The organism is Mucilaginibacter sp. (assembly GCF_039925265.1).
Classification (GTDB): domain Bacteria; phylum Bacteroidota; class Bacteroidia; order Sphingobacteriales; family Sphingobacteriaceae; genus Mucilaginibacter.
Genome location: NZ_JBDSZG010000009.1, coordinates 57672 through 172886 on the forward strand (window position 1 = coordinate 57672; position 115215 = coordinate 172886).

The window sequence follows — 115215 nt, forward strand, 5'->3', positions numbered from 1 at the left end:
GCGTCATCAGCTTTGCAGCGGTTCAAATAGGCAGAACACCATTGCCTTTGTTTAGCAAATATAATTTTAATTTCGGATTTCGAATGTTCGATTTCGGATTTGTGTAACTTCAGATTCTTTTAAATCCGAAATCTCAAATCCCACATCCGAAATCCTTCTTATCTTTGCACTCATGAGCATCTCTCCCGAAATAGAAAATAAATTAGCCCTGCTGCAGGAAAAGTACGAGGCCATGGGGCAGGATATGTCCAGCTACCTGGATGGCCTGCTGCACGCCGATTTCCTGACGTACTGGGATTATATCCACCTGGATACTCTACTGAGCCTGCAAAGCCCTAAAACGCCTTTCCCGGACGAGGAGATCTTCATCATGTATCACCAGATAACGGAACTGTATTTTAAGTTGAGCCTGCACGAGTGTAAACAAATTGCCGCCGCAGAACCTTTAACTACCGAATTTTTTACCAAACGCGTACAACGCATCAACCGCTATTTTGAGGCGCTTACCAATTCTTTCGAAATTATGGTAGATGGGATGGAGAAAGAACAGTTCCTGCAGTTCCGCATGTCCTTATTGCCGGCCAGCGGTTTCCAAAGCGGGCAGTACCGCATGATAGAGATATACGCTACCGATTTTATTAACCTGGTAGCCAAAGACCAGCGCGAAGAATTGCGCGGCGCATCCATCGAAGAGCAATTTGAATATATCTATTGGAAATTCGGTGCTACCGAGCTTTCTACCGGTAAAAAAACACTCACCTTAAAACAGTTCGAAAAAAAATACGCCAAAACGTTTATAGAGTTGGGCAAAAACGTTAGCACAACCAACTTTTACAGCCTGTACAAACAATTGACAGAAAATGGCGAAAACACTGCCCCCCTGGCCGAACAGTTAAAGCAACTGGATATCAATGTAAATGTAAACTGGCCGCTATCGCACTATAAATCTGCCGTGCGCTACCTGCACCGCGAACCCGAAGAAATTAAAGCCACGGGCGGCACCAACTGGCAAAAATACCTGCCTCCGCGTTTTCAAAAACGCGTGTTCTATCCTTCGTTATGGTCTGCAGAGGAATTAGAGAACTGGGGTAAAGGTTGGGTTGACAAAGTGGTGAGCGGGTTATAGTAGGGGCTGCTTTCACCATAGTACAGTAGCAGAGGGGTGCTGCTCCTGTTTATCAATTTTTAGCGAACGGTTAACATGCTGTATTCCTTCACGCGGTCGGCTACCAGCTTTTGTATCTCGTCGAAACATTCAAACTTATTCATCACAAACAACGATTTTTTTGACGGGAATTTATTAATGAGGTAGATGCCTTGCTTAGCGGGCTTTACCTGGCTAATGTTCTCGAAAGTAATGGCGACATCAGGCTGGCCCGATACATGCAGGGTGATCCTATCATCATCAACGGTAAGTTCGGTGCTATCGGTATTTAAAAAATACTTTTTGCGGCCATAAAAGAAAAAGCCGGTAAGTGCTGCCAAAATCACCGCGAAAATGGTTACGCTAATGGTATCGCCGGTGCGGTACAGTAAATTATAAGCAAAAACACCAATAATAGCGGCATACGCGCCTAAAATGGTAACGGTCCACACCTTTTTAAGTTTGATGCGGCCTTCTGTGGTTAATTCGTACTTAGACATCTTTTGTTTAGGGTTTAAGCCTACTAATATACCTTTAGTAGTTTAAAAAGTGAAAAATCAGGCGAAATTTTTTTAACTTGCCATTTTTCGATTAATATGTACTGCCATGACCGAAACATTGGACATCAAACTTACCAAAACCTCACAATCGCGTTTAGAGCAAACCGATTTTGACGACCTGCCCTTTGGGCGCACTTTTTCTGACCACATGCTTGTGGCAGATTACATCGACGGCGAATGGAAAAATTTCGAGATCGTCCCTTACGGGCCTATTGCCATGAGCCCTGCCATTTCTGCCCTGCATTATGGCCAGGCCTTTTTTGAAGGCATTAAAGCTTATAAACATGCCGATGGTACGGTCACTATTTTCCGTCCCGATAAAAATGCTATCCGTTTTAACAAATCAGCAGAGCGCCTTTGCATGCCAACGCTGCCCGAAGATATATTTGTGCAGAGCATTGCAGCCGTGGTAGATATTGACCGCGACTGGATCCCAACTAAAGAGAACCACGCCCTTTACATCAGGCCGTTTATGTTTGCTACCGACCCATACCTGGGCGTAACGCCATCAGCTACCTATAAATTTGTAGTACTTGTTGGCCCGGTTGGCCCATATTTTTCAAAAGCACTGCGTGTAAAAATAGAAACACATTACACCCGCGCTGCCGAAGGCGGTATGGGTTTTGCAAAAGCCGCCGGTAACTATGGTTCATCTATGCTGCCTGCCCGCAAAGCTGCCGAAGAAGGCTTCGACCAGCTGATATGGACCGACGCAAAAGAACACGCCTTTGTAGAGGAAATGGGTGCCGCTAACGCGATGTTTTTGCTGGATGGCAAACTCATAACCGCCGAGGCGAAAGACACTATATTGGATGGCGTAACCCGCGATACAGTTATTGCATTGGCCAAAGAATGGGGCATCACCGTTGAAGAGCGTAAAGTTTCTGTAGCCGAAATTATAGAAGGTGCTAAAAACGGCAAACTAACCGATGCTTTTGGTGCCGGTACCGCCGCAACAATTGCCCCGGTAGGCTCTATTACCTATAATGGTGAGGAATACTTTTTAAGCGACCCTAAAACAAGAGAATTTTCGAACCGGGTATTCAATACACTGGATGCTATTAAATACGGCACCACGCCTGATACGCACGGCTGGAATTACGTAGTGTAATTTTAGTTTAGATATTTATGAGCCCTGCAAGAAAATTGCGGGGCTTTTTTTTGTACGAAAGCTTCTCCCCCAACGTCATGCCGAACTTGTTTCGGCACCCCACATGCATGGTTACTGCCGTACAATTCGCAGACAATACAAGCTTACCGTTAACGCTGACGACCTGTCCTGTGGGTTCCTGAAACAAGTTAAGGATAACGTGATGTAAACCGGTTATGGAATAAATTAACCCTCCGCCTTCACCACAATATAGGGCGATAGCGCTTTACTTTCTATCGGCACAACCTTAGTAAACACTTTGCCGGCCACCCAAATGGTTTTCATCAGCAACTTGGCTACAGCGGTTTGTTCTGATTTATTCTCCAGCCATACCGAAAAACGGCCATGATAATACGCTTCCACATTTTTTAAGCCCAATGCTTCACAGCTGTTCTTGAGCAGGGTAAGGTCCATGCTGTTGATGTTGTGTTTATCGTAATTCTCTTTATCGAAATTGCGCTGCACCCAGCCGTTCACGCTTTTAAAGTTTGGCAGGGTAATAAACAAGGTGCCGCCCGGCTTTAAAAACTTAAGGTGTTCACCAATGATAAATTTGGTATCGTTAAAATGCTCTATCAAGCCAAAGGAAAGCACCATGTCGTACCTTTCGGCAGGCTGGCAGGTGAAAAGGTCGGTTTCAATGATATTGATGTCGCCCTCTTTCAGGTCATTTATGGTAAGCAGGTCGTTTACCAGTTTTGGATGGATAAAGTAATCCAGCAGGGTGGTGGTAAGCCCTTTATATTTTTTTAGGTAGATGGCATAATAGCCGGGGAAACCGCCCAGTTCAATAGCGGTTTTAGCGTTCTTATCCTTAATGATCTTACCCAGTATATCGCCAAAAACGTAATTGGGTTTTAGTTTAAATATCAGCCCGATCCTCGATTCCCAAAACGATTTCCAAAAGGCCCTGTCGGTTAAATTATTGTCCATTAAATATTTTCAGTTTGGGTTTCGGCCTCAGTTCTTTTATCCAGCACACGTGCCGGGTTACCCACCGCCGTGCTGTTTGCCGGAATGTTTTTTACTACTACTGCACCGGCGCCTATTGTTACATTATCGCCAATAACTACATCACCAATGATGCAAACATTGGGGCCGATATCCACATTATTTCCTATCTGCGGGCAGCGGCTATGGCTGCCATCTGCCTGTTTTTTGTGGCCGATGGTAACGCCATTACGCAGTACACAGTTTTCGCCAATGATAGTGCCGTAATTTACAACAAGCCCCTGCCCATGATAAAAAACCAGGTTTTTACCCACGGTAAGCTTGCGCGGAAGCTCTATCCCTAAACTCCATTCTACAAAAAAACGGTAGAACATGAGGTAAGGGAAAAAGATGATCTTCAGCAGCATGTAGCGGTTAATGGCATTTACCAGCCGGAACATAAACAGCACCAGCCGCGCTTTTATATTGCCCCGGTTGGCCCGCCAATCCTGGAATAAATACGCGAAAAAATTCATGCCTGCCTGTTAATTTTGCTGTGACGCTTCGTGTTGATAAAGATGAAGCATTCAAAAGTAAAATTTTTAATTTTAGTATCATTATACTTGCCCCGATAAATGACATTGCCTATGAAGGTTGCTTTGATAAACACATCTGATTCGGGCGGAGGTGCCGCCGAAGCCTGCATGCGCTTATTAAAGGCCCTGCAATTACAGCAGGTGGGGGTAACCATGGTGGTGCAGCACAAAAATCGCATCGAACCGGCCGTGTATTCGGTAGAGAAAACCAAACTGGATAAGCTCCACTCCCAAATCGATTTTTTTTATGAGCGGCTGCCGTTCATCGCCTTTAAGGCGAAGGACAGGAGCGTGCGCTTCGCTTTTTCTACCGCAAACGCCGGTACCGATATCAGCAAAGACCCTGTAATAAAGGATGCCGATATCCTGCACATCCACTGGACAAACTCCGGTTTCCTTTCCATAGATGATCTGGATAAACTCATCAAGCTAAATAAACCCATCGTGTGGACGCTGCACGATATGTGGGTGTTTACCGGGGGCTGCCACTACGCCGGCACCTGCAACCATTTTGAGCTGGAGTGCGGCAATTGCTATTTTTTGCGGAAGCCAAGCCCCAACGATATCTCGCACACCGGCTGGCAGCGTAAAAGCAAAATACTGAGCGATGCTAAAAACATTTCCTTTGTAACCTGCAGCAACTGGCTGGGGAGCGTGGCCAAACAAAGCTCGTTGCTTAACCATGCCAGCGTGCAGGCCATCCCCAACCCCATAGATACCGAGCTTTTTTCGCCACGAAAAATGGACGAAGCGCGTAAGAAATGGGGTATAGATCCGTCAAAGAAAATTATCCTTTTCGGCGCGGCAAATATTGCCGACAGGCGTAAAGGCCTTGCTTATTTGATAGAGGCGTTAACCTATCTTAAAAATTATCCCGGCACAGAAAACGTGGAGATGGTGATCTTCGGCAAAAACAAACGCTTTGATACCAGCACCCTGCCTTTCCCAGTGCATCAGTTAAATATTATTACGTCGCCGGGCGATCTGGCGGAGATCTACAGTTTGGCAGATGTTTTTCTACTCCCATCAATAGAGGATAACCTCCCCAATACCATTATGGAAGCCATGAGCTGCGGAACGCCTGTAGTTGCTTTTGATACCGGCGGCATCCCGGATATGATAGAACATCAGCAGAATGGATACCTCGCGGCGTTTAAGTCGTCGGCAGATCTGGCGGCGGGCGTCAATTATGTGTTGACTGCCGCAGAGCCTTCGGTGCTTTCTGAAGCAGCGCGCGAAAAAGTGCTATGCGAGTTTAATAACGAAAAAGTTGCCGGGCAATACATCAGCCTGTACCAACAGATTTTGAAAGGAGCGAACGGATGATGCCTAAGCTATCGGTAATTACGGTTGTGTACAATAACGTGGCCGATATTGGCCGCACCCTGCTTTCTGTGCTTAACCAAACTCATCCGGCTATAGAATACATTGTGATAGACGGCGCTTCTACCGATGGCACGCTGGATATCATCAATACTTACAAAAGCCGCATCACTAAACTCGTGAGCGAGCCGGATAAAGGCATTTACGATGCCATGAACAAAGGGCTGGCCATGGCTACCGGCGATTATGTGATCTTCATGAACTCGGGCGATGAGTTTTACGCTGCCGATACCGTTGAAAAAGTTTTTGCTACCGCCGATAATGCTGATATTTATTATGGCGAAACCGAAATGCTGAACATCCGGCGCGAAAGCCTTGGCCAGCGCCGACACAAAGCCCCGGCGAAATTCAACTGGAAAGGGTTTAAATTTGGCATGAGCATAAGCCACCAGGCCATCTACATCCGCAGGACACTCACGGCACCTTATGACCCGACCTACCAGCTCAGCGCCGATATCGACTGGATCATCCGTGCGGCAAAAAAAGCGAAGACGATAGTAAAAGTGAATGGTTATGTAGCCAAATACCTGGTTGGCGGTATGTCAAAAGCAAAACATCGCCAAAGCTTAGAGGAACGCTTCGCCATCATGAAAAAGCATTACGGGTTAATCCCAACCATTTTTAATCACATCATTATTGCCTTTAACCTGAGCATCTACTGGCTTAAAAACCGGCGGACGAATGATTAATATTTGATGCAGTAAAAAACAGTACAGCCTGTCTGTTTCCCAGGGTAATCTTAAAAATCGGCTTCTCTTTCCACATTCGTTAAAATTTATTTTCCCCGCTGTAGCCACACAGGGTTTATTGCTATTTCTTATAATTTTTTTAATTAGAAATTAATTATTGGCATAGTGGTTGTATATACTTCATCAACAAACAATAAACATCACCATGGAAACTACCACAGAAAAATCAGTAGAAGTATTAAATGACCTGATAGAAATTAATAACGACCGTATAGACGGTTTCACCCGTGCAGCTAAAGACCTGGGCGAAGGCGATGCCGACCTGAAAGCCGTTTTTGAAAAATTCGCGAGCGATAGCCGCCAAAATGTTCAGGAGTTAAGTGCAGCCGTTGGCCAAACAGGCGGAGAGTTAGAAACCGGAAACTCGGTATCGGGCACCATCCACCGCACATGGCTGGATGTAAAAGCTACCTTTACCGGGCACGACCGTAAAGCCATTCTATCTGAATGCGAACGCGGTGAGGATGCTATTAAAAAAGCATACCGCGATGCCTTAACCGAAGATAACGGATTAACATCAGAACACAGCTCGTTAATTGCTACGCAACAGCAGGCTATTAACGAAGGGCACGATCGTATCAAAGCCTTAAGAGATGCTCAGGCATAAGCCAATTCATTTCTTTTCATACTGAAAAGCCGCCTCAATAATTGGGGCGGCTTTTTAATTTAACACCGGGGATATGTAATTATAAAACCAAAAGAAAGATTTAATCGTTATATTTGTAATCATTATAAATAATACGCCCACATTAATTTTTTAACACTGTGATCATACTTATTTTCTTCCTGGCTCACTGGTTTTTGTCCCTGTTTTTTCAAACGTTTTTCCTGCACAGATACGCTTCGCATAAAATGTTTACTACAAACATATTTTTCGAACGTACCTTTTACATCATGACGTATGTTTTCCAGGGGTCATCATTTTTAAACCCAAGGGCTTACGCCATTATGCACCGCGAGCATCATGCGTACAGCGACACCGAAAAAGACCCGCATTCACCACACTTTTTTACGGATGTTTTCCAAATGATGTGGCACACTGTATTAAGCTACCGCGACCATATTAAACGCTTAAAAGAACCGGAAGAACGCTTTAAAGGCAATTACCCGGAGTGGAAATTCCTTGATTATATTGGTTCTTCTATCATTTCCCGTTTAGTATTCGGCGGTTTATATATTGCATTCTACGTGCAGTTTGCAACAGCCTGGTGGATGTTTCTGCTGATCCCAATCCACTTTATGATGGGTCCAATTCATGGCGCTATTGTAAACTGGTGTGGCCACAAATACGGTTACGCTAACTTTGATAATAACGACAAATCAAAAAATACAACCCCGTTCGATTTCCTGATGCTGGGCGAATTATTCCAGAACAATCACCACAAGCGCCCAAACAATGCAAATTTTGGCGCTAAATGGTTCGAGATCGACCCCGTATACCCGATAATGAAACTGATGCACTGGGCCAGGATCATCCGGCTCCGAAAGGCATACTTGTAGTAGAAGCAAGACTGCAAGACACAAGAATCAAGAAAAGACGGAATATCAAAAGATGTTTCGTCTTTTTTTTGCCTCACCCGGCGCTCTATAAAGAGCAATAGCCCATGGGAAGACATTGTTTATTAAATTCCTTTACGGTTTCCTAATAAAAGATTTAGGATTTATGGTGACACTATTATGGTGAAAATAATGTTAACCCTACATTTTTTTATGCTGTTGATTATCAGTTATTTGAAAAATTATTTTTGAAATTGTGTTAAGTTATGTTAACCCTAATTCCTAACACCGATGCTTGATGGTTAGTAAAAGAGGGCGAAATTAAAGCGATTCATAGGGGGGCTTACAAAATCGGATATGCTGCCTTTTGATGGGCTATATTCTTTGGAGAGGATTGTTACATGAAGGCTGCGCCGTTTAGGTGAGGCTTTTACAGGCACAACCTTTTACCTTTATCCTTTCACCTTTTACCTCAACTAACCCTATATTTGCACCTCTATAAAATCCACAATGAAAGTATCGGTATTAGCGCAGAATTTAAGCGGCTCTGAGATTATAAAAATAGCAGGCGAAATAAACGAATTAAAAAAACAGGGGCAAAACATTGCCAACCTTACCATCGGCGATTTCGACGCTGATATTTATCCTATCCCTACCGAACTAAAAGACGGCATTATTGATGCTTATAACCATAACCAAACCAACTACCCGCCTGCCGATGGCATGTTGAGCCTGCGCGAAAGCGTATCGGGCTTTTTAAAAAGCCGCATGGGCTTGGAATATGGTGCCAACGAGATTTTAATTTCGGGTGGTTCGCGCCCGCTCATCTATTCTACCTATTTAGCGCTGGTTGACCCCGGCGACTGGGTAGTATTCCCGGCACCATCATGGAACAATAACCATTACTGCGACCTAACCGGTGCCGAGAAGCTTATTGTGCCAACCCGTGCCGAAAATAATTTTATGCCAACGGCGGATGAACTACGCCCGCATTTAAAAGGTGCTACCTTGCTGGCCCTGTGCTCGCCGTTGAACCCAACCGGCACCATGTTCAGTAAAAAGGACCTGGAAGAGATTTGCGACCTGGTTATTGCCGAAAACAAAAGCCGCCCCGCAGATCAAAAACCATTGTACCTGCTGTACGATCAGATCTACTCACAGCTCACCTTTGGCGAATACAAACATTACGACCCGGTTACCTTACGCCCTGAATTGAAAGATTACACGGTGTTTGTAGATGGCGGTTCTAAATGCTTTGCAGCAACCGGCGTACGCGTAGGCTGGGGCTTTGGCCCGGCGGAGATCATTAACAACATGAAAGCCATTGTTGGCCATATGGGTGCCTGGTCGCCCAAGGCAGAGCAGGTTGCCATGGCGGAGTATTTAAAGAACGAACCCGTTGTTGATACCTTCCTCGATACTTTAAAAACAAACATCCAGGCCAGTCTAAATACGCTGCACGAAGGTTTCCAGGCTTTAAAGACCGAAGGCTTCAGCATCGATTCTATCGAGCCGATGGGTGCTATTTACTTAACTGTTAAGGTTGATTACATTGGCAAAACCACGCCGGAAGGAACCGTATTGGCTAACTCCGCCGACGTGAACTTTTACCTGATAAAAAATGCAGGTGTAGCGCTGGTGCCATTCTCAGCATTCGGTACAGGCGATGATAGTGCCTGGTTTCGGGTATCTGTTGGGGCAAGCACCCTGCAGGAGATGAAAGATCTGTTGCCACGGGTGAAGGCCGCATTGGCGAAATTGGTGTAGTAGTTTGAGTTTTGTGTGATGAGTTTTGCGCGCGGTAACTCATTACTTACAACTTAAAACTCATTACTCTATCAAGCCGCACTCGATATATACTTCACCAAACTCCTTTTAGCCACAGGTAATAAAGTTTGCTCCAGCGGGAAGGTGATATCGCTTTGCACATAATATACCGCCGGGTTGGGCAGGTGCTTGTGACGGCGGATCAGGTCGAGCTTAATGTATTCGGGGGTTGTGGTGATGCTTTGCTCGTAAGTATCAATAAACTGTACGTTGATGCCACGGAACTTATCGTCCTTATTTTCAAAAATGGTTACCTGGTATTCGTAGATGTAATTGGTGCGCTCCTTGCCGTTCCGCAAGCTAAAATAGCCGTGGTAAGGCATCAGCGGCACCAAACCTATCGGGTCGATATTCAGTCGGCTTTCCACAAAATCGTAGATCTCTTTACCGGTTTGTATCGCCGGGTTCATTTTGGCAAGCGCGTAATAAATAATGCTCTCTATCTCTGCCATCGATGTATCGTCCTGTACTATTTTCTGGTAGGTGAGTTTCACGGCATCAATATCCGCTTTGGTGAGCCGTTGCGGAAAAGCCTGCTGCAGGGCGCTCTTGTTATTCTTAAAATCCAGCAGGTTGTTGTAATGGAATATCAGGTCGGTAAGGTTGGGATATAGTCGGCTCTTATCAAAGTGACGGTTTATTTCTTGCAGGTAATCCAGCAAAATGTATTTTTTATGCTCAAAATCTATCGAGCCCTCTATGAACCAGTTGATGCCTAATGATTTCATATTTTAAACGGTTTTACAATTAGCTTAAATTAAATAAAAAACGTCAATTTGCATAATGCAACCAGGAACGCTTTTTTTAATACCCGTACCCCTCGCCGATGCCGCCGCGGCAAAATCTTTTACCCCTTACTTGGTAGATACTATCAACGCGGTAAAGGAATACATTGTAGAAAACGAAAAAACCGCCCGCCGCTTTTTAAAAGAGGCCGGACTAAAAACGCCGCAAAGCGAATTGGTGATCCACGATTATGGCAAACACAAGCGCGACGATGGTTTAAAAGAGTTCTTTACAGGTTTGATGGCCGGTAACGATGTTGGTTTAATGAGCGAAGCGGGCTGCCCCGGCATTGCCGACCCGGGCGCGGACATTGTGGCCGAGGCTCACCGCAAAGGAATCAAAGTAGTGCCCCTGGTAGGCCCAAGCTCCATATTGTTAGCGCTGATGGCCTCCGGGTTTAGCGGGCAAAGCTTTACCTTTCATGGCTACATCCCTATTGATAAAGTGGAGCGCGCCAAAAAAATAAAAGAGCTGGAAGCATTGGCCGAGAAGAACCAAACTCAGCTATTTATCGAAACCCCCTTCCGTAATGATAGTATGCTGGATGATGTGCTGAAAACCTGCAAACCGCAAACGAGGCTTTGCATTGCCTGTGATATTACGGCATCAACCGAGTTTATAAAAACCATGAGTATAGGCGACTGGAAAAAGCAAGTGCCCGATCTGCGCAAGCGCCCGGCTATTTTCTTACTCTTCCACGCGTAATGAACCATGATAGCCCTGCCAAAACACACTGAGGTACTCATAGCAGGCGCCGGCCCTTCGGGGTTGATGATGGCCGCGCAATTGCTGCGCTACGGGGTGATCCCTACCATTATTGATACCCGGCAGGGCCCAACCAATCAATCAAAAGCGTTGGCCGTGCAAGCCCGTTCGCTGGAAATCTACCGGCAAATGGGCCTTGTAGAACAGGTATTGAAAGAAGGCAAGCCTGCCGCCGGTGCCATGTTGCACCGCGAAGGAGAAGTTATTGCAACCCTGCCTTTGCAAAATGCTGGCACCGGGCAAACACGCTACCCTTATGTGTTAATGTTTCCGCAAAGCAAAAACGAACGCGTTTTGCTGGATTATCTTACACTAAACTGTTGCCCGGTTTATTGGCAAACCTCTCTTGTTACATTAAAGCAAACGGAGAGTGGTGTTGAGGCGGAACTCCAAACCGGAGACAACACCCAAATGGTTAACTGTGGCTATGTGGTAGGTGCCGATGGCGCGCATAGCGTAGTACGCAAGCAATTGGGTATTCCGTTTAACGGGGACACTTACCAGCATAAATTTTACCTGGCCGATATTAAAATAAACAATTTCTTTACCGACGACTTTGTACACCTGTACCTTTCCGGCAAAGGCTTCGCCGGGTTTTTCCTGATGCCCGAGGAAGGTAACTTTAGGGTGGTTGGCAACCTGCCGACCGCGTTGGATAATGATGCAGAAAAAAGTTTTGATGATGTATTACCGCATTTGCGCGCAATAACCGCCCTGCCGCTGGATGTAGAGCAAGTGAACTGGTTCACCATTTATAAGCTACACCACCGCATGGCTGATAAATTTAGTGAAGGCCGATGTTTTTTGGTGGGCGATGCCGCGCATATCCATTCGCCGGTTGGCGGGCAGGGCATGAATACCGGCCTGCAGGATGCGTATAACCTCGCCTGGAAGTTGGCGGGCGTAGTAAACGGGCAGTTTGGCCCCGGCATACTAAACAGCTATGCAGAAGAGCGGATGCCCGTTGCCCGCGACCTGCTGAACAGCACCGACAAGGTGTTTAACATGGTTACCTCACAAAGTTTGTTTAGTAGTTTTGTTAAACGCTTCATCGTGCCGCCTGCGCTTAAATTCTTTGGAAAAAGCGATAAAATACGAGCGGCCTTTTTTAAAGGCGTATCGCAAACCGGCATCAGCTATCGCCACAGTACCTTGAGCCGCCAGCTCGGCTACCAGGCCATTATACAAGCCGGCGACCGGCTCCCATACTTAGAGATTTTCGACGAGAAGAAACAAACCAAAACTGATATCCACGCCTGGTGCAGCAAGCCGGGTTTCACGCTCATTACTATCGGCATTATCCAGGAAAGTTACCTGTTTACTTTAGCCAAGTGGATAACGCAGAAGTATAATCTCACGCTCAACTTTTTCCATTTGCCACCATCAGATAAAAACCAGCACGTGCTGGATAGATTTGAAGTGCGCCCAGGCCAGCGCAAAGCCCTCATTATTCGGCCCGATATGCACATCGGGTATATGAACGATATCGTGGATATCGAAATGATGGACGCTTATTTGAGGGATGTGGTCGGGTTTGTGGTGTAGCCATAACATCTTTTTTCTGAACCTTGATTTTCCTATTTTAGGATTTATAGATGCAAACTAACTTGCAATCAAGTAATCCTAAATTCCTACTCATCATGGTTCGGGCAGATGCGATAGGGATGGGCGCGGATACAGGCCATGAGCTTAATGCCTTGTGCGCGTATGAGCAGACAGCCTGGGCCGAAGGCATCGCCCTACTCTCTAAACAATGTATCCCAACAAAAAAGCCCCAACTCCTTTGCAGAAGCCGGGGCTGGGCTATAGCTAATATAAATTGCGGGCTAATTAACGGATGGCCTTTGCCGCCACAAACGTGCCCGCGGCATTAAATACTACTACGTATTTGGTGTTGTTCACCGTTATAAATACATCGTAGCTTTGTATAACGCCCGCTTTGCTTATCGAAAAAGCCTTGTTAAACACATAGCCTGCATAGGTAGCAGTTAGGTAGGCAGTTGCCGGTGCAGGTAGCTCTGTAACTGATGCTACTTTACCGCGATGGTTATCTATCTGTACCCGTTTAACCAAACTGCCCGCAGGCGTAATAGTGGTTGCAAACAAGCCATTATTCTTGCTAATGAGCACGTAGGTGCTATCGTGTGTTACAAGGGCGTGCAGCAGCGTATCTGCAGCATAATTGGCGGTAAAATAAGTACTCACGGCCGTCGGGATGGCCGATAGGGCTATGGTATCGCGCGGGTGCCCGTTCCGATCGCCAAAGGGGCCGCCTTCATGGAAACGCCTGCCGTGTTTAAGGTCGTCGCCAATGCGTTGCTCCAATACGCTTACAAAAGTGCCGTCGGCAGCAAATTTTAAACCTACTATATTGCCATTGTATTTTATGGCTACTATGTAATTGGTGATGGTGCTCAGGCTATCCTTTACGGCAAATGCTTTAGTAAATGTGTAACCAGCATAATTTGCCGTTAAATAAGTGCCGACGGCGGCAGGCAATGCGCTAAATGCAACGGTATCTTTCTTACCATGCCTGCTCATGCAGCCAACCAAATACAAGCTATCCGTAGTGCCCGATAAACTGATAGATGCAATAGCAATAGAGCCGGTAGAAGCAACAGCAGTAGCCAAAGCACTGGTAGTAGCTGTGGTTGTAGTATCTGTTGCGGTATTAGCAGCATCTTTTGTACAGGAAGAGAATGCGCCAATACTGCCCAGCAGCATTAAACTGTAGTAGAGAAATTTACTTTTCATGATCTTGGTTTTTTGTTAAAAAATCGGTTTCTATATTCGGGATTGTTTTGGCTGGCTAAGATGCTATCAGGTAATCCATCCGCGATGCGAACAGGCTAATATCTAACGGCTTTACAAACAGCGCCTCGCATTTATAAGCTTCGGCAAGTATTTTTTTGCTTTTGTAGGTGGTAACCACAATAATGGGCACGCCATGCAAATCGGCATCTTCTTTAAAATCCCGGCAAATTTCCTGGCACTCGTTGTTCAGCAGCAGGTAATCTAAAATCACCAGGTCGGGTTTTAAGGACTTGGCCCTGTCATAAACCGCGTTCGGGTCGTAAGTAATGTGTACCTCAAAATTGCCCAGGTGCATCAGGTCATCCACAACAGAAAGTATGCGGTTGTCTTTATCCAGCACCAGTATATGTTTTTTATTCTCTAAGGCTCTCATCCTATTATTTGCTAAGTTTATAAAGCTAAGGTGCGGGTTTGCAGGCAGGTGCGGCAGCGAGTATCGTTTAACGGGGTTAATGTATCGACTAAGCACCACCTCAACACCAACACCCAGCCACTCAAAACATTCCCTTTCTTCAGGTCTATTATCACTTACAGGAGCAATAGCCAGCGCAAGCAAAAAATACGCAAAAACTCTCCCTGCCCGCCATTTACGGGAAATTTTAAAGCAAACTGAAACATGATGTTAAAAAAATGGGGCGTTGCACAGCACATGCAAACGCCCCTATCGAACTATTATGAAAATTGAGAACACTTGTTGGTAACGGAAGCTGGGGGAGCGGCACGCCTACCTAAACACCTAAATTGTCCGCCCTCTTTGCTCCGTTTATTATCGCGGTTCCTTTAAAGTAAACACCTCTACGGCAATATCGCCGCCGCCTTGCCCGCCACCCGGCGGAGGCCCCTGCGGCATTTTACCACCATTCGGTGGCGGCGCTTGTGCACCCGGTGGCGGGCCACCCATACCACCGCCAGCACCGCCGGCTATATAAATTTTATGTTCGTGCACGGTGCCGCCCACGCCATTACGTGCCTCGTTCAGGTCGGCAGCTTTTACCCATTCGCCACCTTTAGCAGGGTCGTAATAAAAAACATCCTTTTGCGGACCATTTGGCTGACTATCGGTAGCGCGTTCGCCGCCCATGTAATATATTTTGCCATCCAGGTTAACCGCTGTTCCTCCGCCGGTACCCATTGGTAATTTTGCGTCGAGCGTACTCCATTTACGTTTCTTAAAATCATAGCAGTCCACATGCAGTTCCACCTTGCTAAAAAAAGCCATAAAGTTATCCTTCTCGTGGTAACTGGTGTTACGGCCACCTATCGCGTAAAGTTTATCGCCCACAACTACTGCCGATGCATGATCGCGGATGTGCGGGGCATCAGGCAAAGTTTTCCATTTTTTTGTGGCCGGGTCGTATTCATCAAACATACCGTTGGTGCCGCTGCTATGGCCGTGCGTAATGCCTGCAACCAGGTAAAGCTTACCCTTATATTCTGCGGAGCCTGCTCCCCCGCGCCGCCTGTCGGCCGGGATATCGCCACCAATTTCCCACATATCATATTGCGTATCGTACACGTATACGTTAGCTATCGGTGTTTGATCGGGGAAACTACCGCTTGTAAACGCGCCCAGCACGTATATCTTATTGTTATAGCCAACCGCCTGCAGGTGATGCAAAGGTACTGGCGCCATTGCCTTTTTAACCCAGGTTAGCGTAACCAGGTCCAGGTCCTCCACAGTCATGGCCGGCCCCTCGCCACCAATTAAAAAAATGCCTTCTTCGGTGCTAACAAAGCTGCATTCGCTGCGGGCACTTAATTTATTTTTTGTTTTAAGCACTTCCCAGGTGCCTTCGCCTTTTACCAACGCGGTAAAGGCAGCAGCCGAAATAAAGGCGATAAGGCAACAAAAAATGATAACTCTTTTCATGATGATGTAAATTATTGTTGATGGTATGTTAACCTTGCCCCGTATTTACAACAGAAAATCTATAGGATATTTCACCGCCAGGTAATTTCTGCTTTACATTTTGTGCCACCTTCACCTAATCATCGATATAAAAGTATGACCGATGCGGGGTGATAGCAGGCGTGTATCGGCAAACAGGGATTTTGTGTCGACAGATACGATTAAGTATGAATGGATCAATCTTTATCGCCCTAAAAAGCCGGCCCTATTTATCCGTGGATGGTTTCGCCTTTGCCGTAGTTTTGGATCACCCGCGCTTCAAAATCCAGGAACTCTTTCCAGCGTTTGTCCACATCAATCTCTACTGCGTGTTTTTTTGCCAGGCGAATAAACATGGCATAGTGCGTAGCCTCGCTTACCATCAGTTCGTAATAAAACTCCGAGAGGGCTGTATCGTTAATATTTTCAGACAGTACCTTAAAGCGCTCGCAGCTGCGGGCCTCTATCATGGCCGAGAACAATAGCCTATCTATGAGTTGGGCTTCGCGGCCACCGCCAATAATGATGAATTTGCGCAGTTCGTTTACGTAATTGTCTTTACGTTCTTTACCCAGCTTAAAGCCGCGCTGCAACAGGATATCGTGTACGCGTTTAAAATGGTCCATTTCTTCCTGCGCCAGGGCGATCATTTCCTGCACTACATCACTCAGGTTTGGGTTCTGTACAATAAGCGTAATGGCATTGGTTGCGGCCTTCTGCTCGCAGTAGGCGTGGTCGGTCAGTAATTCTTCTATATTGCTTTCCACAACATTCTTCACCCAAAGCGGGTCGGTAGGTAATTGCAGTTTAAGGATTGTTTTCTCGCTCACAGGGGCAAAGATAGGTTATAGAGGCTAAAGACTCTATTCTTCAGTTTTAAAAGCGGGGTTATTCGATAATAAGCGTGCGTGATGATGTATTGTAAGAATGTAAATTACATCTTGTGATTTTATTTTGTAAATAACACGGTAATTTCCAAAAACAAGTTCCCGGTAATTTTCGTCTTCCAATTCCCGAACAATCCTACCTATCAAGGGATGTGTGCTGAGGCGATTTATATTACCCTCAATTTTCACCTTTTCTAAATAAGCATATTTAACAGAATCGCGTTTTATATAATCGATAATATCTTTCAGGTCCGATCTCGCGATTTTGGAGAAAACTATTTTAGCCACTGGTTCATTTCCTGTTTTATATCCTCCCAGTCTATCCCCTCTCCATTTTCAATTTCCTGTTCTGCAGCTTCTATTTTCTGCAACAAAATAACGCGTTCCACCAAATCATCCACGGAAAACGTATCAGGCATATGATCTACCAATTCCTTCACTTTTTCTTTCGTTAGCATACTCAATATCTCCTTTTTATAAATGTACGAAATTTACCTATACAAACCCTTGCTCTCTATAAACTCCAAAACTGGGTCGGGCACAAAATATTGCACGTTCTTTTTTTCGGCGATGGATTTGCGGATAAAGGTTGCCGATAGTTCCATCTGAGGTGTCATGGTGATGGTAACGGATGGGTGCGACGCAAATTCAGCATTTTCGTGCCCGGGGCGTGGGTAAACAAAGATCCGGTAATCGCGCAGAATGAGGCGGTAGTTCTTCCATTTATGCAGCGTCCCCAGGTTATCCGATCCCATTATGAGCGCGAACTCATGCTCGGGGTATTTTTCCTTTAAATGAGCGAGGGTATCTATGGTGTATGATGGCTGCGGCAGTTTAAGCTCCACATCGCTCACGGCAATGTTGGTGGCATTATCGGTAGCCAGTTTAGCCATTTCCAGCCGGTCGTAAGTATTAATAAGGTCGCCATACTTTTTTAGCGGATTTTGCGGCGATACCACCAGCCACACTTTATCCAGCGCGGTATGGTTGGCCATGTAGTTGGCAATAATTAAATGCCCGATGTGTATGGGATTGAACGAACCGAATAGTAAGCCTATTTTCATCAGTGTGTGCCCCCTAACCCCCTGAAGGGGGAATAAAATTTAAGTGTTTGAAATCCCCAGTCCCGAACGAGTAAATCAGGAGCTCCCCCTTCAGGGGGCTGGGGGGCTAATAAAATCCGTCACCAGTTTTTCCGCCTCTGCGCAAGCCGTTTCAAGATCGTAATTTTTGAGGATAATATCAAATTGCGGGGCGTAGTTTAGCTCTTTTTCTGCTTTTTCAAAGCGTTCCAGTAGTTTTTCGGCGCTATCTGTGCCACGACCGGTTAAGCGCTCTTTTAAAACCTCTAAAGATGGCGGTTGTACAAATATAGCAAGGGCCTGTCCGTCGTACTTACGTTTCAGGTGAAGGCCGCCTTCAACGTCTATATCAAAAATAACCGTTTTTCCTTTTGCCCAAATGCGCTCAATTTCGGTACGCAGGGTACCGTAGAATGTGCCGGTGTAAACTTCCTCAAATTCTACGAACTGCTTTTTTGCAATACGATGGGTAAATTCGGGCAGGCTGATGAAGTAATAATCTTTACCATCTTCCTCATCGCCACGGGCCGGGCGCGTAGTAGCAGAAATAGAAAATTCCAGGTTGGGGATCTTACCAAGCAAGTGGTGCACTATAGTGGTTTTACCCGCACCTGATGGTGCCGAAAATATGATGAGTTTACCTTCTTTGGTCATTGGTTCATTAGTTCACTCGTTCATTTGTACAATAGTTTATTAGTATAGTCCGCCATGCAAACCAATGAACTAACGAACCATCGAACTAATGAACTATAGCACGTTTAACAGTTGTTCTTTAATTTTTTCAAGTTCTTCTTTCATGCCTACCACCAGCTTTTGCATGTTGGCATCATTAGCCTTGGACCCGAGGGTATTTATTTCGCGGCCTATCTCCTGAGAGATAAAGCCAAGCTTTTTACCATTGGCATCGGCGTTCTTCAGCGTTTCTATAAAGTAATCGCAATGTGCCTTAAGCCTTATTTTTTCTTCGGTGATATCCAGCTTATCTATAAAGTAGATCAGCTCCTGTTCAAAACGGTTCTTATCGATGCTATCCGCACCAATTGCTTCGCTCAAAAATTGGTTAAGGCGTTCGCGGATAACCGGTACGCGTTTTGGCTCCTCAATCTCAACCAATTCCAGGTTTTTAAGGATGATGCCGATACGCATTTTAATATCCTGCTCCAGCACATTGCCTTCATCGCTGCGGAATTTCTGGAAAGCAGCCATGGCTTGGTTAAAGGTTTTGTCTACCAGTTTCCACTCGTCTTCTGATACTGATTCTTCTTCAAACTTAACCACCTCCGGTAAACCCAGGGCTAACTGCAACAGGTTTCCTCCCTGTTCGTTAAGTTCATCGCTAACAGCTTTTAACTGGTTGTAGTAGTGCTTTAGCAAAGCTTTATCAATACCAGCTGCTTTTATTTCCACAGCATTTGCCTGCTCGGCGTTGATGGATAAATTTACCTTACCGCGTTCAATTTGCTTGCTGCAATCGTTACGCAACTGAAATTCTTTCTCCGAGAATATTTTTGGTAAGCGTAACGAGAGTTCTAAAAATTTGCTATTCAGGGATTTAATTTCGACGGTATATTTTGTTCTGCCCGAGTCGAAGCTGGCAATTCCATACCCTGTCATGGATTTTATCATGTGCAAAGATAAAGAAAGATTTGAGAAATGAGATTTGAGATGTGAGACAGGCTCGCCAAAAGCCCATCTTCCTATTCCTCCATCTGCACATTTGAAATCCGCACATCTGCACATCCGCTTTTAACACTTTTTCACATTTCGAATCGTTTTTTAGCTATAAGTTTGTACTATAAATAATTATGCCTTTGAAGCACCTGTTGCCATTTCTATTTTTGCTGATGCTCTGTTGCCCGTTTTACGTTAACGCACAGGAAGCTAAGGGTACCACCTACCGTAAAATATCTAACGACCGGCTATCTGCCGTTAAGGTAACCAACCTAAAAAACAGGATCTCGGCCACCAGCGACGAACTGGGAAATTATACAATTAAGGCAAACCCTGGCGATACGCTTGAATTTACAAAGTTGGATTATACCGTACAAAAGCAGGAGTATGAAGGCTTTAGCATGATAGTTTACATGCAGCCCGAGTTTAAACTGGCCGAAGTACGCATTACCGGCCAAACCAAAAAGCAGGAATTGAAAGAAATAATGGGCGCGTACCGAAGTAAGGGTACTTTTTATAATGGCAAGCCGCCCGCGCTATCGTTCCTTACATCTCCTATAACCGGCTTTTACGAACTTTTTGGTAAAAACCCGGGGCGCGCGCGCCGGTTTGCCACCTTTGCCAAACGGGAAGTGGAGGCAAGCGAGGTGGATCGCCGTTATAATAAACCGCTGGTAATGCGCATAACCGGCTTAACGGACACTACGCAGGTACAAAAGTTTATGGATTACTGGCGCCCTTCCTTCGAGGACCTGAAAATATGGGCCGATTACGACCTCATTAAACACATCAAATCGAATTTTGAATACTTCCGAAAGGAAGGTGATAAAGGCGGCTTGCAGAAATTGTATTGAGGCGAGCCCCCCAGCCCCCTGAAGGGGGAGCTTTTGAAACGCATAAAGGCCCGATTGTAAAACAATCAGGCCTTCTTAATATTTATTCCCAAACTTTTTAAATTCTGTTCCCCCTTCAGGGGGTTAGGGGGCTTGCCGCTTTATATCCCCAACGCGGCACAAGCTTTTTCGGCTGCCAATTTCTCGGCGTTCTTTTTGCTGAATTCTTTGCCGGATCCCATTATTTCGCTGTCAATACTGGCTTGTATGGTAAACAATTTGGGGCTCTCGCCTTCGAGGTTGGTTATCACATCAAAGCTGATATCCTTGCCATGGCGCTGGCACCATTCAATCAGTTTGCTTTTAAAGTTGGTTTCGGTTTGCTCCAGTTTGTGGATATCAATGTGCGATTTGATGATGTGGTTCACCAAAAAGTTGCGCGTAAAATCGTACCCCTTATCCAGGTAAACGGCGCCGATAAGCGCTTCAAAGGCATCGCCGAGGAGTGAACCCTGCCTGCCGGAGTTTAATATTTTGGTATCAAACTCTATCAGTTTATCAAAGCCGAGTTTTTTACCCAGCGCGTTAAGGTTGTTACGGCTTACAATTTTGGAACGGAGCTCGGTTAAAAAGCCCTCGTCTTCATAAGGGTAAAGCTTAAAAAGCACTTCGGCCACCACGCTGCCCAGCACGGCATCGCCTAAAAACTCCAGGCGTTCGTTGCTGTTCTTTACGCCTTTTTTGATGCTTTGGGCTACCGATTTATGCCGAAACGCCAATCGGTATAAAGATAAATTGCCCGGCACGAAGCCGAGCAAATTCTTTAAAACCTTAACGTATTTTCTATTAGGGGAAATATATAGCTTGTAGAAACGGCTAAGTGGCATCCAACGAAATTATTGCTGGTATCTTTTAAATATCACCGATGCATTGTGGCCACCAAAACCAAAGCCATTGCTCTGCACTACATTCACCTCGCGTTTTTGCGCGGTGTTAAATGTAAAGTTGATCCTTGGATCAAATGCAGGGTCATCGGTAAAGTGGTTGATGGTTGGTGGGATGATACCGTTCTGCAGTGCCAAAATAGAGGCAATTGCTTCAACAGCGCCGGCAGCACCAAGTAAATGGCCTGTCATTGATTTTGTTGAACTGATGTTGATATCATAAACCCTATCGCCAAAGGCATCCTGTATAGCTTTTACTTCCTGCGGGTCGCCAATTGGAGTTGACGTACCGTGTACATTCACATAATCAACGTCAAGCGGGGTTAAGCCGGCATCTTCTAAAGCAGCTTTCATCACCAATGATGCACCTAACCCATCAGGGTGTGGGGCGGTCATGTGGTAAGCATCGGCACTCATACCGCCGCCAACCATTTCAGCATAAATTTTGGCACCGCGATTAAGCGCGTGGCCCAATTCTTCTAAAATGATGGTTCCCGCACCTTCGCCGGCAACAAAACCATCGCGGTCCAGATCGAACGGGCGCGAAGCGGTTGCAGGGTCATCGTTACGTGTACTTAGTGCGTGCATGGCGTTAAAACCACCTATACCTGCTTCATTTATAATAGCTTCGGACCCGCCGGTGATAAACATATTTGCTTTACCCAGGCGCAGGTAGTTGAAGGCATCAATAAGCGAGTTATTTGATGAAGCACAAGCAGAAACTGTTGTAAAATTTGGCCCGCGTAAACCATATTTAATAGATATATGGCCGGGGGCTATGTCGGCTATCATTTTAGGGATAAAGAACGGGTTGAATTTTGGTGTACCATCGCCTTTGGCAAAGTTTACAACCTCATCTAAAAACGTCTTTAACCCTCCGATGCCTGATCCCCAAATAACGCCGATGCGGCTGGTATCCAGTTTTTCGAAATCTAATCCGGCGTCTTTAACAGCTTCCTCTGTAGAGAACAAAGCATATTGCACAAACGGATCGAGCTTACGGGCTTCTTTTCGTCCCAAAAAACCTTCCGCGTCAAAATTCTTTACTTCGCAGGCAAATTTAGTTTTGAACTTTGAAACGTCAAAACTTTTGATAAAGGCAGCGCCGCTTACCCCGTTGATCAAACTGTTCCAATATTCAGGAACGGTGTTACCAATCGGAGTAAGCGCTCCAAGCCCGGTTACTACAACTCTTTTAAACTCCATTTAACAGTTTTAAGAGGAGCTTATTTAACGTTTTTCTCAAGGTAAGCAACAGCCTGGCCAACAGTACCGATAGTTTCGGCCTGATCATCAGGAATTGCAACGTTAAATTCTTTTTCAAACTCCATGATTAGTTCCACGGTGTCTAAAGAGTCCGCACCAAGATCGTTGGTGAAGCTTGCTTCTGGTGTAACTTCACTTTCGTCAACACCCAGTTTTTCCACGATAATAGCTTTTACTCTTGAAGCGATATCAGACATAGTCTTAATAGTTTAATGATTAATAAATTTTCAGTGCAAAGAAAAATAAATTATGTTAAATATCAAATCTAAAAACTTCGCATAATTAACAGAACAAAATTTTAATGCAAAGGTTTGGATTAGTAATTTTAACGCCGTAAAAGTAATGATTTTGAACAGGAAAAATTTAAAGTTTGAGATCGATTTTGATTTTATATTAATTGCGCTCACAACATCGCTTAAAGACTACCGCATTTGTTACCTTATTAACAAAAGTTTAAACTTTAATTTTGCGCGGGAAGAGGACCTGAGACTGGATATTGGTCCCGATGGAAGCGAGGTTTTGTTCTCAATTTACCAATATAGCTGGGAAACTACCGAAACTGATTTTATTTTTATTGGTAATAAGGGATCAGACGGTTACCTTGTGCCCGAAATGCGTGAGGCCGATTATTTTATATTAATAAAAAATTATATAGACGAAAACGACCTTGAACACCTAATTTCGGCCCTTAATAAGATCCCCGAAGTGGTTGCCGCTGTAAAGATTGAACCGAAAAAAATAAAATCACGGGAAAATCTTTTATTTTAGCGGAAATTTAGATGTGTCAATACTACACTATTATAGTATTATAAGAATAGCCCGATTTAAACCTGAGAATATGAATTTTTATTATAACCGTACCAAAATTGTTGCTACCATGGGGCCGGCATCAGCCAAAAAGGAAGTTTTACTGGCCATGATACGCGCCGGCTTAAACGTTTGCCGCCTTAACTTTTCGCATGGTAAACCCGAAGACCACAAGAAATTTGTTGACCTTATCCGCGAAATAAACGCGGAATACAAAACCAACGTAGGTATCCTTGCCGATTTACAAGGGCCAAAGATCCGTATCGGATTGGTAAAAGATGGCGGTATACACCTTATTAACGGTACGCGCATTAACATCACTACTAAAGAATGTATTGGTGACGACAACCAGATCTACATCACTTACGAAACTTTTCCGCAGGATGTACAGGCAAATGAGATCATCCTTTTAGATGATGGAAAGCTGCAACTGAAAGTTATTGAAACCAACCGGGTAGACGCTGTTGTTTGCGAGGTGGTTCACGGCGGTATTTTAACATCGCGCAAGGGTGTTAACCTGCCAAACACCAAGGTATCTATCCCGAGCTTAACCGCAGAAGATTTAGTTAACCTGCAGTATGCATTAGAGTGGGATTTGGACTGGATAGGTTTATCTTTTGTACGTACCGGCCAGGATATTATAGACTTGAAGCGTATCATCCGCGAAAGCGGCAAAAGCGCACGCGTAATTGCTAAGGTTGAAAAACCAGAAGCGATAGATAATATAGACGAGATCATAGCTGCTACCGATGGCGTAATGGTTGCCCGTGGCGACCTGGGTGTGGAAATGCCTTTAGAAGAAGTGCCTTTATTACAGAAAATGATAGCCCGCAAATGCCGCGATGCCTCTAAACCGGTTATTGTTGCAACACAGATGCTGGAAAGCATGATAACCACCCCGCGCCCAACCCGCGCTGAGGTGAACGACGTAGCTAACTCTGTATTGGATGGCGCCGATGCGGTGATGCTAAGCGGCGAAACCTCTGTTGGTGAGTTCCCGGTTATTGTTATTGAGACAATGGCTAAGATCGTTCGTAACGTAGAAGATTTAGGTTACCCGTTCAATGCATCTAAACAAGAAAACCTGGATACCGCTCATCCAAATTTCCTGAGCGATAACCTTTGCGGCAGCGCTGTTTACCTTGCCGAGCATACCAAAGCGGCGGGCATCGTATCTATGACCACCTCCGGCTACACAGCCTTCGAAATTTCGAGTTACAGGCCAAAAGCGGGTACATACATCTTTACATCAAACAAACAGCTCCTGAATGCGCTGAGCCTTGTTTGGGGCGTACGTGCTTTCTACTACGATCAGTTAGAAAGTACCGACCAAACTATCACCGATGTAAACGACATCCTGAAAGCACAAAGCCTGATCAAAACCGGCGATGTGGTTATCAACACAGCAGCGGTGCCTATCACCAAGCATGGCAAAACCAATATGCTTAGGGTAAGTGTGGTTGAGTAGTTTTGAGTTAGAAGTCTTGAGTCGGAAGTCTTAAGAGTTTGAAAACAAACAGGGTTATCGCGATGAACGGTAACCCTGTTTGTTTGGGCGCGTTTTGTCGGCCTTACTTTATCTCGAATACGGCAGATACCTGGAAGCTAAGCTTGATGGATTTGAAGTTGATATTGGAGTCGGAAGGAGCGGCAGTGTAGCCTGAAACATTTGCAAAGCTATTATAGCTCTTATATTGGGCGGCAAATGTGCTTATATTATCTGTTTCATTAATATCAAGCGGAGCGCCAAGCTTTTCGCCAACGCTGGCAAGCAAGTATTCTGCCTTATCCTTTGCTGCTAACAGCGCTTTTATTTTGAGCTCTTTTTTAAAAGCTGCCATCCTGGTATGGTCATAACTGCTTATCTCTGTAGATTCTACCCCTTTTTGGTCCAGTTTACTTAGTATCTGGTTATACTTTTTAAGCTCATGAAACCTTATGCCGTATTGTTTACTGGCCAAAAAGGTATTTTTTTTCCTTTCGTCCCAATCCCAGGAAGATACGTCATTTATAGTGAAGTCCTCTTTACTAATACCTGCCTCGTTAACAGCTTTTTGCAGTTTCGCCTCTAAAGTGGATATCGTAATCTTTTTACCACCCTTGATGTATTCCTTAAGCGATACCGTTACGTTAATAATGTCGGGCGTAATTTCCTGCTCCGCCGTACCGCTTACTTCAATTTTACGGCGAAGGTCTACTTGTTGTGCCCACGTGTTAAATGCAAATGCCACCAGGGCCACTATTACCAGTAATTTTTTCATGATGTTGGATTTATAAGGTTAATGGTAGCATAACGGATATTTTGGCAAACCAGTATGGGATTTTATAAAAAGGTATATAACAGAAAATGGTTAGCATTAGCGCTAACCATTTTAAACTTTAACTATGACGTTGGGGATAAATTTAAAGCTAAATTCTTATTTCGTCTTCGTTTCTATATAACTCTTAGGATCCAGCGCGGCAGGCGCCCAGTTTTGGAAAAACTCCAGCACCTTTTCTTTGCTGTAGCCTTTGCCTTGTTCCAGGTAAGCGGAGTTTTGGGTATGTAAGCGATTGCCTTTACCATCTAATATAATAAACACCGGGAAGCCAAAGCGCTGCGGAAAACCCAGTTCGGCAAGCAGCTTCTCGTTCATGTTCTCTTTGCTATAGTTTACGTGCACCACTTCGTAATTACTGTTCATGTACGTATTGAGAGAATCTGTAGACGTAACCAAGCCGTTAAAACGCAAACACCACGAACACCAATTGCCGCCAATTTGCAGCAAAACGTTCTTATGCTCTGCCGCAGCTTTCTTTACCGAAGCAGCTATCTCTGCTTTGGCATCCGCTTCTGGGTGATACAGGGTTGTTGTGGTTTGCGCCCTGGCAACATTTATAGTGGCTATTATGGCGGCAATGAGAAGGATTTTTTTCATGGGGAATATTATTTTTAATTTGCAGATAGGTAAATATAAGCTATTCCTCGCTACCTCCAAGCGCAGTTGCTCTGAGGAACGAAACAACCTCTTCGCTTTGCAGGTCACCCGTCCTATCGGGAGATTGCTTCGTGCCTCGCAATAACGGGGGTTTTAAATAAAACGAGGGTTATTGCGACATGCAATAACCCTCGTTCGCATATTTATATCTTCGGACTTTCCGACTAAAGACTTCGGACTTAAACTAATCCTCTACCATTTCGCTGTTCGGGCTGCTTTCTTCAACTTCTTCATGTTTGAAGTAGCGTTTCTGGTTAAACAATATAAGGATAACACCAACAGATATGGCCGAATCGGCAAGGTTGAAAATCGGGCGGAAGAAAATAAACTCTTCACGGCTCCAGAAAGGCATCCATGCCGGGAAATGTCCTGTTAACAGCGGGAAGTAAAACATATCTACCACGCTCCCGTGAAAGAGCGGCGCATAACCATAAATGACGCCGTAAAAAACCGAATCGACAATATTACCCATCGCTCCGGCCAATATCAGGGCCACCATCATGATCAACCCGCGGTGATACTTGTGCTTAATAAGGTACACCAGCCCGTAACCAATGCCACAAACTGCCACAATGCGGAAGAGCGTTAAGGTAAGTTTACCCATCTCTCCGCCCAGTTCCATCCCAAAGGCCATACCGGGATTTTCCGTATAACGAAGCATGCCCCTATCGCCCAGAAAATGAATTTCTTCGCCCAGGAGCATATGCTTCCTAACCCAAATTTTGATGATCTGGTCGAGCAGGACGATAAAAGCAGCGGTTAAGAAAGGTTTTGTATAAGCTGCCTTCATTTATTGCTTTAATTTGGCTTCCATAGTAAGCGTGGTATGCGGCACCGCGCGCAAACGCTCTTTAGGGATAAGCTTGCCGGTTTCGCGGCAAATACCGTATGTTTTGTTTTCTATACGTACCAAAGCGGCCTCTAACTGCTCGATGAATTTCTTTTGGCGGGCAGCCAACTGGTTTATCTGCTCTTTCTCTAAAGTTGCAGAACCATCTTCCAATGTTTTGTAGGTGCCGGCGGTATCATCTGTACCGTTTGCGTTTGGCGAACTTAATGATGTTGCCAATGCAGCAAGCTCTTCTTTAGAGCTGCGTAATTTTTCTAACAGCAGGTCTTTAAATTCCTTCAGTTCTGTGTCAGAATATCTTGTTTTTACGGTTTCTTGGCTCATGTTAATTTTTACTAATAACTATTAAAATTTCAATTCCATCAATCTCTACTTTGTCGCCTTCATCTAATTGACTATCAAGCACAAGGCTCTCTGCCAAAATTTCGGCGCAAATATAGGACAAATTATTTTTCACTGCTTCTCCAATGTAGGAGTTGTCGCTTACGCGGACGATTATCTTATCGGTAACTTCAAACTCTTTCGACTTACGCAGATTCTGTATACGGTTTACCAACTCTCTCGATATGCCCTCCTGTTTTAATTCGTTGGTTAGCGTAACATCTAAAGCCACGGTTAGTTTTCCCAAATTTGCAACTTGCCAGCCAGGGACGTCTTCGGCGATGATCTCAACGTCGGTGGTGAGTAGTGAGTAGTGAGTGGTGAGTGGCGCAGGAATGATATCTGCTACTTTCCCTCCGGCGATTATTTCAATCTGTAAACTACCTTCACTTTCAAGCTTCGCTATATCTTCCTGCCCAAGTTTGCCTATGGCATCAGCAACCGCTTTCATGTCCTTACCCACTTTAGCACCCAGGGCTTTAAAGTTTGGCTTTATTTTTTTCTTAACGAAGCCCGCGGTATCGGTTATATATTCTATCGCCTTTACGTTGGTTTCTGATAGAATAAGGTCTTTCACCTTTTCCACCTGCTCCATAAAGTCTTTATCCAGTATCGGCAATAAGATCTTACCTAAAGGGCGACGAACCGGTATTTCTACTTTTTTACGAAGGAAATTCACCAGCGAGCAAATATCCTGTGCCAGTTGCATCCGTTTTTCCAATTCCGCATCAACCAATTCCGGCTGATACTCGGGAAAATAAGCCAAATGCACCGATTCGAAATCTTCTTTACCTGTAACCGAATTCAAGTCGGTATATAAACGCTCGGCAAAGAATGGCGCTATTGGCGACATCAGTTTACTGATAGTAATTAAACAAGTATAAAGTGTTTGGTAAGCTGATAGCTTATCCTCCGTGCTATCTGACCTCCAGAAACGGCGGCGGCTTAGGCGGATAAACCAATTGCTAAAGTGCACATCCACAAATTCCTGTACGGCACGGGCAGCTTTGGTAGGCTCAAAATCGGCATAGTAGCCGTCCACTTCTTTGCTTAAAGTATTTAATAACGAGATGATCCAGCGGTCTATCTCCGGGCGGTCGTTAATGTTTATTTCGGCTTCCTCGTACTTAAACTTATCAATATTGGCATATAGCACAAAGAACGAGTAAGTATTATACAGCGTACCAAAGAACTTGCGGCGAACCTCGTCCAGGCCTTCGATATTAAATTTTAGGTTATCCCAGGGCGCTGCGTTGCTGATCATGTACCAGCGGGCAGCATCGGCACCATATTGGTTGATGGTTTCGAAAGGATCGATACCATTGCCCAGGCGCTTGCTCATTTTATTGCCGTTCTTATCCAGCACCAAACCGTTGCTGATCACGTTTTTAAATGAGATACCTTTATTGCCCACTTCGGCATTTACAGCTTTTATCTCGTCGCTGGCTTCGCTTAGCATTACCGCAATGGCATGCAGGGTAAAGAACCAACCACGGGTTTGGTCAACACCTTCGGCTATAAAATCTGCCGGGTAGGCGGCTTTAAACGCATCAGCATTCTCAAACGGGAAGTGCCATTGCGCGTAAGGCATGGCGCCGCTATCAAACCAAACATCTATCAGATCGGGCTCGCGCAGCATTTTATTGCCGGTTGAGGACGTTAATATCACATCATCCACATATGGCCGGTGCATATCTTCCAACTTAAAGCCTTCGGGCATAAAGCCTGCTGCGATAGATTTTTCTATTTCGGCATTTAATTCTGCTATCGAACCGATGCATTTTTCTTCACCACCGTTTTCCTCGCGCCAGATAGGCAGCGGGGTGCCCCAGTAGCGTGAGCGGGAAAGGTTCCAGTCTACCAAATTCTCCAGCCAGTTACCAAAACGACCGGTACCGGTGCTTTCTGGTTTCCAGTTGATGGTTTTATTCAGCTCCACCATTTTATCCTTAACGGCGGTAGTTTTAATGAACCAGCTATCCAACGGATAGTACAATATTGGCTCGTCGCTGCGCCAGGAGTGCGGGTAGCTGTGCTCGTATTTTTTTACGTCGAATGCTTTGTTCTCTGTTTTTAGCTTGATGGAGATCAGCACATCGGTTGGTTTAAAACCTTCCACGGCGCGCTCGGCATCGGTGTAGTATTCTTCTTTTACGTAACGGCCGGCATAGTCGGTAACTTCTTCAACAAAGCGGCCCTGCTTATCAACAAGGGGTACCTCTTTGCCGTTCTCGTCCTGCACCATTACCGATGGCACGTTGTTTTCCTTACATGCTCTAAAGTCATCCGCGCCAAAAACAGATGCGGTGTGCACAATGCCGGTACCATCCTCGGTAGTAACAAAATCTGCCGGGATCACGCGGAATGCATTTTTCTCCAGGTCCTCGTTGGTTACGTACGGCATCAGCTGTTCGTAGTGCAAGCCGAGTAACTGGCTGCCTTTTATTTCCGCTGCAACTTTATAAGGAATAATTTTATCGCCGCCCTTGTAATCTTCAAATGAAGCGTTCTCGCCTTCGGCTTTAAAGTATTTTTTTACCAGATCCTTGGCCAGTATTACACAAACAGGTTTGTAAGTATAAGGGTTAAAGGTGCTTACTTTAACGTAAGTGATGTTTTCGCCAACGGCTAATGCGCAGTTTGATGGCAATGTCCATGGAGTGGTCGTCCAGGCCAGGATGAAAACATCTGTTCCGGTGGGGACACCGGAATATAAGAATTCTGAATCGCCATCGCGCTTTACTTTGAATTGCGCAGTGATGGTGGTATCCTTCACCATTTTGTAGGTACCCGGCTGGTTCAGCTCGTGCGAGCTTAGTCCTGTGCCCGATTTTGGTGAGTATGGCTGTACGGTATAACCTTTGTACAACCAGCCTTTTTTGTAAAGCTGCTGCAATATCCACCAAAGGCTTTCTATGTATTCGTTCTCGTAGGTAACGTAGGGGTTTTCCAGGTCAACCCAGTAGCCCATTTTTTCGGTCAGGTCGTTCCATACGTCGGTATAGCGCATTACCTCCTTGCGGCAGGCATCGTTATATTCTTTTACGGAGATCTTTTTACCGATATCGTCCTTAGTGATGCCAAGCGATTTTTCTACAGCGAGTTCAATAGGCAGGCCGTGGGTATCCCATCCGCCTTTGCGTTTTACCTGGTAGCCCTTCAGCGTTTTGTAACGGCAAAAAATATCTTTAATAGAGCGCCCCATTACGTGGTGAATGCCGGGCATTCCGTTTGCGCTTGGCGGGCCTTCGTAAAAAGTATACGGCTTGGTAGCCGGCCTGCTGCTTATGCTCTTTTCAAATATGCCGTTCTGCTGCCAGAACTCCAGTATATCCTTCCCTGTTTGCGACAGGTTTAACTGCTTATATTCCTTATACATCAATCTGTTCGCCTCGAATTTTAAAGGTTGCAAAAATACGCAATTTTATCTTAAAAAAGGAGAAAAGCAGTGAAATGGCGGGGCAAAATTACAGCACGGTGCCGATTTTTAACCGCAGAGAACGCGGAGGGAAAAATATTGCGTTTTATTGAAACTTATAAAGCTTCTTTATACGATAGCGGCGTGACGATAGCAAATGATGGTTCAGTTTGTATTGATTTTTCTATAATATGAAAGGTTATTGAGGTCATAATAGATCTTACCGTCAAACTTTAAAGAACTTACTCCAAAACTAAAATAGCAAAGGCCTTTATGAAAGTCCCCGGTCGAACCGGGTAATAACTCATTTTTATCGCTCCAGTTACTAAAACTTACATGATGGTTATCTTCCATAAACCATTTGCCATGGTCAAGAAAAACGCTATCATGAAAAGTATATTTCCGGTTATATAAATGATTATCTAATAAAGTAAGTGTATCAGATACTATGCTATTATCTACTGAATAGGTGCCGATTAAGTCGCTTTCCCAATAACATCCGGTGAAAACAATGCCAATAGTTATAAAAATTAAAAAGTGTTTAAATGGCTCAATTTTTATTTTCACTTCATTTTTTTTCACAATATAAATCAATCTCCACCATTCATCAAGTTAAACTTGTTCCTTTCCGCGTTCTATCCGACTTATCATGCCGACAAGTTATATTCATCCTCTGAATTTAAATAAAAACTGTCCGAAGGTTAGTAATTCAATATCGTAAACTCCACCCTCCGGTTTTGCGCCCGGCCTTCGTCGGTATCGTTGGTGGTTACCGGGCGGGTTTTGCCGTAGCCGCTTGCTTTTAAGCGGGCCGCTGCAATGCCTTTTGTGGTTAGGTATTTCACTACCGAGAATGCCCGCGCGGCGGAGAGTTTGTTATTGGCGTCATCGCTGCCTACGTTATCGGTATGGCCGCCAAGTTCAATCTCCAGCTTGGGTTTGCTTTGCAGCAGGGCCACCAGGCGGTTCAGGTCGGGGAAGGATTCCGGTTTCAGATCGGCTTTGCCAAATTCGAAGAAGATATTATTGATGCGCACCACCTGCCCTTTTTCAAACGGCACCATGTACAGATCGCGGGTAATTTCCTGGTATTCGCCAACTTTGGTGAGGTCGAGGTTATCCGAGATGGGGATAAAGTTCTCCTGGCTGGAGTTAAAACCAAAGTTTTTACCATAAGGCAAAACTATCTGGTAGGCACCGGTACCCGGGTCGCTAATGGCGATGCCTTCGTTATTGCCATTGGCCAGGTCCTCGTAAATAATAGCGGCCTCTATAGGTTCTAAGGTTTTCTTGTTCAGTACACGGCCTTTTACCAATACCACGGGTTGCGGTTTTATATTATCGTTCAGCTTAATGCGCACAATGTCGCTTTCACCAAAACCGCCTTCTTTAGAGCTGATCATATAAGCATAATCGCCTTTAGCCGCCAATCTGAAGTACGAATCCCATTTGGCAGAGTTTACGGACGGACCAAGATTCACCGGCTCTGTCCACTTTTGCCAGGTATCATCCAGGCGGGTGGTTTTGTAAATATCATTATCGCCCAATCCACCCGGCTTGTCGCTGCTGAAATAAAGCGTTTTATTGTCCAGCGCAACAAAAGGTGATGCATCGTCGTTGCTGGTATTCAGCATTTTAATAGGCGCGGGCCTGCTAAAGCTACCATCAGTATTTTTGAAAGAGATGTAGAGATCATTATTGGCGCCGTCCTTTTCTTCGCTGAAGTAAAACATCATCGCCTTGCCATCGGGCGTCAGCGTTGCGCCTATATATTTACCTTTAACCAGTTCTGTAAAACCATCTATATCGATCCCTACGGGCGTTTTCCAGCCGCCAGTAGCATTACGGGTAACTACCGAGTAACCCGTGCCGGTAACACGCGTGCCATTTTTAAAATATCCTTTTATAATGATGGTATTATTATCGGTAGATACATTGGAAATGGCAGAGTGCGTAAGGCCATTGTTGAAGGGCGCTGCCATATACCGGGCCAGCATCCACTCGCCTTTATCGTCCTGTTTAGAATACCACAGGCTTTGGATATCCTCATTGGCCGCCTTGCGGAACATCTCGCGCAAAAAATACATCTCGCGGCCATCAGCAGATATCACCGGGGTAAGTTCGGCGTAGCGGCTATTTACCTTATTTCCTAAATTTACCGGCAGGTAGGCATCCTGCGCAAAGCTGCCGAAGGCTATGAACACCATCAGCATACATAAAAACATCTTTTTAATGGCCATAACAATTGTGGGGTAAAACAACAACCGGTTTTGGCCGGCTGTGTATGGTTTGGGTTGAAAGGGGGTTAATAACGTTTAATCTCACAGTACCGAAGCCTCACCTAAATCCTCTCCAAAGGAGAGGACTTTAAAAGTTTATCTGTGAACCCTCTCCTTTGGAGAGGGCAGGGTGAGGCTACGGATAACTACTTCGTCAAGTCTACCCGCGATACCAGTATCTTGTCGCCTTTTTCGGTTTCGCTGAAGAACAGGCTATAATTGCCCAGGCGGGTTTCATTGGTATTGGGGAACAGGTAGAATTTCTTTTTTTCGCTCTCGCCCAGAAATTTAAATTCCGATAGCTGCCCGTCTGCGATGTTAATAGAACCATACTCCATGTTATACAGTGGCGACCAGGTGGTGGTTTCGGTATTAGAGCTGAAGCCGAACGTAGTATGCGATTCTTTATGGATAGATTTTGCCATCCGCATCATCCAGTACAAGCTTTTGCCGTCGCCGCTTTCCTGTATAAAGCTTTTTGAGGGGATCATATCCGAAGTAAGCGGGGATTTATTGAAGAAACCACTGGTTTTGCTTTGATCTAAAAACACACCGTAGTTGCGTTTAAGGTTGCCCGTAGGGTCGAACTGGAACATGTATACGCCTTTGTAGCTGCGGCCTTTTTTTATCTTTTTAAAATCCTGTCCGTTTACAAATACATCGCCACTTTTAGAGAACGATATACCGTTGATCACGAAGCTTTTGCCATCAAACTCGGCAAACTTTTTCTGGTCGGATGGTTTGGCCTGCAGTTTTTCAAAATCCTCGATGGTTGGGCAGCTCAGGAAGTCGAATTTACCGTTGCTGATCTTGCCTATCTGGAAGTTGGTGTACTTCATGGCGTCCATGGTCTCATCTATCTTAGTTTGCGTTATGCCGAAGTCAGCAGAGCCGGACAGCATAGAGAATCCACTTTTCAGTGCCCCCAATCCTCCGCCGCCCGAACTTGCCGCTTCTTTTTCGTCGTCATCTGCCGATGTGGTTGGCACCATCACCGTTTTATATACCTGGTTTACATATTTATCCTGATCCTTGTTATTGGCAGACCCGTATACAAACACCGAACCGTCATGATCATAAGCACCCAATACGCGCCAGCCGTTTGACGGAGATTTAAAGCTGAATTTCTCCAGTACATCGCCCTGGGTATTCAGCCTGATGTAGGTATAGTTGTTTTTATCCGGGTCGATGATATCCTTATCCACACCACCGCCGCCGCTGTTTGGAGCAAATACCATTATCCAATCGCGGGGGTAATCATCGTTATCCAGTTCAGAATTATCGTCCTCCAGCGCAGCCGAGTAAACGGGGATGTTAGGATATTTAAACTCTATGGTGCCCACGGTTTTTATGTTTACCTGGTTATCGCAGCTTAAAATATCATAGTGCATCATCGAGCCTGCCAGGTCGTTCTTTTTCTCCTGCCTGCCCGCCATTACCAGCACGGTACTGTCGGGTTTTACCTCGTAGGCACCACCGCGAAAGAAATATTTTTCGCCGCTGCCTTCGTTGGTTGCTTTTACTTTCTCCAGCTGTTTAACCGATTTATTGTAGCTGCCGGTTAGCCAGAGGTATTTCCAGGTGATCTCTTTTTTGCGGAACACCAGCTTGCCCGTTAAATTAGCCGATGCGCTTAAGCTGTGCGAAACATAGCTATCCCCTTTAAAATTGAACCACTTATACTTCTTTTTCATCTGTTCGATGGGCTGCTCATCTTTTTCGGTGTTGATGAGGTTTAATTCTTTATCGTAAGTATAAATTTCGCGTTTAACCATTTTTTTGGTGCTGCTGCGCAATACAAAAACCATATCGAAGGTTTGTTTTTCGGCATTCACTTCCACGCCACCCAGGTAGCCGTTTTTGGCTTTGCGGGAGATGTCGTAACTTTTTTCGAGTACGGGCAACTGCGCGTGGGCTGCGGTTGAAAGCAGCATCATACCAAGCACGATGCCGGAGAGTACGTGTTTTAAATTCATAATAAGGTGGTGTTTTTTATCAAAAGTAGCCTTGCAGACCATGGCGGACAATACCGTTAAAACGGTATAATAAGTTGCGGTTTTCCGCAAAAGTACCAGCAGGCTAACAAATCCGGATTGTTATATCAAAGCGGGATTCACGGAAAAACAGATCAATAACTCCATCTTATCTCCTCACCCTAAAACCCTTCCCGCTTTTATTGGTTATATCCGATACTAAAACGCTGTATTGATGAGATCTATCTGGAAAGGTTCGCTTGGGTTTGGATTGGTAAGCATCCCGGTTAAACTATATTCTGCCGTGCAGAAAAGCACGCTGGACCTGGATATGCTGGACGGGCGCGACCACTCGCGCATCCGCTTTCAGCGGGTGAACGAAAACACGCACAAGGAAGTGCCTTACGATAAAATTGTAAAAGGCTATAAGCTGAACGATGATTACGTAATAGTAGATGCCAAGGACTTTGAAGATGCCGCGCCCGAAAAAAGCAAGGTGATAGAAATTGAAAGTTTTGTGGAACTGGCCGATGTAAACCCTATGTTTTACGAAACCAGCTACTACACAGAGCCTGATACCAAAAACAATAAAGCCTATGCCCTGCTGCTAAAGGCATTGCAGCAATCAAAAAAAGCGGGACTGGCGCGTTTCGTTCTGCGCAGTACCGAAAGCCTTTGTATTGTACATCCACAAAAAAATGTGCTTGTGGTTACCCGCATCCGCTTTGGGCAGGAGATTCGGGATACCGACGACCTGAGCATTGCCGATGATGTAACCGTAAGTAAAAAAGAACTGGACGTGGGCCTTGCGCTGGTTAACCAATACGCAGAGGATTTTGATGTATCTAAGTACAAAGACGAATACAACGATGAGTTGCTGAAGATCATCCACGCCAAGGCAAAAGGTAAACGCGCTACGGTTAAAAAGCTTAAACCGCATAAAACCAGCAGCGACGACCTGTACGATCAGCTGATGAGCAGCCTGAAGGTGAAGAAGGGGGCATAATGAGCACTATATTCTCATATAAATAAATCGTTCTAATTAATTTATTAAATAATAACTAAAACTTATCTCCATTGGTTGTGTTGATATAAGACAAACAAAAACTATAAAAACATCTATATCATGGCAACTATTAAAACAGCAACACGCACAAAAAAAGCTCCCGAAACAACCGATGTGGTTGAAGATTCGGCATTGAATGAATTATTTTTAGATGAACTGAAGGACATTTACTGGGCAGAAAAACACTTGGTTAAAGCTTTACCGAAAATGGTAAAAGCCGCAACTTCCAATGAATTGAAAGGTGCTATTGAGACCCACATCGCCGAAACTGAAAACCATATTACCCGCCTGGAAAGCGCCTTTGCATCTATTGACGAAAAAGCCGTAGCTGTTAAATGCGAAGCAATGGCCGGCCTGTTAAAAGAGGCTGATGAAATTGTAAGCGAAACCGAAAAAGGCACCTTAACCCGCGATGCCGGCATTATATCTGCCGCGCAAAAGGTTGAGCATTACGAAATTGCATCGTACGGCACGCTGCGTACCCTGGCGCTTACTTTAGGCTATACTGAAGCCGCCGACCTTTTACAAGCTACGCTCGACGAGGAAAAAAATTGCGATAGCCTGCTTACTCAAATAGCAGAAGCCGGTATTAACGATACCGCCAAAACTGAGAAAGAATAATTAAACGATTCAAATTAGCACTATGTAAAAAGGGTGGCCTGTAAAAAGGTTACCCTTTTTTTGTTTGTAGAAAATTTTGCCAATGGTGTAACGAATACACCTGCCTCTTCGTCAATGTAATCAAAATGTTGCAAAGCATAGGTACCATGCAGGCGGCATTTATTTAATAAACATCTATTCACAATTTACAAATGGCCAAAGGCCTTATTATTTTTTACAAACCATGAAAAAGTACATCCTAACCCTGGTAACAATAACCACTATATTATTCAGTGCCTGCAAAAAAGACAATTCAAACAAACCCGGCGATAACACTACCGGCACTTACCAACCCGTAACTACCGGTTCTACCTGGAGCTACCGTAACGAAACATTCGCCATTGGCGACATCGGCGATGCGGAATTAGATACCACGGTAAACACCATGACAGCCGCTACCAAAATTTACAACGGTAAAACCTTTCATAAGCTTACATCGGTAACCGGCGGCGAAACCGAAAGCACCTACTTTGGTTTTACCGACCATGTTTATTACAACCACAGTTTTAACGCCGAAGCGGATGCGGAGCTCGAACTGCCTTATCTTAACGAAGAAACAGCTGTAAATGGCACCTGGATCACTCCTTTAACCGTAACAGAAGGGCCCGAGTCGCAATTAAAAGGGACTATCGTAGAGAAGAACATCAACAAAACCATCCTTGGTAAAAGCTATGCTAACGTCATCCGCTCTAAGCTGGAGTTGCAAAGCAAAATTGGCGGTGCGTTTACAACGGTATTCACCTTTGAGTTTTATGTAGCCAAAAACATTGGCGTGGTGGCCATTTACACCGGTTATAATGGCAACCAGCTAAGCAAATCGGAGTTGATCAGCCACAATATTAAATAATAAACAAAACATTGCAGCTACCGCTATCATGCTGATAGTCAGCATGGCACGTTTCGACATGTCCAAAAAACTATAAATATTAAAATAAATCCGTAGTTTTTTTTGGACTACTTAATGCCCGGCCCGCTTTATAGGGGTTGGGCATTAATTTTGTATTGATATCTTTGCGCGCAAATGCTTCAAATAAAATGGCTTACACCCATATTTGCGGCGGCAAACTAAAACGGGGATTTTCCGTATACTGTAAAACCAAGTATGAATAGAAAGTTACTTATATTTTTTGGGCTTTTAGCTTTATTTACACAAGCCTGTAAGTTAGATCCACCTATTTATGGCCCGCCACCCAAAGAAGACTGGTCGGCCAGTTTTCAACCGCTGGGTACCGGCACTTTTTGGAAATATGTTACCAACAAAGAGGGTAGTGAACCCGATTCGTCGACACTTACCGTAACCGGTGAACAACCAATTATTAAAGACAGTACCTACCATACCATATTTAGCATCAGCCAGAAAAATGCCGGTAACGGCTACGTTTACGTGGATGACAACACCATTAAAATAAGACTTTTTTACGCAGAGTATAACGATAACCTCGAAATAGAATATTATGATAACCGTGTACCCGTTGGCGGCACCTGGATAGCTACGATTACAGATAGCGGCCTGTTAGAGGGCTTCCCGGCAAGGCTTATAGGCACCGTAAAAGAGGTAAATGTTACCAAAGTTGTAAATGGCATTACCTACCCGAGGGTAACCCATACGCAAATGCTTTTACAACAGAATAAGGGCAGCGGTTATCAAACCTTTGCCACATATGATTACTATGTACAAATGGGCGTTGGCGTAATACAAACCAACTCGGTAAAGGCCGATGGCACCGACCTTGGCACAGTAACCCTTTACAGCTACGACATTAAGAACAACGTTATTGTAGTTAAGTAAGATTAGACCCATAAAATTGCTGTTACTACTTTTTTAACTCTTAATTCGTATTACCTATAAAGGCGAAAAAGTCGGCAATACAAATAAGAAGTAGTATATCAAATCTTATACTTAGGCACAATACCACGCCCCAGTAAAGATCACAAAGGCATATAAATTTAATACATCTCGCCATTAAAACGACGGCAGATACAAACAAAAAGGCCGCATCATTTGGATTATGATACGGCCTCTTTTTATCTTGATAATGTTGCCTGTATTACTTCGACTTCTTAGTCTCGGTTTTCACAACAACCGGCTTTGGTTCCAGCTTCTTCTTTTTCAATTCGGCAAACAGCGCGCCGCCCAGTGCAAGCACCAGCAATATAGAACTTGCTAACGAAATGCCTTCGCCGGTATAGTATGATGCCGGGTGGAAGATGAACTCAATTTTATGGTTCCCTGTAGGGATACTTGCCGCGCGAAGCAAATAATCTGCACGGAAGTAAGGCTGTTCTGCGCCGTCTATCAGCATTGTCCAGCCTTTTTTGTAGTAGATCTCCGAGAAGATCGCTACCTGGTTAGTTGCCGAGCTGCTTTGGTAAGTTAAATGATCTGGCGTGTATTTAACCAGGTTTATAGTTGCACTGGTATCTATGGATAAAGGCCTTGCTTCGGCAACCGATTTATATTGCTGATCGACCATAGCCTCTTCTTTTGGTGAAAAGCTACTGATAGCCAGCATTTCTTCATCAGCATTTTTTACGTATTTAACGCTTTTTATAAACCAGGCATGGCCGCAGGCAGTTTGGTTATTTTGCAGGCGGCTACTGTTGGTTTTAGGATCTGTGGTGATGATATACTTGGTGTTCAGCATATCCAATACATCCTGGTTAATGCTTTTGGTGAACTGGTTTAAGTATAACTCCTCAAACCTTTTCAGCCTTGCTGCAGAATAACCGCCTATTGATTTATGGAAGAAAGGGTTAAAAGTATCTGAGACGAGGTTTGCACCGGAATCAAACACACGGAAATCCGGGTCGGTGTCCTTCATAATAAAGGTATCCACTTCCCTTGGGGTTACCACTTGCGCGGCTTCCACCTTATCCTGGAAACTGCTCTCCTTCAGATAGCGCTTATCTACCTGCCATAGGTCTACTAAAACAATAACAAACAGAACGATAGATAGCACCTGCGCTTTTATTTTATTGGTGACGAAGGCCCATAAAAGCCCGAAGGTTACCAGCAGGAATATAAAGGTGCGGATGGCATCTGCACGCTCGAGCGACATCCTGTCGGCAATAACGGCGCGGCCTACTGTATCACCTGTAACGTTAAGGTTAGCGCCTTTAAGTGCTTGGTTAAGGTAGTTAACCATATCGGTATGGTTATCTGTTCTAAAGCTCAGGAACACAGTTGGTACCGCTATCAGGATAAGCGTAAGCCCGCCAACAATACCACCGGCTATGTATAGTTTTTTGGTAATGGCTTTTTTATCGGGGTTCTCAATAATTTCCTGTACAGCCAATAGCGCCAGTATAGGGAAGCAAAGGCTTGCAACCGCCAATATTGATTCTACTGCGCGGAACTTGTTGTACAGCGGGAAGTAGTTAAAGAAAATATCTGACAGGAACGGCAGGTTACGGCCAAACGACAGGAAGAGTGTAAGCAGTACCGTACCCAGCAACCACCACTTTAAGCGGTTGCGAACAACGATAAGGCCCAATACAAACAAAAAGCAAATTACTGCGCCAAAGTAAAACGGCCCCGAAGTACCAGGTTTGGTGCCCCAGTATATTGGAATAACGCGTGATGTTACTTCCTGCGCATATCCCATCGCCTGATTATCCGGCATACCCGAATCCGTAAAGACTTTTACAGTTGCGGAGTTTTCGCTTATAGGCTCGGCACTTGGCAGCGCGCCACCGTAAGCATTGGGTACTAAAAACGTTAACGATTCGCCCACGCCCTGGCTCCACTGGTAAGCGTATTCTTTATCTAACCCGGTGCTTGGCTCCTGCGTGGTAGATTTAAGGTTGGATTTGCCACGAATGGTTTCGGTACCGTAATCGTAAGTGCTCCAAAGGATGGATGCATTTACCGCTATGGCCAATAAAGTAGCCCCGGCCAAAAAGCCAAGCGCCTTTAAAAACGGCTGCATTTTTTTCCCTTTAACGGCATGGAACAATTCGATGCACATTAAAATGATGATAGATAGCAGCAGGTAATAGGTCATTTGGATGTGGTTAGAGCGGATCTCCATCGCCAGGAAAAACGCCGCCAAGGCCGATCCGCCGAGGTAATTATCCCTTAGCGTCATGATGATGCTGGCTATTATTGGTGCGAAGAACGCTATGGCAAAGGCCTGGTTGGAGTGCCCCGCCACCAGCAGTATGATATTATAACTGGAGAAGGTGAACGCCACAGCGCCGGCTGCTGCCAGCCATGGGTTCATTTTTAGTACGATGAACAAAAAGTAGGTGCCCAATAGAAGCAGTAACAGTGTATCTACCGGGTTAGGGAAGGTTGCTTTTATAGCATTTACAACATGCGAAGTGATGTTGTTGGGGTAAGGTGCCCATATCTGGAAGGTGGGCATCCCCCCGAATATCTGGTTGGTCCACAAAATGGTGGTATCCCTGGCGCGATAGTCGTTTATTTCTTTTTGGGTGGATTGCGCGCCGATAACATCGCTTTGCCCTAATGTTTTACCCTGGAATGAAGGGGTAAGATAAAAAAAGCATATAGCTAAAAAAATTCCAATAACAGCGAGGTGGGTGCCATTACGTTTAAACCAGTTATTCATCTAAATTATTTAAAGGGATATTTATCTAATAATCTTCAAAAATAGAAATTTGAATGAGATTAGGACAATTTGAAGATGAGCTTATTTGAAAATCTGAAAATTGACTATAGGAACGTCCAGTCAATAAACATTTTCAAATCTTCTAATTCCCAAATCTTCAAATTAGCAGTTATGCGGTTGCTTATGGATGTAGTAGAACACCAGTACCATCCCAATAATGCTGATAATGTAAACTATTGTGTTTAAGCGGTTATACACATCGCGGTTGCGGCGTATGTTGTAAGCGTTGTATAAGGCAAGCAGCGCTATAGCTGCCCAAAAGAAGTTATTGATCTTATCGCAGGTTAAAAAAAGCGATATGAGCACGGCCAGTACAACACAATTAGTTACTATCAATAGTAATTGCGGCGGGGTGTTATCGTGGCCACGCCTGCGTTTGTACAGGTTTTCGGGAAGCATATAAGGTTTATTTTATTTCTTCGTAATCTACAAATTCCCCTTCACTATCCGGCACTTTGCTTTTTTGCCCTTCGGGAATGTAATCTACTTTCACGCGCTCATCCGGCCGCCTGGTTTGCTGGTAGTTCTGTTGCTGACCAGCATGTTGCTGCTGGGCATTGTTTATTACAGTCCTGAATATCGCCGGCAACAACAGTTTAAAAACATAGCGGACGATGTAAAGGATACAAATAATTATAATTAATACTTTAAGTAACATCTTTTAATATTTTGGCTTACAAATATAAGTAGTATAACGTAATAATTGTTTGGATAGTTTGCGGAGTACAGATGGGCGAAGCGGGATTATTCGTAATGCCCCTTCACAGAAAGTATAAATATTACATCATCTATTACTTCGTAAACGAGCCTGTGTTCACTATTAATTCGCCGCGACCATAAGCCAGCCAGATTATGTTTTAATTGTTCAGGTTTCCCAATAACATAAAAAGGACTTGTTTCTATGTCGGTAAGCAATGATTCTATCTTTTTTAAGATGCCTTTTTGCCCCGACCTGACAAAAAAACGAATATCATTTTTAGCTGGTTCGGTTAATCTAAGTTCCATATATCAGCCGGCTTTATTTTAGTAGTATTACCCGCTTTAATATCAGCCCGCCCCTTTTCAATCTTAGCAACAAATTCAGGATTGTAACTGCCTTTTTCTTCTTTTTCAAACGAAATGTCCAATGCTTTTAATACAGCAACGACAGCATCTAATTGCTTTTTTGTTTTAGGATGTATGCTTAATGTTTCCATAACTCAAATTTAAAAAATAATCTGCACATCCGCACATTTGCAATCTGCACATCTAACTAAACTTCTCTTCCATCAGCTTCTCCAATGCAAACATTTCGTCGCGCAATTTGGCGGCCAGCAGGAAGTCCATATTCTTGGCGGCGGCAACCATATCCTTACGGGTGCTCTCTACGGATTTTTTCATATCTGCCTTGGTCATGTACTGCACAATAGGGTCTGCAGCGAGGGTAATGGCGTCGTTCTCCACATAAGCCTGCTGCACGCCACCTTTAAAGTCGACAACCGAGGTTTGCTCCATAATTTCCTCGCGCGATTTGCCAACTGTTTTCGGCACGATGCCATGCGCTTCGTTGTATTTTACCTGCAACTCGCGGCGGCGGTTAGTTTCCGACATGGTGATCGCCATAGAATCGGTTATCTTATCGGCGTACATGATCACCCGGCCCCTGTCATTACGGGCGGCACGGCCAATAGTTTGGATCAGCGAACGTTCAGACCTCAGGAACCCTTCTTTATCCGCATCCAAAATGGCAACCAATGATACCTCGGGCAAGTCAAGCCCCTCACGCAACAGGTTGATCCCTATCAGCACATCAAATTCCCCTAAGCGTAAGCCACGCAATATTTCCACACGCTGTAAGGTTTTCACTTCCGAGTGGATGTAGCGGCATTTGATGCCGAGCCTGTCCATATACTTGGCCAATTCTTCTGCCATACGTTTGGTGAGCGTGGTTACCAAAATGCGGTCACCCATTTTTATGGTTCTATCTACTTCATCAAGCAGGTCATCCACCTGGTTTATTACCGGGCGCACCTCTATCAACGGGTCAAGCAGCCCTGTTGGGCGTATCACCTGCTCCACCACCACACCGCCCGATTTTTCCAATTCGAAATCGGCAGGGGTCGCGCTTACATAAATAGTTTGCGGTGCCAGTCGTTCAAACTCCTGGAAGTTGAGGGGGCGGTTATCCATCGCCGCCGGTAAACGGAAACCGTAGTCAACCAAAGAGATCTTCCTCGACCTGTCGCCGCCATACATCGCGCGGATCTGCGGCACGGTAACGTGGCTTTCGTCTATTACCATCAGGTAATCATCCGGGAAATAATCCAGCAGGCAGAAGGGGCGCATACCGGGCTCGCGTCCGTCAAAAAAGCGAGAGTAGTTTTCTATACCGCTGCAATAGCCCAGCTCGCGGATCATCTCCAGGTCGTAATTAACCCTTTCCTCCAGGCGCTTGGCTTCAATAAAGCGTCCGTCATCTATAAATTGTTTCTTTCGGGCTTCCAGTTCTGCCTGTATGGCCCAAACCGACTGCTGGAAACGCTCGCGCGGGGCCACGTACAAGTTGGCGGGGTAAACCACCATATGCGTCATCTTCTCAATGGTTTTGCCGGTGGTGATGTCAAAGGTGCTCAGTTCCTCAATATCATCCCCAAAAAAGGATATACGGTAGGCATAATCCATATACGCCGGGAAAATATCTACTGTATCGCCCTTCACCCTGAAGGTGCCGCGTTTAAAATCGGCGGTGGTGCGGGCGTACAGTATCTCTACTAACCGGTGTAAAAAAGCGTTCCTGCTGATGCGTGTACCCACCGCGAACTTGAATACCGAATTGGCAAAGTCTTCAGGGTTACCCATACCATAGATACAGGAAATGGACGAGACTACGATCACATCCCTCCTCCCGCTCATCAATGCCGATGTGGTACGCAGGCGCAATTTTTCTATCTCCTCGTTTATCTGGAGGTCTTTTTCTATATAGGTGTTAGACGAGGGGATAAACGCCTCGGGCTGGTAATAATCGTAGTAGGATACAAAGTAGTTCACCGCGTTATCCGGGAAGAACTGCTTAAACTCGCCGTAAAGCTGCGCCGCCAGGGTTTTGTTGTGGCTTAATATCAGCGTAGGCTTTTGGGTTTGCTCAATTACGTTGGCAATGGTAAACGTTTTGCCCGACCCGGTAACCCCCAGCAGGGTTTGGAAAGGGTCGGCGTTATTTACGCCATCAACCAATTGCTTAATGGCGGTTGGCTGATCACCGGAGGGTACGTACTGAGAAGTTATTTTAAAATCCATTTATACAAAGATATAGATTTGAGATGTTAGATATGAGATTTCAGCTGCCCTACAATGACGTGGTGCCTGTCGTCAACAAATCAAAGCTACACCCGGTTAGTGACAACCCTATGGCAGCAGCTTTTTAGTAAACGAAATTATTTACAGATTGATTGCAAGTTTGCATCAAATTAGCAACCTTTAAGAAGATTTACGAAAACACTATTCCTGTCTCAAATCTCCTATCTAACATCTCAAATCTACAACATGCCCTTCATCCTCAATAAAACCGATAGCATTGCCAACCTTTATCTCGCCGACATGCGCGATGTTATCGCTCAGTGCGACCGTGCCCGTTTCCGCCGCAGCCAGGAAAAACTGGGCGCTATACTGGCCTACGAGATCAGCAAAACGCTGAAATACGAGGCGAAGGAGGTACAAACGCCTTTAGGCATTTGCAACATAAACGTGCCAGTGCAGCAACCGGTATTAGCTACTATTCTGCGTGCCGGCTTACCCTTTCACCAGGGCTTTATGGAGTTTTTTGAGCAATCCGAATCGGCCTTTGTTACCGCTTGTCGTAAGACCAAAAAGAACGGCAGTTTCACCATACAGGTAGACCATATCAGCACGCCCAACCTGGATGGTAAGGTATTAATTATGATAGATACCATGCTGGCCACCGGGCAAAGCGTAGTAAATGTTTGTAAAGAACTACTGGCTCAATACAACATTGCCGAACTGCACGTAGCCGCCGTTATTGCCAGTACCGAAGGCATCACCCATGTACGCGCCAACCTGCCCAAAGCAAAAATTTGGGTTTGCGCCGTGGATGAGGAAATGACGAGCAAGAGTTACATCGTACCAGGATTGGGCGATGCGGGGGATCTGGCGTTTGGGGAGAAAGTGTGAGGGATTTGAGATTTCGGATTTGATTTATTTATCTCATAAAGGCCTTTTAATTTATATCATGAAGAAAAACGAAGTTGATTTAAGGCTCATAATCTGTGATTTCGAGGGCATTAGCCACGATGACATCACCAAATTAGCCGGTGTCCAACCATCTTATCAACGGATAAAAGGAACGCCCCGAAATTCGAAAAGTCCGGCTTCTCCTTTATGGCCCAATAACCTTTGGTCGATGGATAGCGGTTTGGGCAAGCATGCAGACTTTGAAACACAAATGAATGCATTGCTGGACGTTATTGAAGGGAAGAAAGAGGTATTTAAAACTTTCTGTACTAAATACCACTGCGAATTTGCATGTGCTTTACTGGTTTATCGCGACAATGGCGAAAGCAGTACATTTAGATAAACGATATAATAAACTAATAAAGGAACTCAATATCGAATTTGATATTGACCTGTATGTTTTTTAGAGGAACATCTTCTAACTTTGCCCCATGCCCATATCCGAAATCGAACATCCGAAATCCGAAATCAAATATCGCCACCTCTTCTTCGACCTTGACCACACCATCTGGGATTTTGATAAAAACGCCGAAGAAACCCTGCACGAGCTTTATGGCACCTATAATTTAAAAGATATCGGCCTGCACTCTGCCGACCTGTTCATCGAAACTTATACCAGGCACAACCACCGCCTGTGGGCGCAATACCATTTGGGCGAAATAACTAAGGACGAATTGCGCGACGCCCGTTTCAAATCAACCTTTACAGAACTGGGCCTGCACCCCAGCCTGATGCCGGCCGACTTTGAGGACGCTTACGTAACCCTCTGCCCTACCAAAACCAACCTGTTCCCCCATGCGCACGAAACGCTGGAGTATTTGCAGTCGAAGTATACATTGCATTTAATATCCAATGGTTTTAAAGATTCCACCACGCTTAAAGTGAACGGCACCGACTTGGTAAAATACTTTCAAAACATCATCATTTCCGAAGTGGTAGGGGTAAACAAACCAGACCCACTCATCTTCCAGCACGCCATAGATCTGGCCGGCAGCACCAAAGAAGAAAGCCTGATGATAGGCGACAGCATCGAGGCCGATATCCGCGGGGCACTTGGCTTTGGCATGGATGCCATTTATTTCAACCCCCTCGGTTTAGAAAAACCTGCCGACGTGCCCATACAGATAAGCCATTTAAAAGAGTTAACTTTAATGTTGTAAAACGATGGGGACGGAACAATTAGGTTATGAAGTTATAATCACCCCGGAAGACGAGGGTGGCTTTTCGGTGTCGGTACCCGAATTACCAGGATGTTTTACACAGGGCGAAACAGTTAAGGAAGCCATGCTAATGGCTAATGACGCAATCAACCTATATTTAGAAAGCTTGAACGAAATATTATGAACATTGCCAAAGAGCGCCGCGCCATCGAAGCTGCATTAGATAGCTATCGCCAGCAATTAGACGGTTTTACCGAAGAGCAATTCGCTACTACCCCACCCATCGGCGGCTGGAGCTATGCCGAGGTGTATGATCATATCCTGAAAGCCAGCCTTGGCTCATCCATCGCGCTGGAGCGCTGCACACATAATAACTGCCCACCAACAAAAAAAGGCATGAACTTTTGGGGGCATTACCTGATGCTTACCGGTAACTTCTCGCCATTTAAAGTACAGGTACCCGAAGCAGTGGCCGCCAAAATGGCTCCTAAAAAAACAACCTTGGAAGAAGCAAAAAACCTCATCATCAAAGTGCGTAAACGAGTAGAGGATACCGCTAAATTACTACCCGATGCCTCGCTGCGCGCCAAATGGGAACACCCGCGTTTAGGCATGCTAAATGCCGAACAATGGTTTAAGTTTATCCGTATACATCTGGAGCATCATTTGAAACAGCTGGAGCGGATAAAAAAATCCTTTTAATTGCCCTTTAGTTAGTCCACATCACCAAAGGATCACTTGTATGATAACAGGTTTCTATGCATTACAGGAACACAGTAAAATATATTTTCTTAAAAAAGAAACCTTTTACATTTAACATAGTCTTAACAGTATAATCATTTGATAATAGGATATTTGTAAAAACAATACAAGATGAATTTTGAGTTTACTTACTTGTTTGTAGTTGGATTGCTGGTGCTGCTTGGCGCATTCTATCTGAGCCCTTACGAACTAAAAGTTAATGAAGACGAGGACGACGAATAACCGCCTGCCCCAAAGCAACCGCTCTGTTTTATACCGGTATTTTTTACCGGGCTGCACAATTGCCCCCAAATTGAATGGCTAAAAGAGAAGTTGATATCGTTATTATATCTGATGTGCACCTGGGCACATACGGCTGCCACGCCAAAGAACTCTTGAAATACCTGAAAAGCATTAAACCAAAAATGCTTATCCTCAACGGCGATATTATCGATATCTGGCAATTCAGCAAATCGTACTGGCCCGAAACCCACATGAAAGTGGTTCGCCGCATTCTCAAATTTGTTACCGAAGGCATCCCCGTATATTACCTTACCGGCAACCACGATGAAATGCTGCGCAAGTTCACCGATTTCGACCTTGGCACCTTCCAGCTTCTCAATAAAGTAGTTTTAAATATCGACGGCAAAAAAGCCTGGATCTTCCACGGCGATGTGTTTGATGTTACCATGCAGCACTCTAAATGGCTGGCCAAACTGGGCGCCGTTGGGTACGATACGCTTATTATCATCAACAGTATAACCAACTGGTTTTTAACGGCCATGGGGCGCCAAAAAATGAGCTTTTCGCAAAAGGTGAAAGCTAAATTTAAGGATGCCGTAAAATTCATCAACGCGTTTGAACAAACCGCTGCCGACCTGGCCGTGGAGAAACAATACAGCTACGTTATTTGCGGGCATATTCACCACGCCGAGATCCGCGAGATACAATCTACCGAACAAACAGGCAGCGTGCTCTACCTCAACAGCGGCGACTGGGTGGAAAGCCTCACCGCCCTGGAATACCACGATAAAGAATGGAAAGTGTTCACCTATACGCCCGAAGCCTTCCACACCGATAACGACGACGACGACACCACCGACGCAGAAGACCTCGACGCTAAACTGGACGTAAGCAAATTGCTGGAAAGGTTTAAGCAGGAAGCAGGGTAAGTTCTTAGTCAATTAGATTTAGCCCGGTTCTCCCTGTTTTATCAACTGCACATCTGTATCTTAGCAGCATGACAGATCATAAACTGGAAGCGGCCAAAGCCGCGCTAAGCCTCATCGGCCCCAACCAATCTATTGGCCTGGGCGCGGGCAGCACCATAGCGCATTTGGTAAACCTAATTGCCAGTGAGTGCGAATACGCTGCTTCGCTTGTTTTTACATCATCGTCTTTTAAAACAACGCAATTGCTAAGCAGCCACGGGTTAACCATCCAACAGCCCGCCTTACGCAGACAGCTGGATATTTACTTTGATGGCTGTGACCAGTTTGACGCCGAACTCAATGCGCTTAAAAGCGGCGGAGGCATCCACACTACCGAAAAGATCTTGGCCTCTATGGCTGATGATTTCATCCTGCTGGGCGACGAAAGCAAATTTATAAAGCAATTGAATGCCACTTATCCGCTGGTGATCGAGATTCTCCCCCAGGCATTACAAATTGCGCTTAGTAAGCTGGCAACTATGTTCCCCTTAGCTACCATTACCCAACGGATAAGCACCCAAAAAGATGGCGCGCTTATTTCTGATAACGGCAATATGTTAGTGGATGTTTATTTTAACCAAATGCCGGCCGCAAACGAACTCAACATGCATGTTAAAATGATCCCTGGTGTGGTGGAGCATTCCTTGTTTTATCACCTGGCAACCAAAGCTATAATTGCAGGCGAAAACGGCATTCAAACTATTTTGCCAAGGCGGTAGTAGTTATCGATGATGGGGACATCCTATATAAATTACCCTGATATTGCCAGCAAGTAATCCATTTCCAATTCTGCTTCTTCCAAAAACAGCCCTTTATGGTACGGGCTGCCGGCAAGGCGTACCTGCACTTGTTGCGTTATACCCTGCAGCATTACGGTTTGCTGGCCTGCAGCTAATTGTTGCAGCCCCAGTAACTGGTATACATACTCCGAGATCAGCAGGTCGTTATCCAACTCTTTGGTTTTTGCCTGCAGCCTTGCGGCAATGTTAACGGGCAAGCCCATTACGGCTAATTGCGGTGTGCCTTCCAAAGCAAATTCATCAATAAATACCCGGCCGGCATGTAAACCGGCACCCATTTCAAGCGGGGCGTTATCGTCGTTCGCTGTGTAAGAGTTATTGAACAAACCAACCGTTTTAAACATGGCGAGGGTTGCCTGGTAGGCATTGTTCACAGCATCGCGCAGGTTATCCTGCAAACCAAAAACAGCATACAGGCTATCGCCACCTGTTTCTACTATTTTGCCACTAAAGTTTTTGATGATTTGATTGAACGCGGTAAAAAGGCGCCGTACAATTTGGATAACGTGTTGCTCGGGCTGTGATTCCATCAGGCCGGTAAAGTTCCGGATGTCTAAAAATAAAACGGCGAGTTCCTGTTCGCGGTAAGGCGCTGTTGCAACAGCGGGTAGTGATATATTGGAGAGGTAATTATTTTGCATATTAAATGTTTATACCTATCAGACGACCCGCACCCCCAAACATTTCAAAAAAAATGCACATTTTTATTTTCTGAAGCTGCGGTGACATAAGAGGTAGTATGTCGTACCTACTAAAGCTAACCTCCAGCCTAAAACCAACCCTAACTCCCTATCCGTTTCATCCCCAGCACCCGCATTCTGTAACAATTCATAGCGGTTTCGCCTAACTGGGCTATGAGCTGGTAATTGGCAATTGCGCCCACGGCGGCGCCGATAACGGGGATGAGCTGGGCCATTTTGGCCAGGTCAATGTAGTCGCGGTATTCCAGCTGAAAGGTGCGCCAGTCGAACTGGTCGGTATCGGCGGGTAGCTGCATGCTGTAGCTTTCCCAGTTTTCTAACAGGTGGAACACTTCGTTGCGGCGTTGCTGGCTGCAAAAGGTAAGCTGAAAAATGTAGAGGATATACAGCCTTTCCTTATAATCCTTCACATTAAAACCATATAGGGCAGCTATATTAAACAGCAGTTTCATTTTTATACCGATGAGGATAGGGAACTCGGCAAGGCCCAGCAAAATACCGCCCGTGCCGGTAACAGCACCCTCTACAGCAGCGGTTTTCTGATAAATGCTGATCTGCCTTTTAATATAGCTTTCCCTCAGCAGCAGGGACTCGCCGGAAGCCAGCTTTTCGGCAGTGATATATTTAGCGCCGAAGAGTACCGCCTTCACCATTTTTTCGATGGTTACGGTTATTACCTTGTGCGCTTTCTCGGGGATGATATTGTTGATCTTATTTTGCAGGCCTTTAGCTATACGGCTGGCAAGAGATGGCTTCTTTAGCATCTTTTGTTGCCAGTGGTTTAGTTCTAAATAAGCTTGTTCTTCGTAAGCATCCATACAGTTAATGTTGTGGTAACCAATAGACTGTTGTTAGGCCTCATTGTTACCATATGCAACAATAAAGCCCCGCCTATGTTGGGCGATACTCTTACCTTTAGCCCGATAATTTATCTTTAGCAAAAGTTGCAAGTAGCAAATTACCTTCAATTAACCATTTAATAATATGGTATAAACTTTTCTTTGCTAAATTGCCCGCAATTCTACGCCTATGAAAATATTGTTCGGTATACAGGGTACAGGGAATGGCCACATCAGCCGAGCCCGCGAAATTGTTCCCCTGCTGCAGCAATACGGCGAGGTTGACCTGATAGTAAGCGGCACCGAAGCCGAGGTAAGCCTGAGCCAGCCCCTTGCCCACAAGTTCCACGGTTTTAGCTTTGTGTTCGGTAAAAATGGCGGGGTAGATAACTGGGCAACCTTTAAACTCATGAATTTGCGGCAGCTTTGGAAGGATATGCACAGCATGCCGCTAAGCCAGTACGACCTCATCATTAACGATTTTGAACCCGTAACTGCCTGGGCATGCCGCTTGCAAAAGGTACCGTCGGTATCTTTAAGCCATCAATGCTCGTTTGTATCGCCAAAAACACCCCGCCCCAAAAAATGGGACTGGGCAGAGTGGCTTTTTAAATATTATTCGCCCACCACACACCATATTGGCTTTCACTTTGAGCGGTACGATGATTTTATCCATACCCCGGTTATCCGCAGCGATATCCGCAGGATGGAAACATCTAACCTTGGTCACTACAGCGTTTATTTGCCTGCCTACAGCGATAAAACCCTGTTAAAAAACTTAGGCGGCACGGATGCCGAGTGGCATGTGTTCTCTAAACGCACCAAAACCCCCTACCGCGAAGGCAACGTGCATGTATTCCCGGTGAACAATGATGGGTTTAACAATAGCCTGGCCAGCAGCGCAGGCCTGCTAACCGGCGGTGGCTTCGAGGGCCCTGCCGAAGCCCTGTTTATGGGTAAAAAAGTAATGATGATCCCCATGAAGGGCCAGTACGAGCAGCAATGTAACGCCCTTTCGGCATCAAAACTGGGTGTAAAAGTGGTGAGCACCATTAATGATCATTTCCCATCCCATATCAACAGTTGGCTTGCCGACCCAACCCGCATCAACGTAAACTTCCCCGATGAAACCGCCCAGATAGTGGATGATATGGTGAAGAAATACGCCAGGTAATTCCACCTTGTCATTGGCAGGGAAGGGAAGCGGGGAAGACGGTTCAATTACCCGGTGGTGGCGGAAATCTAACGTCGCGGATATCCGGCATTGATCGGTGAATTTCAAACGTATCCCTCGTGCGTTCTGGCTTAACAACCTTGTAGCTCTTTATAATGTAGTAAAACACCTTTGCGACACCATCGGGCAAACTTGTGGATTGTGCTTTGATGTGCTTTACTTTATTATTGTAGTGGATAAGCACATTCAGGCTTTCATCATCTACACTCTTTTCATAAGAAGTATCAAGCTGTTTATAGTTTATCTGCTCAAGTTTGAAATTAAAGGAATCCCAAAGTTCTCGATTTATTTTTGCCGAATAATAACCTACAAGCTTTTCCCTCTGTTCCGGCTTGGGGAATAAGGCAAGCGGTAGTTCGCCGCCATAGTAACGGTATAGCAAAGAACTGTCAATAACTACAGCAGTTAACTGACATGCGCCAAAACAGCCCCCTGTCGCTATCTCAATTTTAGTGATCTCATTAGGTCGTTGGTTGGGCTTGTTACAGGCAACAAGAAATATTAAAAAAAATGAAAATCTTAGTTGCTTCATAGGGGCTATTAGATGCCGGTAATTTATGACATTTATTTTCAAATAAATTGTGCCTTATAATTGCCCGAGCAATAAAAGCATTACGCCTAAATCGCTTTTTCTGCTAATTTTGCGGCAACAAGCAAGCCGCTATGGTCAATTTTTTTAAGGTTTATAATCCGCTTAATGTTTTGTGGCTTGCCATTTTACTTTTCGCGCTGCGTATTGGGTACATTTTGCAGGTGCCCGATAAGTTGGAGTTTACCTTCGTGGAGCCTTTCGCCCGTCTGTTGGTGCCCGTAGCATACGAATACGCCTTTTCGCCGGGCCTAAACATGTCTTTGGCTGGCGTTTTAGTGTTAGGGCAGGCGGTATTGGTAAATTACCTGGTAAACCGTTATAACCTGCTAAGCAAACCCACCTTTTTGCCAGCGTTAATGTATGTTACATTAACGGCCTTGTTCACACCGTTTATGGTGCTGAGCGCACCCCTTATCTGCAATTTTCTGCTGATATGGATGCTGTTTAAACTCCTCAGCTTTTATAAAAGCGATGATGCCAAATCCATCGCCTACGACCTGGGGATGATTGTGGCGGTTGGCTCGCTTATTTATTTCCCGTTTATATTCCTGTTTTTAGCCATTTGGATAGCCCTTGTAATATTCAAGCCCTTTAACTGGCGCGAGTGGGTTTCGGGCATACTGGGTTATGTAACCGTCTTCGTTTTTTTAGCGGTGTTTTACTACCTCAACGGCAGGCTGGGCCGGTTTTACGATATCTGGGCACCCCTCGGTTCTAAGTTCCCCAACAGCATCCATATCGAATACCTGGATTTCCTCGTACTCATCCCGGTAATCATTATCATTGCGCTTTGTTTTGTTAAACTGCAGCAAAACTTCTATAAAAGTTACGTGCAGGTGCGCAAATCGTTCCAGTTATTATTTATCATGTTTTTAATAACCGGGCTATCGTTTTATGTGCGTGCGCCGTTTAATCTTAACCACTTTATATTGTGTGCTGTACCCGCAGCGGTGTTTTTTAGCTATTATTTTGTGAACGCCACCACCAAATGGTTTTACGAAAGTTTGTATTTATTGCTGCTTATCAGCATAATATATTTCCAGTTTAACACTTTTTAACTTTTACATTCGTTCAAATTTCGGCTTATGTATTAGTTTTGTAACATGAAATTTGGCGTAGTAATATTTCCCGGCTCCAATTGTGATGAAGATATCATCCACGTTTTGCAAAATGTAATGGGCCAGCAGGTGGTTAGGTTGTGGCATAAAGACCACGATCTGCAAGATGCAGAGTTCATTGTTTTGCCAGGCGGCTTCTCTTTTGGCGACTACCTCCGCTCTGGCGCAATAGCCCGCTTCTCGCCTATTATGCAGGAGGTTATACAGTTTGCTGCAAAAGGCGGTAAAGTATTGGGCATCTGCAACGGCTTCCAGATCCTGGCCGAAGCAGGTTTGTTACCAGGCGCATTGCTGCACAACAAAAACCGTAAATTCATTTGCCGCAACATTTATTTAAAACCGCAAACCGCAAATTCGCTGGTTACCCGCCAACTGGATCCTGAGCGTGCTTTAAAGATCCCTATCGCCCACGGCGAAGGCAATTACTTTGCCGATGCAGACGTTTTGAAGGCTTTGAATGATAACGACCAGGTGCTGTTTCGCTACTGCGATGAGGCGGGTAACATTACCGACGAAAGCAACCCTAATGGCTCAATAGAGAATATAGCCGGCGTTTGTAATGCAGAACGTAACGTGTTTGGCTTTATGCCTCACCCGGAGCGTGCATCGGAATCATTGGTTGGCAATGAGGATGGGCTGGCGATATTTGAATCGATATTAGCGCTGGCAAAGGCCTAAATGACCAGCCTGGTTATTGACATTGGCAACACCCTCACCAAGATCGCCATTTTTAAGGATAACGACTTGTTACAGGTGCAGCAATACCAGCAACCGGGCGCAGATGAGATAAACACCCTGCTGGCTAAACACCGGGTAGATAAAGTGATATCCTCATCGGTAAAAAAAGAAAAAGAGCCCTGGCAACTCATGCTCGAAGATAAATTTACGGTACTACATTTTAACAGCAGTATTGCCAGCGGCATAAATAACCATTATAAAACACCAAAAACACTGGGGCCCGATAGGCTGGCAGCAGTAATTGGCGCAAACCATTTATACCCGCATAGCAGCAACATGATCATAGGCGGGGGCACCACCATCACTTATGATTATGTTGATGCCGGGGCAAATTATTTTGGCGGCAGCATATCACCGGGTTTAAAAATGCGTTATAAAGCCTTAAATTATTATACCGGCGCGCTACCGTTAATTGAGGTCGATGAGGATTTCAATAGTACATATGGTGACGATACCGCATCGGCCATTACATCGGGGGTGCAAAACGGTATAAAACACGAGCTTACGGGCTTTATAGAAGCGTACACAAATACACAAAAAGCGTACAATATCATACTACACGGGGGCGATAGTATTTTTTTTGATACGCTGTTAAAAAATAGCATCTTTGCCCCCTATATAAAAAATGAGCCTTACCTGGTTCTAAAAGGTTTAAACGCAGCTATACAAAAGCATAATGATTAGATATATAAGGTTCGTACTAATACTTTCTCTGGCCGCTACCGCATTGGGCGCAAACGCGCAATCTACTGCAACTACAAGTTCCCCGTATTCGCGCTATGGCCTTGGTGACCTTAGCCCTACCGTTTTGCCTCAACAAGCGGCAATGGGTGGTATTGGTGCCGCTATCAACAAAATAAACAGTTACAATTACATTAACTTTTTAAACCCGGCAGCTTATTCATCTATCAACTACACGGTTATCGATGCTGGTATTTCAAGCAATATCAATACGCTTAGCAAAAGCGGCGCAAGCAACCAAACCAATGCAAGCTTCAGACTTAGCCACGTGGCTTTCGGTATCCCTTTGTCAAAAAGATCGGCACTGAGCTTTGGCTTATTACCTTATACCGAACTGGGCTACAATTACCGCCAGTCGAAAGCAAACTTTGGCACAGGTATGCCGGCAGATACTAACGCTGTAAATTACTTATACAGTGGTGATGGTGGTTTATCAAAAGCATATATAGGCTATGGTGTACGTATAGGCAACCACTTTTCGGTAGGGGCTAACGCTTCATACATATTTGGCAACTTAAAAGAAACACAATCTACCGAGGTTCCTAACTTATTTGGCACCTTAAACTCAAGGGTTGAAGAGAGCAACAGCATCCACGGCCTTAATTATGATTATGGCGCACAGTACAGTTTTGATTTCTCTGCCAGGAAACACCTTGTATTTGGTTATTCTGCTTCCACAAGCTCGAAACTTACTACGCAAAACAGCTATGTTGTGAGCAGTTATTTTACCGAGAATGGCGATGAAGGCGTTGCTACAGACAGCCTGGTGAACCGTAAGGATGCCAAAGCAAAAATAAACCTGCCTCAAATACACCACTTTGGTGTGAGCTACCAATACGATGGTAAATATTTAATTGGGGCAGACTACAGCATTGGTAACTGGAGCGACCTTTCTGTTGCAGGTGTAAACAAAGGCTTGCAGAACAGCAAAACGTTTAATGTTGGCGGGCAAATAACCCCTAACATGAACTCACTATCGAACTATTTTGCCCGTGTTGATTACCGCTTCGGGGTGATATATGATCAAACCTACCTCTACGTAAACAATACAAATATCAAACGATACGCAGCAACTTTTGGCTTGGGCCTGCCGTTGCCACGTAACAATACCGCGTTTTACAAAATAAACCTTGCTGCCGAGTATGGCAAACGTGGTACCTTAACAAACGGGCTGGTAAAAGAAAGCTATATCAACCTGCACCTATCCTTCACACTGAACGATCTTTGGTTTGTGAAGTATAAATATGATTAATAAGCCCATCATGTTTACCAGGCCACTATCCGGAAAAGTTTGGCTCTCTGCAATGCTCGCAGTGATGCTTTTTAGCGCCTGCGAAAACGACATCAATAAAATTAAAGCAATTGCCGCGGCCGACGCTACCAAGCCTATACAGCGCACTACCGATCTTGATGTGATCTTCAGCGACTCTGCACAGGTAAAGTTTCGGCTAACATCGCCGCTTTACATCGAATACAAAGTAGAAAAACCTTATGGCATATTACCCAACGGCGTAAAGATCATTTTTTTGGATAAGGATGCCAAAGAAGCGGGGAACATTGTCGCCGACTCGGCATCGATGCACGATGACAACAAGTTCATCGAATTTCATAAAAATGTCGTAGCCAAAAATTCAGAAGGTACCGTATACAAATCTGATGAATTGATATGGGACCAGAAGAAAAAAACTTACTCCTCTAACAAGCCGGTAGAGATGACAAAAATTGGCGGTGATGTAATGAGGGGCACAAGTTTTGTCAGTGACGATAAGCTACAGCACCCCATCTTTCAAAATTCTACAGCAATTATTCACGTTAATGGCGATGGTTTAACGCAATAGATACTCAAATTCACAACGCAAAAATTTGTGTTATAGAATTTTAGTAAAAGTTGTATCTTGCGCCTCTTTTTGAGAAATATAAAATAGATATAGAGTTATATGGGTATCATGGGTTATTTGCGGGACCGGATGGGAACAATCCTCGCAATTTTTATTGGTTTTGCATTACTTGCGTTTGTAGCAGGCGAAGTTATTAAGTCTGGCAGTTCTATTTTTAAGGACAATGCCAGCGAAATTGGAGAAATTAACGGCTCGGCCGTTAGCTATAAAGAATTTAACGACAGGTTAGATCTTTCTACAGCACAGTTTAAGCAACAGTCTGGCCAAAGCATTTCACCACAGATCACCAGCTATTTACAGGAGACCACCTGGAACCAGTTCTTAACCGACAGGTTGTTGGGTAAAGAAATTGAAAAAATAGGTATCACTGTAGGTGATGCCGAAACACAAACCATGGTGAGCGGCGCTAACCCCGATCCACAGATAGCACGCCAGTTTACCGATCCGCAAACAGGCCAGTTCGACAGGGCAAAACTTAACCAGTTTTTGCAATACCTGCAAAGCCCTAAAGCCGATACCACCCAGGTATCATCTTGGAGAACGTTCCTTACCGAACTTATTAAGGACAAAAAAAGGCAAAAATACATGGCTCTGGTTGGTACAGGTTTATATGTAAACACGCTTGAGGCCCAGGACGACTACACTGCGAAAAACAAGCTTGCTAACTTTAAGTACACCGTGCTTGATTATGCTTCTATACCAGACAGCAAGGTTACCTTAACTGATGACGATTACAGCGCTTACTATAATGAGCATAAATCGGAGTTTAAAAACAAACAGGAACTGCGCAACTTTGATTACGTAAGCTTTAATGCAGCGCCTTCTAAAGAAGATAGCCTTGCTATAAAAACACAGGTTGATAAGCTTGCGGCAGATTTTAAAGCATCTGCAAACGATTCATTATTCGTACAGATCAACTCTGAAACAAAAACACCAATTACCTATCTTAAAAAAGGCCAGTTAGATCCTAAGTTAGATTCGGTAATGTTTGCTGCCGCACCAGGCTTTGTTTATGGCCCATACTTATCTGGCACCAGCTACAAAGTAGCCAAGCTGATCAGTGCAAGGGTAGAGCCGGATTCGGTTAAAGCACGTCATATTTTATTAAACCCGGCTACTGAAGGCGGTATTGATAAAGCGCTTGCTAAAGCAGATTCAATTAAAAAATTACTAATAGGTGGTAAATCATTTGCAGACCTGGCTAACAGCTTCTCTACAGATAAAGCCGCTAACCAAAAAGGTGGCGACCTGGGTACATTTGCCCGCGGCACCATGATCCCTGCTTTTGACGATGTGATTTTTGCTGCCAAAAAAGGCGACATTAAGATCTTCACCACACAATTTGGTGTTCACCTGGTTGAAATTCAGAACGAGACAGGCTCATCTAAAGTAGTGAAGGTTGCCCAGGTTGATAAACCATTAGAAGCAAGCCAGAAAACACAAAACGACGTTTATAACAAAGCGCAGGGTTTCCTGGGTTCCTTAACAAAAGACAACTTTGAGGCTCAGGCCAAAAAAGCAGGTTTGGTTGTTAAAAAAGCGGATGACGTAACTGGCACAGCAGCCACATTGCCGGGCCTTGATAACGCACGTGCTTTAGTTAAATGGGCATTTAAAGCCGACAAAGGTGATTTCTCTGAGGAGGTTTACCCTATTGGCGACCAATATGTAATTGGCAGCCTTACACAAATAAAGCCTGTTGGTTATTTAAGTGTTGATGATGTTAAGAAACAAATAGAACCTATGGTTAGGGTAGCGGTTAAAGGGAAACAACTTGCTGAAAAGCTGCAGGCAGCTTCAAACGGCGCTTCTTCTATCGATCAGGTAGCTCAGAAAGCGGGCAGCAAAGTAGTACCGGTACAAAACATTGTATTTGCCAACCCGGTTATCCCAGGCTCAGGCCCGGAATACAAGGTTATCGGCTCTATCTTTGGTTCACAGCCAAACAAGTTATCTAAACCTGTTGTGGGTGCGCAAGGTGTGTATGTTTACACGCTTGAAAGCTTTATAAACCCTGCGGCCTTAACAAACGCCGTAAGAGAGAAACAAACTTTAGGCCAGGCGCTTGAACAACGTGCCAATGAAAAGGTACTCGAAGCCCTGAAAGATAAGGCGAATGTAAAAGATAACCGCGCCAAGTTCTTATAAGCTAAATTTAAAGTAATTTTACATCCGGCAAGAGCGTTATAGCTTTTGCCGGATTTTTTTTGTTTTATAACGATTAGGCTACCAATGGAAATACAGGAAAACATTATCAATAAAGTTGCGCAAAGCGGATTGGTTACGCTGGATCCCGCCCAATTTTACCCGGCTGGAGAACGTGTGGTTTACGATATAAAAGATAACTTATTCCACGGCCTGATGCTGCGCGAGAAAGATTTTCGCGAGTTTGTAAAAGGGCACGACTGGGCGCAGTACCAGGATAAGTTTGTTGCAGTAACCTGCAGCGCGGATGCTATTGTGCCAGCCTGGGCTTATATGTTGCTGGCTAACCGCCTTGCACCTTATGCCAAAGAGGTTGTTTTTGGCGATGCAGAGGTTTTAGAGACAGTGTTGTTTGTAAAACAGATAGCCACGATGGATGTAGAGCAATACCGCGACCAGCGCCTGGTTATAAAGGGCTGTGGCGATATACCTGTACCGGTATCAGCCTATGTGGAGCTAACAAAAAAGCTTACGCCTGTTGCAAAAAGCCTGATGTTTGGCGAACCTTGTTCTACCGTGCCCATATATAAACGCCGCGATTAAACCGTTTGGCCCTAATCCGGTCTATGAGGTTCTATATCAATTACATGAAGAAATATTATTTAGTCCTTTTATTATTAGCCTGCCTGGCAAACGCTTACAGTCAGGAAGCCACGAAAACCGATGAGGTGGTTTTTCAGGCTGGTGAGCAGATTACCTATAAATTAAAATACGGTATTTTTACCGCAGCGGAAGCCATTATAAAAACCGAAAACAGCACCCAGAAATTTGATGGTAAACCGGCGTTACGCATCCATGCTGTAGCCAATACAGCCGGTACTTTCAACCTGCTGTTTAAGGTGCGGAACCAGTATCAAACCTTTATCAACCCAAATACCCTGCTGCCTTACTACTACTCGGAAGAACGAAAAGAGGGCGGCTACAAGCATAACGACAAGGTAATATTTGATAGAGATAAGAATATCATCACCGCCAATAGCGGTACTTACCCTTTTACAGGAAACGTATTCGACTTTTTGTCGGCCTATTACTTTGCCCGTAATGTGGATATATCCGGGCTAAAGATCAACGATAAACTCGACCTGAGGTATTTCCTCGAAGATGGAGTACATACCCTTACCATCACTTATTTGGGCAAAGAAAAGGTAAAATGTGGTCTGGGTACATTCAATTGCTTAAAATTTAATCCAACTATTATACCCGGGCGTATTTTCCGCAAAAATAGTAAGCTATATTTGTGGATCACCGATGATAAGAACCGCATCCCCGTAAAAGCGCATGTGGAACTCGTGGTGGGTAGTTTGGTAATGGACCTTACGCAGGCCAGCGGGCTTAAATATGCTTTAAACCCGGTAAAAAAATAATTATGATAGAAGTAGGGAGCGTTTTACTACACGAGGATGTAGTAAAAGAGAATTTTGTATGTAACCTGAACAAGTGCAAAGGCGCATGTTGCTTAGAGGGCGATTCGGGCGCGCCATTGAATTACGATGAACTGGACGTACTTGACGAGATCTACCCGAAAGTAAAGCCTTTTATGACTGCTAAAGGCATCGCGACAGTTGAAGATGTTGGCACCTACGTAACCGATTTTGAAGGCGACTACACCACCCCCTGCGTTGATACCAATAAAGAATGCGCATACGTAACCTGGGACAACGGAATCACCAAATGCGCTATAGAAAAAGCGTATGAGCATGGCGCAATAACCTGGCAAAAACCAATATCCTGCCACCTATACCCTATCCGTATTACAGCCTACCCCGAGTTTGATGTTTTAAATTACGACCGCTGGAGCATTTGCAGCCCGGCATGCAGCTTTGGTAACGAGCTGAAAGTATCGGTACACCAATTTTTAAAGGGCCCGCTGATCCGTAAATACGGCGAAGACTGGTACCGCGAACTGGAAGATACCGTTGCCGGAATTTAAAATATTAGCAGGTTTGTATACAAGCTTATACCGGCATTTTCGATTATTTTGGTAATATTGCAATTAGATAATTGCTTAGCCTAATATTCGTTAATGAAAACAGCTTTAATTACAGGTATAACAGGTCAGGATGGCGCATACTTAGCTGAATTTTTATTAAAAAAGGGATATGAGGTACATGGCGTTAAACGCAGGTCATCTTCTTTTAATACCGACCGGATAGATCACCTATACCACGACCCGCATGAAAAGGGTGTTAAATTGCACCTTCATTACGGCGATTTGACAGATTCTACCAACCTGATCAGGCTAATACAAGAAACACAACCCGACGAAATTTATAACCTTGGCGCGCAAAGCCATGTTAAGGTAAGCTTTGATACCCCGGAGTACACTGCCAACGCCGATGGCATAGGCGTTTTACGCATCCTGGAAGCGATAAGATTATTGGGTCTTACCAAAAAAACACGTATATACCAGGCATCCACATCCGAGCTGTATGGTTTGGTGCAGGCGGTTCCGCAAAGCGAAAGCACGCCATTTTACCCGCGTTCGCCTTATGCAGTAGCCAAATTATACGGCTATTGGATAATTGTTAACTACCGCGAAGCTTATGGCATGTACGCCTGCAACGGCATCTTGTTTAACCACGAGAGCCCTATACGCGGGGAAACTTTTGTTACCCGTAAAATTACGCGTGCGGTTGCAAAAATAGCTTTAGGGCTGCAAACATGCCTGTATGTTGGTAACCTTTCCGCACAGCGCGACTGGGGCCACGCTAAAGATTATATAGTTGCCATGTGGTTGATGCTACAGCAGGACAAAGCCGAGGATTTTGTAATTGCCACCGGTGTAACTACCACCGTAAGGGAATTTATAAAAATGTCGTTCCTGGAGCTGGGTATCGAAATTGAATTTAGCGGTAAAGACGAATACGAAAAAGGCGTTATTATAGATATAGACCAGGCGAGGGTAACCGAATTAGGGCTTAATTTTGAGGCCTTACATTTTGGCCAAACCGTTGTAAAGGTAGACCCCAAATATTTCAGGCCCACCGAGGTGGAACTTTTAATAGGCGACCCTTCCAAGGCAAAAGAGCAATTGGGTTGGGTGCCGAAGTACGACCTGCAGGCATTAGTTACAGACATGGTTCAGGCTGATCTGGACCTGGCTAAACAAGATGAACATTTAAGAAAAGGTGGTTATAAAACATTGAATTATTTTGAATAGCACAAATTGATACCCCGGCATATATGAAGAAGATTTTTATCAGCAGTTTTATATTACTGGTTTCTATTGGGGTTGCGAAAGCGCAATCTGTATATCAACCCTACAATTACCAGTTTTACCAAAAGCTGAATGCCGACGTGTATTCCACCAAAACCCGGGTGCATTCCTCGTTAAAGCCATTCCTGGCGGATGATTCTCTGCTAAGGGCCCGTGTAGATTCGTTGTTAAACTATGGCGTTGTAAAAAATAGCGCTTATGCCAAAATTTTCAACGAGCATTTAATTGATTACAAAAGCACAACCTCTACCTTTTACGCCGACCTGCTGCCCGATTTTAACATCGGCCGCGATTTTTCGGGCAAAAAAACCACCCATTACAATTCGCTTGGGCTGCAAATTGGCGGTACTGCCGGTAAAAAATTCAGCTACAACGTGGCCGGTTATTTAAGCAACGCCAAGTTTCCCAATTATCTCTCCACCTATATTAACCAGGTGGGCATTGTTCCGGGGCAAGCATATGCACGCCGCTTAACAAACGATGCGGATGCTTACAACTGGTCGTACATTACGGCCACGGTATCTTACACGCCATTTAAATTCATCAACATCAGCGCCGGGCGCGATAAAACATTCATTGGCGATGGTTACCGCTCGGTGTTACTGTCTGATAATACATCGCCTGCACCCTTTTTCAGGGTAACTGCTGATGTGGGCAATGTAAAATACATGGCTATGTGGGCGTTGTTCGAGGATCCGGCTTCAACAAGCGATCACTTTATCGACCGCAAAAAATTTGGTGTATTCCATTACCTCGATTGGAACGTAAGCAACAGGCTTTCCTTTGGTTTCTTCGATTCGGTTATCTGGTCTAACACCGATGATTCCGGCCACTCCCGTGGCTTTGATTTTAGCTACATCAATCCCCTTATATTTTTAAGGCCCGTAGAGGCTGCAAATGGCTCGCCTGATAACGCGCTGATTGGCCTTACAAGTAAATTAAAAGTAACAGACGGCCTTACCCTTTACGGCCAGTTTGCACTGGATGAGTTTGAATCGAAAAACTTTTTTCATAACCCGGGTAACTACCGTAATAAATTCGGCTGGCAACTGGGTATCAGAGGAGCAGACTTGTTTGGCGTGAAGGGCTTGAATTACCTTGCCGAAACCAACACCGCAAGGCCCTACACTTATTCCGAGCGTGCATCGGTTATTAACTATACCGCCAACAGCGAACCGCTTGCACACCCATTTGGTGCCAACTTCCGCGAGTATGTGGCTATGCTGAACTATTCGTACAAACGTTTTGATTTCTCCGGCGAGGCCGATTTGGGGCACTACGGCCTGGATATTAACAACCTTAATTACGGTAAGAACCCTTTCTTAAACTACCAGAACCCGGCCCATGTTGATGGCAACTATATAGGCCAGGGCTTAACCACCAATATGGTTTACCTGCAAGGCAAAATAGCGTTCCTGCTTAATCCAAAATACAACCTTAGGTTAGAGCTTGGCGGCATTTACCGCACCGAAAAGAACACCGCCTTTAACGATAAAACCAGTATGCTAACCTTCGGCATCCGCAGTTCGTTCCGCGATCTGCATACCGATCTGGCCAGCTTTAAATCGCATTAAGGGAAAAATATCTCCTTTGCCGTTTCGATGAGCATAAGACAGAAAGGGGTTTGCACATTGCGCAAACCCCTTTCCTGTTACAAATATTTCATTTCAAAATCTAAAGCGCGAGGAGGAATAACGTATACGGTGAGTACATCAAAACCCAAAGCGTTTTCTTATTTATAAATTCGTATCTCTTGATTCCTGATTCTTATCTCTTGATTCTTTTCTGAAGCTACCTCGCCTTCATTTCCTCTTTTATCGCCCTGAGAAACTCGTTGGCATGTTGCGAACCGATAATGTACAGCAGTCCATCGCGATCTGTGAGGTGAATAGCATCATTGCCGGCGGTGTAAAAACGAATGGTGCCTTTGGTATGAAGGTTATAAACCGGGTTATTGAACAGGTAGCGGCTGTAAGTGCCCTTCTCGGCCTTTACAATGCTGTTGAGATCTATTTTTACGCGGCGGGTAGTCCACAGTCCATCCAGCGTAACACTTTTGTTGGCCACAATGGTTTTAAAGTGAAGTACAAAACCCAGTATGATAGATATGGTGATAATAGAGAAGCCAACTACCGCCAGCAGATCGCCGTTGCGTTCGCGTTCGTCGGTAAAAAAGTACGCGGCAAAACAAAACATAGCTAAAATAAGGCGGATGGTGATAGGGATCCACTCCCGGCCCAGGTACTGTTTTTCGGTAAAATCGGCTTTATCGGTCATAATTTAATCAATTCGAATATAGTAACTTTTTTAGTGTTTTTATCCACTTTATACCTTTCATCAAGGCGATAGCCACCAAGCCATATAATATCGCCATTGGCATTTACCAGCACTGGCACTTCGCCTTTTTTATGGAGCGGCACCTTTTGGTGGATGAAAAAATCGCTCAGCTTTTGCCGGGTTTTCATCCCGAGGGGGTAAAAATAATCTCCTTGTTGCCAGGCACGCAATGTTAATGGATAAGCCAGTTTCCCGGCATCAACAGATACCGCCAGTGGATTATCTTTTACAATAAGCGGGCTATCATCATGCAAAACGGTGAGCTTATAATTTTGATAGTTTATAAAATGAGTCCCTTCGTTTATCAAAACAGGGTGGGCCACTTTGGTTTTTTTTAAAGAAATGATCAGCATCCCCCTATCAACCACCAAAATGTGACTGCCACTTTCAAATATCCGCCCGGCATGTTTATCCAGCGCAGTCAGCAGGTCATCAACCACGTTATCTATGAATCCGAAAGGCTGCAAGAGTTTAAAAAACAACAGGCGCTGCGGCGATAATTTTTTAATGGCATCTATGGAAATATGTACTTCGTCCTGGTGCTGCACCAAAATATCGTTCCTCAAGCTTTCTACTTTTTCCTCCAGCAATTGCTCCAGTTCGCGAAAATTGCGCAGGTTGTTTTCAAATGTACTCTCCAGCGAAGGGTTCAGCTCCTTAAGCAAGGGGATAACCTGGTGGCGAAGTTTATTGCGGGCATATTTTGTAGAGGCGTTAGAACTATCCTCCACAAAAGCCAGCCCCCCGGCCCCTACAATTTCACCTATCTCATCACGTGTTAAGAAAAGCAAAGGTCTCACCAGGTTACCATTTTTTGGTAAAATACCATGCAGCCCAGCTATACCTGTACCCCGCGTAAGGTTTAACAATATTGTTTCAATCGTATCGTTCTGATGGTGTGCAAGCGCAATGGCTTCGTAACCTGCTGTTTGGCAAAGCTGATTGAACCAAGCGTACCTAAGATCCCGCGCCGCCATTTGGATGGATACTTTGTTATCCGCCGCATAGGTTTTGGTATCGAAATTGGCTGTATGAAAGCTTACGCCGAGTTGTGCGGCCAGCCCGCGGGTAAATTCCTGGTCGGCATTGGCCTCATCGCCCCGCAGCATAAAGTTGCAATGCGCTATACCAAAATAATAACCTGCAGACTTGAATAAATGAGCCATTAATACCGAATCCATGCCCCCGCTAACCGCCACCAGTACTTTTGTACCGGGCCGGAATAATGTATTTTGCGTAACAAAATCTACAAAGCGTTTAACAGGAAGCATAAGCCAAAATTATTAATTTAATAACCCCAGCAAAAAACTAATTTTGCCATTGTGATAAAATACGCCTTCAGCCTTTTTTTTATACTAACATCTGTTACGGTACTGGCACAGAAAAAATCTGTAGTGAACCTAATCCGCTCTAAAAGCAGCGAGGGGGTTAAGATAAACGGCAAGGATGTAATAAAGGTTTACCAGGGTACCTTTCAGCAGGATTTTTCTATCATGCGGTCAGACAGTGCTTACTTTTACGCGCAGGATAACGCTTTCGATGCTTTCGGCAATGTGAATATTACCCAGGGCGATACGCTGAATATTTTTGCGGACAAGCTGAATTACAATGGCAACACCAAAGTTGCTATCCTTACCGATAATGTAAAAATGGTGGATAAGGACGCCACGCTTACCACCAATTATCTTACCTACAACACCGCAACCCGCATAGGCACCTATACTGGTGGCGGCAAGGTGGTGAATAAAGACAATACGCTCACCAGCAAAAACGGTTACTATTTTGCCTTATCAAGAGATTCATACTTCAGGTATGATGTGGTTTTGGTAACCCCTGATGCCCTAATAAAAACCGATACTCTGCGATACAATACCGGCACACGCATAGCCTTTTTTTATGGTCCCACCAATATTTACGATACCAAGGATAAAAAGGACACACTATACACAGAGAACGGGCTTTATAATACCGTGGTAGAGCAGGCATTTTTTGGTAAAAAGAATATTTACAAATCGGGCACCAAACGATTGAAGGGCGACAGTTTATTCTACGATAAAAAAATTGGTTTTGGCCGCGCGGTGAAGCACGTGGTATTTACCGATAGTGAACAAAAAACAACCCTGATGGGCGATCTGGCAAATTATTACAAAAGCGAGGAACGCACCGTAGTAACCCAGGACCCCTACGTAATAATTGTTACCGAAGAAAAAGATACCACAAAAAGCGATACTGTTGCGCTAAAAACTATTCTTGCGGATAAAAATGGAAAAAAAACAGCGTCGCCTATAAAAGCGCCCGCTTTGGGTACGCCGGCAAAAGCATCGCCCATAAAAGCTCCGCCATTAAATTCGCCGGTAAAGGCCCCGCCGCTGGGTACGCCGGTAACCGCACCGCCTTTAACCATACCAACTAAAACGCCTTTGGGTACGCCGATAGATGCAAAAAATAAATTGAGAGCAGCTACGGATTCTTTAACGAAACTGGCCAAGGCGGTAAAAGCTGATATATCAATAAAAACGGATAGCCTTGTAAAAACTAAGAAGCCGGAGAAGATAAAGCGCGATTCTATCTACATCTCCGCAGATACGCTGGAAACGCAGATGCTTACGTATAAAGATTTGAAGGCTTTATTTGAAAAACAGCGCCTTGCCGGGATTAGGGACACCTCCTTAAAAATTAAGGGTGTTGGATTGGCTACCTCTTCCGCGAAACCGTTATCCAAATTCCTCAGCGCGGTGTCTGTGGGTGTGCCTAAAGACAGTTTGATATGGCACCCTTTACAGTTTGGGTTACCAAGGCCCGAACCTGTGGCCGTTATACCGCCTAAGCTGGATAAAAAGGGCAGGCCTATTAAAGAGAAAAAAGGCGTGCCTCTTCCTGTTGTGATTGTTCCGGATAAGTTGGATAAGGATGGCAAACCCATCTCTAAAAAGCCCCAGCAAAAAGAGCCCGTTGCCGACCCGGAAGATAACGACCCGGCCTTTATTGTAAAAACCCGGCCGGTAAGTGATACCGCAAGGATCAGGATCATAAGAGCATACCACCATGCCAAACTCTTTAAATCAGATCTGCAGGCAAAAGCCGATTCGATGTTTTACAGCTACAGCGATTCCACTCTGCGCTGCTTTGTAAACCCGTTGATATGGACGCAAGGCTCGCAGCTGTCCGGAGATACCATCACCATGCAAATGCGCAACAAAAAGATGGATAACCTGATGCTGTTCCCATCGGCATTTATTGTGAATATTGAGAAAGACGATTCCCTCACGTTTAACCAGATAGCAGGTAAACGGATGCGCGGCTTCTTTAAAAACGACAAACTGGATAAGATGTTCATATCGGGCAATGCTGAAAGCATCTATTTCGCTCGCGACAGCACCAAAAAGGTAACCGAGATGCAGCGCTCGTTAAGCACCCGGATGCGGGTAGTGTTTAAAGACAACGCCGCGTCCGATGTTTTTTTCATCACCAAGCCAGAGCACCGCTATGGCCCGCTCACAAAATTCAAGGACGATGAAAAAATATTGAAAGGTTTTATCTGGAAACCGAAAGAGCGGCCTATCTCCAAGGAATCCATTATTCCTTCGTACACCAAAAAACAACTGGCAAAGCAGCCTGCGGCTGCTCCCGGCAAAAAAGGTGCTAAAACACCTGCGATAAAGTTGATAAACGGCAAACCCGCGCCTGCCGATAGTACCGCTATCAAATTACCTGCAGGAGGCCTTATTAAAGCAGGGAAGGATTCGCTGAACGTAAAACCGGTGATAAAGGGCAAGGCAGATAGCACCATACTTAAACCGGCATCAGCGCCGGCACCAAGTCCAAAGCGCGATACATCGGTAACCAAGCCAGTGGCAAAACCTAAGGCCGATTCGGCTACTGTAAAGAAACCGTAATTAAACGGTCTGGGTGTTTAAGAACGCGATAAGCTTTTCTACTGCGATGGCGCGGTGGCTGATGCTGTTCTTTTGCTCCAGGTCCATTTCAGCGAAAGTAATATCATACCCATCGGGCTGAAAGATAGGATCGTAACCAAAGCCATCGGTGCCGCTTATTTCGCGGCGGATAGAGCCGGTTATCACACCTTCAAAAAAATATTCTTCGCCATTCCACATCAACGAAATAACCGTGCGGAACTGTGCCCCGCGATTACTTAGTCCGGTTAATTTAGAAAGTACTTTATCATTATTGGTTTTGTGGTTCCCGTGTTCGCCGCCATAGCGTGCCGAGTAGATGCCCGGCTCACCGTTAAGGGCAACTATCTCCAGTCCGCTATCATCACCAAAACAATTGAGCTGGTATTTATCCCATATATAATGGCTTTTGATGGACGCATTATCTTTAAAGGTTAGCCCGGTTTCGTCTATCTCATCGGTACAGCCAATATCGTCAAGGGTAAGCAAGGCAAGCTGTCCTTTTATTTTGGCAGATACTTCCATAAGCTTGTGGCGGTTATTGGTTGCAAAAACTAATTGCTGCATATTAAATTGTTTTCATCTGTTCCCAAAAGGCTTTCTTATTATCGTTACTGCTCATCATCTCATCAAAGCTAAAGCTGTACAATACATTGGTTTTTTTACCCTGTACCGGGCTGTTAAGCGGCAAATTGCCTATGCCCTGCGGCAACGCATCCTTCCCCATTATTACCAATCTCGATGGCTTTAATTCACCCGCAAGCCTGGCCATAGCAAGGGGCTGATATTGATGTACGTTTAGTATGGCCACATCATCAAGGGCAAGTTCCTTACGCTTTAGAATATTCTCCAACGCGGCTAAATGTGCAGCGGGCATATGCTCATCGGCGGCGTAGCTTACCAATATCACAAAGCTTTTATTGTTGCTACCCAGATAATTAAATACCGTATCGGGCGTTTTTATGGGCTGGAGAGTCTCTGTAACAGCAATAACTTGTGATGTAATAACGGGTTCAATAGTTGTTGCAACGGGCGCTGTAGTTGTAATGACAGACTCTGCGGCAACAGATATTGGTTTGGCAACCTTATCCTCCGGCAGCAGGTAAAGCTCGTCCGGCATAATAAAACGGAAAGCGTTAGGGTTATCAACCTTCATATTATTTAACATATTTTAACCAAAAGTACCTAAAGCAGTTGAAGCATTATAGGCATATTCGCACAACGGCTTAATTATATATTTTTATTAATAAATTTTACCGAAATTTGCATTTTTAGCGGTATAAGCACCCGCCATATTAGTTTAACGAATTCATGAGAAAAATAGGGATATTCATTGTAAATATTTTTTTAGTTGCTACCGTTGCCCAGGCACAAATAGATACTACAAAACAAGTTAAGGCCGATACCACCACCAGAACCTTTGCAGGCCCGGTACGTACGATAGATAAAATAGCAGGCATTGTTGGTTCCAGTATCATTTTACAATCAGATATCGAATTACAATACGCGCAATACCTGGTGAGCGGCCAGCAGCCAAACCCGGATTTTAAGGCGGTATTACTGCAAAACCAATTAACCCAAAAATTACTTGCCCAGCAGGCTGTTATAGATAGCGTGCAGGTGAAGGAAGAAGATGTTGATGCCGATGTTGATCGCCGGATGCGCAGCTTTATACAACGCGCAGGCGGAGAAGAGAAGCTTCAGCAGTTTTTGGGTAAATCGACTATTCAGTATAAGGATGAGATTCGCCCGGATATCAAAGAATCGATGATAGCGCAGCGCATGAGGCAAAAGATCACCGAAAAAGTAAATACCAGCCCACAGGATGTTAAACGTTTTTTTGAATTGATGCCAAAGGATAGCTTGCCAACCTTTAACAAAGAGGTTGAGGTGGGCGAAATTGTATTTGATCCTAAAATGAGCAAGGAAGAGAAACAATTTTATAAAGATAAGGCCGAAGAACTACGCCAAAGGGTAAAAAAAGGTGAAGATTTTGGTGCCCTGGCGAGGTTATACTCACAGGATCCGGGGTCTGCGCCTGATGGTGGCGATCTGGGCTTTAACGACCGTAACGGTTATGTGAAAGAATATTCGGCTGTTGCCTTTAAACTGAAGGCCGGCGAAATATCATCGGTTTTTGAAAGCGACTTTGGTTTCCACTTTTTACAAGTTATTGAGCGCCGCGGTGAGCAGGTTCACACCCGTCACTTGCTCATCGTTCCGGCTACTACGCCTGCCAGTTTAGACCGGGCTAAAGTAAGTGCCGATAGTTTATACACCGTAATGAAGGCCAACAAGCTGATCGATTTTTCGAGCGCAGCGTCTTTATTCTCGGATAATAAAGAAACCAAATATAACGGTGGTATGATGCTGAATGCTGATAACGTGCAAACCCGCTCCACTTACATCCCAACTGATAAGCTGGACCCGCAAGTGGCACTCGTTATTGATACCATGAAAGTAGGCAGCATATCTAAGCCAACATTATTTACTGATGCCCAAACCGGTAAAAAAAGCTATAAAATATTGTACCTTAAATCGGTTACCGACGCGCATAAGGCAAACCTTGAACAGGATTTTGCCAAGCTGAAAGAAATGGCCATGGACGATAAGCTTAACCGCACCGTAAGCCAGTGGTTTGAAAAACGCCGTAAAGAAACTTTCATTAAGATAGATCCGGAGTACCAAAAGTACCCTATCTTACAAAAATGGATAGCCCCGGTTACCACTGCACAGGTAAAACCTTAATATAAATATGCAACACCGCTCTGATGTAGAGGCCGCTGATGCATTGAAGCTTGCTTATGAGCAAATTCGTGCAGAAATTGGAAAAGTTATTATAGGGCAAGACGAGGTTATTAAATTCGTCCTGATCTCTATTTTCAGCAACGGCCACTGCTTGCTGGTTGGTGTGCCGGGCCTGGCTAAAACCCTGCTGGTGCAAACCGTAGCACAGGTGCTCGACCTCGATTTCAAGCGCATCCAGTTCACTCCCGACCTGATGCCCTCAGACATCATAGGATCTGAAATATTGGGTGAGGACCGCAACTTTAAATTCATCCCCGGCCCGGTGTTCTCTAACATTATCCTGGCCGATGAAATAAACCGTACGCCACCAAAAACCCAGGCAGCCCTTTTAGAGGCCATGCAGGAAAAAGCGGTTACCGCGGCAGGTGTTACGCATAAATTAGCAAAACCCTTTTTTGTACTGGCTACCCAAAACCCCATTGAGCAGGAAGGTACTTACCCCCTGCCGGAGGCTCAGCTGGATAGGTTTATGTTTAACGTTGCCTTAAACTACCCGTCTTTTAAAGAAGAATTGCAGGTAGTAAAGAATACCACCAGTACCCACCAGGTAACGGTAAACAAGCAATTAAACGCCGATCAGATCATCTACTTCCAGCAGCTGGTGCGCAACATCCCGGTTACCGATAATGTGCTGGAATATGCCGTAAAGCTGGTATCAAAAACCCGTCCCGACAGCGAATTTGCCACCCCGCAGGTAAAACGCCTGTTAAACTGGGGCGCAGGCCCACGGGCATCACAGTTTTTGATCTTAGGTGCCAAATGCCACGCTGTGCTCAACGGAAAATACTCGCCGGATATAGAGGACGTAAAAGCGGTTGCCAAGCCCATACTGAGCCACCGCATCGTTCGCAGCTACCACGCCGAAGCAGAAGGTTTATCCGCCAGCGATATCATCGAACAATTATTCTAAAATGCTGTGCTTAACGCTCCGGTAGGAGCATCCTGTTTATAGCAGTAGTTTATTAAAATTAAAGCTCCGTAGGTGCTTCCTGTTTGCCTTTATATTGGCGAGGGAGCACCTACGGAGCTTTAACTCTTTCTTTGTTTCTCTATAAACAGGATACCCCCTGGGGTAACGCAGCTAATTTTATTGAGTACTACTCCACTGTAGAAAATATCTCCAGCAGCACGTTCCATTTGTGGGAAGCATCTATCTCCCAAATACGCACGTAATTGTAGTTATTTACGATGTTGCCTTTACGGATCCGCGCGGTACCATAGCTGTACGCCAGGTCGTTACTGGTGGCGCGGCCGGCATTTACAGTTTGGGCAGATATGCTGATGCCTTCGTTAGCTATAAATTTAGACACTTTGTCCCTGCCTACAATTGGCTCAAACCCCGGGAAATAATACATGCCTTCAGGGCTTAAAAACTCTTTGTACGAAGCCAGGGCGGATAGATCTAACGAGTGATTTAACAGTTTATCAGAATTAATGATGACGGTTTTGCCGCTGAATGGATCTTTGCTTGGGGCTACCTGTTTAGACGTATCCGGCTCTCTGAAATCGGTACCAGTTTCGGCTTCCGGCTCGGGGTGTTGTATACCCAGGTCTATCAGCAGTTTAAGCTTATTATCGGCTGCATCGCGTTTCCAAACGGATACGTACTGGCCATAAACTTTATCATCGTCACTCTTCCCATTTTGGTAAACGTATGGGCCCGCCGTAAAGGCAAGGTCGCCATTGGCAGATATACGCGCTACTTTTGGCTGCCAGGTTAATTTACCAGGCATTTTATCAATAGTACCGTAAAATTCAGATATCTTAACAGCGTTTGGTTTAAAAACTATCCCCTCCGGGTCGGCAACGGCTAAAAAGCCTGCCTTTATCCCTTTGCGTTCAACCTGCTTATTAAAGTCAATTTCGGCATTTACTACTTTACTAACCTCAACAAGCGTTTTTTGGGCAGATACGTTGGCACTAACACCGGCCAATACAAAAGCAGCTAACAATAATTTCTTCATAGGATCTATTTTGCGGGCAATTCTTAATTAATTTAAGCTGCATAAATGTACGTATGCCCGGCGTACATTCACACAAACAGGTAGTTAAAATTGGTTAAAGTTTTACCCAATCGGTTGTACCTTGTTTATTATCATTCAGTTGGAAGCCTATTTGTTTTAGACCTTCCCTAATTTTATCAGACGTGGCATAATCTTTATTAACCTTGGCCTGGTTGCGCAGATCTACAATTAAACCCAGCAGCCCCTCGGTGTCGCCGCTCTGGTTGTCATCCTGCTTTAAGCCTAAAACATCGTAAAAGAAATCGTTGTACGTTTTCTTCATCCGATCAAAGGTCTCTGCAGACACTGCGCCCGAGTTACGGGTGCCATCGGCAAACGAATTTATCGATTTGGATAAATTATTCAGTGCTTCTAACGTTTTTGGCGAATTAAAATTGTCGTTCATACCGTTATAGCAATCCTCGCAGGCCGCTATGATTGCGCTTTCCGCCTCACCATCAACAGCAACTAATGTATTTTGTTGCAACGCGCTTAACTTTTTAGCAGCCTTAGCAAGGTGTTTATAAAATTTCTCGGCCGCCTCAAGGGCGTCGTTAGAAAAATCTACCGTACTGCGGTAGCTTGCCTGCATAAAAAAGAACCTCACCGCCATTGGGCCATAGCCCCTTGTAAGCAACTCGTGCTCCCCTTTAAATAACTGTTCGGGTAAAAAACTATTGCCAAGGGATTTAGACATTTTTTGCCCGTTAACCGTAAGCATATTGGTATGTAGCCAGTAGGTAGCCGGGTTGTTGCCGCAGCTGGCCACATTTTGCGCTATCTCGTTGGTATGATGCGTGGCCATAAGGTCCATCCCACCACCGTGGATATCAAATTTATGCCCCAGGTATTTATTACTCATAGCCGAGCACTCCAAATGCCAACCAGGGAACCCAACGCCCCAGGGCGATGGCCATTTCATCAAATGCTCGGGCTTGGCCTTTATCCAAAGGGCGAAGTCAAGCTTGCCGTGCTTTTCGTTCTGGCCGCCCAAAGTGCGGGTGTTGTTCAGCATGTCTTCCAGCTTGCGGCCGTTTAGTATGCCGTAATCCTGTGTAAGGTTGTACTTCTCTACATCAAAATATACCGAACCATCTACTTCGTAGGCATATCCTGTATCTAAAATGGCTTTCACCAGTTCTATTTGCTCAATAATATGCCCTGTGGCTGTTGGTTCGATGCTTGGCGGCAGGGCGTTAAAGGTTTTCATCACCTCATGAAAATCAACGGTGTACTTTTGTACAATTTCCATCGGCTCCAATTGCGATAACCTCGCTTTTTTTGATACTTTATCCTCTCCCTCATCGGCATCGCCTTCTAAATGGCCGGCATCGGTAATGTTACGCACATAGCGCACCTTATAACCCAAATGCAGCAGGTAACGAAAAATAAGATCGAAGCTTATAAAAGTGCGGCAGTTGCCCAAATGAACATCGCTATATACGGTAGGGCCGCAAACGTACATCCCCACATGGGGTGCATCAAGCGGTATAAATTCTTCTTTTTTACGTGTTAAAGTGTTGTAAACAAATAATTTTTGTTCCATGAGCGCAAACTTACAATTTTTAGGATTGAAGTATAATAAATCCGTATCTATCTAATTCAATATTACTTTAAACTTAACTATTCAATAAATATTCAAAAGTGTACTTAGGCCGGTAGTTAAAATAACGTTTTGCCTTATCGCATACATAAACCCTATCTATACTTTGCGGAAAGGCCCAGCCCCTGGCCTTATAGATCCCTTCTGCTTCCGGGTAATACTTTAATATGGCGCTCAATGGCGAATGCTTCAACTGCACCACATCTTCTTGTTTAAATGGCGACCCGCTGCTGATGTTGAAGATCTCGAAATCGGTAAACTCTGTGCCCAAGGCCAGCCGCAGGGCTTCGGCACCGTCGCGCTCATCCAGTCCGCGGTAAAGGCGGTGGTTTGTTTTGAGGTTATCATCCTCGGGTAAAAAACGGCCAACCCTGTATACTGATGTTTGCAAGCCCTCCTTATAAAAAAAGTCTCGGCAAAGTTGCTCGGTGGTTTGCTTGGTAATGTCGTAGATATCGCGGGGGCGTTCTGTTAAAGTTTCATCCACCCAAACGGCCTTATCTTTATCCACCAATGCTTCGCCATAAATAGATGTGGTACTGGTGTACAGAAATTTTTTAACACCATTGGCTACACAGGCATTCAGCAAATTCAGCGTACCCAGAATATTGGTTTGGATAAAAGCCTCGCGCGGGTAATTCAACTCGAAATGTTTGCCATGCAGGGCGGCGGTATGGATGATAGCATCGAAGCCCTTGGTTATGGTGTCAACGGCTCCCTTGTCTTTTATATCGATGAGTTGATCTGTAGTAGCTGCAGGCATCGTATCTATGCCGGTAACTGCATGCCCGTAAGCTTTAAGGTGGGTTACCGTGGCTGAGCCTAACTGACCGGACGAGCCGGTTACCAAAACTTTCATGATGGGTTTATCGCTCTAATTGTTCAATTATTTTAATGCCACAACAGCCGTAACGGGGTAATGGTCGGAAAGTTTCTTTTTGATAATATCGTAGCCCAGCACTTTAAACTGTGGGCTCACCATAATATAATCTATCTGGTAATTGGGGAAATCGCCATTGTAGGTACGCCCCATACCCGAACCTTTTTCGCGGAAAGTGTTCTTCATCCCCACCTCCATTTGGTTAACGGCAAAGGATGCAGGCGTATCGTTAAAATCGCCCGAGTAAATGTATGGGTACGGGCATTCTTTAGCGTGCGCCTTAACGGTGTACACCTGTTCGGCACGTTTTAAAAACGCTGTTTTGAGTTTGGTGCCCAGCCGTTTGGTGGCCGTCATGTTTGTTTTCCCTTTTTTGGATACCTCGCCCAGGTATTTATAATCTTCCGGCTCAAATTTGATCGATTGCAGGTGCATGCTGTAAAGCCGTATTTTTTTGTCGTTTTTCTGGATATCTACAAAAAGGCATTGGTTCCCCGTCATTTTACCGGATAGCGATACCAGCCCGAAATTAAAAATAGGATACCTGGAAAATATGGCCATGCCGGACGCCTGGTCGTAATTCACATCAAACGGTTCAAAATAATAGAACTCGCTATTCATGATCTTTTTGATAGAATCGATCATATCGTACTGGCCGCGCTTACGGGTGTAAAATTCCTGTATGCCGATGATGTCCGGGTTGTTTTGTTTGATCAATTCGAGGATCTCGTGTTTGGTGGAGATATCGTTATTGGAGCCGTAACGTTTAAAATCGTGCGCGTTATACGTCATTATCCGCAACACGCCCGGGTCGGTTGATGCACCTATTATAGTAGGTAAACGGAAGCCGACATTGTTCAACAATACTTTATAACCAATGAGGATGGTAATTACCGATAATAGAAAATACAGCCTGCGCCTCAACAGCCAGTACACAACGGCAATTACATTAAACAATAATAGCGGCGGATAGGCCAGGCCGAAGAAGGCGATAAGCCAGGCCTTGCGCGGATCGAGGTATGGGGCAAGGTAACTAAGCAATAAAGCCAGGCACAATGCATAATTGATCCATAAGATTATTCTGCCAAAAAAACCTAAGCTTTTTTTATCCTTCATTATTGTTGCTTGCTCGGAGTAGTGTTTCCTTTTCCTGCTTGCTCAGGCTATTTTGTCCCGAAACAGAAATTTTATCTAAAATACGATCAATTTCTTCCTGACTGGGCAAATTAGTAGACTTTTTTTGAGGGGCATTGTAGCTCACCACCTTCATTTTTGGTTTAGGCTGAAACAGTTTATTGATGCTGCCTATCCAATCATTACCTTTTTGCATCTGCTTAATATAAACAAAGCCAAATAAGGCCCCGCCAAGGTGGGCAATTTCGCCACCAGCATTGCTTCCCGCTATGCTTAAAAAATCCAATATCACAATAAACAGGGCTACCCATTTAAGCTTAACCGGGCCGATAAGGATAAGGGAGATGGTATAGTTTGGCAATAAAGTAGCAGTACCCACAATAATAGCCATAACACTTGCCGATGCGCCAACAATAACGCCGCCGGCAGCCGCATTCATACTGGTAAAAGCCGGGAATATATTATAAGCGGCTACGAATAAAATCCCTCCGGTAAGCCCGCCTAACAAATAGAGGCCGATAGTGCGCTTATTGCCCAGGTATTCTTCAAAGATCTGCCCAAACCAATATAGCCAAAGCATATTAAACAGTATATGAAGCGGGCCCGCATGCATAAACATGTAGGTGAAGGGCGTCCAAAAACGGTAAAGCAGGGTGTGCAGATCGGCAGGCAGCAGCAAGTATTTGTTGGTAAACTCAATAATGGCACTATGGCCGAATTCTCTGAACAGTTGTTCCAGAATTGCCGGCACATTGATACCCAAATAAACAATAACGTTTATACCTATAAGCAGGGTAAGTTTATTGCCCGACTTTAATAGTTTGTATTGAATATCTCTCCAGAGGGTGTTCATATAAAACAGCTGTAATTACTATGTAACTAATAAATATTACTGATAATTGTTTGGCCTTTTAACGCCCCAAAGCTTAATCAGCAAAAAGCCGAATAATGCCCCGCCAAGGTGGGCAAAGTGCGCGACCGAATCGCCCGAATACTGCTTAACGCCCAGGAATAACTCCAGCACTATATAAACCGGTATAATGTATTTGGCTTTTACGGGTACCGGTATAAAAAGTATCATCAATTCTAAATTTGGAAACAGCATCCCAAAACCAACCAATACCCCAAAAATAGCACCCGATGCCCCTAAGATTGGTGTTCGATAAATACTGTAAACCGATTGCAGCGCGGCTTCACTAATATTGTTAACATCAGCGCCCCCTAATGTGAAAGAACCGATAAGGTTATGCACTTCCAAACCCTGTACAAACATGTGCAATAACAAAGCACCTATACCTGTAATAAAATAAAAGTTGAAAAACCTCTTCGATCCAAGGGTTGATTCTAATATAGGTCCAAAAGAAAACAAGGCAAACATGTTAAACAGGATATGCGAAATACCGCCGGGATCGTGCATGAACATATACGTTATAATTTGCCATGGTTTAAAATTCGGCGAATTAAAATAAAACGCCGCAAGGTACTTTACTAAATTCACGTAATCCCCAAGCGCAAACATGGCTATGTAAACAATAATGTTGATAATAATAAGGTTTTTAACAACCGGTGTTAAATTGGCAAATGGTGATTGCATGTTCTTTATAAAATATTTTAAAAGCCTAATGGCTATTTTTCAAATCTCTCGGCTAATTCGTTCAGCGTAAAGGTAGTAATTACAGGCTTGCCGTTCAGCGCCAAATTTGGCATCTGGCAGGCAAAAAGCTGGTCAATTAATTGGTTCATTTCCTCCATGGAGAGTTTTACACCGGTTTTAATGGCGGCATTGCGCGCCAGCGACCGCGCCAGGTTATCGCGCTTATCCAACTTTAAAATGGCCAGGTTGTTTTTAAACCCTTCCAGTAATTGCTCCAGCAGTTCGTGCTCATTGGCATTGTTGATATCCGCCGGGATACCTTCTACCACTACCGTGTTTTTGCCAAACTCGCGCACATCAAAACCCAGCGCGCGTATATCTGGCAAAAGCTCTCTCAATAACTCAAAATCGCTGCTGTTTAGTGTAACAGATTGCGGAAATAAGCTTTGCTGGCTCAGCCCGCTATGCGTTTGCAATTGGTGTAAAAAACGCTCGTACAAAATACGCTCGTGCGCCCATTGCTGGTGGATGAGCATAAAGCCCGATTTTATCTGCGACAGGATAAACCGGTTGTGTACCTGGAAGAATTGCTTCTCGCCACTTTTAGTTATTTCCTGCTCGTTGATAGACGTGGCCGGACTGGCGTGCATCTCGTGCTGCAGGCTTTCCTCTTTTTTGGCGATCTCGTAAAGCGTATCCCAGTTTTTTGGGATGGCGGTGCGAGGATTGTTATTGTCGCGGAGAAAAGGCAACTCCCGCTCCGGGCGTTTCTCCGCCGCGAAGGGGTTAAAATCGGGGTTGAAGGCAATGGTTGGCTGCACAATTTCCTCGAAAGGTTTTTGCGTAATAAGGTGCCCGATGCTGTTCTCCTGGTCGAAATCGAGCGTTGGCGTAATGTTGTATTTACCCAACGAACGCTTTACCGCAGAGCGGATAATGGCATAAATGGCCTTCTCGTCTTGGTATTTTATTTCGGTTTTTGTGGGGTGTACATTGATATCTATCTTGGATGGATCGATATCAATAAAAAGCACGTACAGCGGGTAGGTATCATCCGGCAGCAACTCCTCAAAAGCCGTAAGCACAGCATGGTTCAAATAAGCGTCTTTTATAAAACGGTTGTTTACAAAAAAGAATTGCTCGCCACGCGTTCTGCGGGCAAACTCGGGCTTACCAACGTAGCCATTGAGGCGGATGATGGTGGTATCTTCCTCTACCGGCACCAGTCTTTGGTTATAATTATTGCCCAATAAATGAATAATACGCTGCTTTAACGATGCCGAGGGCAGGTGATATACTTCCTGTCCATCGTGGTGCATGGTTAAAAACACCTGTGGGTTGGCCAGCGCTACGCGTTGAAACTCATCGATGATGTGGCGCATCTCCACCGGGTTGCTTTTTAAAAAATTGCGGCGGGCGGGGGTATTATAAAAAAGGTTCTTAATGGAGATGGACGTACCCGTATTGGCCGAGCATGGCTCCTGGCTTAGCACTTCGCTGCCCTCTATAAAAATACAGGTACCCAGTTCGTCCTCGTGGCGGCGGCTTTTCAGTTCCACCTGCGCAATAGCGGCTATAGAAGCCATCGCTTCGCCCCTGAAACCCATGGTACGGATGGCAAAAAGGTCTTCCGCCTTGCGAATTTTCGAGGTAGCGTGGCGTTCAAAACACATACGGGCATCCGTTAAGCTCATGCCGCAGCCGTTATCAATAACTTGTATCAGCGCTTTACCGGCATCCTTTAGTATCAGCTGTATCTTATCGGCACCTGCATCTATGGCGTTCTCTATCAATTCTTTTACGGCCGATGCGGGGCGCTGCACCACTTCGCCTGCGGCTATCTGGTTGGCTACCGAATCGGGTAAAAGCTGTATTATATCTGGCATTTAAAGTATTTCCCTCCTCCCAACTTTCGCCGGGAACTTTTTCGATGCTAAATTAATTATTTGATTGCATAACTTTATTGTTTGGCAATGGATAGTTCCGATAGTACACTATGGCAGATATAAATAACTCACTTAATGACTTTCAAAAAATAATTGAAATTCTGTCGGTCATTCGAAGTAAGATCAACGATCAAACCGATTTTTTATATACTTACTGGGGCTGTGCTACCGACGCTCTAACCGACATAGAAAATTGTATCTCAAAACTCGAGTACGAAAATGCTCAAATATTGCCGGAGATTAATGTGCTTTTTGCCGCTACTGGTCAGTTTCAAGAATTATCTATGTTGAATGGCTGGAGTGACGAATATTTAAAGTTAGCGGCCCGCTTTGATATATGTTACCACAAACTAAAATCAATTAAATCATGAATTAATTATTTGAAGACATAACTTTACCTTTACATACTTGTATATAGTATTTACGTTTATCTATTTACATCCACCTGTTTATTTATGAAGAAATTGTGGCCCCTGCTCTTTGTCCTTGTTGCCGCGTGTAAGCAAAAAGAATACAACGCCGACACGCTTGTTAAAAATGCCCTTGTATATACCGTAGATAGTACCTTCTCCACCGCCGATGCCTTTGTGATAAGTAACGGAAAGATCATAGCCGTTGGCAAAAGCGATACCCTCGAACAAAAATATTTTGCCAAAGAAACCATAGATGCAGGCGGTAAACCTGTTTACCCGGGCTTTATTGATGCACACACTCATTTTTATGAATATGGCTTAGGCTTGCAGGAAGTAAACCTGGTTGGCAGCAAAAGCTGGAACGCCATTGTAGATACCGTAAGTGCCTACTCGCGCCACAATACCGACGGCTGGATCATCGGCAACGGCTGGGATCAGAACATCTGGACTGTTAAGCAATTCCCCAACAAAGCTAAACTGGATTCGCTGTTCCCGGTACGCCCGGTAATTTTAAGCCGGATAGACGGGCACGCCGCTATTGCCAACCAGGCCGCTTTAAACATCGCCGGTATTAAACCCGGACAAACCATTACAGGCGGGCAAATAGAAACCGTTAACGGTAAGCTAACCGGCATATTGGTAGATAACGCCGTAGGGATAGTAACCCGTAAAATACCCGAGCCAAACGAGCAGGTGGTACAATCGGCCCTGCTGGCCGCGCAACGCAATTGCTTTGCTGTTGGTTTAACTACTGTTGACGATTGCGGGTTGCCTTACACCATGGTGAGCACTATAGCCGCCCTGCAGCACAAAGGCGACCTTAAAATGCGCATGTACGTGATGCTTGCCGATAAAGAAGAAAACTACGAGTACCTTTTTAAACGCGGTGCTTATAAAACGCCCGGTCTTAACGTACGGTCGTTTAAAGTTTATGGCGATGGAGCCCTTGGTTCGAGGGGTGCATGTTTGTTAAAACCATATGCCGATAAAGCCGCCTGGAATGGCTTTTTACTAAGTAACAAGGCCCATTTTGAGGAAATAGCCAAAAAGATTGCCGATAAAGGGTTCCAGATGTGTACACATGCCATTGGCGATTCGGCAAACCGGATGATATTAAAAGTATATGCCGCTGCGTTGAAAGGCAAAAACGATAAACGCTGGCGCGTAGAGCATGCGCAAATTGTATCGCCGGAGGATGTTAAATATTTTGGCGAATACAATATTATACCATCAGTACAGCCTACACACGCCACGTCGGATATGGCATGGGCCGTTAACCGCCTGGGGTCTGCCCGCCTTAAAAGCGCTTATGCTTACAAGGACCTGATGAAACAAAATGGCTGGATCCCGCTGGGAACAGATTTCCCGGTAGAAAATATAAACCCTATGTACACGTTTTATGCTGCGGTGGTTCGTAAGGACCTGAAAGGCTTACCCGCCGGCGGTTTCCAGATGGATAACGCGCTAAGCCGCACCGAAGCTTTAAAAGGGATGACCACATGGGCGGCAAAAGCCAATTTTGAGGAGAACGAAAAAGGCAGTATAGCGGTTGGCAAATACGCCGATTTTGTAATACTGGATAAAGATATTATGAAGGTAGCCGGCAGCGAATTGCCTAATGTGAAAGTAATAAAGACATATATAAATGGTGTTAAGGTTTATGAGAAGAAATAAGCAGTTTATCTATCTGCTGCTTTTATCGGGGTTTGTAGTTTTTAATTCGGCATGTGCACAAAACCCACCCTTTACCGGTAAAGCTTACGTACAGGAAGAGAAAGCGGTTGAGCTAAGCACCGTATTGTTAAACAACGAGAAACAGGTTATCCCCCTGCAAAACCTCGACGTTGCCAAAATAGCCAGTATTCATTTTTCGAGTACATACAACGCGGCTTTCGACAGCCTGCTGAATAAATATACTAAAGTGCAGCCCTTCAACGGCAACGATTACCTTGGGGTAAAAACGTTGGATGCGCTTTCGTTGGATACCAAGTTCTACACCACCCTCATTGTTCAGCTAACAGATGCCGACCTGAATAATCCCCAGATCATCGATTTTATCAGCACCAATCAAAAATTGAAGAGTGTGGTAGTATCGCTGTTGGGTAGTGCGGCATCGTTAGTAAAACTGAATGATATTACCGCACCGGTGCTGTGGTCGGCAAGGCTTTCGCCGGTATCAGCCATGTTTAGCGCACAGGCAATTTTTGGCGGAGTGGCCGTTACCCAAAAACTCACAAGAACTTATACACCTAAGTACAAGAACGGGGTCGGTTTCCTCACTTCCAAAACCCGCTTACAATATACCGTACCCGAAGATGCAGGCATCAAAACCGATAATTTATCTGAGATTGATAAAATTGCCAAAGAAGCCATCAGAAGCCAGGCTACCCCCGGTTGCGTGGTAATGGTGATAAAAGACGGCAAGGTGATCTTTAATAAAGCGTACGGTTACCACACCTATGAGAACGAAATCCCCGACAGGATAACCGATATTTTTGATGTGGCCTCGATGACCAAGATCTCGGCTACCACCATGGAAACCATGCAGCTTTACGATCAGGGTAAACTGGCGCTTGATTCTACCACCAGTACCTACCTGGCCCTGGCGCGTAAAAGCAATATCAAAACCCTAACCGTGCGCGAATTGCTGGAGCACCAGGCAGGGTTGATCCCCGATATCCAAACCTTCGGCAAAATAAAACCGACCGATTACAGTGTTGATTCTTCTGCAAACTTCCCTACCAAGGTGAATGAGAATTACTACCTGCGGAAAAATTATTTTGAACAGGTAATGTGGCCCGATATGCTAAACTCGCCTGTAAAGACCCGTGGGCAATACGTGTACAGTGATGTGGGTATGTGCATTATGCAGCAGATTGTTGAAACCATTACATCTACACCGATCAACAACTATGTGCAGCAGCAATTTTATAACCCGCTGGGCATGCAAACCGCGGGATATTTGCCGCTGAACCGTTTCCCGACGAACAGGATACCGCCAACAGAAGACGATAAAAAGGACCGCCACACGTTAATCGACGGCTATGTGCACGACCCAACCGCGGCCCTGATGGGCGGTGTTGCGGGCCATGCGGGCTTGTTTGCCAGTGCAAACGATATAGGCATCCTTTACCAGATGATGCTGAATCGCGGTACATACGGCGGCATACAATACATCAAACCAGAAACGGTTGACCTGTTCAGCTCTAAACAAAGCGCTGTAAGTCGCCGGGGATTAGGCTTTGACCGCTGGGACCCGATACCCGAACATAAATACCCGTCGGAATTAGCCTCCAACCAGGCATACGGGCACACGGGTTTTACCGGCACCTGTGTTTGGGTAGATCCTAAATACGGTTTGGTGTATGTGTTCCTGTCTAACCGCGTGCACCCCAACGTAAGCAGTAAACTCGGCAGCCTCAATATCCGCCCAAGAATACAGGATGCTATTTACCAGGCGATAACGAAGGGGATGTAGACCAATTAATGGTCTTTACGGTTTTATAGTAAAAGATTTGAAATTTATGGTGACAGTATATTATCGAAAAAAATGTTAACCCTGTAATTTTTTAACTTACTTACTGTTAGATACTTACAAAATATAAATTGAAATTGTGTTAAGTTATGTTAACCCTTGAAATTATAGTTATAAAGCGAAAAGAGCGGCAGGTGCCGCTCTTTTCGCTTTATAACTACCCGTCATTGCTGAGGCACGAAGCAATCTCAGAACTATGCATAAACGCTTTGCATGGCGGATTTGTATATCGGGAGATTGCTTCGTTCCTCGTAATGACGTGGCGGAGTGAGTATTGGGAATAACAAATCAATTTAATCTATCCACTCAAACTTAGTATATGGCACCAATACCTCCGGTATTTTAATACCTTTCTCGGTTTGGTTATTCTCCAGCAATGTGGCCACTATACGCGGTAAAGCCAATGCGCTGCCGTTAAGCGTATGCGCTAATTGTGTTTTACCCTCGGCGTTGCGGAACCGTAGTTTTAAGCGGTTGCTTTGGAAAGTTTCGAAGTTTGATACAGAAGATACCTCCAGCCAGCGGCCTTGCGCGGCACTCCAGGTTTCCATATCGTAAGTAAGCGCGGCTGTAAAGCTCATATCGCCACCGCAAAGGCGCAGCACGCGGTATGGCAGTCCAAGCTTTTGCAGCAGGCTTTGTACATGCAGGCTCATCTGCTCCAGCACATCGTAAGAAGTGTCGGGGTGTACCACCTGTACCAATTCTACTTTATCAAACTGGTGCAAACGGTTTAGTCCGCGTACGTGCGCACCGTAAGAACCAGCCTCGCGGCGGAAGCATGGGGTGTAACCTGTATTACGGACAGGCAATTCGTCGCCTTTTAATATCACATCGCGGTACAGATTGGTGATAGGCACTTCAGCAGTTGGTATCAGATACAGGTTGTCCTGTCCTACAAAATACATTTGTCCTTCTTTATCCGGCAATTGCCCGGTACCAAAGCCAGAAGCTTCGTTCACCATCAGCGGCAGCATTACTTCATCGTAACCGGCTTTTTCAGCTTCATCTAAAAAGAAAGCGATTAGCGCGCGTTGCAATTTGGCACCTTTGCCTTTGTATACCGGGAAACCAGCCCCGGTTATTTTAACACCAAGTTCAAAATCTATGAGGTTGTATTTAGTAGCCAATTCCCAGTGCGGCAAGGCGCCGACAGGCAGTTCAGGGATAGAGCCGTTCTCCAGCACAACTTCGTTCTCCTCGGGAGTAATGCCCTTAGGTACGGATGAATGCGGCAGGTTGGGCAGCAAAACTATTTTATCCTGCAACGATTTAGCGATCAAATCGCGTTGTGGGGTTAACTCTTGTATTTCTTTTTTATAAACGGTAAGCGTAATCAAGGATTCAGTATTGGGCTCACGCTTTGCACGTTTCATTTCCCCAATAGCCTTACTGGCTGCATTAACCTCCGATTGTTTATATTGAATTTTTGAGTCAATTTCTTTCAATTGCAAATCAAGTGCTATCACCTCATCTATCAATTCGGGCTGTTTAAAATTTTTTACAGCCAAACGTTCTAAAACCTGTTCCCTGTTATCACGGATATAACTAACTTGCAGCATTATTATAATTTTTAGGCAAAGATATAAATTAGTTGATGGTTTGTGGTTGATGGTTCATAGCCGAATCGCAATTAGCTAAGTGCAGCTACCATGAACGATGAACCATCATCCATGAACTCAACACCAACCGGTAAACTCTACTTAGTACCCACACCCATCGGCAACCTGGAGGATATGACCTTTAGGGCCATCCGTATTTTAAAGGAAGCCGATTTGATACTGGCCGAGGACACACGCACCTCCGCCCCCTTGCTGAAACATTTCGAGATCCAGAACAAAGTGTTTGCCCACCATCAGCATAACGAGCATCAAAGCAGTAACGAGATCATCAAATTCCTGCTGATGGGGCAAAACGTGGCGCTGATATCTGATGCAGGTACGCCCGCAATATCTGATCCCGGCTTTTTCCTGGTGCGCGAGGCCTTGAAATTCAACATCGCTGTGGAATGCCTGCCCGGTGCTACCGCATTTGTACCCGCGCTGGTGAACTCCGGCTTCCCTACCGATAAGTTTTGTTTTGAAGGTTTTTTACCGCTAAAAAAAGGCCGCCAAACCCGTTATAAACAATTAGCTACCGAAGAGCGCACGTTGATACTTTACGAATCGCCGCACCGTTTATTAAAAACGCTGGAAGAAATGGCAACCTATTGGGGTGCCGACAGGCAAGTATCCGTTTCGCGCGAGCTGACCAAGATGTTCGAAGAAACCGTACGCGGGACAGTGACCGAGGTGAAAACCTATTTTGAAACACACCCGCTAAAAGGCGAATTTGTGATGTGCATTGCCGGGGCGGCGCCTGTTGAGGTGGATAAAAAGAAGCGGAAGTATAGCGACGAGGACGACGAAGATTAACCAGCGTATAACAATATGCATACCTTTTTACAAAGCGCGATAAAGCAATTTGAATATTACAAAAGCGTTGGCGAACGTGCCATGGCGCAGGTGCCGGACGATGCCCTGTTTTGGCAGCACAACCCCGAAAGTAACAGCATAGCCACTATTGTAAAGCATCTTCGGGGTAATATGCTTTCCCGCTGGACGGATTTTTTAACCACCGATGGCGAAAAACCCTGGCGCGAACGAGAAGCCGAGTTTGATAACGATATTGTCACCCGCGAAGAATTATTAGCCAAATGGAACGAAGGGTGGGCCTGCCTTTTCGCAACACTGAATACACTAAACGAAGGTAACTGGCATACCGAAGTATTTATCCGTAACGAGCTGCATACCGTAACCGATGCCATAAACCGGCAACTGGCGCATTACCCTTACCATGTAGGGCAAATTGTATTTATCGCCAAAATGGCGGCTGATAGCAACTGGGCTTCACTCACCATCCCGAGGGGAAAAACGCAGGAATTTAACGCCCACAAAATTGCGGAAGAAGCCGGCAAAAAAACTACTTAATGAAAAAAAACATCTCCTTATCCATATCCTCTGGACTATTGCTTTGGATAGCCTGGCCGCCTACGCCGTATACCACGTTCATTCTGTTTTTAGGATTCGTGCCTATGCTACTGGCAATGGAGAACATTATCCAATCTACCTCGGCTAAAAAGGGTAAACAGATCTTCAACACTACCTTTCTGGGCTTTTTTGTTTGGAATACGTTGTGCGTTTACTGGGTATATAACGCGCTCAAGATCATCGGCCCGGTGGTGGCCCTACCCGTTACGCTGATACCTTACGCGCTGGGGCCGTTATTGATGAGCACGGCATGTTGGCTATATTACCGCCTGCGGTTAAAAACCAACCGAACCATCGGGCTTATCGGGCTGGTTTGCTTTTGGATAGGCTACGAATACCTGCACCAAAGCTGGGATCTTAACTTCCCCTGGATGACGCTTGGCAACGGTTTCGCGGTATCGCACCAATGGGTGCAGTGGTACGAATACACCGGCGTTTATGGCGGCACCATTTGGGTATGGGCTATAAACATCCTATTGTTTTTACTTTATGTGGGATTACGGGAAGTGCAAACAAAAAAACTGCGGTCGAAGCTCATCATCAGCGTTACGCTTACATTGATACTGCCGCTGGGTATTTCGCTAACCCGATATTACAGTTACGAGGAACACGTAAACCCGGCCAACATTGTCATCGCTCAGCCCAATATCGACCCATATGAAAAGGAAGGCACTATCCCGGTTTATAACCAGATAGAAACGCTAACTAAACTGTCGGATTCGCTTGCCCAACGTAACACAGAATTTTTCATCTGGCCCGAAACTGCCATTGTGGAATACATGGATGAAGACCATATACTTAACAACAGCTATTACTTACAGGTAAGGAGTTTCCTAAATAGATATAAAAACGGCAACGTAATTACGGGTGGCGAAACCTACCGCTTGTATGATAAGCAAGTTAACCAAACGGCCAGCCCCACGCCCAACGGCGGTTTTTGGGACCATTACAGCAGCGCTATCAACATCGAGAACTCTGCCAAAGTACAGGTGTACCATAAATCGCGCCTGGTACCAGGAGCAGAATCGCTGCCTTTTGGCAATGTGCTTTCGTTTCTAAAACCGGTATTTGCACATTTGGGCGGAGCCACGGGCAATTACACTATACAACCCAAACCCAGCGTACTTTATTCGCAAAGCGGTATTGGCGTAACGCCGGTGATTTGTTACGATTCTATCTGGGGCGAATGGGTGGCCAGATCGGTAAGGGAAGGTTCGGAGTTCATCGCCATTATTACCAATGATGGCTGGTGGGAAAACACCTCGGGTAAAGATCAGCACCTGGATTACGCCAAGCTACGCGCCATAGAAACCCGCCGCTGGGTATGTCAATCTGCCAATACGGGCATCTCTGCATTCATCAACCAACGTGGGGATGTAGTAAAGCAAAGCAAATGGTGGGTGAAAACTGCGCTTAAACACGATATCAACCTCAACAGCGATATAACGTTTTATGTAGCGCATGGCGATTACCTGCCAAAGATGGGAAGCATTTTGGCGGTGTTGGGGATAGTGTTTTTAACGATAAAGTCGATTTTCAGAAAAAGAGCTGCGGTTGTTTAGTTTAATATTAAAATTATGAGGCTGCTAAAAAAAGAAGAAATTGATTTGATCAGCCATTTGCTAAAGCAGGTGCCCAACTGCGATCATTTTTTGCAAAAACTGGCCGATCTACAGGTTGAAGAAATGAAAGACGGCAAAATGGGCAGCCTGAAATTCATCCCTAAAATCAGTAAAAAACAAACTATGAAAGCTGAAATTGCCCGTATAGATACACTTACCGACTTTGATGGAGTCCTATTAAGCATCACCTTAAACCTTAGCACTGATAATGAACTTTACGAACTTGATATATTTAAAGGCGATTTTTCGCCTTTAAAACAATTCCCGTTACCGCCCTATGAATAATGCTTATTGTTCGCCGTTGCCGCGAGTTTTCAACTCGTAGTAACGCACCGAGCAGCTATCAGCTGCCATTTTTCTAAATGAGAATGCTTTTGACAAATGGCAAACAACGAGATATGCTGCACTGATTCGCGGCAGCAACGAATGAGATGGCGATTGCATGGTCGGTACTGTGCGAGTGGGGCGCTGAAACAAGCAGCATGACGTTTTTTTTAAATGCTACCCGTTCCTCTTCACCATAAACTCCAGCAGATCGGTTATGGGTTGGCGGATGATCTTGCCTACATGCACCCCGTTCTCTTCGCACACGGCTTTTAATTCGATAGAGAAGATAAAAGCGATGGAGCCCACAAAGTGGCATTTGAATTTGTTGTATTGGGGGTACGATTTAATGTTGGTATCTACAAACTCCTGGAAGATGTTTTTGAGGAGGGACTGCGCGTATTCGGTTTGGCGGATTTTAGCAATAAAGCGGGAGAAGGATGCGAGGTAAGAATTTGCAGCCGGCTTTTGGTATACGTTCTTGATCACTATTTCCTTATCCAAATGGTAAGCTTCGTTAAATTCCGCGTGGATGTCGGCAGGCATTTTATCGTATAAAAAATCGGTTACGAGTGTTTTGCCAATGATGGTACCTGCCCCCTCGTCACCCAATACATAACCCAGGCCATGCTGCCCGTCGTGAATTTCCTCTCCGTCAAAAAAAGAAATATTTGAGCCGGTGCCCAGGATGCAGCAAAAGCCCTTCTCGTGCCCGCAGGTGGCGTATGCCGAAGCCAGAAGATCGCTATCTACACTGATGTAGGATTGCGGGAACAACACGCTCAAAGCGTTGGAAACGATCTCGTGCCTGTCGGGACTGGAACAGCCTGCACCAAAAAAATATATTTCTGCTATCTGCGGGGCGTACGGCAACAGGTCGGTTATCTGCTCCTGGAGTATTTTTAGAATTTCCTTTTCGGTATGAAAGTATGGGTTTAATCCTACCGACCTGAATGCCTTTGGCTCGCCATCCGGCCCCGAAAGCAGCCAGTCTGTTTTGGATGACCCGCTATCTGCTACTAATATCATGTGCTAAGTTCTTCGAGCGCCTCGTAAGTAAGTGGTTTATGAATAAATTGCGCTACATGCCTGCTATTTCGCGAATTGTTCATATCGGTTGGATCCAGTGAGGACGACAACATGAAGATCTTCACCGGATTTTCCAGATCCAGGTCCAGTTTATCGTATTCTTCTAAAAACTCAAACCCGGTCATCGCCGGCATCCGGATATCTAAAAAAATAACATCCGGCTTAAGAAGCCCTTGCCTCATAGCGGCTAAAGCGTCTACGGGCGACTGTTGAACAATAATTTTCTCCGCAAAATTGCCGCTCTCTAAAATTTTGCGCGTCACAAAATTATCGATGTAATTATCATCGATGAGCAAACAAATTTTATAGCGAACAGGCATGTTCAAAAATAATCTTTTAAAGCAATTAAATATACTTTATTGAATATTAATACTATTGGTAATTTGCTTTAAAGTAACCTCGGCCATTTTGCTTTGGTATTGTGCCGAAAAGAAGGTGGATTGCGCATCCAGGTAGTTCCTTTGCGCCTCGCGGATCTCCAGCGGGGTGATGTTTCCCAGCCTGTATTTTTCTAAAGAGATCTCCAGGTTTTTGCGCGCCAGTTCCACGTTAGATTGCCCTATTTTGATCAAGTCCAGCCCCGAAAGGTAAGAAACATAGAAGTTGCTGATCTGTGCTTCTACTTCCAGCATCGTTTTTTTGTAGTCGATATCGGCGTTATCTATCTGCAGTTTTGCGTTGCGTTCTCTTCTCCACTGGTTTAAACCATCGAATATATTGATAGATGCTACCACCCCGTAAGCAAAGCCATGCGCGTTTTGCTGTAGGGTAAAACCCGCCGGCGTTTTATTTTTGGTAAAGGTATAACCAGACGTAAGCCCTACAACAGGGTAACGTGTACTGCGCACTTGTTTCAGGTTGATGTCTGCAAGGCGTTTATTTATTTGCGAGGACAGGATACCCGGGTTTTGTGTTTGCGCTTTGCTAATGATATCGCCCAAAATCAGGGAGCGATCTACCACTATGGTATCACCTACCGAAAAATCGGTTTGCAGATCGCGTACCAGTAGCTGGTTCAGCTGAATTTTGCTGCTTTTAAATTGCTGCAATTGAACAATAAGCGCTGCAGTATCGGTATTCAAATTCACCTGGGCGTTGTATACCTCTAACCTCGAAACCCGCCCAACGGTAAACTTATCATTGGAGTACCGTAATTGCGTACGCGAAATATCTATGGCGCCATGCAATGCCTTTATCTGTTCGTTTTGGCTGATGAGGTTGTAATACGTATTAATAACGTTGGCCACTGTGCTTTGGATGGTATCCTGCAGGCGGATGGCACCAAGCTTATCCAGCTGTTTTAACTGGTCGTAAGTGGCGAACATAGCAAAGCCATCGAATATCGTCCAATTGAGATTTACGCCGTAGTTTAAATTACTGTTGTGCGCATTTTTAATGTCGTTCACCGTACCGTCGCTACGGGTTTGCTTGGTGGTTTGTATGCTGCTGTTTTGGGTAAGGTTGCCCGTTACTGTTGGCAAAAAGCCCGCGTTACCCAGCGTTACGTTATTGCCCGATATGGCCGCGTTATTTTGCGACAGCTTAATGTTATAATTGTTCTTTAATGCAATCTCCACTGCATCGCGCAGGGTAAGCACCGGGGCATCCTGCGCGGTGGCGTTTGTAAAAGCCGTGCAGCAAAAAATTAAGCCTATTAAATATTTGATCTTCATTGCTGCTTAATGTTTTTGAATAATAATATGCGTTGGGTGAATTGCCGCCGCTTCTTCTTCGGTTTCTTCATCAGGGTCCTTACGGGTTTTAGAAGCGAATACCATGTACATGGTTGGTATTACATAAAGCGTAAGCACCAGCGAGAAAAGCATCCCACCAATAATTACGATACCTAACGATACACGGCTTTTTGCACCCGCACCCAAAGCCAAAGCAATTGGTACTGAGCCAAGCACTACGGCCAAACTCGTCATTAATATTGGGCGTAAACGGGAGGTAGCGGCCTCAACCACCGCCTCGTATTTATCAAGGCCCGCCTCCATGCGCTGGTTGGCAAATTCTACAATCAAGATCCCGTTTTTGGTTACCAGCCCCACCAGTGTAATTACACCAATTTGGCTAAAGATGTTAAATGTTTGATCGAATAGCCATAGTGAAAGGAATGCCCCGGATATAGCCAATGGCACCGTGAGCATTACAATAAATGGATCCACAAAGCTTTCGAACTGTGCGGCAAGTACTAAATAGATGAGCAACAAGGCAAATAAGAACGCGAAAGCGATGTTTGATGAACCTTCGGCGTAATCTCTTGATGGGCCGCTTAGCGCGGTACTAAAAGTTTCGTCCAGCATTTCTTTCGAGATGCGGTTCATTTCGGCTATGCCGTCTCCCACGGTTTTACCCGGCGCAAGCCCGGCTTGCACAGTTGCCGATTTATACCGGTTAAAGTGGAAGATAGAGGGCGGCGTGGCGCTTTCCTGGATCTTCACTACGTTATCCAACTGCACCAAATTACCTTTTGAACTGCGCACGTAAACCGATTTCAGATCCAGCGGCTGATCGCGGTTGGCGCGATCTACCTGGGCTATCACCTGGTATTGTTTGCCGTTGATGAGGAAATAATCTAAACGTCCGCCGCTATAGTAAAGCTGCAGCGTTTGGGCAATGTCCTCTACCGAAACGCCCAGGTCGCGGGCCCGGTCGCGGTCTGTCGTTACACGCAACTCGGGTTTGGTAAATTTAAGGTTGATATCTGTTCCCTGGAAAACCGGACTTTTTGATACCTCTGCAAAAAAATCGGGCAGTACCTTACGGATCTTTTCAAAATCCTGGTTTTGGATAACAAATTGCACCGGCAATGAGGTGCGCGCGCCGCTACCGCCACCGCTTATTGTTTGCTCTTGCACTACAATGGCCCTTGCATCGGGCATGGCACGCAATTTTTTGTTTAAAAAGTCGGCTATTTGTTGCTGGGTACGGGTACGCTTATCGGGCGCTACCAAACCAACGCGGCCAAAACCGGAGTTGGCCGAACCGCCGCCGCCAAATGACGGCGAAACGATCTCGAGGTTCACATTCGCTTCCGGCACCGAATCAGCTACTATCTGCGCCACCTTATCCATGTAACGGGTCATGTACTCGTACGTTGCACCTTCGGAACCGGTTACCTGGTAACGCAGCAAGCTGCGGTCGTCAAGCGGGGCAAGTTCCGACGGGGTAATTTTGAATAACACACCCGTAAGCAAAAGCGAACCACCTAATATCACGAACGATACCCATTTTTTCTTCATGAAGTTCACGAGCGTTTCGGTGTAGCCGTTGGTCATGCCTTCGAAGAAAGGTTCGGTTTTTTCGTAGAATTTTGATTTCTTTTGGCTCTTGCGGATCAGTTTTACATTCAGCATTGGTGTTAAAGACAGCGACACAAATGCAGAGATCAGTACCGATCCCGCCACCACTACCGCAAACTCGCGGAACAGCCTGCCTGTAAAACCCTGTAAGAACATAATAGGTAAAAACACAGCCGCCAATGTAACCGAAGTGGATACCACCGCGAAGAAGATCTCCGCCGAACCCTGGAAAGCGGCCTGCCTGATGGCCATGCCACCTTCTACTTTTTTGTAGATGTTCTCGGTTACCACAATACCGTCATCCACCACCAAACCGGTGGCCAGTACAATGCCCAGTAGGGTTAAAATATTGATGGAGTAACCGAATACATACATGATAAAGAATGCCCCTATCAATGATACCGGGATATCTATAAGCGGACGGAAAGCGATGAGCCAATCGCGGAAGAAAAGGTAGATGATGATCACCACCAATATAAATGATATTAGCAGCGTTTCCTTCACCTCTACAATAGAGTTATTAATGAATTTGGTGTTATCCAAAGCCACTTTCACCTTAATATCCGGCGGAAGGTCTTTTTGGATCTGCGCCAACCTGATATAAAAATCCTTGGCTATTTGCACATAGTTAGCTCCTGGCTGTGGCACCACGTTAAGGCCCACCATCGGTACAAAAGATTCCTTCAGTGAGGTTTCTTCGTTAGCCGAACCCAGCACCGCGTAGCCAATATCATTCAGTCTGATCACCCGGTTACTATCAGCACGAATAATGAGGTTATTAAAATCTTTTTCGTTAGTGAGCTTGCCGAGCGCGCGGATGGTGATCTCGGTGTTGTTACCCTCAATTTTACCCGCGGGCAACTCCACGTTCTCGCGGTTCAGCGCGGTACCTATATCTGTTGCTGTTAAGCCCAGGGCCGAAAGCTTGGTTGGGTCTATCCACAAGCGCATGGCGTACTGGCGCTGGCCCTGTATGTTGATAGTACTTACACCGGGGATGGTTTGCAAACCTTCCTGCAACACGTTCTCGGCAAAATCATTCACCTGCATAATGTTGCGCTTATCGCTGCTAACGGTAAGGGTGATAATGTTATCCGCGCTGGCATCGGCTTTGGTAACTACCGGCGGTGCGTTAATATCCTGCGGTAACTGGCGCTGTGCCTGGCTCACTTTATCGCGCACATCATTCGCGGCGGTTTCCAGGTCGGCATCCAGGTTAAACTCTACGGTGATATTGCTGCTCCCTACCGAACTGGTAGAGGAGATATTACGAATACCCGGTACGCCATTAATGGCTTTCTCCAGTGGCTCGGTTATTTGCGATTCTACTACATCGGCGTTGGCGCCCGAGTAGCTGGTAGATACGGATATAATGGGCGGATCTACCGAAGGGAAGTCCCTCACTCCTAAAAAGGTATAGCCAATTACGCCAAATACGACAATAACAACCGACATCACCGTTGCCAGTACAGGCCTTTTTATACTTACGGACGATAAACTCATATTGTTATTCTATAACTTTTAAAACTTTCAAAGGCGATTTCGGGCGGATCTGTATCAAGCCCGACACTACTATGCTATCACCCTGTTTCAACCCATCAACAATTTGAATTTTGGTGTCAGTACGCAGGTCGGTTTTTACAAATTTGGCCACTGCTATACCATTTTGATAAACATAAACCTTGCTGCTTTTCAAATCGGGGATAACGCATTCGGTTGGTACCATAATTGTTTTAGGGATCTGGTCGAGCGTGAGATTTATCTTGGCGAATGAACCTGCTGTAAGCAAATTGCCCGAATTTGGCGCTTTTGCCCGCACCGTGATCGTACGCGATGTAGCATCCAATGCCGGCTCAATAGCGTAAACCGTTGCAGCAAATTCCTTCTGCGAACTTTCTATGGTAAACCTCACCTTGCTCCCCTTGCCAATAATAGGCAGGTAACGTTCAGGTACCGAGAAGGTAAGTTTTGCCGGGTCGATATTAACGATGGTAGCGATGGGCGTTGACGGCGAAAGATAACCGCCGGGGCTAACATTGCGCAAACCAATGGTTCCCGAAAACGGAGCACGGATCTCGGTACGGCTTATTTGCGCCCTTATCACATCGGCCTGTGCCTTCATTGCGTTTAGAGATGACAGCGAGGTTTCGTATTCCTCTTTACTCACCGCCTCTTTCTCCAGCAATATTTTGTTGCGGTTGTTAATGTCGCGTGCCAATACCATCTGCGCATTTATCTGTTGGAGGGCTGCCTGCTGGTCCTGGTTGTAAACTTTTACCAGCAATTGCCCTTTGCTTACTTTAGTGCCTTCGGTAAAATATATACCGGTAATATTGCCGGCTGTTTGGCTTATCAGGCTTACCTTTTCGTTGGCATCAATGGTACCGGTAATATCTATCTGGTTGCTTACTGCGGTGTCTTTTACCACCATAAGCACAACAGATACGGGTGGGTTTGCTTTGCCACCCTTTCCGCCTTTTGCGCCTGCGCCGCCGCCGCCTCCCGCACCTGCGGTAACAGCATCGCGCTCTTTAGCATGCTTGCTAAAAAACTTATTATAAATAAGGAAGGCAACCAATAAAGCCAGCAGCGTATAGATAATGTATTTAGTTTTCATGTTTGGCGTATTGGCAAAGTAATTGGGTTTTGATCGGATTAATTAAGGCTTCGTAACTGTTCATTCAAGCAAATATAATTGTATATCGGTTATAACTTGCAACTGGTTAATATTCGCAAAACTAACCGCTTAGGGCGCATTTTGATTGCTTGTATCAACCATTTTACAACATTGGCATTTTTTGCTTTGCAATTAAAAAACATAAAAATTTATAACTTGCAGCCATGAAAACTTTTAAACCATTAGCCCTGGCTTATTTAATATTGTTACTTATGAAGATTTCCACGGCCGGCGCCGCTGTAGTTCCCCCTAAAATAGCATATAAAGTTACCTTCCCCGAAGCACAAGCACACTATGCCGATATAGAAATGACTGTAAGCGGCTTAAAGCAACCCACCCTCGATCTTAAAATGCCCGTTTGGACACCCGGCTCGTACCTAATAAGGGAATTTGCCAAAAACATCGAAAGCTTAACAGCCACCGCTAATGGCAAAGCTGTTGCTGCCCCAAAAACAAGCAAGAACACCTGGCATATCAACACCACCGGCATATCAACCGTGGTGGTTAAATATAAAGTTTATTCGTTCGAAGTATCGGTACGTACCAGCTTTGTAGATATTACACATGGCTTTTTATCAACCACGGGCATATTTTTATTTCCTAAAGGGATGCTGAACCAGCCATCAAGCATTAAAATAATTCCTTATAAGGATTGGACCACCGTATCTACCAGCCTGGAAAAAGTTGGCGACGACCAGTTTACCCTTACCTCGCCAAACTTTGATATCCTTTACGATTCGCCTATAGAAGTAGGTACGCAGGACGTTTTCGGCTTCGACGCTGCAGGTGTAAAATACGAAGTTGCCATGTACGGTGGCGGCAATTATGATAAAGAACGCCTGAAGAAAGACATGGCTAAGGTTGTTGAAGCAGAAACTGCTGTTTTTGGCGAAAACCCCAACAAGCATTACACCTTTATTGTACACAACCGCGCACGAGGCGGAGGTGGTTTGGAGCACTTAAGCTCAACTGTATTAGGTGCCAGTCGTGAGCAATATGGCAGCGAAAGCGGCTATATTAACTTTTTAGGCCTGGTAGCGCATGAGCATTTCCACCTGTGGAATGTAAAACGCCTGCGCCCTATTGTATTGGGCCCGTTTGATTACGAGACCGAAAATTACACCACCAACCTTTGGATAGCCGAAGGCTTTACCGCCTACTATCAGAATTTGATCCGCCGCCATGCCGAGCTGTATTCGGTAGACAGCTACCTTGGCGACGCCGTTGGTGATATTAACACGGTGGAGAACCAGCCCGGCACAAAAGTGCAGCCCCTGGCCGAGGCCAGCTTTGATGCCTGGATAAAAGCGTACCGCCCCAACGAGAACTCTTACAATACCGGCATATCTTATTATGATAAAGGCGCGGTAGTGGGCATGCTGCTCGACCTGGAGATCATGAACGCTACCGGCGGCAAACAATCGTTGGATGATGTGATGAAATACATGTATAACACCTACTACAAAGGCAAAAAACGCGGCTATACCGATGCCGAGTTTAAACTGGCCTTCGAAAAGTTCTCGGGCAAAAACCTGGATGATTTTTATGCCAAATACATCAACGGCCTGGCCCCAATCGATTATAACAAATACCTTGGCTACGCCGGTTACAAAATTACCGATCAGCTGGCCGATAGCAATAACCCAACCCTCGGCGTATCCGCAAGCAACCAACCTGCTGGCAAAAAAATTGTGAGTATGGTGCTGCGCGATGGTGCCGGCTGGAAAGATGGCATTAGCGTTGGCGATGAAATTGTATCGGTAGACGGCACCCCCGTTACCGATATGACCACCCTTATGAACGGCCGCAAAGTTGGCGATAAAATAACCGTTGCTGTTATACGCGATGGTAAACCCTACAGCCTGCCGGTAACCCTGTTACGCAACAACCGCGTACAGTACAAGGCCGAAGAACTGCCAAACCCTACCGCACAGCAACTGGCCGTGCGCAAAAAATGGCTGAAACAGTAAGGGTATTAAGATCTTATTAAAGAACCCCCTTTCTGATTTTTCGGGAAGGGGTTTTTTGTTTAACCTCAAATTTTGAAAGCGAAATTTTAACCGCAGAGCGCGCAGAGTTACGCAGAGAAAAACACAGAGCTATTAATACTGATAAAAGTGTCCATATCTGAAATGAACATTACAAATTCATTATTCAATTGCAAAGCTCTGTGCACCTATGCGCCACCCCGGTGCCCTCTACGGTTAAAAACCTTTGACGTCTCTATTGGCAGGCAGTTGATAGCAAAAATCAATGTTCATTAATAAGCACAAAATGAACTGAAATTAAACAAATAGGCGTAGGTGAAAATTCGTGTTATTTACTTCTTTGTAGTTAAATACCTACAATATCATCTTTTAAAATGGCTAAATTTTTTTTGGCATGTTATTTATGTTATACCTAACACAGTATCTAAAACATTTTAAATTATCAACCATGAATTCATTATTGTATATCATTGCCGTTATCCTCATCATAGGCTGGGCAATTGGCGTATTTTTCACCGCGGCGGGCAGCCTTATACACGTGCTGTTAGTTATTGCCGTTATTGCAGTTATATTGGGCGTTATTCGCAGGCCAACTGCTATATAAATTTCTTTATAAAAAAATAAGGCCCCGGTTTTCCGGGGCCTTTTGCATAATATCCCCGTATCATGAAAATACCCTTCACTCCACAATTGCTTGGCGACCTGATAGAAAAGGGTTACACTCATTTACTGGCCAGCACCGCCTCGGAGCCATCAATGGATGCGGCGCTAACCTTAAAGCCGGTACGCAAAAAACCTGAACTTTATAACCTGCCCGAAGGATACGAAACCTTTTACAAAATAACCCGCGAACCGATGATAATGGCGACTGGCATAAACGAAACCCTTATTATGCTGGATTATGATACCATAAACGACAGCATTACCAGCAGTGATATTTTCGACGATAGCTATTTCAGAATGAGCGAAGAATTTTTTCACCAGGTATTGGAAAGCCTGGAGGATTACGCGGTGATCACCACCGACAAAAATGGCGACATTAACAGCTGGAACTCGGGTGCCGAAAATGTATTGGGGTATAAAGAGGTAGAGGTGATCGGGATTAGCGCTAAAATATTTTTCACCCCGGAAGATATTGCTATTGGTGTGCCCGAAAAGGAGTTGAATGGTGCTTTAGCAAATGGCCGCGCCATAGATGAACGCTATCACATGCGTAAAGATGGCTCGCGTTTTTGGGGCAGCGGCCTGGTTTTCCCTTTATACGATGAGGAAAAAAATCACAGGGGTTTTACCAAAATAATGCGCAACCTGCGCGAACGGCAGGAAGCCGAAGCCGCCGCCGAAACGCAATGATCCTAATTTTTCTTCACCAGTTTTGAGGCTGCGAATGCAAACAATCCCTGTATCAGCCCGAACATAATCCCGAAAACCGGGGCCATCAAAATCAGCATTAAACGTGGGTGCCTGCCCAATTCAAATGACCCCATATTAGGGTGATGTGGCAGGTAGTTGTCATAAAAAATGGTGTGCACAATGGTTATCCAAACGCTGTTTATAAAACTTAAAACAAAGCCATGCCAAAAATATTTACCCGGGCATGCTTTGGCAATAACCACCGCGCAGAAAATAAATATCAGCACCCAAAAAACGGGTTCAATATTTTCGGGAATTAAGGATATGGTGCCAAATGCCATAATGACCCCGAAGACGGATAATTGGAGTAAGAGTTTAAAGTTCATCGCTAAAAGGTTTATGTGTATAAATTTAGCGATATGCATTTGATAAATGCGAAAAAAAAAGCCGGCGGATTTTTCATCCACCGACGCAGGGTTTATAATTAACTATTTGCTTCTACTTAGCCTTTTTCATGGTGACAACTATCACACCGTTTTTGCCTTTATCGCCATATATAGACGTAGCCGAAGCATCCTTTAAAACGCTGATGCTTTGAATTTCTTTGGGATTGATGGTACCCAGATTCGTTACTTCTTTGCCATCTACCATGTATAGAGGCTTTATCGGTCCTTTCAACTCTATAAATGTGGTGCCATCGCCTGTTTTTAACGTGGTAGCATCACCGGCTACCGCGGTGTATGTTTTAGGATAAATGGAGGGGTCTATTTTCCCTTGAAGGTTTAGCTGTTTACCATCCAAAGTAAACGCTATGGGCAAAGTATACTTTACATTTACCGGCCGGCCATTTTGCATACCGGGATACCATTTCGGCATGTTTTTGATCACGCGGACAGCTTCCTCGTCGGCACCGTAACCAATTCCATTCAACACTTTCACATCGCCGATGTTACCATCCTTCATCACCACAAAACTGGTTATTACCCTACCCTGTACTTTATTTTTGCGGGCCTCTACAGGGTATTTAATGCTGGTTTGCAAATATTTGGCACAAGCAACGTTACCTCCTGGAAAACCCGGCTGCTGTTCTACCTCGGTAAATATAGCTTCGGTTAAACCGGTGCTCAAGTCGGCTTGCCCAACTTTGATTGCCGCGGCTTCGCTCAGCAGCGCGAAATTCACCGGTACCGAGTATTGCACGCGCACCTTTTTGCCACCCTGCTTTCCGGCTATCCATTTTGGTGATGCTTTTACCGCACGTACAGCCTCTTCATCGCAGCCGCTGCCGATACCGCGCAGTACCTTAATATCGCTCAGCGAGCCGTCTTTCTCTACCACAAAAGTTAATATCACGCGCCCATGTACATTATGCTCGCGGGCTATTTTTGGATATTTGATGGTTTTTGCCAAATACTTTGGGAAAGCCTCTATACCACCCGGAAACCTGGGTTGATCCTGTACGGCTGTATAAACCGTGCTTTTCTTGTTAGTATCAATTTCTACTACGGTCTCTTTTAACAACAAGTTTTTGGCGGTCGCCTGTTCGTTTAAAGGTATTTCTTCCACATCGTTATTTGATATTGCGGCTGTTGCCGGTTGTAAAAACAGTTCCTCTGCATTATCATGGATTCTTTCTACCGCTTTGCTGTTACTGATGGTTGCAGACGACAGTACCAACATCAATACAAATAAAGGTGCCGATAAGCCGTATTTCAGCAGCTTAACCCGCTGCGATTTATTTTTTTGCAACATCATAATGCGTTGTTTTAATAGGCTGTGGTTATAAAATGGGTTAACTAACTGGTGCGCCGGGGCATTAAAGGTTTGGCTCAGCAGCAATAAGGCGTATTCGGCTTTATCGTTACCGGCTTTAATGGCCTGCCTGTCGGCAATGTACTCGTGGATATGTTTGATAGCAAAACGGTACAGGTACACCACCGGGTTAAACCAGTTAATGATCATTACCGCCTCGATGATCAGCACATCTGCGGAGTGCCACTGCTGCGCGTGCACCTCTTCGTGCGCTATGATCACCTCGCGGCTTTCGGTATCCTCGGCAACGTTTACGGTATTAAAAAAAGAATAAGGCGTAGCCGATGGCGTGGCTCGTTTTATCACCCTGCGCAATTGTATAAATTGCCACATCAGCCGCAAGGCAAGCACAATTACGCCGGCCAGGTATATCATTACCATAATTTCTCCCAGGGTGTAGGTGCTATCCTGTATAGGTGCCAGTGCCGTTATATTAATATCGGTACCGGTGCCGTAAAAAGCATATTGTACCTTTTGCGTAATAAACAGGTTCCTCACCCATTCCGACTGTATCAGCGGGATAAAAAATGACAACAACGCCGCACCTACCAGGTAAATGCGGTTAAGCTGAAAAAATGTTTCGCGGCGTAAAAGCAGCGCGTAAAAGCCAAAAAACAGGGTGAGGTAAATATTTACCAGTAATAAATAATGCCACCAAGCCATAACTATTTATCTTTAAGTTTTTCAATCAGTTTCATGATCTCATCTGCCTCTTTCAGGTCTATTTTCTCTTTCTTCACAAAAAAGGAAAGCATCCGGTTAACCGAGTTATCAAAATAACCTGTCAGCAATTTATCGGCAGCAAAGTTTTTATACTGCTCTTTGCTTACTATAGGGTTATATTCATGGCTTTTGCCGTAGGCGGTGTGCCCAACAAAGCCTTTGGTCTCCAGTATGCGGATAATGGTTGATACCGTATTATAAGCCGGTTTTGGCTCGGGCAACACATCAAGCACATCTTTTACAAAGCCTTTTTTTAGTTGCCAAAGTACCTGCATTATCTGTTCTTCGGCGCGGGTTAACTCTTTAATTTCCATCATAATAATCAAACTAACTTATTAGTTAAACGAAGTTAAAATATAAAATTGAGATTTACAACTAAAAACTTAGTTTTTTATTTATTAAACTTTTATGCGCATGTTTGGTTCTTCATTCCACAACTAATTATAAATGGATATTACCTTTCACGGCGCTGCCCGTAACGTTACCGGCAGCAAACACCTTTTACGCTTACAGGATGGTACGGGTGTACTTTTAGATTGCGGCATGTTCCAGGGCCTGGGCGACCAAACCGAGGAAATGAACGAGCATTTTGGCTTCAACCCGCAAAAGGTGGATTACCTCATTCTCTCCCACGCGCATATAGATCATTGCGGGTTAATTCCGCGCCTGGTGGCCGAAGGCTTTGAAGGGCAGATCTTCTGCACCGCCGCTACTATGGATCTTTGTAAGATCTTGCTGGCGGATTCGGCCAAGATACAAATGCAGGATAATGAGTACAGTAATAAGCACCGCGCCCGCAAAGGCCTGCCCCTACTGGAGGCTTTGTATACCGAAGAGGATGTGATCAAGGCGCTGAGCCTGTTTAAAATAGTGGATTACCACGAGCCCTATCATATTTCGCCAAACCTGAAATTTAAATTTACCGATGCAGGCCACGTTTTAGGCAGCGCGGCGGTGCACATCAGGGTTATAGAAAATGGCAAGAAGACCTACATTACCTTTAGCGGCGATGTGGGCCGCTATGGCGACCTGCTGCTAAAAAACCCGCAAACCTTCCCACAGGCGGATTATATCCTGCTGGAATCCACCTATGGCGACAGCCTGCATAAAGACATAGGCCCCATTGAAGATGCCCTGTTAGAAATTATCAAACATACCTGCGAGGTTAAAAAGGGCAAGGTGATTATCCCTGCCTTTAGTGTTGGCCGCACCCAGGAACTGCTTTATGCCCTAAATGCATTAGAATTGAAAGGCGAATTACCCGATGTGCCTTACTATGTGGATAGCCCGCTATCGGAGAAGGCCACCCAGGTACTGAAAGACCACCCCGAGGTTTATAATAACGATGTAAAAGAAGTAATGAAGATAGATGCCGATCCGTTTGGGTTTAAGGGGTTGAAATTCATTCAGTCCACTCAGGAATCTATCGCGCTGAATGATGATGTAAGGCCTTGCGTTATCATCTCCTCATCGGGCATGGCCGAGGCAGGGCGGGTGAAGCACCATATAAAAAACAACATCAACGATCAAAAGAACACGATATTAATGGTTGGCTACGCCGAGCCGAATTCTTTAGGCGGCCGCCTCGCCCGCGGCGAAAAGGAGGTGCACATTTTTGGCGAGCAATACCAGGTAAATGCCGAGGTGCAATCCATCAAAAGCATGAGCGCCCACGGCGACTACGAAGACCTTCTCCATTTCCTCAGTTGCCAGGACCCTGCATTAGTAAAGCAGCTGTTCCTTGTCCATGGCGAGTACGAAGTGCAGCAGCATTTTGCCGAAAAACTGAAGGAAAAGGGATTTGCCAATATGGAGATACCGTATCAACACCAGAAAGTGGAGTTGGAGTAGAGAATAAAAAAAACGTTGCTACCGCGAGTTTCCAACTCGTTGTAATAGCATGGCAACAGCTTCCAGCTGTTATTCGCAAGCAGGATGCTTGCGTTGTGCTATACCACGAGATACGCTATGCTAATCTCGCGGCAGCTATTAAACAAGAAAGCCGACTCATCGCCGGCTTTCTTGTTTAACTATTTCTTCAACCCTATCTCTCTCAATCGCTCATCCAGATATTCCCCTGCGGTGATATCGGTATAAACCTTCGGATGCCCGGCATCTATGGTTGATGGCAAGCTGGTGAGATCCATATTTGATTTGGGGTGCAGGAAGAACGGCACGGAAAAACGGGAATTCTTCATCTGCTCGCGCGGAGGGTTCACCACCCTATGCGTGGTAGATTTTAGCTTGTTATTGGTTAAACGTTGCAGCATATCACCCACGTTCACTACCAAATCTTCGCCAAAAGCAGTAACCGGGAACCATTTGTTTTCGCGGGTTAATAGTTCTAAACCATCGGCGCTCGCACCAATTAATAAAGTGATCAGGTTGATATCCTCATGCGCGCCGGCACGTACTGCATCATCAGGTAAAGCGTCCGGGTCTGTTATCGGGAAGTAATGCAGCGTGCGCAGTATCGAGTTGCCGTGCGCTACCTTGTCATCAAAATAATTTTCGGGGAGTTCCAGGTAAACCGCTATGGCGCGCAACAGATGCTTACCCGCAGCTTCCAGTTTTTTATAAACTTCTTCGGTAGTGGTGTTAAATTCGGGCAATTCGGCAACCTCCATGTTATCCGGATAGTCTTCCTTACTGGCGGTTGCTTCCGGGTCAATCTGGCCTATCTGCCAAAACTCTTTCAGATCGGGCACCTTAAAGCCTTTGGCTGTTTCCTTGTTTTTGCCGGTATAACCGCGCTGGCCTGCCAGCTCAGGGATTTCGTATTGTTGCTTGGTTGCTTCGGGCAGGGCAAATAAGGTTTTTACCTGCTCATATAATTTATCCATCAGCTCTTTGCTTAAACCGTGGTTAGTTACGGTAACAAAGCCGGTTTCGTTAAAAGCTTTGCCAATGCTGTCAGAAAACCGCTTCTTTTCTTCTGCGCTTCCGTTTATATAAGTGTTCAGGTCGAGGCGAGGGATGTTTACTGTGCTCATAATGCTGGGTTAAAAATGCCTGTAAAATTATTAAAAGATAGCGCAGAAATTAACCAAATGTGCTAAAATTTCTCTGCCGCCGTTTTGTTATACAATATAAGGCTTAAAACTATTTATTGTTTAAACGTTTTATACTTAGCGCAGTCATACCTGTATATAAGCCTATCTTACTCGAATTATTATGAAAATATTAACCAAAATATGGGGGACAGCACTTTTAGCCATCATGCTGATGGCAATTGCCCCTGCAAAAAGCTCCGCACAGGATGATGGCGGGCAATACATCTCTACACAGGAGTTCTATGATCAGCTTGCGCCGTACGGCACCTGGGTATACGATGCCAAATATGGCGACGTATGGGTGCCTGATGTTGATCAGGACTTTCGCCCGTATGTAACCAATGGCCACTGGGTGTATACTTCCTATGGCAATACCTGGGTATCCGACTACGACTGGGGATGGGCAACCTTCCACTATGGCCGCTGGACCTACGACGATTACTACGGATGGGAATGGGTACCCGGCAGCGAGTGGGCACCCGCCTGGGTTGACTGGAGAGACGGCGACGGCTACTATGGCTGGGCACCGATGACCCCTGATGTGGCATACAATGCATCCTACGGCGACGATTATTACAACTCTTATTCCGTGCCCGATTTTTACTGGTCGTTTGCCCCGTATGCTTATATTAACTATACCAATGTTTATAACTATTGTGTGCCATACGCACGGGTACATACTATATACGGCCGCAGTAATTTTATTCGTAATACTTACCGGTATAACAACCGTACTTTTATAACTGGCCCACGCCGCGATGAAATACAGCGTTATACCAATCGCCCTGTAAGATTGTACACTATTAATAATTTAGATCGTCCTTCACGTAACACTTTCAACCGCAACTCGGTTAATTTTTACCGCCCGGATATCCGCAGGGACAGAAACGCACGCCCATCAAGAGTAATTGATGGCGCAGCATACAGGCAACAAAACCCCACTCAGCGAATAGGTGGCACAGATCGCCGCAATGGCGCGGTTACCCAACGCGAAAATGCCGGCAGACTGGCAAACGAGGCCCGTTCAAACAACAGCCGCTTTGTACGTACCGGTATTGTTAACCCTGCAATGAACAACAACCGCCCCAACACTCCAAACGGACAGCGGGGGGACGGTAGCGGCCGCTTTAACAGGCGCCCCGCAGATGCAGGTAACGCCGCGCAACCCGGCCAGCAAGTTGGAAACGACAGGCCTACCCCCCGCCCTACCGACCTGAATAACCAAGGCCAGCAAGCCGATCAACAACGGCAGGCCCGTGAGCAGCAGCGCCAGCAAATGCAGGTACAACGCGATCAGCAAACGCAACAACAAGGCCAGCAGCAAACCGAGCAGCAACGCCAACAGGCAGACCAGACCCGTGAGCAGCAACGCCAACAAATGCAACAACAGCGCCAGCAACAAACCGAGCAGCAACGCCAACAGGCGAACCAGGCTCGGGAGCAGCAACGCCAGCAAATGCAACAACAGCGTCAGCAGCAAACCAATCAGCAACGCCAACAGGCAGATCAGGCTCGGGAGCAGCAAACCGACCTGCAAAGGAAACAAGAACAACAACAGCGCGGCCAGGAACAGCGCCAGCAGCAAGAGCAGATACGTCAGCAACAGGCGGAGCAACAACGTCAGCAGGCGGGTCAGGCACGTGAGCAACAACGGCAACAACAGGACCAACAACAGCAACAAGTGCGCGAACAACAACGCCAACAGCAAGAGCAGGTCCGTCAGCAACAAAAGCAACAGCAGGACCAGCAACAGCAACAAGTGCGCGAACAACAGCGCCAGCAGCAAGAGCAGATACGTCAGCAACAGGCAGAGCAACAACGCCAGCAGGCGGAGCAAGTTAGCCAGCAACAAAAGCAACAGCAGGACCAGCAACAGCAACAAGTGCGCGAACAACAACGTCAGCAGCAAGAGCAGGCTCGTCAGCAACAGGCAGAGCAACAACGCCAGCAGGCGGAGCAAGTTCGCCAGCAACAAAAACAACAGCAGGACCAGCAACAGCAGCAAGCACGTGAGCAACAACGCCAACAGCAAGAGCAAGCCCGCGAGCAACAAAAGCAGCAGCAGGATCAGCAGCGCCAGCAACAGGCAGAGCAGCAACGCCAGCAAGCCCGGGAACAAGAAAGGCAACAGCAGGAGCAGCAGCGCCCGCAACGCCCTACAAGGCCATAACTAATCAATAAGGTTATTGGTTTTATATAACAAAGCGGCCCGGGAATTTTCCGGGCCGCTTTGTTATTGTTGCTCTTCTTTTTTTTGAAAAGGCGATTTAGCTTACAATGAACGAACCAACTAAGAGGGCCAGTACCTGGTCTTTGCTTAGTGGTTCATCAAAAGACGCAGTAGCAACAGCTGTTGATGTACCCAAAGCGGTTACCAAATTCACACCACCTTGCGTTACGTTTTCTTCGCCGGCGTAGTTACCATCTATAATTGCAACCCCGGTATCATTCCCTTTAGCAGATGTGCTAACAATCCAAGGGCGGGTATTTGCATCATGGCCAAGGTTATGGCGCAATAAACGTATAGCAGACGCGTGCCGTGCCTCAACTGCATGGATAGACAGAGCGGCAGTTAAAACCACCTGGTTGCCTAATAAGATAGGTGCCGCGCCTTTATATGCACGTACACCTGTATCTTCAAATGCTTGTGCTACAGCCAAAAACGTGGTGTAGTTGGTTAAAACATCTTTAAATGGACCATTGCCTTTATTGTTGCCAGCCGTTAAATCAAAAACCGGCGAAGCAACAGGGGTAGCTCCCAATGAAGTAATTACACTTTTTAGGAAAGTAACGTGCTTGTTTTCATCATCAGTTATTTCTGCAATGTAAGCCTGATTTGCCGCCGGCACAACACCACTGGCAGTGCCTTGGTTGTAAAAATAAGACTCCAGGTACTCCAACGTCAAAGCATAATTTAAAACACCAACTATATCAGTTGTAGAAGCTGCTCCGTATGCCTTTTTAAACATAGTACCTAATGCAAATGGCATGGCGGCAAAGGCTACTTTAGAACCAAAGCTGGTTATGTTTTTGATAGCGGCACGGCGGGGGTTTAATCTTTCGTGTATTTCCGGATCAACTTTTTCTATTTCGTCTATTATATTAAATAAATTCATGGCGGTTTTAAACTTTAGGGTAATTAAAATTAGATGCGTAAACTTTGGTTTTCAAGAACCCGTTAGCACCTGCTAACACCTGAGCAATTGTTGCCGATTTATTTAAACCGTTAGCGTCAACCTGGTCGGTATCGGCAAAGCTTCCCGATTTTATAAGGTTAGAAATAAGGGCCGCATGGCGGGCTTCAACCGAAACAATTTTACCTGCTATAGTTAAATAGTCGGCACTTTGTATTAAGTAACCCGCGCCATCGTAAGCTGTAACGCCGGTATCTTCCAATAATTTGGCAGCGGCAAGCACACTTGTACGGTCGCTAAAATTGATGGACGAAAAATCGGTTGTCAAGGTTCCAATAGCGGCAGACCCTATCGCAGCTTTAAAAAAGTCGCGGTGCAAAACTTCGTGGTCCCTTATATCAGTAAGGTAAGAAGTTTCGATACTGCTTATACCGCTGTATGGTGTGGCTATTACCTGCAGGTAAAAAGCCGCTTCCAGTTGCTCAAGCGCATAAGCATAGTTTAAAATACCAATATCCCCGGAGCCGATATCGATTGTGTCGGAACCTGGGGTTACGTAAGACTTTGAGCAGGATGCTGCGCCAAGCACAGCAACAGCAGCGGCACCCGCACCGGCGTATCGCAAGAACGACCGCCTTGCCATATTTGCTCCGCCTGGAGTTGAATTTGTTTCTGTTTTCATAAGTACTGATTAAGCTTATAGATGTTTAATTATGATGATAAACGAACAACCTCCCTTAACGGATTGAGTTTGGCGTTAAACTTATTAGCCGAATGAGGAGTAGCTGAAAAGGGAGTAGCTGAAAAAAGAGAGCAAATTTTAAAACAAAAAAAGGCCGAAAGACTCTCGCAGTATTTCGGCCCTACATCTACCTATGAAAAACACCCTTTGAGAAGGGTATTGACTCTAATTCAATACCTGTGCCGAAATTATAAAACGCTTAATTATTAAGAAATAACGCCTTTTTTCGGGGACATGGTTTTAGGCTGTGGAAATACATTCACAACTTATGGGGAAAATTCCCCCAAGGGTTATAATTTATATTATAAAAAACACAATGCCCGGTAATTAGTTATCATTAAGATATTTATAAACTACTCCCAATACTACGCAGATGGATTACAATGTATATTTGTTGGCTACCGATCCTAAGGATCCATGCAGGGATGTTATTCATTCAAGAGATACCGGTTTAAAATTAAGAGTTTACTGTTTAAACCACGACCGCTTCAGCCCAAGCGAAAGCGAAATTCAACTCTACGGGTACGCTCACGATAAGCTGTACGCTTTCGAAACCATCAATATAGCAGCAGAGGATGCGCTGGATGTGGTGAGTGCCATACAATGGTATGCCGACTATATTGACTACCCCGAGATGGAAATTTTACCCGAAGACCCAAGGCCGGGCCATAATATAGCCATGTAATCACCTCACTTTATGCCTGTTAAAAATATTTTAAAATATTTTTTGACTAATTAACGGTAAACTCTATATTTGCAATCCCAAAACGAAGGGAGTTTAGCTCAGCTGGTTCAGAGCATCTGCCTTACAAGCAGAGGGTCACTGGTTCGAACCCAGTAACTCCCACTTAATAATCAAGCACTTACGGTATAAAAACCATAAGTGCTTTTTTATTTGCATACAATTTGCATACAAATTCTTGCTAAAGTATTTGGTTAGTAATCTTTAAATGAATACAAAAGACTTTTAAAAACAATTAATAGTAGTTACTCGCGCTACCTAATTCATCTTAATTAATTGATATTCATACGGTTATTAGGTATTTTATTTATAGCGTTGCAAAGTGCCTTGCAATTTCTCTTCAAATGTCTGATCTGCTTTTAATATGGGTCCTCGGTATTGCAACAATAAATTACATGAAAATTTGATAGTGCACAGTCTGTTTGCCGGAATTGTCAAACAGTAGAGCAAGTAAAAAAGGAAAACGTTTGTATGAATATTTGTGGTTTTCCTTTAAAGTTCAATACACTTGTCACTATGAAAAAGTGAATTTTCATTTTGGTGAACATAACCCAGTTGGTTGGTTAGCATTTTGGTGTGCCCTATTTTAAACTCAGGAATATTCTTATGGTGATGCCCATAAATCCAATAATCGGGTGTAGTGTCTAAAATCAAATCATCGAGTACCGTTGCGAAGGCTTCGTTTAAGAAGTCGCCTTTATATTGAGGCGGATAGTTTTTAAATGTAGGGACGTGATGTGTGATCACCACTTTTTTACCCGGTGTTTCTACAGCTAAAGCAGGGCGAAGAAATTCAAGACAGTTTTTGTGAAAATCATTATAATCGGGAACTTGCAAATGCTTTCCATTGTAACTGATTTGATAGAAGTCGTTTAAACCACGTTCTATTCGCCAGCCATTTAACAAGCTGATAGATGACCACAATGTTGAAAATAGTAATTGATGTGAGCCAATATTTATAGTAGTGTTGTTTACTAAGGATACATTATTTCTGATTTTTTCTTCAAATGATCCGGATCGAAATGAAATATCACTTTGATAGTATTCATGGTTCCCTGGCATCCAATAGGTCGTCTCAAAGTGATCACTGATATAATCAAAGAAGTCTTTTTGCCGCTCTATCTTTGTAAATAGGGTAACATCGCCAGCCAATATCAGAATATCACCGATGGGCCGGATGGGATTAGCTTTAAGATAAGCTTCATTTTGGGTAAACTCTAAATGTAGATCAGAGCAATACTGTAAAATCATAATGATTCAAAATTAAAAAAAGAAAAAGTGTGCTCAAAAACCATTGTTCAGATTGATAAATCGAATTGACTTATTAAACACTGTCTATTTTTGCAGTTTATAAATGATGTCAAGTTTTTAATAAATTGACAATAAAATTACCACGAGAATAATTACAGTTAATTTCTGTTTATTGAAATTGCTATATTTGCAATATAATTTGCTGCCCGCAAGATAGCAAACTTCATAAAGTTTGTTTTGGGCCTTACAGAAAAGGTCGGCTATTATGATGCCGGAACCTTGTCTTCTGTATTGTTTCGTGACCCTACTCCGAAGCAATCTTTCTAATATTTTGCCTCAATTAACCGCTTTATTTTGTTGTGGAGATTATGATGAATGAGACCACACCATTTCGGCGCAAGCTGACCCAACGTTTCGGGGCAAACTGACCATGGTATTTCGGGGCAAACTGACCCACCAAAAGGAGTAGCAAATGCTGTAAAAGTAACCATCTTTTGAGGGTAAAAGACCCGTTCTAAGATGGCCAATTTGACAATCAGCATGAGTAAGATTAGAAAGATTTTAAGGATGAACAGCCAGGGTCGCAGCACGCGATTTATAGCTGCCCAGATTGATTCATCCCGGAATACCGTAAGAAAGTACCTGGCAATCCTTAAGAAGAGCGGCTTTACCTTCGAAGAAGTTAATAGCCTGAACGATAAGGAACTGGAAGACATTTTCGGCAAGACCAGGGAAAACAACCAGCCAAGCAGCCGTATGCAATCCATGCTGCGCTGCTTCCCCCACGTCGATAAAGAGCTTAAAAAGACCGGTATGAACCGGCAGATCTTGTGGGAAGCCTATATCAAAGAGTTCCCCGAGGGCTATAAGTATACCCAGTTTTGCACGTATTATAACCAGTGGAAGACCAGGGTCAATCCGACCATGCATATGGATCATAAGGCCGGGGACAAACTATACGTCGATTATGCGGGTGAAAAGATGAGCTACACGGACAAGGAAACCGGGGAAGTCATTGAAGTAGAAGTCTTTGTAGCGATCCTTGGTGCCAGCCAGCTCACCTATGTAGAGGCTGTTATGAGCCAGCAAAAGGAAGACTTTATAGCGGCCTGCGAGAATACCCTGCACTTTATTGGGGGCGTTCCTGCCGCCATTGTGCCGGATAACCTGAAGGCCGCCGTAACCAAAAGCAGTCGCTATGAACCTACCCTCAACGAAACATTTGAAGACTTTGCCGATCATTATGGCACAACCATACTACCAGCTCGGGCGTACCGCCCTCGCGACAAGGCATTGGTAGAAGGTGCCGTTAAGATCATTTATACCAAGGTATACGCCCCTTTAAACAAGCATATCTACCATTCTTTAACAGAACTCAATACAGCGATCTGGCAGGCCCTGGAAGCCCATAACAGCCAATTGCTTAAAGGCCGCAATTACAGCAGGATACTACAGTTTGAAGAGATAGAGCGTGGGACCTTGTCACCGCTGCCTGTCCTGCGTTACCAGTTCAAAAAACACTTTTATGCCAGAGTGATCAAGAACGGCCATGTCAATCTCGGCCCGGATAAACACTACTACAGCGTTCCTTACCGCTTCATCGGCAAAAAGGTCAAGCTGTTATATTCCCGCACCATTGTAGAGATCTACTACAATTATGAGCGTATCGCTTTACATCAGCGCGAAAAGAACCCCTACGGTTATACTACCGACAAAGAACACATGGCCAGCGCCCACCGCTTTAAAAGTGACTGGACACCAGACATGTTCCTCAATTGGGCGACCTCTATCCATGAGGATGTCAGGCTATATATTCATCAGATACTGGAACGTAAACAGCACCCCGAACAGGCTTACAAATCCTGCCTGGGGATACTTGGCTTTGCAAAAAAAGCAGGGAACGACCGGTTAATAATGGCCTGTCAGCGGGGGCTCAGTTATGGTATTTATAGCTATAAAACGATACAGACCATATTGGAAAACAAGATGGACAATTATGAGGAAAGCATATTTGCCGATGAACTACCTATGCCTGATCATGGTAATATCCGGGGAAAAGACTATTACAAATAACCATTAAAACAACAATAACATGAACACAAGTACCTTAGACAAACTGCGGAAGATGAAGTTCTTCGGCATGTTCCATGCCTTTAAAAGCAGCATGGAAACCGGTAAAACAAACGATTATACGGCAGATGAACTGCTGGCCCACCTGGTAGATGCAGAATGGGACGACCGGCAGAACAGGCGTATTGAACGCACGATCCTATATGCCAGGTTTCGCTATAAAGCTTCAATTGAAGATGTTCACTATCATGCTGACCGAAGTATTGACCGCAACCAGATCATGCGCCTGGCGGATTGTACGTTTGTTGACCGCTTCGAGAACCTGCTGATCACCGGGAGTACCGGTATCGGTAAAAGCTATATTGCTTCTGCTGTGGGCTACCAGGCCTGTGTATTGGGCTACAGGGTATTGTACACCAGTACGCCCAAACTATTTGCCAAGCTTAAGATGGCCAAGGCGGACGGCTCCTATATGAAAGAGCTGGCTAAGATCGAACGACAACAACTGCTCATACTCGACGACTTTGGTATCCAGCCTTTTGATGCACAAAGCAGGGCGGCACTAATGGAGATCATTGAAGACAGGCACGGTAAGACCTCACTTATCATCACTTCGCAATTGCCGGTCAGTAAATGGTTTGAAGTGATCGGTGAAAAAACCGTTGCTGATGCGATCCTTGACCGGATCGTTCATGATGCACACCGCATCGAACTAAAGGGAGAATCTATGAGAAGAAAACGTAACGTAGAACCGGAAAACAGCCATTAATGAAATTACCTTTTAAATAACTATTTTTGTACATGCTTTTATAGCATTTGCTGCAACCCAAAAGTCAGCTAACCCCTGGGTCAATTTGGCCCGAAACAGGGTGGTCAACATCTCCATAATATACA

At 45.0% G+C, this 115215-nt stretch carries 109 protein-coding genes, 1 tRNA gene and 1 riboswitch (1 of these 111 cut by a window edge); of the genes, 54 read left to right on the forward strand and 56 right to left on the reverse strand.

Annotated elements, in window-relative coordinates; all coding sequences use genetic code 11:
- Nucleotides 1-55: riboswitch (Fluoride riboswitch) on the reverse strand (it extends 10 nt beyond the left edge of the window).
- Between the two features lie 117 nt (nt 56-172).
- Nucleotides 173-1126 carry a tryptophan 2,3-dioxygenase family protein gene (locus ABIX36_RS03615; RefSeq protein WP_348080799.1) on the forward strand — a complete coding sequence of 318 codons (954 nt, stop codon included), beginning with the start codon at nt 173-175 and terminating at the stop codon, nt 1124-1126.
- Nucleotides 1127-1185: 59 nt separating this feature from the next.
- On the opposite strand, the gene ABIX36_RS03620 is transcribed toward ABIX36_RS03615, so the two are convergent.
- Nucleotides 1186-1644 carry a hypothetical protein gene (locus ABIX36_RS03620; RefSeq protein WP_348080800.1) on the reverse strand — a complete coding sequence of 153 codons (459 nt, stop codon included), beginning with the start codon at nt 1642-1644 and terminating at the stop codon, nt 1186-1188.
- Between the two features lie 106 nt (nt 1645-1750).
- Here ABIX36_RS03620 and ABIX36_RS03625 point away from each other — a divergent pair, with 106 nt between their 5' ends.
- Complete coding sequence (locus ABIX36_RS03625; protein WP_348080801.1) at nt 1751-2815, forward strand: branched-chain amino acid aminotransferase; 1065 nt, start codon at nt 1751-1753, stop codon at nt 2813-2815.
- Between the two features lie 225 nt (nt 2816-3040).
- On the opposite strand, the gene ABIX36_RS03630 is transcribed toward ABIX36_RS03625, so the two are convergent.
- Nucleotides 3041-3787: a methyltransferase domain-containing protein gene (locus tag ABIX36_RS03630; protein WP_348080802.1), complete on the reverse strand. Its 747-nt coding sequence runs from the start codon at nt 3785-3787 to the stop codon at nt 3041-3043.
- Nucleotides 3787-4320 carry a serine acetyltransferase gene (locus ABIX36_RS03635; RefSeq protein WP_348080803.1) on the reverse strand — a complete coding sequence of 178 codons (534 nt, stop codon included), beginning with the start codon at nt 4318-4320 and terminating at the stop codon, nt 3787-3789. The genes ABIX36_RS03630 and ABIX36_RS03635 overlap by 1 nt, the downstream gene beginning before the upstream one ends.
- A 111-nt stretch (nt 4321-4431) precedes the next feature.
- Between ABIX36_RS03635 and ABIX36_RS03640 the strand changes: the two genes are divergently transcribed.
- The 5 genes from ABIX36_RS03640 to ABIX36_RS03660 all read left to right on the forward strand — a co-directional run bounded on the left by ABIX36_RS03640 (nt 4432) and on the right by ABIX36_RS03660 (nt 9776).
- Nucleotides 4432-5706 (forward strand): glycosyltransferase family 4 protein, encoded by a 1275-nt coding sequence (locus tag ABIX36_RS03640; RefSeq protein ID WP_348080804.1) that lies wholly within the window; start codon nt 4432-4434, stop codon nt 5704-5706.
- On the forward strand, nt 5703-6452 hold the full coding sequence (locus ABIX36_RS03645; protein WP_348080805.1) for a glycosyltransferase family 2 protein: 750 nt from the start codon (nt 5703-5705) through the stop codon (nt 6450-6452). The genes ABIX36_RS03640 and ABIX36_RS03645 overlap by 4 nt, the downstream gene beginning before the upstream one ends.
- A 205-nt stretch (nt 6453-6657) precedes the next feature.
- The gene (locus ABIX36_RS03650; protein ID WP_348080806.1) at nt 6658-7119 is read left to right on the forward strand and encodes a PA2169 family four-helix-bundle protein; all 462 of its coding nucleotides are present in this window, start codon (nt 6658-6660) and stop codon (nt 7117-7119) included.
- Nucleotides 7120-7277: 158 nt separating this feature from the next.
- Complete coding sequence (locus ABIX36_RS03655; protein WP_348080807.1) at nt 7278-8012, forward strand: acyl-CoA desaturase; 735 nt, start codon at nt 7278-7280, stop codon at nt 8010-8012.
- A gap of 507 nt (nt 8013-8519) precedes the next feature.
- Entirely contained in the window at nt 8520-9776 is a 1257-nt protein-coding gene (locus ABIX36_RS03660) for an aminotransferase class I/II-fold pyridoxal phosphate-dependent enzyme (RefSeq protein WP_348080808.1), read from the forward strand.
- A gap of 71 nt (nt 9777-9847) precedes the next feature.
- Here ABIX36_RS03660 and ABIX36_RS03665 read toward each other — a convergent pair whose 3' ends face one another.
- Nucleotides 9848-10564, reverse strand: a complete 717-nt coding sequence (locus ABIX36_RS03665) for a hypothetical protein (RefSeq protein ID WP_348080809.1) — start codon at nt 10562-10564, stop codon at nt 9848-9850.
- Between the two features lie 55 nt (nt 10565-10619).
- On the opposite strand from ABIX36_RS03665, the gene ABIX36_RS03670 reads away from it, so the two are divergent.
- Entirely contained in the window at nt 10620-11327 is a 708-nt protein-coding gene (locus tag ABIX36_RS03670) for an SAM-dependent methyltransferase (protein ID WP_348080810.1), read from the forward strand.
- A gap of 6 nt (nt 11328-11333) precedes the next feature.
- Entirely contained in the window at nt 11334-12932 is a 1599-nt protein-coding gene (locus ABIX36_RS03675) for an FAD-dependent monooxygenase (RefSeq protein ID WP_348080811.1), read from the forward strand.
- A gap of 285 nt (nt 12933-13217) precedes the next feature.
- Here ABIX36_RS03675 and ABIX36_RS03680 read toward each other — a convergent pair whose 3' ends face one another.
- From ABIX36_RS03680 to ABIX36_RS03715, 8 genes are all read right to left on the reverse strand, one after another.
- Nucleotides 13218-14141, reverse strand: coding sequence for a PepSY-like domain-containing protein (locus ABIX36_RS03680; RefSeq protein WP_348080812.1), 924 nt, complete (start codon nt 14139-14141; stop codon nt 13218-13220).
- A gap of 55 nt (nt 14142-14196) precedes the next feature.
- Complete coding sequence (locus ABIX36_RS03685) at nt 14197-14574, reverse strand: response regulator (protein WP_348080813.1); 378 nt, start codon at nt 14572-14574, stop codon at nt 14197-14199.
- 393 nt (nt 14575-14967) lie between these two features.
- Complete coding sequence (locus ABIX36_RS03690) at nt 14968-16071, reverse strand: kelch repeat-containing protein (protein WP_348080814.1); 1104 nt, start codon at nt 16069-16071, stop codon at nt 14968-14970.
- Between the two features lie 248 nt (nt 16072-16319).
- Entirely contained in the window at nt 16320-16919 is a 600-nt protein-coding gene (locus ABIX36_RS03695) for a tRNA-(ms[2]io[6]A)-hydroxylase (protein ID WP_348080815.1), read from the reverse strand.
- Nucleotides 16920-17251: 332 nt separating this feature from the next.
- Complete coding sequence (locus ABIX36_RS03700) at nt 17252-17434, reverse strand: hypothetical protein (RefSeq protein ID WP_348080816.1); 183 nt, start codon at nt 17432-17434, stop codon at nt 17252-17254.
- 33 nt (nt 17435-17467) lie between these two features.
- Complete coding sequence (gene nadD / locus ABIX36_RS03705; protein ID WP_348080817.1) at nt 17468-18040, reverse strand: nicotinate (nicotinamide) nucleotide adenylyltransferase; 573 nt, start codon at nt 18038-18040, stop codon at nt 17468-17470.
- A 90-nt stretch (nt 18041-18130) separates the two neighbouring features.
- Nucleotides 18131-18712, reverse strand: a complete 582-nt coding sequence (gmk, locus tag ABIX36_RS03710) for a guanylate kinase (protein WP_348080818.1) — start codon at nt 18710-18712, stop codon at nt 18131-18133.
- A gap of 93 nt (nt 18713-18805) precedes the next feature.
- Nucleotides 18806-19684: a YicC/YloC family endoribonuclease gene (locus tag ABIX36_RS03715; protein ID WP_348080819.1), complete on the reverse strand. Its 879-nt coding sequence runs from the start codon at nt 19682-19684 to the stop codon at nt 18806-18808.
- A 179-nt stretch (nt 19685-19863) separates the two neighbouring features.
- Here ABIX36_RS03715 and ABIX36_RS03720 point away from each other — a divergent pair, with 179 nt between their 5' ends.
- A complete protein-coding gene (locus ABIX36_RS03720; RefSeq protein WP_348080820.1) occupies nt 19864-20583 on the forward strand; it encodes a hypothetical protein in 720 nt (239 codons plus the stop codon).
- A gap of 140 nt (nt 20584-20723) precedes the next feature.
- On the opposite strand, the gene rnc is transcribed toward ABIX36_RS03720, so the two are convergent.
- From rnc to ABIX36_RS03735, 3 genes are read right to left on the reverse strand one after another with little or no spacing between them, the layout of a single operon-like run.
- A complete protein-coding gene (rnc, locus tag ABIX36_RS03725) occupies nt 20724-21449 on the reverse strand; it encodes a ribonuclease III (RefSeq protein WP_348080821.1) in 726 nt (241 codons plus the stop codon).
- Between the two features lie 9 nt (nt 21450-21458).
- Nucleotides 21459-22712 carry a beta-ketoacyl-ACP synthase II gene (gene fabF / locus ABIX36_RS03730; RefSeq protein WP_348080822.1) on the reverse strand — a complete coding sequence of 418 codons (1254 nt, stop codon included), beginning with the start codon at nt 22710-22712 and terminating at the stop codon, nt 21459-21461.
- 20 nt (nt 22713-22732) lie between these two features.
- Nucleotides 22733-22969 (reverse strand): acyl carrier protein, encoded by a 237-nt coding sequence (locus tag ABIX36_RS03735; RefSeq protein WP_031266521.1) that lies wholly within the window; start codon nt 22967-22969, stop codon nt 22733-22735.
- Between the two features lie 145 nt (nt 22970-23114).
- Here ABIX36_RS03735 and ABIX36_RS03740 point away from each other — a divergent pair, with 145 nt between their 5' ends.
- Both ABIX36_RS03740 and pyk read left to right on the forward strand, forming a co-directional pair.
- Entirely contained in the window at nt 23115-23540 is a 426-nt protein-coding gene (locus ABIX36_RS03740) for an IPExxxVDY family protein (protein WP_348080823.1), read from the forward strand.
- A 70-nt stretch (nt 23541-23610) separates the two neighbouring features.
- On the forward strand, nt 23611-25047 hold the full coding sequence (gene pyk / locus ABIX36_RS03745; protein ID WP_348080824.1) for a pyruvate kinase: 1437 nt from the start codon (nt 23611-23613) through the stop codon (nt 25045-25047).
- 103 nt (nt 25048-25150) lie between these two features.
- Here pyk and ABIX36_RS03750 read toward each other — a convergent pair whose 3' ends face one another.
- The 8 genes from ABIX36_RS03750 to ABIX36_RS03785 form a co-directional block, all read right to left on the reverse strand.
- The gene (locus tag ABIX36_RS03750) at nt 25151-25840 is read right to left on the reverse strand and encodes an SIMPL domain-containing protein (protein ID WP_348080825.1); all 690 of its coding nucleotides are present in this window, start codon (nt 25838-25840) and stop codon (nt 25151-25153) included.
- A gap of 156 nt (nt 25841-25996) precedes the next feature.
- Nucleotides 25997-26497, reverse strand: coding sequence for a thioredoxin family protein (locus tag ABIX36_RS03755; RefSeq protein ID WP_348080826.1), 501 nt, complete (start codon nt 26495-26497; stop codon nt 25997-25999).
- 244 nt (nt 26498-26741) lie between these two features.
- Entirely contained in the window at nt 26742-27347 is a 606-nt protein-coding gene (locus ABIX36_RS03760) for a lipoprotein signal peptidase (protein ID WP_348080827.1), read from the reverse strand.
- Nucleotides 27348-27731 (reverse strand): TraR/DksA C4-type zinc finger protein, encoded by a 384-nt coding sequence (locus ABIX36_RS03765; protein ID WP_128535321.1) that lies wholly within the window; start codon nt 27729-27731, stop codon nt 27348-27350. It abuts the gene before it with no gap.
- Between the two features lies 1 nt (nt 27732).
- The gene (gene ileS, locus ABIX36_RS03770; RefSeq protein ID WP_348080903.1) at nt 27733-31167 is read right to left on the reverse strand and encodes an isoleucine--tRNA ligase; all 3435 of its coding nucleotides are present in this window, start codon (nt 31165-31167) and stop codon (nt 27733-27735) included.
- A 204-nt stretch (nt 31168-31371) separates the two neighbouring features.
- Complete coding sequence (locus tag ABIX36_RS03775; RefSeq protein WP_348080828.1) at nt 31372-31788, reverse strand: hypothetical protein; 417 nt, start codon at nt 31786-31788, stop codon at nt 31372-31374.
- Nucleotides 31789-31907: 119 nt separating this feature from the next.
- Nucleotides 31908-33446 carry an OmpA family protein gene (locus ABIX36_RS03780; RefSeq protein WP_348080829.1) on the reverse strand — a complete coding sequence of 513 codons (1539 nt, stop codon included), beginning with the start codon at nt 33444-33446 and terminating at the stop codon, nt 31908-31910.
- 185 nt (nt 33447-33631) lie between these two features.
- A complete protein-coding gene (locus ABIX36_RS03785) occupies nt 33632-35461 on the reverse strand; it encodes a hypothetical protein (protein ID WP_348080830.1) in 1830 nt (609 codons plus the stop codon).
- Between the two features lie 232 nt (nt 35462-35693).
- Between ABIX36_RS03785 and ABIX36_RS03790 the strand changes: the two genes are divergently transcribed.
- The 4 genes from ABIX36_RS03790 to ABIX36_RS03805 all read left to right on the forward strand — a co-directional run bounded on the left by ABIX36_RS03790 (nt 35694) and on the right by ABIX36_RS03805 (nt 38973).
- Nucleotides 35694-36464 carry a Ku protein gene (locus tag ABIX36_RS03790; RefSeq protein WP_348080831.1) on the forward strand — a complete coding sequence of 257 codons (771 nt, stop codon included), beginning with the start codon at nt 35694-35696 and terminating at the stop codon, nt 36462-36464.
- Nucleotides 36465-36584: 120 nt separating this feature from the next.
- Complete coding sequence (locus ABIX36_RS03795) at nt 36585-37145, forward strand: ferritin-like domain-containing protein (protein WP_348080832.1); 561 nt, start codon at nt 36585-36587, stop codon at nt 37143-37145.
- 223 nt (nt 37146-37368) lie between these two features.
- Nucleotides 37369-38031, forward strand: a complete 663-nt coding sequence (locus ABIX36_RS03800) for a hypothetical protein (protein WP_348080833.1) — start codon at nt 37369-37371, stop codon at nt 38029-38031.
- A 255-nt stretch (nt 38032-38286) separates the two neighbouring features.
- The gene (locus tag ABIX36_RS03805) at nt 38287-38973 is read left to right on the forward strand and encodes a hypothetical protein (RefSeq protein ID WP_348080834.1); all 687 of its coding nucleotides are present in this window, start codon (nt 38287-38289) and stop codon (nt 38971-38973) included.
- 259 nt (nt 38974-39232) lie between these two features.
- Here the strand turns inward: ABIX36_RS03805 and ABIX36_RS03810 are convergent, their stop codons facing one another.
- The 6 genes from ABIX36_RS03810 to uvrB form a co-directional block, all read right to left on the reverse strand.
- Entirely contained in the window at nt 39233-41758 is a 2526-nt protein-coding gene (locus ABIX36_RS03810; RefSeq protein ID WP_348080835.1) for a YfhO family protein, read from the reverse strand.
- Nucleotides 41759-41920: 162 nt separating this feature from the next.
- On the reverse strand, nt 41921-42217 hold the full coding sequence (locus ABIX36_RS03815; RefSeq protein ID WP_348080836.1) for a hypothetical protein: 297 nt from the start codon (nt 42215-42217) through the stop codon (nt 41921-41923).
- A gap of 7 nt (nt 42218-42224) precedes the next feature.
- On the reverse strand, nt 42225-42476 hold the full coding sequence (locus tag ABIX36_RS03820; protein WP_348080837.1) for a DUF4834 family protein: 252 nt from the start codon (nt 42474-42476) through the stop codon (nt 42225-42227).
- 86 nt (nt 42477-42562) lie between these two features.
- Nucleotides 42563-42823 (reverse strand): Txe/YoeB family addiction module toxin, encoded by a 261-nt coding sequence (locus ABIX36_RS03825; protein WP_348080838.1) that lies wholly within the window; start codon nt 42821-42823, stop codon nt 42563-42565.
- Nucleotides 42808-43014 carry a DUF2683 family protein gene (locus tag ABIX36_RS03830; protein WP_348080839.1) on the reverse strand — a complete coding sequence of 69 codons (207 nt, stop codon included), beginning with the start codon at nt 43012-43014 and terminating at the stop codon, nt 42808-42810. The genes ABIX36_RS03825 and ABIX36_RS03830 overlap by 16 nt, the downstream gene beginning before the upstream one ends.
- 52 nt (nt 43015-43066) lie before the next feature.
- A complete protein-coding gene (uvrB, locus tag ABIX36_RS03835; protein ID WP_348080840.1) occupies nt 43067-45094 on the reverse strand; it encodes an excinuclease ABC subunit UvrB in 2028 nt (675 codons plus the stop codon).
- A gap of 246 nt (nt 45095-45340) precedes the next feature.
- Here uvrB and upp point away from each other — a divergent pair, with 246 nt between their 5' ends.
- From upp to rpiA, 7 genes are all read left to right on the forward strand, one after another.
- Nucleotides 45341-45985: a uracil phosphoribosyltransferase gene (gene upp, locus ABIX36_RS03840; protein ID WP_348080841.1), complete on the forward strand. Its 645-nt coding sequence runs from the start codon at nt 45341-45343 to the stop codon at nt 45983-45985.
- A gap of 58 nt (nt 45986-46043) precedes the next feature.
- A complete protein-coding gene (locus ABIX36_RS03845; RefSeq protein ID WP_348080842.1) occupies nt 46044-46388 on the forward strand; it encodes a DUF4279 domain-containing protein in 345 nt (114 codons plus the stop codon).
- 88 nt (nt 46389-46476) lie between these two features.
- Nucleotides 46477-47205 carry a YjjG family noncanonical pyrimidine nucleotidase gene (locus ABIX36_RS03850; protein WP_348080843.1) on the forward strand — a complete coding sequence of 243 codons (729 nt, stop codon included), beginning with the start codon at nt 46477-46479 and terminating at the stop codon, nt 47203-47205.
- 4 nt (nt 47206-47209) lie between these two features.
- Complete coding sequence (locus tag ABIX36_RS03855; protein WP_348080844.1) at nt 47210-47389, forward strand: type II toxin-antitoxin system HicB family antitoxin; 180 nt, start codon at nt 47210-47212, stop codon at nt 47387-47389.
- Nucleotides 47386-47907 (forward strand): DinB family protein, encoded by a 522-nt coding sequence (locus ABIX36_RS03860; protein WP_348080845.1) that lies wholly within the window; start codon nt 47386-47388, stop codon nt 47905-47907. The genes ABIX36_RS03855 and ABIX36_RS03860 overlap by 4 nt, the downstream gene beginning before the upstream one ends.
- 356 nt (nt 47908-48263) lie before the next feature.
- Complete coding sequence (locus tag ABIX36_RS03865; protein ID WP_348080846.1) at nt 48264-49118, forward strand: UDP-2,3-diacylglucosamine diphosphatase; 855 nt, start codon at nt 48264-48266, stop codon at nt 49116-49118.
- 68 nt (nt 49119-49186) lie between these two features.
- On the forward strand, nt 49187-49876 hold the full coding sequence (gene rpiA, locus ABIX36_RS03870) for a ribose 5-phosphate isomerase A (RefSeq protein WP_348080847.1): 690 nt from the start codon (nt 49187-49189) through the stop codon (nt 49874-49876).
- A gap of 32 nt (nt 49877-49908) precedes the next feature.
- Here the strand turns inward: rpiA and ABIX36_RS03875 are convergent, their stop codons facing one another.
- Together ABIX36_RS03875 and ABIX36_RS03880 are read right to left on the reverse strand one after the other, a co-directional pair.
- On the reverse strand, nt 49909-50598 hold the full coding sequence (locus tag ABIX36_RS03875; protein WP_348080848.1) for an adenylate/guanylate cyclase domain-containing protein: 690 nt from the start codon (nt 50596-50598) through the stop codon (nt 49909-49911).
- Between the two features lie 140 nt (nt 50599-50738).
- A complete protein-coding gene (locus ABIX36_RS03880) occupies nt 50739-51476 on the reverse strand; it encodes an EcsC family protein (RefSeq protein ID WP_348080849.1) in 738 nt (245 codons plus the stop codon).
- Between the two features lie 211 nt (nt 51477-51687).
- Between ABIX36_RS03880 and ABIX36_RS03885 the strand changes: the two genes are divergently transcribed.
- Complete coding sequence (locus ABIX36_RS03885) at nt 51688-52671, forward strand: glycosyltransferase family protein (RefSeq protein WP_348080850.1); 984 nt, start codon at nt 51688-51690, stop codon at nt 52669-52671.
- Nucleotides 52672-52714: 43 nt separating this feature from the next.
- On the opposite strand, the gene ABIX36_RS03890 is transcribed toward ABIX36_RS03885, so the two are convergent.
- Nucleotides 52715-53263, reverse strand: a complete 549-nt coding sequence (locus ABIX36_RS03890; protein WP_348080851.1) for a DUF6438 domain-containing protein — start codon at nt 53261-53263, stop codon at nt 52715-52717.
- 131 nt (nt 53264-53394) lie between these two features.
- Here ABIX36_RS03890 and ABIX36_RS03895 point away from each other — a divergent pair, with 131 nt between their 5' ends.
- The 11 genes from ABIX36_RS03895 (at nt 53395) to ABIX36_RS03945 (ending at nt 64814) form a co-directional block, all read left to right on the forward strand.
- Nucleotides 53395-54381, forward strand: a complete 987-nt coding sequence (locus tag ABIX36_RS03895) for a DUF6427 family protein (RefSeq protein ID WP_348080852.1) — start codon at nt 53395-53397, stop codon at nt 54379-54381.
- Between the two features lie 45 nt (nt 54382-54426).
- Nucleotides 54427-55119 (forward strand): phosphoribosylformylglycinamidine synthase subunit PurQ, encoded by a 693-nt coding sequence (purQ, locus tag ABIX36_RS03900; protein WP_348080853.1) that lies wholly within the window; start codon nt 54427-54429, stop codon nt 55117-55119.
- On the forward strand, nt 55120-55863 hold the full coding sequence (locus tag ABIX36_RS03905; protein ID WP_348080854.1) for a type III pantothenate kinase: 744 nt from the start codon (nt 55120-55122) through the stop codon (nt 55861-55863).
- Nucleotides 55856-57172, forward strand: coding sequence for a hypothetical protein (locus ABIX36_RS03910; protein WP_348080855.1), 1317 nt, complete (start codon nt 55856-55858; stop codon nt 57170-57172). The genes ABIX36_RS03905 and ABIX36_RS03910 overlap by 8 nt, the downstream gene beginning before the upstream one ends.
- Nucleotides 57173-57182: 10 nt before the next feature.
- The gene (lptC, locus tag ABIX36_RS03915) at nt 57183-57758 is read left to right on the forward strand and encodes an LPS export ABC transporter periplasmic protein LptC (RefSeq protein ID WP_348080856.1); all 576 of its coding nucleotides are present in this window, start codon (nt 57183-57185) and stop codon (nt 57756-57758) included.
- Nucleotides 57759-57866: 108 nt separating this feature from the next.
- Nucleotides 57867-59966, forward strand: coding sequence for a peptidylprolyl isomerase (locus ABIX36_RS03920; protein WP_348080857.1), 2100 nt, complete (start codon nt 57867-57869; stop codon nt 59964-59966).
- 84 nt (nt 59967-60050) lie between these two features.
- Entirely contained in the window at nt 60051-60566 is a 516-nt protein-coding gene (locus tag ABIX36_RS03925; protein ID WP_348080858.1) for a DUF2480 family protein, read from the forward strand.
- A gap of 44 nt (nt 60567-60610) precedes the next feature.
- The gene (locus ABIX36_RS03930; protein ID WP_348080859.1) at nt 60611-61387 is read left to right on the forward strand and encodes a DUF3108 domain-containing protein; all 777 of its coding nucleotides are present in this window, start codon (nt 60611-60613) and stop codon (nt 61385-61387) included.
- A 2-nt stretch (nt 61388-61389) separates the two neighbouring features.
- Nucleotides 61390-61953 carry a DUF3109 family protein gene (locus ABIX36_RS03935; RefSeq protein ID WP_348080860.1) on the forward strand — a complete coding sequence of 188 codons (564 nt, stop codon included), beginning with the start codon at nt 61390-61392 and terminating at the stop codon, nt 61951-61953.
- A gap of 93 nt (nt 61954-62046) precedes the next feature.
- A complete protein-coding gene (gmd, locus tag ABIX36_RS03940; protein WP_348080861.1) occupies nt 62047-63183 on the forward strand; it encodes a GDP-mannose 4,6-dehydratase in 1137 nt (378 codons plus the stop codon).
- A gap of 23 nt (nt 63184-63206) precedes the next feature.
- A complete protein-coding gene (locus ABIX36_RS03945) occupies nt 63207-64814 on the forward strand; it encodes a gliding motility protein RemB (RefSeq protein WP_348080862.1) in 1608 nt (535 codons plus the stop codon).
- 217 nt (nt 64815-65031) lie between these two features.
- On the opposite strand, the gene ABIX36_RS03950 is transcribed toward ABIX36_RS03945, so the two are convergent.
- Both ABIX36_RS03950 and tilS read right to left on the reverse strand, forming a co-directional pair.
- Nucleotides 65032-65517: a hypothetical protein gene (locus ABIX36_RS03950; RefSeq protein WP_348080863.1), complete on the reverse strand. Its 486-nt coding sequence runs from the start codon at nt 65515-65517 to the stop codon at nt 65032-65034.
- Nucleotides 65514-66848 (reverse strand): tRNA lysidine(34) synthetase TilS, encoded by a 1335-nt coding sequence (gene tilS / locus ABIX36_RS03955; RefSeq protein ID WP_348080864.1) that lies wholly within the window; start codon nt 66846-66848, stop codon nt 65514-65516. The genes ABIX36_RS03950 and tilS overlap by 4 nt, the downstream gene beginning before the upstream one ends.
- Before the next feature lie 51 nt (nt 66849-66899).
- Between tilS and ABIX36_RS03960 the strand changes: the two genes are divergently transcribed.
- A complete protein-coding gene (locus tag ABIX36_RS03960; RefSeq protein WP_348080865.1) occupies nt 66900-69473 on the forward strand; it encodes an OstA-like protein in 2574 nt (857 codons plus the stop codon).
- Here ABIX36_RS03960 and rdgB read toward each other — a convergent pair whose 3' ends face one another.
- Together rdgB and ABIX36_RS03970 are read right to left on the reverse strand one after the other, a co-directional pair.
- Complete coding sequence (gene rdgB, locus ABIX36_RS03965; protein ID WP_348080866.1) at nt 69474-70058, reverse strand: RdgB/HAM1 family non-canonical purine NTP pyrophosphatase; 585 nt, start codon at nt 70056-70058, stop codon at nt 69474-69476.
- A gap of 1 nt (nt 70059) precedes the next feature.
- Nucleotides 70060-70647, reverse strand: a complete 588-nt coding sequence (locus ABIX36_RS03970) for a hypothetical protein (RefSeq protein WP_348080867.1) — start codon at nt 70645-70647, stop codon at nt 70060-70062.
- Between the two features lie 155 nt (nt 70648-70802).
- Between ABIX36_RS03970 and ABIX36_RS03975 the strand changes: the two genes are divergently transcribed.
- Nucleotides 70803-72239: a peptidylprolyl isomerase gene (locus ABIX36_RS03975; protein ID WP_348080868.1), complete on the forward strand. Its 1437-nt coding sequence runs from the start codon at nt 70803-70805 to the stop codon at nt 72237-72239.
- A gap of 7 nt (nt 72240-72246) precedes the next feature.
- Nucleotides 72247-73209 carry a MoxR family ATPase gene (locus tag ABIX36_RS03980; protein WP_348080869.1) on the forward strand — a complete coding sequence of 321 codons (963 nt, stop codon included), beginning with the start codon at nt 72247-72249 and terminating at the stop codon, nt 73207-73209.
- 187 nt (nt 73210-73396) lie between these two features.
- Here ABIX36_RS03980 and ABIX36_RS03985 read toward each other — a convergent pair whose 3' ends face one another.
- The 7 genes from ABIX36_RS03985 to mutL form a co-directional block, all read right to left on the reverse strand.
- Nucleotides 73397-74263 carry a hypothetical protein gene (locus ABIX36_RS03985; protein ID WP_348080870.1) on the reverse strand — a complete coding sequence of 289 codons (867 nt, stop codon included), beginning with the start codon at nt 74261-74263 and terminating at the stop codon, nt 73397-73399.
- A 94-nt stretch (nt 74264-74357) separates the two neighbouring features.
- The gene (gene cysS / locus ABIX36_RS03990) at nt 74358-75848 is read right to left on the reverse strand and encodes a cysteine--tRNA ligase (protein WP_348080871.1); all 1491 of its coding nucleotides are present in this window, start codon (nt 75846-75848) and stop codon (nt 74358-74360) included.
- A gap of 73 nt (nt 75849-75921) precedes the next feature.
- Nucleotides 75922-76764: an NAD(P)-dependent oxidoreductase gene (locus ABIX36_RS03995; protein WP_348080872.1), complete on the reverse strand. Its 843-nt coding sequence runs from the start codon at nt 76762-76764 to the stop codon at nt 75922-75924.
- Nucleotides 76765-76791: 27 nt separating this feature from the next.
- The gene (locus ABIX36_RS04000) at nt 76792-77901 is read right to left on the reverse strand and encodes an endonuclease/exonuclease/phosphatase family protein (protein WP_348080873.1); all 1110 of its coding nucleotides are present in this window, start codon (nt 77899-77901) and stop codon (nt 76792-76794) included.
- Nucleotides 77891-78772 carry a rhomboid family intramembrane serine protease gene (locus ABIX36_RS04005; RefSeq protein WP_348080874.1) on the reverse strand — a complete coding sequence of 294 codons (882 nt, stop codon included), beginning with the start codon at nt 78770-78772 and terminating at the stop codon, nt 77891-77893. Before ABIX36_RS04005 ends, ABIX36_RS04000 begins: the two co-directional genes overlap by 11 nt.
- Before the next feature lie 36 nt (nt 78773-78808).
- On the reverse strand, nt 78809-79513 hold the full coding sequence (locus tag ABIX36_RS04010; protein WP_348080875.1) for a rhomboid family intramembrane serine protease: 705 nt from the start codon (nt 79511-79513) through the stop codon (nt 78809-78811).
- A 32-nt stretch (nt 79514-79545) separates the two neighbouring features.
- Complete coding sequence (gene mutL, locus ABIX36_RS04015) at nt 79546-81399, reverse strand: DNA mismatch repair endonuclease MutL (protein WP_348080876.1); 1854 nt, start codon at nt 81397-81399, stop codon at nt 79546-79548.
- 110 nt (nt 81400-81509) lie between these two features.
- Between mutL and ABIX36_RS04020 the strand changes: the two genes are divergently transcribed.
- From ABIX36_RS04020 to ABIX36_RS04030, 3 genes are all read left to right on the forward strand, one after another.
- Entirely contained in the window at nt 81510-81830 is a 321-nt protein-coding gene (locus tag ABIX36_RS04020; protein ID WP_348080877.1) for a hypothetical protein, read from the forward strand.
- Nucleotides 81831-81914: 84 nt separating this feature from the next.
- Entirely contained in the window at nt 81915-83546 is a 1632-nt protein-coding gene (locus tag ABIX36_RS04025) for an amidohydrolase (RefSeq protein ID WP_348080878.1), read from the forward strand.
- Nucleotides 83533-85350 (forward strand): serine hydrolase, encoded by a 1818-nt coding sequence (locus tag ABIX36_RS04030; protein ID WP_348080879.1) that lies wholly within the window; start codon nt 83533-83535, stop codon nt 85348-85350. The genes ABIX36_RS04025 and ABIX36_RS04030 overlap by 14 nt, the downstream gene beginning before the upstream one ends.
- A 350-nt stretch (nt 85351-85700) precedes the next feature.
- On the opposite strand, the gene serS is transcribed toward ABIX36_RS04030, so the two are convergent.
- Nucleotides 85701-86969: a serine--tRNA ligase gene (serS, locus tag ABIX36_RS04035; protein ID WP_348080880.1), complete on the reverse strand. Its 1269-nt coding sequence runs from the start codon at nt 86967-86969 to the stop codon at nt 85701-85703.
- A 90-nt stretch (nt 86970-87059) separates the two neighbouring features.
- On the opposite strand from serS, the gene rsmI reads away from it, so the two are divergent.
- The 4 genes from rsmI to ABIX36_RS04055 are packed head-to-tail and all read left to right on the forward strand — an operon-like array spanning nt 87060 to nt 90343.
- Nucleotides 87060-87821 (forward strand): 16S rRNA (cytidine(1402)-2'-O)-methyltransferase, encoded by a 762-nt coding sequence (gene rsmI / locus ABIX36_RS04040; protein ID WP_348080881.1) that lies wholly within the window; start codon nt 87060-87062, stop codon nt 87819-87821.
- A gap of 15 nt (nt 87822-87836) precedes the next feature.
- Nucleotides 87837-88376, forward strand: coding sequence for a DUF1572 family protein (locus ABIX36_RS04045; RefSeq protein WP_348080882.1), 540 nt, complete (start codon nt 87837-87839; stop codon nt 88374-88376).
- The gene (gene lnt, locus ABIX36_RS04050; RefSeq protein ID WP_348080883.1) at nt 88376-89998 is read left to right on the forward strand and encodes an apolipoprotein N-acyltransferase; all 1623 of its coding nucleotides are present in this window, start codon (nt 88376-88378) and stop codon (nt 89996-89998) included. The genes ABIX36_RS04045 and lnt overlap by 1 nt, the downstream gene beginning before the upstream one ends.
- 15 nt (nt 89999-90013) lie before the next feature.
- Nucleotides 90014-90343 (forward strand): hypothetical protein, encoded by a 330-nt coding sequence (locus ABIX36_RS04055; protein WP_348080884.1) that lies wholly within the window; start codon nt 90014-90016, stop codon nt 90341-90343.
- 216 nt (nt 90344-90559) lie between these two features.
- Here ABIX36_RS04055 and ABIX36_RS04060 read toward each other — a convergent pair whose 3' ends face one another.
- From ABIX36_RS04060 to ABIX36_RS04080, 5 genes are read right to left on the reverse strand one after another with little or no spacing between them, the layout of a single operon-like run.
- Complete coding sequence (locus ABIX36_RS04060; RefSeq protein ID WP_348080885.1) at nt 90560-91411, reverse strand: N-acetylglucosamine kinase; 852 nt, start codon at nt 91409-91411, stop codon at nt 90560-90562.
- Nucleotides 91408-91791, reverse strand: coding sequence for a response regulator (locus ABIX36_RS04065; protein WP_348080886.1), 384 nt, complete (start codon nt 91789-91791; stop codon nt 91408-91410). The genes ABIX36_RS04060 and ABIX36_RS04065 overlap by 4 nt, the downstream gene beginning before the upstream one ends.
- Before the next feature lie 36 nt (nt 91792-91827).
- Entirely contained in the window at nt 91828-93144 is a 1317-nt protein-coding gene (locus tag ABIX36_RS04070; protein ID WP_348080887.1) for a TolC family protein, read from the reverse strand.
- A gap of 6 nt (nt 93145-93150) precedes the next feature.
- Complete coding sequence (locus ABIX36_RS04075; RefSeq protein WP_348080888.1) at nt 93151-96279, reverse strand: efflux RND transporter permease subunit; 3129 nt, start codon at nt 96277-96279, stop codon at nt 93151-93153.
- A gap of 4 nt (nt 96280-96283) precedes the next feature.
- Nucleotides 96284-97393 carry an efflux RND transporter periplasmic adaptor subunit gene (locus tag ABIX36_RS04080; protein WP_348080889.1) on the reverse strand — a complete coding sequence of 370 codons (1110 nt, stop codon included), beginning with the start codon at nt 97391-97393 and terminating at the stop codon, nt 96284-96286.
- A 224-nt stretch (nt 97394-97617) separates the two neighbouring features.
- Between ABIX36_RS04080 and ABIX36_RS04085 the strand changes: the two genes are divergently transcribed.
- The 3 genes from ABIX36_RS04085 (at nt 97618) to ABIX36_RS04095 (ending at nt 100794) form a co-directional block, all read left to right on the forward strand.
- Entirely contained in the window at nt 97618-99423 is a 1806-nt protein-coding gene (locus ABIX36_RS04085) for a PDZ domain-containing protein (protein WP_348080890.1), read from the forward strand.
- Between the two features lie 466 nt (nt 99424-99889).
- Nucleotides 99890-100045, forward strand: coding sequence for a lmo0937 family membrane protein (locus ABIX36_RS04090; RefSeq protein WP_348080891.1), 156 nt, complete (start codon nt 99890-99892; stop codon nt 100043-100045).
- Between the two features lie 62 nt (nt 100046-100107).
- The gene (locus ABIX36_RS04095; RefSeq protein ID WP_348080892.1) at nt 100108-100794 is read left to right on the forward strand and encodes a PAS domain S-box protein; all 687 of its coding nucleotides are present in this window, start codon (nt 100108-100110) and stop codon (nt 100792-100794) included.
- A gap of 2 nt (nt 100795-100796) precedes the next feature.
- On the opposite strand, the gene ABIX36_RS04100 is transcribed toward ABIX36_RS04095, so the two are convergent.
- The 3 genes from ABIX36_RS04100 to ABIX36_RS04110 form a co-directional block, all read right to left on the reverse strand.
- Nucleotides 100797-101180, reverse strand: a complete 384-nt coding sequence (locus ABIX36_RS04100) for a hypothetical protein (RefSeq protein WP_348080893.1) — start codon at nt 101178-101180, stop codon at nt 100797-100799.
- A gap of 112 nt (nt 101181-101292) precedes the next feature.
- A complete protein-coding gene (locus ABIX36_RS04105; RefSeq protein ID WP_348080894.1) occupies nt 101293-103269 on the reverse strand; it encodes a TonB family protein in 1977 nt (658 codons plus the stop codon).
- A 2-nt stretch (nt 103270-103271) separates the two neighbouring features.
- Nucleotides 103272-103643, reverse strand: a complete 372-nt coding sequence (locus ABIX36_RS04110; protein ID WP_128535586.1) for a BlaI/MecI/CopY family transcriptional regulator — start codon at nt 103641-103643, stop codon at nt 103272-103274.
- 133 nt (nt 103644-103776) lie between these two features.
- Between ABIX36_RS04110 and ABIX36_RS04115 the strand changes: the two genes are divergently transcribed.
- On the forward strand, nt 103777-105180 hold the full coding sequence (locus ABIX36_RS04115; RefSeq protein WP_348080895.1) for an MBL fold metallo-hydrolase: 1404 nt from the start codon (nt 103777-103779) through the stop codon (nt 105178-105180).
- A gap of 179 nt (nt 105181-105359) precedes the next feature.
- On the opposite strand, the gene ABIX36_RS04120 is transcribed toward ABIX36_RS04115, so the two are convergent.
- A complete protein-coding gene (locus tag ABIX36_RS04120) occupies nt 105360-106322 on the reverse strand; it encodes a 2-oxoglutarate and iron-dependent oxygenase domain-containing protein (RefSeq protein WP_348080896.1) in 963 nt (320 codons plus the stop codon).
- Between the two features lie 181 nt (nt 106323-106503).
- Here ABIX36_RS04120 and ABIX36_RS04125 point away from each other — a divergent pair, with 181 nt between their 5' ends.
- On the forward strand, nt 106504-108552 hold the full coding sequence (locus tag ABIX36_RS04125; RefSeq protein ID WP_348080897.1) for a DUF6600 domain-containing protein: 2049 nt from the start codon (nt 106504-106506) through the stop codon (nt 108550-108552).
- A gap of 97 nt (nt 108553-108649) precedes the next feature.
- On the opposite strand, the gene ABIX36_RS04130 is transcribed toward ABIX36_RS04125, so the two are convergent.
- Together ABIX36_RS04130 and ABIX36_RS04135 are read right to left on the reverse strand one after the other, a co-directional pair.
- A complete protein-coding gene (locus tag ABIX36_RS04130) occupies nt 108650-109498 on the reverse strand; it encodes a ferritin-like domain-containing protein (protein WP_348080898.1) in 849 nt (282 codons plus the stop codon).
- Between the two features lie 7 nt (nt 109499-109505).
- Nucleotides 109506-110198: a ferritin-like domain-containing protein gene (locus ABIX36_RS04135; protein ID WP_348080899.1), complete on the reverse strand. Its 693-nt coding sequence runs from the start codon at nt 110196-110198 to the stop codon at nt 109506-109508.
- A gap of 433 nt (nt 110199-110631) precedes the next feature.
- Between ABIX36_RS04135 and ABIX36_RS04140 the strand changes: the two genes are divergently transcribed.
- Both ABIX36_RS04140 and ABIX36_RS04145 read left to right on the forward strand, forming a co-directional pair.
- Entirely contained in the window at nt 110632-110943 is a 312-nt protein-coding gene (locus ABIX36_RS04140) for a hypothetical protein (RefSeq protein WP_348080900.1), read from the forward strand.
- 87 nt (nt 110944-111030) lie between these two features.
- A tRNA-Val gene (locus tag ABIX36_RS04145) sits at nt 111031-111105 on the forward strand.
- 387 nt (nt 111106-111492) lie between these two features.
- Here ABIX36_RS04145 and ABIX36_RS04150 read toward each other — a convergent pair.
- Nucleotides 111493-112251 (reverse strand): metallophosphoesterase, encoded by a 759-nt coding sequence (locus tag ABIX36_RS04150; RefSeq protein WP_348080901.1) that lies wholly within the window; start codon nt 112249-112251, stop codon nt 111493-111495.
- Between the two features lie 540 nt (nt 112252-112791).
- On the opposite strand from ABIX36_RS04150, the gene istA reads away from it, so the two are divergent.
- A complete protein-coding gene (gene istA / locus ABIX36_RS04155) occupies nt 112792-114324 on the forward strand; it encodes an IS21 family transposase (RefSeq protein ID WP_348080902.1) in 1533 nt (510 codons plus the stop codon).
- Nucleotides 114325-114343: 19 nt separating this feature from the next.
- On the forward strand, nt 114344-115090 hold the full coding sequence (gene istB / locus ABIX36_RS04160) for an IS21-like element helper ATPase IstB (RefSeq protein ID WP_091369152.1): 747 nt from the start codon (nt 114344-114346) through the stop codon (nt 115088-115090).
- Nucleotides 115091-115215: the final 125 nt, after the last annotated feature.

Excerpts from the sequence above, each read along its gene's own strand:
- ABIX36_RS03995 (WP_348080872.1), bottom strand. The coding sequence starts at position 76,764 with ATGAAAGTTTTGGTAACCGGCTCGTCCGGTCAGTTAGGCTCAGCCACG.
- uvrB (WP_348080840.1), bottom strand. The coding sequence starts at position 45,094 with ATGGATTTTAAAATAACTTCTCAGTACGTACCCTCCGGTGATCAGCCA.
- ABIX36_RS03670 (WP_348080810.1), top strand. The coding sequence starts at position 10,620 with ATGCAACCAGGAACGCTTTTTTTAATACCCGTACCCCTCGCCGATGCC.
- ABIX36_RS04110 (WP_128535586.1), bottom strand. The coding sequence starts at position 103,643 with ATGGAAATTAAAGAGTTAACCCGCGCCGAAGAACAGATAATGCAGGTA.
- upp (WP_348080841.1), top strand. The coding sequence starts at position 45,341 with ATGCCCTTCATCCTCAATAAAACCGATAGCATTGCCAACCTTTATCTC.
- ABIX36_RS03875 (WP_348080848.1), bottom strand. The coding sequence starts at position 50,598 with ATGCAAAATAATTACCTCTCCAATATATCACTACCCGCTGTTGCAACA.
- ABIX36_RS03690 (WP_348080814.1), bottom strand. The coding sequence starts at position 16,071 with ATGAAAAGAGTTATCATTTTTTGTTGCCTTATCGCCTTTATTTCGGCT.
- ABIX36_RS03665 (WP_348080809.1), bottom strand. The coding sequence starts at position 10,564 with ATGAAATCATTAGGCATCAACTGGTTCATAGAGGGCTCGATAGATTTT.
- ABIX36_RS04100 (WP_348080893.1), bottom strand. The coding sequence starts at position 101,180 with ATGAACTTTAAACTCTTACTCCAATTATCCGTCTTCGGGGTCATTATG.
- ABIX36_RS03680 (WP_348080812.1), bottom strand. The coding sequence starts at position 14,141 with ATGAAAAGTAAATTTCTCTACTACAGTTTAATGCTGCTGGGCAGTATT.
- rpiA (WP_348080847.1), top strand. The coding sequence starts at position 49,187 with ATGACAGATCATAAACTGGAAGCGGCCAAAGCCGCGCTAAGCCTCATC.
- ABIX36_RS03765 (WP_128535321.1), bottom strand. The coding sequence starts at position 27,731 with ATGAGCCAAGAAACCGTAAAAACAAGATATTCTGACACAGAACTGAAG.
- ABIX36_RS03630 (WP_348080802.1), bottom strand. The coding sequence starts at position 3,787 with ATGGACAATAATTTAACCGACAGGGCCTTTTGGAAATCGTTTTGGGAA.
- ABIX36_RS03615 (WP_348080799.1), top strand. The coding sequence starts at position 173 with ATGAGCATCTCTCCCGAAATAGAAAATAAATTAGCCCTGCTGCAGGAA.
- ABIX36_RS03890 (WP_348080851.1), bottom strand. The coding sequence starts at position 53,263 with ATGAAGCAACTAAGATTTTCATTTTTTTTAATATTTCTTGTTGCCTGT.
- ABIX36_RS03825 (WP_348080838.1), bottom strand. The coding sequence starts at position 42,823 with ATGGAACTTAGATTAACCGAACCAGCTAAAAATGATATTCGTTTTTTT.
- cysS (WP_348080871.1), bottom strand. The coding sequence starts at position 75,848 with ATGGAACAAAAATTATTTGTTTACAACACTTTAACACGTAAAAAAGAA.
- fabF (WP_348080822.1), bottom strand. The coding sequence starts at position 22,712 with ATGGAGTTTAAAAGAGTTGTAGTAACCGGGCTTGGAGCGCTTACTCCG.
- ABIX36_RS04105 (WP_348080894.1), bottom strand. The coding sequence starts at position 103,269 with ATGGCTTGGTGGCATTATTTATTACTGGTAAATATTTACCTCACCCTG.
- ABIX36_RS03820 (WP_348080837.1), bottom strand. The coding sequence starts at position 42,476 with ATGTTACTTAAAGTATTAATTATAATTATTTGTATCCTTTACATCGTC.
- ABIX36_RS03755 (WP_348080826.1), bottom strand. The coding sequence starts at position 26,497 with ATGAAAAAAATCCTTCTCATTGCCGCCATAATAGCCACTATAAATGTT.
- ABIX36_RS03660 (WP_348080808.1), top strand. The coding sequence starts at position 8,520 with ATGAAAGTATCGGTATTAGCGCAGAATTTAAGCGGCTCTGAGATTATA.
- ABIX36_RS04115 (WP_348080895.1), top strand. The coding sequence starts at position 103,777 with ATGGATATTACCTTTCACGGCGCTGCCCGTAACGTTACCGGCAGCAAA.
- ABIX36_RS03970 (WP_348080867.1), bottom strand. The coding sequence starts at position 70,647 with ATGAAGGTTGATAACCCTAACGCTTTCCGTTTTATTATGCCGGACGAG.
- ABIX36_RS03645 (WP_348080805.1), top strand. The coding sequence starts at position 5,703 with ATGATGCCTAAGCTATCGGTAATTACGGTTGTGTACAATAACGTGGCC.
- ABIX36_RS03780 (WP_348080829.1), bottom strand. The coding sequence starts at position 33,446 with ATGGCCATTAAAAAGATGTTTTTATGTATGCTGATGGTGTTCATAGCC.
- lptC (WP_348080856.1), top strand. The coding sequence starts at position 57,183 with ATGTTTACCAGGCCACTATCCGGAAAAGTTTGGCTCTCTGCAATGCTC.
- ABIX36_RS04045 (WP_348080882.1), top strand. The coding sequence starts at position 87,837 with ATGCATACCTTTTTACAAAGCGCGATAAAGCAATTTGAATATTACAAA.
- rsmI (WP_348080881.1), top strand. The coding sequence starts at position 87,060 with ATGAACGATGAACCATCATCCATGAACTCAACACCAACCGGTAAACTC.
- ABIX36_RS03700 (WP_348080816.1), bottom strand. The coding sequence starts at position 17,434 with ATGCTAACGAAAGAAAAAGTGAAGGAATTGGTAGATCATATGCCTGAT.
- ABIX36_RS03860 (WP_348080845.1), top strand. The coding sequence starts at position 47,386 with ATGAACATTGCCAAAGAGCGCCGCGCCATCGAAGCTGCATTAGATAGC.
- ABIX36_RS04150 (WP_348080901.1), bottom strand. The coding sequence starts at position 112,251 with ATGATTTTACAGTATTGCTCTGATCTACATTTAGAGTTTACCCAAAAT.
- ABIX36_RS03735 (WP_031266521.1), bottom strand. The coding sequence starts at position 22,969 with ATGTCTGATATCGCTTCAAGAGTAAAAGCTATTATCGTGGAAAAACTG.
- ABIX36_RS04025 (WP_348080878.1), top strand. The coding sequence starts at position 81,915 with ATGAAGAAATTGTGGCCCCTGCTCTTTGTCCTTGTTGCCGCGTGTAAG.
- ABIX36_RS03810 (WP_348080835.1), bottom strand. The coding sequence starts at position 41,758 with ATGAATAACTGGTTTAAACGTAATGGCACCCACCTCGCTGTTATTGGA.
- ABIX36_RS03740 (WP_348080823.1), top strand. The coding sequence starts at position 23,115 with ATGATTTTGAACAGGAAAAATTTAAAGTTTGAGATCGATTTTGATTTT.
- ABIX36_RS04055 (WP_348080884.1), top strand. The coding sequence starts at position 90,014 with ATGAGGCTGCTAAAAAAAGAAGAAATTGATTTGATCAGCCATTTGCTA.
- ABIX36_RS04140 (WP_348080900.1), top strand. The coding sequence starts at position 110,632 with ATGGATTACAATGTATATTTGTTGGCTACCGATCCTAAGGATCCATGC.
- mutL (WP_348080876.1), bottom strand. The coding sequence starts at position 81,399 with ATGCCAGATATAATACAGCTTTTACCCGATTCGGTAGCCAACCAGATA.
- ABIX36_RS04130 (WP_348080898.1), bottom strand. The coding sequence starts at position 109,498 with ATGAATTTATTTAATATAATAGACGAAATAGAAAAAGTTGATCCGGAA.
- ABIX36_RS04065 (WP_348080886.1), bottom strand. The coding sequence starts at position 91,791 with ATGCCTGTTCGCTATAAAATTTGTTTGCTCATCGATGATAATTACATC.
- istA (WP_348080902.1), top strand. The coding sequence starts at position 112,792 with ATGAGTAAGATTAGAAAGATTTTAAGGATGAACAGCCAGGGTCGCAGC.
- ABIX36_RS03975 (WP_348080868.1), top strand. The coding sequence starts at position 70,803 with ATGAGAAAAATAGGGATATTCATTGTAAATATTTTTTTAGTTGCTACC.
- ABIX36_RS03830 (WP_348080839.1), bottom strand. The coding sequence starts at position 43,014 with ATGGAAACATTAAGCATACATCCTAAAACAAAAAAGCAATTAGATGCT.
- istB (WP_091369152.1), top strand. The coding sequence starts at position 114,344 with ATGAACACAAGTACCTTAGACAAACTGCGGAAGATGAAGTTCTTCGGC.
- ABIX36_RS03905 (WP_348080854.1), top strand. The coding sequence starts at position 55,120 with ATGACCAGCCTGGTTATTGACATTGGCAACACCCTCACCAAGATCGCC.
- ABIX36_RS03855 (WP_348080844.1), top strand. The coding sequence starts at position 47,210 with ATGGGGACGGAACAATTAGGTTATGAAGTTATAATCACCCCGGAAGAC.
- ABIX36_RS03715 (WP_348080819.1), bottom strand. The coding sequence starts at position 19,684 with ATGATAAAATCCATGACAGGGTATGGAATTGCCAGCTTCGACTCGGGC.
- ABIX36_RS03625 (WP_348080801.1), top strand. The coding sequence starts at position 1,751 with ATGACCGAAACATTGGACATCAAACTTACCAAAACCTCACAATCGCGT.
- ABIX36_RS03895 (WP_348080852.1), top strand. The coding sequence starts at position 53,395 with ATGGTCAATTTTTTTAAGGTTTATAATCCGCTTAATGTTTTGTGGCTT.
- ABIX36_RS04060 (WP_348080885.1), bottom strand. The coding sequence starts at position 91,411 with ATGATATTAGTAGCAGATAGCGGGTCATCCAAAACAGACTGGCTGCTT.
- ABIX36_RS04000 (WP_348080873.1), bottom strand. The coding sequence starts at position 77,901 with ATGAAGGATAAAAAAAGCTTAGGTTTTTTTGGCAGAATAATCTTATGG.
- ABIX36_RS04120 (WP_348080896.1), bottom strand. The coding sequence starts at position 106,322 with ATGAGCACAGTAAACATCCCTCGCCTCGACCTGAACACTTATATAAAC.
- ABIX36_RS03750 (WP_348080825.1), bottom strand. The coding sequence starts at position 25,840 with ATGAAAAAATTACTGGTAATAGTGGCCCTGGTGGCATTTGCATTTAAC.
- ABIX36_RS04075 (WP_348080888.1), bottom strand. The coding sequence starts at position 96,279 with ATGAGTTTATCGTCCGTAAGTATAAAAAGGCCTGTACTGGCAACGGTG.
- ABIX36_RS03945 (WP_348080862.1), top strand. The coding sequence starts at position 63,207 with ATGAAGAAGATTTTTATCAGCAGTTTTATATTACTGGTTTCTATTGGG.
- ABIX36_RS03805 (WP_348080834.1), top strand. The coding sequence starts at position 38,287 with ATGAATAGAAAGTTACTTATATTTTTTGGGCTTTTAGCTTTATTTACA.
- ABIX36_RS04070 (WP_348080887.1), bottom strand. The coding sequence starts at position 93,144 with ATGAAGATCAAATATTTAATAGGCTTAATTTTTTGCTGCACGGCTTTT.
- ABIX36_RS04020 (WP_348080877.1), top strand. The coding sequence starts at position 81,510 with ATGGCAGATATAAATAACTCACTTAATGACTTTCAAAAAATAATTGAA.
- ileS (WP_348080903.1), bottom strand. The coding sequence starts at position 31,167 with ATGTATAAGGAATATAAGCAGTTAAACCTGTCGCAAACAGGGAAGGAT.
- ABIX36_RS03930 (WP_348080859.1), top strand. The coding sequence starts at position 60,611 with ATGAAGAAATATTATTTAGTCCTTTTATTATTAGCCTGCCTGGCAAAC.
- ABIX36_RS03795 (WP_348080832.1), top strand. The coding sequence starts at position 36,585 with ATGGCAACTATTAAAACAGCAACACGCACAAAAAAAGCTCCCGAAACA.
- ABIX36_RS03950 (WP_348080863.1), bottom strand. The coding sequence starts at position 65,517 with ATGACCGATAAAGCCGATTTTACCGAAAAACAGTACCTGGGCCGGGAG.
- ABIX36_RS03985 (WP_348080870.1), bottom strand. The coding sequence starts at position 74,263 with ATGAAGAAATTATTGTTAGCTGCTTTTGTATTGGCCGGTGTTAGTGCC.
- ABIX36_RS03760 (WP_348080827.1), bottom strand. The coding sequence starts at position 27,347 with ATGAAGGCAGCTTATACAAAACCTTTCTTAACCGCTGCTTTTATCGTC.
- ABIX36_RS03920 (WP_348080857.1), top strand. The coding sequence starts at position 57,867 with ATGGGTTATTTGCGGGACCGGATGGGAACAATCCTCGCAATTTTTATT.
- ABIX36_RS03790 (WP_348080831.1), top strand. The coding sequence starts at position 35,694 with ATGAGATCTATCTGGAAAGGTTCGCTTGGGTTTGGATTGGTAAGCATC.
- rnc (WP_348080821.1), bottom strand. The coding sequence starts at position 21,449 with ATGCCACTTAGCCGTTTCTACAAGCTATATATTTCCCCTAATAGAAAA.
- ABIX36_RS04005 (WP_348080874.1), bottom strand. The coding sequence starts at position 78,772 with ATGAACACCCTCTGGAGAGATATTCAATACAAACTATTAAAGTCGGGC.
- ABIX36_RS03880 (WP_348080849.1), bottom strand. The coding sequence starts at position 51,476 with ATGGATGCTTACGAAGAACAAGCTTATTTAGAACTAAACCACTGGCAA.
- ABIX36_RS04080 (WP_348080889.1), bottom strand. The coding sequence starts at position 97,393 with ATGAAAACTAAATACATTATCTATACGCTGCTGGCTTTATTGGTTGCC.
- ABIX36_RS03815 (WP_348080836.1), bottom strand. The coding sequence starts at position 42,217 with ATGCTTCCCGAAAACCTGTACAAACGCAGGCGTGGCCACGATAACACC.
- ABIX36_RS04010 (WP_348080875.1), bottom strand. The coding sequence starts at position 79,513 with ATGCAATCACCATTTGCCAATTTAACACCGGTTGTTAAAAACCTTATT.
- ABIX36_RS03785 (WP_348080830.1), bottom strand. The coding sequence starts at position 35,461 with ATGAATTTAAAACACGTACTCTCCGGCATCGTGCTTGGTATGATGCTG.
- ABIX36_RS04135 (WP_348080899.1), bottom strand. The coding sequence starts at position 110,198 with ATGAAAACAGAAACAAATTCAACTCCAGGCGGAGCAAATATGGCAAGG.
- ABIX36_RS03910 (WP_348080855.1), top strand. The coding sequence starts at position 55,856 with ATGATTAGATATATAAGGTTCGTACTAATACTTTCTCTGGCCGCTACC.
- ABIX36_RS04085 (WP_348080890.1), top strand. The coding sequence starts at position 97,618 with ATGAAAACTTTTAAACCATTAGCCCTGGCTTATTTAATATTGTTACTT.
- ABIX36_RS03640 (WP_348080804.1), top strand. The coding sequence starts at position 4,432 with ATGAAGGTTGCTTTGATAAACACATCTGATTCGGGCGGAGGTGCCGCC.
- nadD (WP_348080817.1), bottom strand. The coding sequence starts at position 18,040 with ATGAAAATAGGCTTACTATTCGGTTCGTTCAATCCCATACACATCGGG.
- ABIX36_RS04095 (WP_348080892.1), top strand. The coding sequence starts at position 100,108 with ATGAAAATACCCTTCACTCCACAATTGCTTGGCGACCTGATAGAAAAG.
- tilS (WP_348080864.1), bottom strand. The coding sequence starts at position 66,848 with ATGCTTCCTGTTAAACGCTTTGTAGATTTTGTTACGCAAAATACATTA.
- ABIX36_RS03935 (WP_348080860.1), top strand. The coding sequence starts at position 61,390 with ATGATAGAAGTAGGGAGCGTTTTACTACACGAGGATGTAGTAAAAGAG.
- purQ (WP_348080853.1), top strand. The coding sequence starts at position 54,427 with ATGAAATTTGGCGTAGTAATATTTCCCGGCTCCAATTGTGATGAAGAT.
- ABIX36_RS03800 (WP_348080833.1), top strand. The coding sequence starts at position 37,369 with ATGAAAAAGTACATCCTAACCCTGGTAACAATAACCACTATATTATTC.
- ABIX36_RS03675 (WP_348080811.1), top strand. The coding sequence starts at position 11,334 with ATGATAGCCCTGCCAAAACACACTGAGGTACTCATAGCAGGCGCCGGC.
- ABIX36_RS03685 (WP_348080813.1), bottom strand. The coding sequence starts at position 14,574 with ATGAGAGCCTTAGAGAATAAAAAACATATACTGGTGCTGGATAAAGAC.
- ABIX36_RS03885 (WP_348080850.1), top strand. The coding sequence starts at position 51,688 with ATGAAAATATTGTTCGGTATACAGGGTACAGGGAATGGCCACATCAGC.
- serS (WP_348080880.1), bottom strand. The coding sequence starts at position 86,969 with ATGCTGCAAGTTAGTTATATCCGTGATAACAGGGAACAGGTTTTAGAA.
- ABIX36_RS03635 (WP_348080803.1), bottom strand. The coding sequence starts at position 4,320 with ATGAATTTTTTCGCGTATTTATTCCAGGATTGGCGGGCCAACCGGGGC.
- ABIX36_RS03620 (WP_348080800.1), bottom strand. The coding sequence starts at position 1,644 with ATGTCTAAGTACGAATTAACCACAGAAGGCCGCATCAAACTTAAAAAG.
- ABIX36_RS03845 (WP_348080842.1), top strand. The coding sequence starts at position 46,044 with ATGAAGAAAAACGAAGTTGATTTAAGGCTCATAATCTGTGATTTCGAG.
- lnt (WP_348080883.1), top strand. The coding sequence starts at position 88,376 with ATGAAAAAAAACATCTCCTTATCCATATCCTCTGGACTATTGCTTTGG.
- pyk (WP_348080824.1), top strand. The coding sequence starts at position 23,611 with ATGAATTTTTATTATAACCGTACCAAAATTGTTGCTACCATGGGGCCG.
- gmd (WP_348080861.1), top strand. The coding sequence starts at position 62,047 with ATGAAAACAGCTTTAATTACAGGTATAACAGGTCAGGATGGCGCATAC.
- ABIX36_RS04030 (WP_348080879.1), top strand. The coding sequence starts at position 83,533 with ATGAGAAGAAATAAGCAGTTTATCTATCTGCTGCTTTTATCGGGGTTT.
- rdgB (WP_348080866.1), bottom strand. The coding sequence starts at position 70,058 with ATGCAGCAATTAGTTTTTGCAACCAATAACCGCCACAAGCTTATGGAA.
- ABIX36_RS04090 (WP_348080891.1), top strand. The coding sequence starts at position 99,890 with ATGAATTCATTATTGTATATCATTGCCGTTATCCTCATCATAGGCTGG.
- ABIX36_RS03865 (WP_348080846.1), top strand. The coding sequence starts at position 48,264 with ATGGCTAAAAGAGAAGTTGATATCGTTATTATATCTGATGTGCACCTG.
- ABIX36_RS04125 (WP_348080897.1), top strand. The coding sequence starts at position 106,504 with ATGAAAATATTAACCAAAATATGGGGGACAGCACTTTTAGCCATCATG.
- ABIX36_RS03925 (WP_348080858.1), top strand. The coding sequence starts at position 60,051 with ATGGAAATACAGGAAAACATTATCAATAAAGTTGCGCAAAGCGGATTG.
- gmk (WP_348080818.1), bottom strand. The coding sequence starts at position 18,712 with ATGACCAAAGAAGGTAAACTCATCATATTTTCGGCACCATCAGGTGCG.
- ABIX36_RS03980 (WP_348080869.1), top strand. The coding sequence starts at position 72,247 with ATGCAACACCGCTCTGATGTAGAGGCCGCTGATGCATTGAAGCTTGCT.
- ABIX36_RS03720 (WP_348080820.1), top strand. The coding sequence starts at position 19,864 with ATGCCTTTGAAGCACCTGTTGCCATTTCTATTTTTGCTGATGCTCTGT.
- ABIX36_RS03850 (WP_348080843.1), top strand. The coding sequence starts at position 46,477 with ATGCCCATATCCGAAATCGAACATCCGAAATCCGAAATCAAATATCGC.
- ABIX36_RS03650 (WP_348080806.1), top strand. The coding sequence starts at position 6,658 with ATGGAAACTACCACAGAAAAATCAGTAGAAGTATTAAATGACCTGATA.